This window comes from Agromyces cucurbitae (genome assembly GCF_058349945.1).
Map to the genome: position 1 here is coordinate 1,053,103 of NZ_JBYRES010000001.1, position 115,343 is coordinate 1,168,445.

Below are 115,343 nucleotides of genomic sequence, written 5' to 3' on the forward strand. Positions count from 1 at the left end.
GCGTCGTGGCCGAGGGGGCCGAGCGCTCGCGAGAGCGGCTCGGGGCGGTGTTCGCCGACGCGCTGCTGCTCGACCAGCGCGCCTTCGGGGCGAAGGCGCGTGCTCTCGGTTGGGTGCCCGAGCACACGAGCGTGATCGCGGAGATCGTCGGCGACGAGGCATCCGCCGCCTGACGAACGGGCCGTCCGGGTCGGCGACCCGGGCGGCCCGTGCGCCGCGGTCGCGGCCGGAGCGGGACTCAGGAGTCCGTCGCGAGGGCGGGCGCCCCGGCGTCGAGCATCTCGAGGTAGTGCACGTTCGTCATGACGCCGAGCACGTTGCCGAACGGATCGACGAACGACGCGGTCACGAAGCCCGGGCCGTGTTCGGTGAACGGCAGGAGCGGCGTCGCGCCGAGCTCGGTGAGCCGTGCCACGGCCTGCTCGAGATCGTCGACGTGCCAGTGCATGATCGCGCCGCCGGCACCTGTGGCGAGGGCTGCGGGCGCGAATCGGCGGTCGATGAAGCCGAGCTCCTGCTGGTGATCGCCGATGCGGAACTCGACGTAGGCGGCGCGGCCGTCGGGGCCACGACGCTCGAAGTAGGGCTCGATGCCGAGCACCCGGGTGTACCAGGCCGCGGCCTCGGCGGGGTCGTCGACGTACTGGTTGACGGTGGCGATGCCTCGCAGCATGTGCTTCTCCTCGTGTCTCCGGCGACCCGTCGTCGCCCTGGTGAATCCATGATCGAACGCAGAAGTGCTCACCGTCTGACTACTTTTGCGACGAGAATCGGAACATGCGTGCAGATCGGCTCGTCGCCACCCTCCTCGTCATGCAGGCGCGCGGTCGGGTGACCGCGCGACAGCTCGCCGAGGAGCTCGAGATCTCGGTCGCGACGGCTCGCCGCGACCTCGAGGCGCTCTCGGCTGCCGGCATCCCCGTCTATCCGCAGCCCGGCCGGGGCGGCGGTTGGCAGCTGCTCGGCGAGGGGCGCACCGACCTCAGCGGGTTCACCGCCGCCGAGGCACGCGCGCTGTTCCTGCTGTTCGGGCCGCGGGCGGGCGAGAACGAGGCCGCGCGGTCGGCGCTCCGCAAGGTGCTGCGCGCCCTGCCGGCGACGTTCCGTGCCGAGGCCGAGGCGGCAGCCGAGTCGATCATCGTCGACTCGGGCGGTTGGGACGCGCCCGCGAACCGTCCGCCGGCGGCGGTCGCGGTGCTGCAGTCGGCCGTGCTCGAGCGGCGGGTCGTCGGGTTCGCCTACACGAGGTGGGGCGGCGAACCGGCGGCGCGTCGGGTACGACCGCTCGGGCTCATCGACACCCGCGGCACCTGGTACCTCATCGGCGAACCGGCGGCGGATGCCGCGGGGCCGGCGTCGCGGCGCAGCTACCGCGTCGACCGCATGGCCGATGTCGAAGCCCTCGACGAGACGTTCGACCCGCCCACCGGCTTCGACCTCGACGCGGCGTGGGCCGAGCTTCGGCAGGCCGCGCGGAGCGCGCGCAGCCGAGCCGAGGCCGTCGTGCTCGTCGACGCCGACGTCGCCGAGGAGTTCCGCGGCTGGCTCGGCGCCGAGCCGGCCGAAGCGCAACCCGATGACGGCGACGACCGGATGCGGCTGCGCGTCACGGCGCCGAGCGAGAACGTGCTCGTGCGCCGCCTCGCCGGCTGGGCGAGCGAGTGCGAGGTACTCGAGCCCTCGAGCCTGCGCGAGCGACTCGCCGAGGTGGGCAACGCCCTGGCGACGCGCTATCCCTGAGCTGCGCAGTTCCATCGAGTGGGCAGGTATCGCCCATGTCGTGCGCGATTTGGGGCGATATCTGCCCACTCGACCACGAAGGCGGGGTGGGGCGAGGGCGGGCTGCGCAGATCGGATCGGGGCGTGCGGGGCCGATCGAGGGAATGGGTACCCGTCCCCATTTCGTGGTGTCGGACCCGCCTGCTTGGATGGTGCGGGGGACCGGGAACGACTCGGTACCGAAAATCAGGGGAAATCACAGATGACTGCATCACGTCCGCTCGCCGCTGCCTCGTTCGCGCTGCTCGCTCTGCTCTTCACGGGCTGCGCCGCCGGCGGCTCGGGCGCCGCCGACGACGTCAAGTCCGAGTCGAAGGGCGAGGCCGCCGCTGCGCCGGCCGACCAGAGCAAGGAGGAGGCCTGCGAGATCGTCAAGGGCACGCTCTCCGAGCTCGAGTCGCTCTCGTCGGTCGACACGAGCGACCCGGCCGCAGCCCTCGAGGCGTTCAAGGGCGCCCAGGAGAAGGTCAGCGACGCCGCCGCGCAGGTCGGCAACGCCGACGTCAAGCCCGCCGTCGACGGTGCCGCGACCGCCATGAACGAGTACGTCGAGTACGTCGACGGCATGCTCGCCGACCCGGCGAACGCCGACATCTCGGCCATGAGCGACCACATCGAGGCGCTGACCACGAGCATCACCGAGCTCACGACGGTCTGCGCGTAACGCGACGACGTCGTCCGAAAAGCGGGGGCTCACCGGTGGTGAGTCCCCGCTTCGTCGTCTCCGATCGCGTCGGGCCCGGGTTCTGCACCCGAGCCGACGACTCAGACGCCGGCAGGTCCCGCCGCGGCGTCGAGGCGGCGCGCGCGCTGCTGGATGCGTCCGGTGAGGAGCGCCGATCCGACCGCGACGAGGTAGGCGCCCGCGACCGTGCCGCCGCCGATCTGCGAGAAGAAGAGCAGCGGCACCTGCACGAAGGGCAGGGCGAGCGCGAGCCAGAGGCCGACTCGGCGGGCGCGCACGAGCGAGACGCACAGGGCGATCGAACCCACGAGCCACAGCGCGTTCGCGGCCATCGCCACGATCGGGAAGAACTCGAGGTCGATGCCGTTCACGGCGCTCGTGATCGTGCCGACCGTGAGCAGGACCGTGCCGCAGGCGGCCACGATCGCGCCCCAACTCGATCGGGCGTACCGGGCCAGGCCCAGGAAGAGCACGGCGAGCGCCCAGAGGCTGACCGTGAACATCGCGAGGATGAACCGGGTGCGCGGGTCGATCGCCGGGTCCTCGTCCTGCGGGAACAAGAACTGCAGGACCCCGATCACGATCGAGAGCCCGCCCGCGGTGAGCGCCGCAGCGCCCGCGAGGCGGTGGCCGACGCGGCCCGGTCGCGGGAACACGGCGGTTGCGGACCGGGCGCGGGCAATGGCCTGCGGCGAGTGCCGCAGATGCTGTTCTGGCGCGGATCCGGATTCGGTGAGGGGTGCCATGGTCGGCCCTTCGTTCGAGTTCGAGGCCGGCGCGGTCGGCCGGCTCTTCGACGGTATGGACGGGCGGCCGGGGCGGACATCGTGCACGGGTCGACGGGCGGCGCGACCCTCGGGCCGTTCGGCCGGGACTCCGGTCGCGTCGAATGTCGACCTTCGTCGCTGTCGGCGATGGGCGTCGGCCCCCTAGCATCGGGAGCGTGACCGCCCGGCCCTCCTCGAACGCGACCTCGCGCGGCGGCCGCGCGGTGCCGGGTGCCGCGGCACGCGCCGACGCCCGCGGCTGGCGCGCGTGGACGTCGCCGCTCGACCTCGCGATCGCCGGCGGCATCGCACTCTGGGCGATGCTGGAGGCACTGCTCGTGCCCTCGACGAACGTGATCGCCCAGCTCGGGTTCGCGCTCGCCGTCTCCGTGCCGCTCGTCGTGCGCCGCCGGTTCCCGGCGCTCGTGATGCTCGCCGTCGCCGGTGCGCTCGTGCTGCACGCCGCGACGAGCGGACCCGACGCGACGTTCAATCCCTTTCCGAGCCTGCTCGTGGCCACGTTCACGGTCGCCGAACGCATCGCGGCGTTGTGGCGAGCTGCTCTCCTCGGCGTCGTGCCGATCGCCGCGATGCTCACGGCGCACGTGCTCGGCTACTTCGGCTCACCGGGCATCGAGACCGCCGGCACCGTCTTCCTCGTGTTCTTCGTCGGCGCGACGTGGACCGCGGGTCGCGTGGTGCGCCATCGCGCGCTCACGGTGCAGCGGACCCGCGACAGCTCCGATCGGCTCGCCGCCGACGCGGTCGCCGCTGAACGGGTGCGGATCGCCCGAGAACTCCACGACATCGTCGCGCATGCGCTCTCGATCGTCGCGCTGCAGGCGGGGGCGGCGGAGCAGTTCCTCGACAAGGACCTCGACCGTGCACGGCGCCATCTCGCGCTGACCCGCGGAACCGCGAAGTCGGCACTCGACGAGATGCGGCACCTGCTCGGCGTACTGCGCGAGGACGGTGCGGTCTACTCGCCCCAACCGGGGCTCTCGGGTCTCGCAGACCTCGTCGTCGAGACGCGCGCCGCCGGTCACGAGTGCCGGCTCGAGGTCGACGAGGCGGCGTGTGACATCCCCGACGGCCACGCGCTCGCGGTGCATCGCATCGTCCAGGAGTCGCTGACGAATGTTCGCACGCACGCCGCAGGGGCACCCGTGGACGTCCGCGTGTCGCGCGATGCGCACGCCGTCGTCGTGGAGATCGTGAACGGGGCGCCGACGAGCAGTCGGCCGGGCGACCGGGGGAGCGGTCGGGGGCTCCCGGGCATGGGGGAGCGGGTTCGCGTATACGGCGGCGCCCTCGAGGCGGGGCCCGACGGCTCGGGATGGCGCGTCGCGGCGAGCCTGCCCCTCGGCAACCTCCCGTTGGGCGCGTGAACGTGAGCGCCCCGCGACTCCTCGTCGTCGACGACCACGCGCTCGTGCGCTCGGGCATCGTGGGCCTGCTCGAGGCGGCCGACCTCGAGGTCGTCGGCGAGGCGGGCGACGGCATCGAGGCGGTGGAGCTCGTGCGCCGGCTTCGACCCGATGTCGTGCTCATGGACATCCGGATGCCGGGTCTCGACGGCATCGAGGCCACCCGCCGCATCGCCGAGGCGCCGGGGGCACCCCGGGTGCTCGTGCTCACGACCTTCGATCTCGACGAGTACGTCTATCGCGCGCTGCAGGCGGGCGCCTCGGGATTCCTGCTGAAGGACGCGCCACCCGAGCGGCTCGTCGAGGCCGTGCGAACGATCGCCCGGGGCGAGGCGCTGCTGGCACCGTCGCTCACCCGGCGGCTCATCGAGCGCTACCTCGCCGCACCGCCGCCCGACGCGCGGTCGACGGCGTCGGGCGATCTCACCCCGCGCGAGCGCGAGGTGTGGGCTCTGCTCGCTCGCGGCCTGTCGAACGCCGAGATCGGCGGCGAGCTCTTCCTCAGCGAGGCGACCGTGAAGGCGCACATCACCCGACTGTTCGTGAAGCTCGGCGTGCGCGACCGGGTGCAGGCCGTGGTCGCCGCCTACGAGTCGGGACTCGTGCGGCCCGGCGAGCCATCGGCGGGCGGGTGATCGCAGCGCGTAACGCGACCGAGTCGTACGAGAAGCGGGGCGCACCTCTCGGTGCGCCCCGCTTCTGCGTCTCGGGAAGTGCGGGTGAACGGATGCCGCTGCGCGAGCCCGAGGCATCCGGTTCGCCTGACGGTCAGCCGCCGCTCATGGTGCGCGCGATGTCGGCCGCCGAGTCGCCCGCGCGCTTCAGCACGTAGCCGACGAGCGCGAGCGCCGCGAGCGTGAGCACGAGCATGATCGTCGAGACCGCGGCGATCTCGGGTCGCAGTCCGCTGCGCAGCGCGCTCAGCACGTAGACCGGCCACGGCGTCGAGCCCGACACGCTCACGAACGCCGCGATGACGGTGTTGTCGAGGCTGAGCGTGAACGACAGCAGGAAGCCGGCGAGCACCGCGGGCATCGCGAGCGGCAGGGTCACCCGGCGGAACGTCGTCACGGGCGTCGCGTACAGGTCGGCCGAGGCCTCCTCGAGCTTCGCGTCGAGGCCGACGAGGCGCGCCCGCACGAGATACGCCACGACCGCCACCGAGAACAGCGAATGGCCGATCACGAGCCGCACGATGCCGTCGTTGAAGATCACGATGCCCGCGTCCTGGCCGAGCGTCACCATCCACGGCAGCAGCGAGACCGCGTCGACGATCTCGGGCGTCACCGAGACGAGCAGCAGCAGGCCCAGCAACCACACCTGCCAGCGACCGGGATGCCGCGCCATCGCGAGGCCCGCGAGGGCGCCCAGCAGGGTCGCGACGAGTGCGGCGATGAGCCCCGTCCACACCGACACGAGCACCGCGTCGCGCACGGCGGGCTTCAGGAACAGCGCCAGGAACGAGTCGAAGCCGAAGTGGTCCCAGCTGACGAGGAGCCGCCCGACGTTGAACGACGAGGCGATCACGACCGCGATCGGGAGGAAGAGGAAGATCAGCACGAGGACGCCCCACACGCCGAAGGCGCGATCGGAGAGGCTGCGGGTCGACGGGCGGCTCATGCGCCGGCTCCTTCCACGACGGCGGGGGCGTTCACGGCGCGGGCGCCGACGGGCTCGACCGGGCCGAGCACGAGCCGGTTCCGGTTGCGGGCGGGCAGGGTCACGAGCCAGACGATGCCGGCGCCGAGCGCGACCGACACGAGGATGATGCCGATCAGCACGACCGCCATCGCCGAGCCGAGCGACCAGTTCAGCGCCGTCTGGAACTGGCCGGCGACGAGCTGGCCGACCATGTTGCCCTTGGCGCCGCCGAGCACGGTCGCCGTGATGTAGTCGCCCATGAGCGGGATGTAGACGAGCAGCACGCCGGCGATGATGCCCGGCTGCGCAAGCGGCAGGGTGATGCGGAAGAAGGTCGTCCACTTCGGGGCGCCGAGGTCGGCCGAGGCCTCGCGCAGCGGCCCGCTCACCCGGTCGAACGCGACGAACAGCGGCAGGATCATGAGCGGCAGGTAGTTGTACACGACGCCGAGCAGCACCGCCTGCCGGGTGTTCAGGATCTCGAATGCCGGCAGGCCGATGCCCTGCGCGAGCGTCGAGAGCCAGCCCTCGGGCGCGAGCAGGATCTGCCAGCCGATCGTGCGGACGAGGAAGTTGGTCCAGAACGGCACCATGACGAGCGCCACGAGCAGGCCGCGGCGCTCCGGCCGCACCTTGACCGCCATCCAGTACGCCACGGGCATGCCGATGACGAGGCAGATCGCGGTGCCGGCGAGGCCGATCCACAGCGTGTTGAGGAACGTCGTGAAGAACGCGGGCGTGAACACCTCGGCGTACCGGTCGAACGAGAGGTGCTCGAGCGAGTGCGTCGAGAAGATGTCGGGCTTCTCGCCGAAGCTGAACACGATGACGATCGCGACCGGCACGACGAAGAAGCAGACGAGCCACAGCCACGCGGGCAGCGCGAGCAGGATTCCAGAGTGTTTACGCACCGGCGGCCGCCTTCACCTTCGTCGCGATCTGCACGATGCGCTCCTGCGCGGAGGTGAGTTCGCCCTCGTGCATCGTCGCGAGCTGGTCGGGTTCGAAGAAGATGAGGTCGAGCATCTCGACGCCCGCCTCCTCGGCGGCCGACCTGATGTCGGCCTCGCCCGTGTGGTACCCGATGTAGTCGACCTCGGCGAGCGCGTTCTCGGGCTCGAGCACCCAGTTGATGAATGCGTGCGCCGCCTCGGGTGACGGGGCGCCCGCGGGGATCGCCCAGTTGTCCATCCAGAGCTCGGTCGCGGGGGAGCCGAGCACCCACTTCCACCGCTCCGGGCGGCTCGTGGTCTCGAGGATGCCGAGCCGGGCGTCGCCGTTGAACGCCTGGATGAGCGCCTGGGTGCCCTGCGGGATCGCGCCCGAGCCGGGGTTCGAGTCGAACGCCGAGATGTGCGGGGCGAGCTCGTTCACGAGGAACTGCTCGGCCGCATCGAGGTCGTCGGGGTCCGTCGTGTTCCAGTCGATGCCGTTCGCCCAGAAGTAGAGGCCCGTGAGCTCGGCCGGGTCGTCGAGCATGCTCGTCCTGCCGCTCGCCTCGTTCTTGGCGGCGTCGATGAAGTCGTTCCAGTCGGTCAGCTCGCGCTGGATCACCTCGGTGTCGTACACGAACCCGGTCGTGCCCCACGCCTTGCAGATCGAGTACTCGTTGTCGGGGTCGAACGTGCGGCCGAGGAACTCGGGGTCCATGTGCTTCAGGTTCGGGATGAGGTCGTGGTTGAGCGGCTCGAGCAGCCCGTGGTCGGCCATCGGCTGCACGAACGGACCCGTGGGAACGACGATGTCGTAGCCCGAGGTGCCGCGCGCGCCGACGAGCTTCGCGACCATCTCCTCGTTCGAGCTGAACGACGAGACGGTGATCTTCGGCCCGATCGTCGCCGTGAACTCCTCGAGCACCTCGGGGGCGTCGTAGTCGCCCCACGTGAAGATCGAGAGCTTCTGCTCGAGCGGGCCGCCCGTCGCCTGCGGTGCCTTCGAGGTCGCGGCCGCGGTCGGTGCGCACGCGGCGAGCAGCCCGACCGAGCTCGCGGCCGCCGCGAAGCTCAAGAAGCGGCGACGCGAGATCTCGCGTCCGATCGTGCGGGCGGCCGAGCGGTGCGCGAGGATGCGCAGGCCGCCGTCGGGGCCCGTCACTTCACGGCCTCGGCCGAGAACGCGGCGGTCGGCACCGGGTCGTCGAGCGAGATCACGCCGGCCTCGGCGTCGTCGGGGTAGAGCAGCACGTGCGCCGCCTCCCACTCGCAGGCGACGCGGTCGCCGATCGCGACGGCGGGAGCGTCGGGGGTGGGGCGACGGGCGATGAGCGTGCGGTCGTCGGCGAGCTGCACGAGGTACTGCATCGTCTCGCCGAGGTGCGAGACGCCGAGCAGCGTGCCGTGCACGGCGTTGACCCGACGGTCGCCGTTGGCCGAGGCATCCGCCTTCGCGAGCCGCACGAACTCGGGGCGCACCGCGGCGACGCCGGCGGCGCCGGCCCGCAGTCCGTCGTCGACGGCACCGGCGGCGGCGACGATCGCCTCGGGCGCCTCGACGGCCTGGCCGTGCCCGGCGACCTCGCCGCGGAAGAAGTTCTGCTGGCCGACGAAGCCGGCCACGTACGCCGACGCGGGCTTGGCGTAGATCGAGTCGGGGTCGGCGAGCTGCTCGATGCGGCCCTTGCGCATGATCGCGATGCGGTCGCTCATCGAGAGCGCCTCGCCCTGGTCGTGCGTCACGAAGACGAAGGTGATGCCGAGCTGCGACTGCAGGAGCTTGAGCTCGACCTGCATCTCCTCGCGCAGCTGGCGGTCGAGCGCGCCGAGCGGCTCGTCGAGCAGCAGCACCGAGGGGCGGTTGACGAGGGCGCGCGCGAGGGCGACGCGCTGCTGCTGGCCGCCCGAGAGCTGCGTCGGCTTGCGGTCGGCGAACGAGCGCATCTGGGCGAGGTCGAGGGCGTCGGCGACGCGCTCGCGGATCTCGGCCTTCGGCGTGCGCTTCTGCTGCAGGCCGTAGGCCACGTTCTCGGCGACCGACATGTGCGGGAACAGGGCGTAGGCCTGGAACACCGTGTTGACGTCGCGCTTGTACGGCGGGCGCCCGAGCACCGAGGCGCCCGAGATGCGGATGTCGCCGCCGTCGGGCTGCTCGAAGCCCGCGATCATGCGCAGGGTCGTCGTCTTGCCGCAGCCCGAGGGGCCGAGCAGCGAGATGAACTCGCCCGGCTCGATCGTGAGGCTGAGGGCGTCGACCGCCGTCTGGTCGCCGTATCGCTTCGTGACCCGGTCGATCTCGACCGATCCCGTTGCGCCGCCTGGCGCTGTCGCCGTACTCACCGATGAGACCTCCACGTTCTGCGCGACGTCGCGCTCGGCCCATTCAAGCCATCGCGTCGCAGCCGGGGCAAAACGTACGGGAAGAATCGGACGAACCATCGGGTCGGGCCCGTGGGCACGACAGTTCGTCCGGCCGACCAGTCGGTCGGCCGGACGGCCACCGGAGGCGCTCCCGTGCTCGGGCGCTCGCGCGCTCGGGCGCTCGCGCGCTCAGGCGCTCGCGCGCTCAGGCGCTCGTCCGCCCAGATGCTCAGGCGAACCCGAACAGCGGCGGGAAGACGACGACGAGGATCGCCGCCCACGCGAAGTAGACCGGCAGCATCGCGGTCTGCCAGCGCTCGAGCGCCGCGAAGCCCGTGCGCCGGCGCAGGAACCCGAGCTGCAGCCGCAGCGACCAGGCGAGGTTCACGAGCAGGATGAGGTTGAGGCCGAGCGAGGCCGTCTTGTTGGCGCTGAAGCCGAACTCGCCCGTGCGCGCGAGCATCGCCACGAGCACGATCGCATCGAGCACGAGCGCCGTCGCGAGCATGAGCGCCTGCAGCCGATCGAACCAGCCGGGCGGCAGCAGCGGGTCGCGCGCCGAGATCGAGTAGACGAGCAGCGCGACGACCACGACGAGCACGGCGTCGAACGCGATGAGCAGGTCGCGGCTCACGTCGACGAGGTTCCACTGCAGCAGCGCGGCGACCACGAGGGCGAGCATCATGAGCGTGAACAGCGGCGTGAAGACCTTCGTGAGCACCGGGGCGATGTTCTCGATGACGCGCTGCTTCGCACCGACGAGCCAGGCGGCGACGAGCACGGCGCCCGCCGCGCCGAGCGGCAGCACCCACTCGCCGACGAACTGCATCACGTCGACGCCGATCGAGGCGAACACCGCGACGGTGAGCGCCGAGAGGGCTCCGCCGCCGAGCGCGATGAGCAGGTAGTAGACGAACCACTCGCCGCTGAACCGCACGTAGTCCATGCGCGCGCGCTCGTTGCGCCAGTCGCCGCCGGTGTACGCGACGCCGACCGCGAGCCAGAGCACGACGACCGAGCCGAGCATGGCGATGATCTCGGTCGCCGCGGTGAGACCGGCGACCTCGGCCTCGCCCGTTTCGCCGGGCGCCGTGCCGAACGGGTACAGGTTCAGTGCGAGCCCAGTGCCGACGAACGCGACGGCGACGATCGCGAGCGCGGCGATCGAGGGGCGCCGCCGCCACGCGAACCACAGCGCGAGGAACGGCAGCACGATGACGGCCGCGTTGAGCGCGACGACGGAGGGGTCGCCGGTCGCGAGCTCGACCGCCTTCACGGCGAGTCCGGCGCCGGCGCCGAGCAGCAGCGCGACGGCCAGCCCGTTCGCCCGCCGGAGGAAGGGGAGCGGTCGGCCCGAGGCATCCCGCTCGCCCACGGCGCCCCCGGCGGTGCCGGGACGCTCGGCTGCGTCGTCGGAGAGGACCAGCTGCTTCCACAGCCGTTCGGAGTGCTCGCGGGCGTACTCGCGCGAGAGGTCGTCGGCCCCGCCGAGGCGCTTCACCGCGACGAGGAACGCCTCGTCGGGAGTGAGTCCGGCGGCGACGAAGTGTTCGACGGTGTCGTAGAGGTGGCTCTCGAGCTCGTCGAGGTCGGCCGCGCTCACGGCATCGTGCCGCGCCATCCAGCGGCGCCACGAGGCGACGAGGGCGTCGAGGTCGGCGGGCATGTCGGCGGGGGCGTCGATCGGCATGTCAGACCTCCCCGAGGGCCAGGCGCAGGCGGGGGCCGCCGTCGTCGGGCCAGACCTTGCTGAGCACGTCGCCGACGACCGACCACTGCCGGCGCTGCTCCGCGAGCGCCGCCGCGCCCTGCTCGCTCAGCCGGTAGTGCTTGCGGGGCCGGCCCGAGTCGGCCTGGCGCCACTCGGAGTGCACGTGGCCCTGCCGTTCGAGCCGGTGCAGCAGGGGGTAGAGCATGCCGTCGCTCCATTCGAGCTCGCCGCCCGAGAGCGCGGTGATGCGCTGCAGGATCGCGTAGCCGTACGACTCGCCCTCGGCCAGGATGCCGAGCACGACCGGGGTCGCGGCGGCGGCGACGAGGTCTTTGCCGATGCGCATGGGGGTTCCTCCATACCTTGAGCTGCCGGGTACCTAGAACTGAGAGGTACCTAGAACTGCAAGGTATCACGTCCTGCTGCGCACCCGCGAGCGTTCGCCTCCGATCCGGCTTCTTCCGCCGCGCAGAAATACCGCCGAAGTTCACCCCCCGATTCGTCGGTTCGGCCGGTTGCGTCGGGCGCAGCATGGGTTCACAGACGAGCGGATGCCTCGCCACGAGGCATCCGGAACCGCACAGCAGCACCACCGAAGGAGCACCCCATGAGCACCCCGACCCGCCCCGGCGACCAGACCCAGACCGCGGCCGAGCTGCAGCTCGAGTGGGACGCCGACCCGCGCTGGGAGGGCGTCCGCCGCGACTACACCGCCGAGGACGTCATCGCCCTCCGCGGCCCGGTCCGCGAGGAGCGCACGCTCGCCAAGCGCGGCGCCGAGAAGCTCTGGGAGAACATCCAGAAGAACACGGGCAACGCGTTCGAGCGCATGGAGGACCCCGAGTGGTCGGCCGCGCTCGGAGCCCTCACCGGCAACCAGGCCGTGCAGCAGGTGCGCGCGGGCCTCAAGGCCATCTACCTCTCGGGCTGGCAGGTCGCCGCCGACGCGAACCTCTCGGGCCAGACCTACCCCGACCAGTCGCTCTACCCCGCGAACTCGGTGCCGGCCGTCGTGCGCCGCATCAACAACGCGCTCCTGCGCGCCGGCCAGATCGAGACGGATGCCACTGCCACGGGCATCGCCGACTGGATGGCGCCGATCGTCGCCGACGCCGAGGCCGGCTTCGGCGGACCCCTCAACGCCTACGAGCTCATGCACCAGATGATCGAGGCCGGCGCCGCCGGCGTGCACTGGGAGGACCAGCTCGCGAGCGAGAAGAAGTGCGGCCACATGGGCGGCAAGGTGCTCATCCCGACCTCGCAGCACATCCGCACGATCAACGCGGCCCGCCTCGCGGCCGACGTCGCGGGCGTGCCGTCGATCATCATCGCCCGCACCGACGCGCTCGCCGCGACCCTGCTGACGAGCGACCACGACGAGCGCGACCGCCCGTTCGTCACGGGCGAGCGCACCGCCGAGGGCTTCTACGAGGTGCAGAACGGCATCGAGCCCGTCATCGCCCGCGGCCTCGCCTACGCCGAGTACGCCGACCTGCTCTGGGTCGAGTCGGCCGAGCCCGACCTCGACCTCGCCCGCCGGTTCGCCGAGGCCGTGCACGCGAAGTTCCCGGGCAAGCGCCTCTCGTACAACTGCTCGCCCTCGTTCAACTGGAAGCGCCACCTCGACGACGACCAGATCGCGAAGTTCCAGCGCGAGCTCGCGTCGATGGGCTACGCGTTCCAGTTCATCACCCTCGCGGGCTTCCACGCCCTCAACCACTCCATGTTCACGCTCGCGAAGGACTACAACGAGCGTCACATGTCGGCCTACGTCGAGCTCCAGGAGGCGGAATTCGCCTCGGAGGCCGCCGGCTACACCGCCACGCGCCACCAGCGCGAGGTCGGCACCGGCTACTTCGACCAGATCGCCACCGCGCTGAACCCGCAGAGCGCCACGCTCGCCCTCGTCGGATCGACCGAGGAAGACCAGTTCAACCACTGACGCACTCGTCGGTCGAGTAGGCGCGAAGCGCCGTATCGAGACCACCACCACGGGTCTCGATACGCGCTCCGCGCTACTCGACCGGCACGTCGCAAGGAGACGAAACAATGAGCACCATCACCCTCGAACGCACCGAGACCGAGCCGCGCACCGCGACGGGCAGCTTCGCCGTCGTCGACCCGCGCATCGAGATCACCGCACCGCTCGGCGAGCGCACCGAATTCTCCGAACGGTATGGCGAGATCCTCACCCCCGAGGCGCTCGAGTTCCTCGCCGAGCTGCACGACCGCTTCGCGCACACCCGCCACGAGCTGCTCGCCGCGCGCCTGCAGACCCGCGTCGACGCGGCGAACGGCCGCGACCCGAAGTTCCTGCCCGAGACCGCCCGCATCCGCGAGGACCGCACCTGGCGCGTCGCCGGCGCGGGCCCCGGCCTCGAGGACCGCCGCGTCGAGATCACCGGCCCGACCGACCGCAAGATGGCGATCAACGCGCTCAACAGCGACGCGAAGGTCTGGCTCGCCGACCAGGAGGACGCGACGAGTCCCACGTGGCGCAACGTCGTCGAGGGCCAGCTGAGCCTCTTCGACGCGCTGCGCGACCGGCTCGAGTTCACGAGCCCCGAGGGCAAGCAGTACCGCATCGAGCGCCCGATCGCCGAGACCCCGACGATCGTGTTCCGCCCGCGCGGCTGGCACCTCACCGAGAAGCACCTGAAGTTCCACGACCGGTCGGGCCGCGCGATGCACGCCTCGGGGTCGCTCGTCGACTTCGGCCTCTACTTCTTCCACAACGCGCGCAAGCTCATCGAGCTCGGCAAGGGCCCCTACTTCTACCTGCCGAAGCTCGAGTCGCACCGCGAGGCGAAGCTCTGGAACGACATCTTCGTCTTCGCCCAGGACTACGTCGGCATCCCGCAGGGCACGGTGCGCGCGACCGTCCTCATCGAGACGATCCAGGCCGCGTTCCAGATGGAGGAGATCCTCTTCGAGCTGCGCGACCACTGCGCCGGCCTCAACGCGGGCCGCTGGGACTACATCTTCTCGATCGTGAAGACGTTCCGCAGCCGCGGCCGCCGCTGGGTCTTCCCCGACCGCACGCAGATCACGATGACGGTGCCGTTCATGCGGGCCTACACCGAGCTGCTCGTCTCGACCGCGCACCAGCGCGGGGCGTATGCCATCGGCGGCATGAGCGCGTTCATCCCGAACCGCCGCGACCCCGAGGTGACCGAGCGAGCGCTCGCCGCCGTCTCGGCCGACAAGCGCCGCGAGGCGGGCGACGGGTTCGACGGCACGTGGGTCGCGCACCCCGACCTCATCCCGACGGCTCGCGCCGAGTTCGACGCCGTGCTCGGCGACCGCCCGAACCAGCTCGACCGCCTGCGCGAGGACGTCGAGGTCACCGCGGCCCAGCTGCTCGACATCCCGTCGGTGGGCGGCGCCGTGACCGAGGCCGGCGTGATCGACAACATCCAGATCGCGATCCGGTACATCGAGTCGTGGCTGCGCGGCATCGGCGCGGCCGCGATCGAGAACCTCATGGAGGACGCGGCGACGGCCGAGATCTCGCGCTCGCAGATCTGGCAGTGGCTGCACGACAACACGATCACCGCCGAGGGCACGCGCATCGACCAGACGTACATCGTCCAGGCGATGGGCGAGGCGGTGCGCGGCCTGCCCCGCTTCGAAGGCGACCGCTTCGACGACGCGATCCAGGTGTTCCGCTCGGTCGCGCTCGAGCCCGAGTTCCCCACGTTCCTCACGCTGGGGGCGTACGCCCGCTTCCTGTGACGGGCACCGCCCACGCGGGCGGGAGACCGGGGATGCCCCGGCGGGACACGATCCCGCCGGGGCGTCCCCGCATGCGCTGGTCGAGGAGCGCCGACGTGGAGCGGCGACGCGTCTCGAAACCCGGTGAGACGCTCTCGAGACCGGCTCACCGGGTTTCGATACGCGTGCTCCTTCGTCGCTCGCTTCTCGACCAGCGAGGTGTCGTCAGCGCAGCGGCACGCCCACGTCGCTGCCGCCCTCGGGCGTGAGCCGCGCGTTCATCGAGAGCAGCATCGGCGCCGGCGCGAAGCCGCCGGCGAAGAGCGCCTCGCCCTGCCGGAACCACGGCGACCGGGCGATGAGCGCGGTGGGGGCGTAGCCGAAGTACTCGGCGAGGTTCGCGAGGTCGATCGGCGAGCTCATCTTCATGAGCGCGAGGTTGTCGCACTGCGACACGATGCCGGGGTGCACCTTCGACGGCCGCTGCGTCGAGAGCAGCAGCCAGAGGCCGTACTTGCGCCCCTCGGCGGCGATCTGCTCGATGCGGTCGCGCACCGCGACCGCGAGCGCGGAGGCGGGCGCGGGCGAGCACAGGTTGTGCGCCTCGTCGATGACGAGCAGCGTCGGGCGTCGCTCCTCGCGGCGGTTCCAGAGGTCGTCGAGCACCTGCAGCGCGACGACGAGGTGCTGCTCGGGGGTCGAGAACCCGCCGAGGTCGAGCACCGTGGCGTCGGCGCGCTCCTCGACGATGAGCGAGGCCTCGCGGTGGTGACCGGCCCACACCTCCCAGTCGAGCACACCCATGTTCTCGATGCGCAGGCCGAGCGCGCGCTGCACGGGGTCGCTCGAGCCCAGCAGCTCGGGCAGCACCTCGTCGGGCTCGTCGGCGCTCAGCGTGTCACCGAGATGCACGATCGCGTTGAACTCCTCGCGGTCGACGACGGGGTCGAGGCGCAGCACTGCTGCCTTCGCTTCGAGGCTCAGCGTCCGGAAGCGGGCGCGTAGCGGCTCGGTCCCCGGTGTCGAGGGCCGCAGCACCCGGATGACGCGCTGCCGCAGCAGGTCGGCCGTCGGCCCGCTGGCGTCGGGGTTGAGCTCGCCGAGGCGCACGAAGTCGGAGTTCGGATCGAAGACGACGACCGGCAGCGCCGTGTGCGCGATGAGCTGCTCGAGCACGACGCCGAGCGCGTAGGTCTTGCCCGAGCCGCTCTGGCCGACCCAGAACGTGTGCCGGTTGAAGCGGTGGCCGAGCAGCCGGGCAGGCCGCACCGGCGGGCTGAGGTTGACGCCGATCTCGAGGGTTGCGCCCATCGCCGAGTGCACGTGGTCGATCGTGTCGGCGTCGGCCATCTCGACGGCCGCGGCCTCGAACGGCTGACCGCCCCGCAGGTCGAAGCCGGTGCCCACGATCCGCCCGAGCAGGCGACCGCGCACCGACTGCGGGCCCGCGTCGTCGGTCTCGCGCTCCTCGACGAGGCCGAGGTGGCGGTCGTCGTCGACGACCACGAGCAGCAGTGTGCCCGCGGTGAACGGCGTGCCCGAGGCATCCGGGATCGTGAACGAGCGCCCGTCGTCGGAGTGGGCGAAGAGGGGCGAGCTGCGGTCGGCCATGCGCCGATCATGACACGCACGCTCGGCCGGGCGACAGAGCCGGCCCCCTCCGGCGCGGCGTCGCCGGCGACCCGACCGCCCGGCGCCGTCACCTGCGTCACACGCGACCGCGGCGTCGCCCCCTCTGGCAGAATCGCGACGTGACCGGCGTGACCGAACTCCTCATCCGCCCCGCTGCCGCGGCCGACGTCGACGCGCTCGCCGAGCTCGCCGCCGAGACGTTTCCGCTCGCGTGCCCGCCGCACACCACGGCCGAGGCCGTTGCGGACTTCGTCGCGCGCAACTTCACGGTCGGGCACTTCGCGGGGTATCTCGCCGATCCCGACCGGGTCGTGCTCGTGGCCGAGCGCCTGGCCGAGGCGTCCGCCCGTCTCGTCGGCTACAGCATGCTGATCGGCGGCGAACCGCGCGATACGGATGCCGCGGCCGCCGTCACCGCACGGCCCGCGGTCGAGCTCAGCAAGTTCTACACGCGCGCCGACGAGCACGGCGGCGGCATCGCGTCGCCGCTCATGGCCGCGACGCTCGACGCCGCGCGCGCCACCGGGGCGCTCGTCTGCTGGCTCGGCGTGAATGAGGAGAACGCGCGAGCCATCCGCTTCTACGAGAAGCACGGCTTCACCAAGGCCGGCCGCAAGCACTTCACCGTCGGCGGCCGCATCGAGAACGACTGGGTACTCGCGCAGCCCCTCGCCTGACGCGCGCACCCCCCCCGCTCCGCTTCCGCCGGCCGCGCACGTGCCCTCGGCGCTCCGCCCGGCACTCCGGGGGTGCTTCTGCGACACAGCTCGACCCGACACGCCGCGCGTCGGTCGGGAATGCACCCCGGAGCGGTGAGCCGTCGTGCCGTGCCCGGGCGATGACAGACCGGCGCAGCCCCGCGCGCGGTCAGGCGGCGGCCGCGGATGCCGCGGCGCGAGCCGCCCGGCGGGCGATCCAGGCCGTGCCGAGGCCCGCGGCGAGGAAGATCGCGGCGAGCACCCCCCAACCCCACACGCCGTGCGAGATCGCCGTCGCGTTGACCACGAGCGGGGCCGCGAGCGCGCCGACCGAGTAGCCCATGCCGAACACGCCCTGGTAGGTGCCGGCCCGCACGGGGTCGGCGAGCTCGAAGCTGAGCCCCCAGCCGCCCGCCTGCGACAGCACCTCGGCGAAGGCGTGCGCGAGCGCGGCGACGACGAGCACCGCGATGGCGAAGCCCGTGGGCAGTCCCGCCGCGGCGGCATAGACGAGGCACGCGGCGGCCATGAGCCAGGCGGCGATCGCCGAGACGCGCCCCGCCACCCGCAGGTCGTGCGTGCCGCGCGACATCGGCACCTGGAAGACGACGACGATGACCGTGTTGAGGATGAGCAGCGCGGCGATGAGCACCTCGGGCGCCGCGGTCTCGCGCGTGATCCACAGCGGCACGCCGAGCTCGCCGACTCCGAACTGCATGCCGAAGATCGCGCTGAGCACCGTGAGCGCGAGGTATCGCGGGTCCCGCCACGGCGAGTGCGACCGCCAGTCGCGCCGCTCCGCGGCGATCGCGTCGGCGGTGGCCGCGGCATCCACCGACCCGGTCGCGGTGACCACCTCGGCGACCGCCGGCCGCGCCGGCGCGTCGACGTGCGCGGGCAGCCGCACGAGCTGGAACAGGCCCAGCAGGTAGAGCACGCCCGCGCCGATGATGAGCCCGCGGTACGCCTCGGCGGTGCCGAGCGCGAGGGCGAGCGCGCCGAGCCCCGAGCCGACGGCGATCGACACGTTCGTGACCGTGCGCAGCACCGCGCGGGCGTGCACGCGGCTCTCGCCCTCGAACGCCCGCGCGATGATCGCCGAGCGGGTCGAGTTCGCGCCCTGCTCGAAGAAGCCGCAGACGACCGCGATGACGAGCGCGGTCACGAAGTCGCCCGCGAAGACGTAGGTGATGAGCGCGACGCCCTCGATCGAGGTGAAGAGGATGAGCAGTCGCTTCGCACTGAAGCGGTCGGCGAGCCAGCCGCCGGCGAACGAGGCGACGACACCGGCCGCGCTCGCCGCGGCGAGCACGATCGCGACCTCGCTCGGCGCGAGGCCGACGATGAGGGTGAAGTAGAGCACCGTGACGGCGAGGAAGATGCCGCGGCCGATGCGCGAGATGAGGGTCGCGCCGACGAGGATGCGCAGCACCGGGTCGGCGACGGAGGCGGCCAGGCGGGTGCGCCAGGTCGGGCGGGCGGTTCCGTCGGTCGACGGGGCGGATGCCGCGGGGTCGACGGCCGGCGTCGAGCCGGTGCCGGGGTCGGTCTCGGTGGGGGTGGTAGGGCTCACGGTTCAGTTCTGGCAGAGCCGGGGGGCCGGCGAAATTGATGTAGCGTATGCCTTCATGTTGCGCTACGTGCTGAACGAGACGGATGTCGCGGCCGTGCGCTTCGGCATCTCGCCGCTCAGCGAGCTCGGCCTGTCGTTGCGGGCCGTGCGCGACCCGTCGCGGTTTCCGCTGCAGCTGCCGTGGGTCGCTCGCACCGAGGCGGCGCGGGCGGGTCTCGACCATGCCGTGCTCTCGGCCCTCATCGACGACCGCCTGTGGACGCCCGACTTCCTGAACCCCCGCCCCGAGTCACCGCTCACCCGACTCGACGACGAGTTCGCGGTGCTCGCCGAGACGCCGGCGGAGGTGTTCCGGCGCGACCTCGAGGCCGTCCACGGCGAGGTGCCCGCGGTGTTCGCCGGCTCGCACCGGGCGGCGCTGCGCCGAATCGTCGCCGCGCTCGGCGAGCTCTGGGAGTCGTCGTTCGCCCCGTACTGGCCGCGGATGCGCGCCGTGCTCGAGGCCGACGTCGTGCACCGCGGGCGGATGATCGCGCAGTCGGGGGTCGCATCGATGCTCAACGGGCTGACGAGCACGGTCGAGTTCGCCGACGGCGTGCTCGCGGTCAGGCTGCGGCATCCGCTCGAACGTACCCAGGCGATCGGCGGGTCGGGCCTCACGCTCGTGCCGACGATGTTCACCCGGCGCGCGTCAGCGCCCGTGGGGGACGGCCCGCCGATGCTCATGTACCCCGCCCGCGGCCAGGGCGCCCTCTGGGAGGCCGAGGACGTCGCGAATCCCGCGGCGGTCGCCGCGGTGCTCGGCGAGACCCGCGCCCGGCTGCTCTCGGCCCTCGGCGACCCCGCGTCGTCGACCGAGCTCGGCGTGCGGTTCGGCGTCACCGCCTCGGCGGTGAACCAGCACCTGCGGGTGCTGCGCGACGCCGGCCTCGTGGTCTCGACGCGGTACGGGCACAGCATGCTCTACCTCCGCAGCGAGCTCGGCACGGCCCTGCTGGCGGCGGGGCGGTGACGCCGCCGCTCGCGGCCGACTCCACCTGAACGGGATGCGGCGGCGGGGCCGGTACCGCATGGGCAGCGGTCCCCATCGCGTCTCGGGCCGGGGGCTTCGTATGCTGGTCGGGCGAACTGAGGAGGAAGCATGGGCGACGGCGTCGACATCGATCTCGCGCGGCTCGACGAGGCCGGGCGGCAGCTGACCGCGGTCAAGCACGAGTTCGAGCACGCGTCGAACAACTCGCGTTCGCTCGCCGACGCCGTCGGGCACGACGGGCTCGCCGACGCGCTCATCGACTTCGCCGACAAGTGGGACGACACCCGCGAGGACATGGTCGAGAACATCGGCACCCTCGCCGAGGCCGCCTCCGGCATCTCCGAGGCGTTCTCGCAGCTCGACAGCGAGTACGCGGCGGCGCTCGAGGGCGAGCAGTGAGCCGCCCCGGCGACTGGTCGGCGCTCGGCCTCGGTCGCGACCCGATCCCCGGCGACCCCGGGCACGTGCGCGACGGCGGCCGCGACTACCTCGACGTCGCGATCGCGATCGGCGACGCCGTCGACGCGCTGCGCAGCATGGAGCTCGACGGCGACGAGTCCGACGCAGTGGAGACGCTCATCACGAACGCCGGCGACGTCGCCGACTCGATCTCGCGCGCCGAGGAGCGCTACCGCGAGACCGCGTTCGCCCTCCTCGAGTACGCACCGCGGCTCGCGAGCGCGCAGGAGACGTCGATCGAGGCGCTGCACCTCGCGCAGTCGGCCCGCGACGACGCCGACGAGGCCGAGGCGAAGGAGGCGCGCTACCTGCGCCTCGCCGAGGGCGAGGCCGACGAGCACAAGGCCGTCGAGTACCGCGACCTCGCGCGTCGCGCGGGCGGCGACGCCGACGACGCGGGGGCCGGCCTCGCCCATGCCCGCAACAAGCTCCATGATGCGATCGAGGAGCGCGACCGCGCCGCCCGCGACGCGGAGGACCGCATCCGCGACATCGTCGACAACGACGGCCTCAACGACTCCTGGTGGGACGACTGGGGCGCCGACCTGGTCGCCGTCATCACCGACATCGCCGGCTGGGTCTCGACGATCGCGGGCATCCTCGCGCTCTGCGTCTCGTGGATCCCCGTCATCGGCCAGGCGCTCGCCGGCGTACTGCTGATCGTGGCCGGCGTCGCCGCTGTGATCAACGCGATCGGCAACATCGCGCTCGCCTCGACCGGCGAACGCAGTTGGGTCGACGCCGGCATCAGCATCGTCGGAGCCGTGCTGTCGGTCGTCGGCCTCGGCGCCGTTGCGCGCTCGCTCGGCAAGATGGCCTCGATCGCGCGCATCAACCGGCTCGCGGCGAAGCAGCCGCTCGGGCCGGGCGAGGTGCTCGACCTCGTGCCGCTGCGCGGCGCGAACCGGTTCTCGGTCGCGCAGATCCGCGAGTCCGAGGCGGCGTGGCGCGCTCCCGTGCCCACGTTCGACGAGGGTGCGCCCCTCTACCGCCTGTACGGCGACGGGTCGGGCCAGATCGGCGGCTCGTTCGGCAGCGTCGATCCGACGACACTGCAGTTCCCGCACAACACGCTCGGGCTCCCCGCGAACAACTCGATGGAACGCATGGCGACGTTCGCGGTCGACGCCGGGGCGACCCCGGTCAACGTGCGCCACGCGCTGCCGTACCAGGGCACCCTCGGCGGTGCACCCGAGTACGTGTTCCCGCGCGGCAACGGCGTCACCGTGGTCGACGACGTGCCATTCTCGATCCCGTGACCCGCATCCGCGATCTCGAGTTCCCGCATCGGGCGGCGCTGTACCGCGGCGACGGCAGTGGCGTCGCGGTCGTGCTGCGGTCGAAGCCGCTCGACGCAGGGTCGTGCTGGGCATCGGTCGAGACGCCGGGATCCGGGATCGGTGACGGCTTCCTCTACCTCGAGACGCGCGGCGGCGGCGACGTCGAGGGCGCGCTCGTGCTGCAGGTCTTCGCGTTCTCGGTCTCCGGCGACGCCGACGACGAACGGCCCGACACCTGGTCGACGCACCTCGACCCGAGACTCACCTCGCTCGGCGAGTACGTCGGGGTGGAAGACCCCGACCGGGCGCTCGACGACGACCGTGCGAGCGCCGCGAAGCGTGCCGCCGATGCCGAGCGCGTCCGGGCCGGCACCCTCACGACCCGTGCGGTGATGGACGGCCGCGACTGGACCGTCACCATTCCGCCGACCTTCGGCGACGGCACGACGCATCTGTCCTGCACGGCCGACGACGACGGAGAGGTGCGCCGTCTCGAGACCCGCGAGGATCGGAGCCTCCTCGAGCGGGCGACACGGGTCCCGACGACCATCGAGGCGGTCCGGCAGGTCCGGCGACGGGTGCTCGGGGGCACGCGCGCCGAGACGGTCCGCGTGACCCTGCAGCCCGCCGCGGAATGATCGGAGCGGTACGGCCGCCCGCCGCACGTGCGGCGGAGGCGTCGGCATACGATGGTGGTCACCCTGTTCCCCCTCGCCGACGAAAGGTGACGCGGCATGGCTGAGACCGCGAGGCTCGTCGACCCCGGCGCCGATGTCGGCTCGGTCGCGCTCGCGGCGGCGCTCGCCGCCCGCGACCCGGCGGCGCTCGCGCGGGCGCTCCGCGACGACTGGGTGGTCGTGCCGGTCCGCGAGCGCGACGGCGCCACCGAGATCCGCCTCTTCGCCTTCGACACCGATGCGGATGCCTCGTCGGGGCCGGCGCCGCGCTGGGAGCTCCCGCTCTTCTCGTCGGCGGCGACGCTCGCCGCGTTCCTCGCCGACGAACCGGAACGGCGGTTCGAGTTCGTGCGCGGCCGGTCGCTCACCGAGTTCCTCGCCGACCACCGCGACGTCATCGCGCGCGTCGTGTTCGATCCGGCGGGCACCGATGCCGTTGCGGTCGCGGTCGACGACCTCATCGCGGCGCTCGTGCCGGCTGCCGCATCCGGTGATGCCGCGGCGACCGGCGACGGGGGTGCGCAGCGCTCGGGCATCGCCCCCGACGACCGCGCGGTCGACCTCGTGCTGCCGTTCACCGACGACTGGTTCGTGATCGACCTCACCGATGCCGCGACCGTCGACGATCGCATCGCCGAACTCGTCGATCGCCAGCTCGCGGGGCTCGAGGTCGGTGCGACGTTGCGCACGCAGCTGCGGCAGTGGCTGCGCCGCATGACCTCGGCGGCGATCGGCGGGCGCGGCCGCGAGGTCGCGTTCATGCTGCGCCGCACCGAGCAGGCGGCCGTCGCCCTCTCGCTCACGCGCTACTGGCAGCCGCTCGGCGCTCGCACCGAAGCCCCGGCCCCGCTCGACGAGGTCATCGCGCGGCTGCAGGCCCGCCTCGGCGAGGGCGACGAGCTCGTCGGCGCCGAGCTGCCCGCCGGACGGTTCGTGCGGCACACGCGACTCGGCTCGGGCGACGCCCAGCTCGGCGCGAGCGACATTCCCGTGCTCGCGATCGACTACTGGCTCGAGTTCCCCGACCGGCGCGGCCTCTGCCTCGTCAGCTTCTCGACGCCGCACTCCGATCTCCGCGAGTCGATCCTCGCCCTCACCGATGAGATGGTGACCGAGTCGGCCTGGGTCGTCCACGGCGCGGCGGCGCCCGCCGCCGACGCGGGGCCGGACCGCTCGTGACCCCGCCCGACGGCCCCATCGGCGTCGGAGCCGACCAGCCCATCGGCTCCGAACGGCTCGCCGCGGCGCTCGCCTCGGGCGACGCCGAGGCGATCGGCCGCGCCCTGCGCCTCGATGTCGTCGTCGTGCCGCTCGTGCGCGGCGCCGACGGTGCGACGCAGATCCGGGTGTTCGAGCACGACGGGCCGTCGCTCCAGCTCGTGCTCTTCTCGTCGGTGACGTCGTTCGCCGCGTTCCTCGTCGACGACCCGGCTCGCGAGTTCGACCTGCAGCGGGGCACCGCGCTCGCACCGTTCCTCGAGCAGTACCGCGACCGCATCGGCCGCGTCGTGTTCGACCCGGCCGGCCCGCACCCGGTGATCGCCCCCGTCGACGCCGTGCTCGAGTCGCTCCGTCCGCGCCCCGACGACGACGAGGTCGACTGGCTCGCCGGCGGCGACGGGTCGGGCGCCGCAGCGCCGCCCGCCTCCTCGGACCGACCCGGCACGTCGGACACCCGCTCGGGCGAGGTCATCGACTTCCGGCTCGCGGTGCCGTTGCGCGGCTGGACGCGGATTCCGGCGGGCGACGTGCTCGAGTACCCGAAGCACGCGCTCAGGCAGCTGCGGGGCGAGCTGCGCCGGGTGCCCCGCGCGGAGCGAGCCGGTGCGACCGCCTGGCTCGACGCCGTGATCGCCCGAGTCGCCGGCGCCGAGGGAGCGCGCGAGGTCGGCACGACCGTCGACCTCGACGGCGGCGCGACACCGGTGCTGCTCGCACGGTACTGGCGGCCGGGCGCCGATGCCGCCACCGCGCGCAGCTCGGCGGCCGACGCGACGGGCGGCGAATCGGTCGCGCCCTTCGTGGTCGACGGCGCGGAGTTCGGCGTCGTGCGCACGGTCGAGTCGCTCGATCCCGCGGCGCCCGGCGGACGGACGAGTGCCGTCGAGGTCGTGCTGCCGTGGCCCGACGGCGGCGGCGCCTGCATCGTGCTGCTCACCGCGCCCGCGACGGACCGTCGAGCCGGGCTGCTCGAGATCGCGACCGCGATCATCGGCGGCGGGTCGTGGGCGACCCGCGCTCGCACCTGACCGTCAGGCGGGGTCGGGCGCGACCCGCAGCACGACCTTGCCGCGCACGTGGCCGGCCTCGACGATGCGGTTCGCCTCGGCGCCGTCGGCGAGCGGCAGCTCGCGATCGACGTGCACGCGCACGGCGCCGTCGTCGATCAGCCTCGTGATGACGGCGAGGGTGCGCGCATCGGGCGAGACCGAGTAGCCGGTGGCGCGGATGCCACGGGCCGAGGCCTCCTCGGCCATCGTCGGCCACGAACCGGTCGGCACGTTGACGACGAGACCGCCGGGGCGCAGCGCATCGAGCGAGCGCGTGCCCGTGGCATCCTTCACGTTGCCGACCAGGTCGATCACGACGTCCTGGTCGCGCGCGACCTCTTCGAAGCGCTCGGTCGTGTAGTCGACGACGCGATGGGCGCCGAGGTCGCGGAGGAACTCGGCGTTGCGCGCCGAGGCCGTCGTCGTGACGACGGCCCCGAAATACGCCGCGAACTGTACGGCGAAATGCCCGACCCCGCCGGCTCCCGCATGCACGAGCACCCGCTGGCCGTCGTGCACGCGCGCCGTGTCGACGACCGCGCCCCATGCCGTGAGCGCGGCGAGCGGCACGGCGGCGGCGTGCGCGAAGTCGAGCGAGGCGGGCATCGGGGCGACGCTCATCGAGCTCACCGAGACGAACTCGGCGAAGCTGCCGCCCGTGCGGGGCACGCGCCCCATGCCGTAGACCCGGTCGCCGGGCTGCAGCGGGTGGGCCGCGTACGGCACCTGCTCGACGACGCCCGCGAAGTCATGCCCGAGCACGGCGGGGAACCCGGTGATCGCGGCGGCCGTGCCGCGCCCGGCCCGCGTCTTCACGTCGATCGGGTTGACGCTCGCGGCGACGACGCGCACGAGCACCTCGTCGCTGACGCGCAGAGGCCGCGGCACCTCGGCGAGGTGGAGCTCTTCGGGACCGCCCGTGCGGTCGATCACCAGGGCCCGCATCGCGGGCCGATCGTTCGTGTGCGTCATGCGTCGTCCTCCCGCCTCCATCTTGCCGTGATCGCTAGGCTGCACTCAGCGTCGCGACGAGGGGAGCAGGATGCGTCGGGTCTTCGGAGTACTGCGCGTGCTGGCGGCCGCGCTCATCATCACCGCGATCGTCGGCCAGTTCGCCAAGAGCCTCTCGATGGTCGACGACCCGGCGTCGTTCGTCGTCAACTTCTTCAGCTTCTTCACCATCCTGTCGAACGCGCTCGCGGCGGTCGTGCTGCTCGTCGCCGCCGGGTACGCGTTCCGCGGCCCGGCTGACACGGCGGGCTTCACGGTCGTGCGGGTCTGCGCGACCGCGTACATGACGACGACGTTCGTCGTCTACAACACCCTGCTGCGCGACATCTCGCTCGACCAGGCGACGACCGTGCCGTGGTCGAACGAGATCCTGCACGTGTGGGCGCCGCTCTACGTGCTGCTCGACTGGCTGCTCGCCCCCGGGCGGCAGCCGGTGCCGTGGCGGCGGCTCTGGACCGTCGCGATCTTCCCGCTCGCGTGGGCGGTGTACACGATGATCCGCGGGGCGATCGTCGGGTGGTATCCCTACCCGTTCCTGAACCCCGCCGTGAAGCCCGGCGTCGGCTACGACGGCGTGCTCGTCTACATCGTCGCGATCGCCGCATTCATCCTGCTCGTGGGCGCGGGCGTCATCGCGATCAGCCGCACGGCGTGGCCGTACGCGCGGCGCGCCGTCGAGGCATCCCCGGTCGAGGCGCCGACCGCCGCGGCCGCCGACGCCCCCTGACCCCGGCGATCACGACCGGCGCGCGCGCTCGAGCCAGTTCGCGAGGTGCTCGGCGAGCACGGCGTTCTGCCGCGCCTGCCCCGCGTCGCGCTCGGTGAGCATCGCGAGGGGCGCGCCGAGCGCGCCGGCCCAGTGCTCGGCGACCGGCACGGGATGCACCGGGTCGCGCGGCGCCGCGACCACGAGCGAGCGGATGCCTCGGCCCGTGAGCCGCGCGAGCTCGCCGTCGTCGTCGAACGCCCGGTTGCGCGGGATCTCGACGAGCCGCATCGCGCGCCGGGCCGCGTCGGGCGACGTGAACTGGGTGAGCAGCCCCTTCGCGGCGGCGGGCGACTCGTCGGCGATGCGCTGGTAGAGCTCGCGCTCGCGGAACTCCTGCGCGCCGGCGGGCCCCGCGTCGATGAGCAGCTGCCCGATGACCGGGAACGGGCGCAGGTTGTCGGGCAGCGCCCGGTGGTCGAACGCCGGCCGCACGAACACCGCCCGGTCGATCGGCAGCAGGTCGCCGATGAGCAGGCGCATGGCGATCGCGGCGCCCATCGAGAGCCCGATCACCGTGAGCGGGTCGCCGGTGCCCGCTTCGCGACCGGTCGCCTCCGCGATCTGCGCGCGCGTCGTCTCGGCGACCTCGGCGGCGAGCCGGTCGATCGCGAAGTCGGCGGGCTCGCCGACGGTGAGGTAGCCGCCGTGAGCGCGCACGTCGGGCGCGATCACGAGCTCGTCGTCGCCCGCCACGGCGCGCACGGCAGGGGCGAACAGCTCGAGCGGCTGGCGCCGGTCGGCCCCGAGGCCGTGCAGCAGGAGCGTGGTCACGCGAGGGCGCCCGGCCGGTAGTACGCGCGGGGATCGGTGGCCTGCGGGTTCGGTCTGATCGCCGTGAGCAGCTCGTTCGCGAGCCCCACGAGGATCGCGATCTGGTCGTCGTCGCGGTCGACCCAACGGCACTTCGGCTCGTCGTCGACGGGCACGAAGTCGGCGTGCTCCTCCCACACCACGAGGGTGCGCTCGGCACCGAGCACGTACTGCTGCCACCACACCTGCCGCAGGTACCCGCGCGGGATGCCTCGCCAGGGCTTCGACGTCGTCTTGATCTCGCACAGCTCGAGCGCGCCGTTCGGCGCGACGCGCAGCCCGTCGGGCGTCGCGAGATGCCGGCGCTCGGTCTCGGCGTGGAACAGCAGCGTCGAGCCCTCGAGCCCGTGCGTGCGCTTCGCCCACTCGGCGATGACGGGTTCGCGGGCCCGGCCGTGGTCGGTGTACCGGCTGCCGCCGAAGCTGTGGCGCGAGCCGTGCAGCTTCTCGTGGGCCGCGGTGCGCACCGACTCGCGGGTCGCGAGCTTGGCCGCGTCGGTCGCGGTGATGCCCTGCGACCGGGCGCGCAGCCAGGCGACACGATCACTCGAATCGGCGACGACGCGGGTCTCGTGCGGATGCCTCGGCCGGGGGTCGGGCGGGGGAGCCCACGTGTCGCCCTCGAGATCGAAGAGGGCGAACGGTTCTGGCACGTTCCGAGCGTACTCGCCGCCGCCGTCGTTGCGGAGCGAGTGCAGCGAGCGTCTCGAAACCCGGCACCGTACGATCGACGGCATGCCCCGACCGACGACGACCGCCGCGCGCGCCGCCCGCCCCGCGGCATCCGGCCGCGACCGCTCCCGTCCGCTGCCCGCCGCCCTCAGCTGGGCGGTGCTCGCCGCGTTCGCCGCGCTCGTCGCCGTCGGCGTGCTCACGGCGGCCGTGCCGTGGTGGGTCGCGGCGTGGTACGGCGCCTGCTCGCTCGTCGCGTTCGCCGCCTACGGGTTCGACAAGCTCGCCGCCGGCCGGGGCGGGCAGCGGGTGCCCGAGCGCACGCTGCACCTCGTCGACGTCGCCGGCGGCTGGCCGGGCGCACTCGTCGCCCAGCAGTGGTTCAGGCACAAGACGCGCAAGCGCAGCTTCCGCCGCGTGTTCTGGGCGGGTGTCGTCGTCAACATGCTCGCGCTCGCGGCGCTCGTCGTCTGGCTCGGCGCCGCGCGCTGACCTCGCCGTCGCGGGAGGCAGTCAGCCCTCCGTCGGCGCGAAGCGCGCGCCGACGAGCCGTTCGCGGTCATGGAACCCGTCATCGCGATCGTCGTGCTCGCGTGATGCGCGTCGCTTCCGTTCGGATGTGATCACGTCGGCTTATGCGTACGCAGGTGACGACTTTTGATTGACGCCGCGACAAAAGTAGGCGACAGTGTTCGAGCACGGAACTCTCGACGTTGAGACGGAAGGAAACAGCATGTGTTACGGGCATGACGGAGCGGGCGCACTTCGCGCATCACTGGGCGAGCGCGGACTGAGCCGCCGCGGGCTCCTCCTCGGCGCGCTGGGCGCGACGGCCGCGGCCGCGACCTTCTCGGCGGGGGCGGCGCCCGCCGTGGCCGATGTCGCGGCGAAGCCGTGGAAGCGGGTGCCGCCGGGCAAGATCAGCATCCAGCTGTGGACGGTGCGCGAGGCGCTCGGCGCGCCCTGGGGTCCCGGCGACTACGACACGACGCTCCGTGCGATCGCCGACCTGGGCTACCCGCGCGTCGAGCAGGCGCTCGGCTACTTCGGTCGCACCGCCGCCGAGCTGCGCGCGTTCTACGATGAGATCGGCGTCGTGGCCTCGTCGTCGCACGACGGCCCCTCGGCCGATGCGGCCGCGCTCGAGCAGAAGCTCGAGAACGCGGCGACGCTCGGGCAGCGCTACCTCAACGTGCCGTACTTCGCCTCGAGCTCGCTCGCCGACTGGCAGCAGCTCGCCGACACCATGAACGCCGAGGCGCAGGCCGCCGCCTCGTACGGCATCGCCTACGGCTACCACAACCACGCCCACGAGTTCACGACCGACCTCGGCGGCGGGCTCACCCCGTGGCAGGTGCTCGCCGAACGGCTCGACGCGGCCCTCGTGCACCTCGAGATCGACCTCTACTGGGCGGTCACCGGAGGCATCCAGAGCGGCGACGGCGCCGCCGATCCCGAGCAGTTCGCGATCGACGTCATCGCGGCTGCGCCGCAGCGCGTGCGCCAGTTCCACGTGAAGGACCGGCACGTCGGCGGCGACATGGCCGACCTCGGAACCGGCACGATCGACTTCGCGCGCATCTTCCGGGCGCACGCCATCGAGGAGTACATCGTCGAGAACGACACTCCCGACGTCACGCCGCTGCAGACCGCCGAGGTCGGGTACGACTACCTGCGCGACCTGCGCTTCTGACCCTTCGTCGGCCCCGGGATGCCTCGGGGCCGGCGCCGGTCGGCGCGGATGCCTCGGCTCAGCGCGCGGCGAGCGCGTCGATGCCCTCGGGCGAGAGCACGTGGTGGATGGCGAGCATGCTCGCGCCCAGCACGGCGGCGTTCTCGGCGGCGGCCGACTGCACGATCGAGAGGTGCTCGGTCGCGAGCGGCATCGAGCGCGTGTAGACGACCTCGCGCACGCCCGCGATGAGGTGCTCGCCCGCCCGCGCCATCGAGCCGCCGATCGCGATGACCGACGGGTTCACGAGGCTCACGCATGCGGTCAGCACCTCGCCGATGTCGCGGCCGGCCTGGCGCACGGCCTGGATCGCGTCGATGTCGCCGCGCTTCACGAGCTCGACGACGTCGCTGCCGGTCGCGGCGTCGATGCCGCCCTCCCTGAGGGCGCGGGCGATCGCCGGGCCGGAGGCGAGGGCCTCGAGGCATCCCCGATTGCCGCAGTGGCAGGGCACGTCGCTGCCGCGGGCGACGCGCACGTGGCCGATGTCGCCCGCGATGCCCTGGGCGCCGCGCTGGAGCAGGCCGCCCGAGATGATGCCAGAGCCGATGCCGGTGGCGACCTTCACGAACATGAGGTGCTCGACCTGCGGCCAGGCGAGCGCACGCTCGCCGAGGGCCATGATGTTGACGTCGTTGTCGACGAGTACCGGCACCTCGAGGTGCTGCTGCACCCAGCCCGGCACGTCGAAGCGGTCCCAGCCGGGCATGATCGGCGGGTTCACCGGGCGGCCGGTCGAGTGCTCGACGGGGCCCGGCACGCCGATGCCGATCGCGACGAGGTCGCGGCGGTCGCGGTCGAGGCCCTCGATGAGCGCGAGGCCCTGCTCGACCATCCAGCCGAGCACGGCCTCGGGCCCGAGGGCGATGTCCTTGCGCTCGGAGTGCTCGACGAGCACGGTGCCCGAGAGGTCGGTGACGGCGAGGGTCGCGTGCGAGGCGCCGAGGTCGGCGGCGAGCACGATGCGGGCCGCGGGGTTGAGCGCGAACTGCGACGGCGGCCGGCCGCCCGTCGAGGCGGCGTCGGCGACCGGGGTCACGAGGCCGAGTCGCATGAGCTCGTCGACCCGCGCGGCGATGGTCGAGCGGGCGAGGCCCGTCGACTGCGCGAGCGACGCGCGCGTGCGCGGGGCGCCGTCGCGCAGCAGCTGGAACAGCTCGCTGGCCCCCGACGCGCCGAGTGCGGATCCCCGGCTGATGTCCACCATGCAACCGAGTAAAGCACACGGTCTTCGTTGTGCGGCACAGGTGCTATGTGATTTTCAACGAACAACTTTTGACGAGGGACTAGCAAAAGGTGTCGCGAGTGTGCCACGATGTCCGCATGACAACGGACGTCATCGCCCCGGCCCGCACTCGACGTGCCGGCTTCGTCGGTGGCGGCTTCATGGCCGCTGTGCACTCGCGTGCCGCCCGCGCCGCCCGCGCCGACCTCGTCGGCGCCGCCTCGTCGTCGCCGTCGCGCGCCGCCGCGGCCGCCGAACGCCTCGGCATCGGTGCGGCCTACGACTCCTTCGAAGCCCTGCTCGCCGACCCCGACATCGACGTCGTGCACATCTGCACGCCGAACACGACGCACGCCGCGTTCGCGCGGGCGGCGCTCGAGGCCGGCAAGCACGTCATCTGCGAGAAGCCGCTGGCGACGACCGCGGCGGATGCCTCGGCGCTGGCCGAGCTCGCGACCGAGCGCGGACTCGTGGCCGCCGTGCCCTTCGTCTATCGCTTCCACCCCATGGCGCGCGAGGCGCGAGCCCGGGTCGCCGCGGGCGAGACCGGGCGGCTGCTGAGCGTGCACGGCGCGTACCTGCAGGACTGGCTCGCCACCCCCGGCGACGACGACTGGCGCGTCGACGCGGCGCTCGGCGGACCGTCGCGGGCGTTCGCCGACATCGGGTCGCACCTCGTCGACCTCGTCGAGTTCGTCGCGGGCGAGCGCATCGTGCGGCTCGCGGCCTCGACGCGCACCGTCTACGCCGAGCGGGCCGACCATGCGGCGATCGAGACCGAAGACCTCGTCGCGCTCGTCGTCGAGCTCTCGTCGGGCGCGCTCGGCACGCTCCTCGTCTCGCAGGTCGCACCCGGCCGCAAGAACGCGCTCTCGATCGAGCTCTCGGGCACCGGCGCGAGCGTGCGCTTCGAGCAGGAGCGGCCGGACACCCTCTGGATCGGCCGCACCGAGGCGTCGAGCATCGTCGAGCGCGACCCGGCACGCCTCGCCGCCGACGCGGCCAGGTTCTCGCTCGTGCCGGCCGGGCACCCGATGGGCTACCAGGACGCGTTCAACGCCTTCGTCGCCGACGCGTACGCCGCGATCGACGGGGCGCGTCCCGACGGACTGCCGTCGTTCGCCGACGGCCTGCGCGCCGCGCGGGTCACCGAGGCGGTGCTCGCCTCGGCCGAACGACGCGACTGGGTGGAGGTGGCGGCATGAGCGGCACGATCCCCGCGACCGGCACGGCCGGCACGACCCGACCGGCCGGCGAGCCCGTGCTCGTCGCCGAGGGACTCGAGAAGTCGTTCTTCGGCGTGACCGTGCTGCGCGGCGTGGGTCTCACGCTGCGCGCCGGCGAGGTGCACGGCCTCGTCGGCGAGAACGGCGCCGGCAAGTCGACCTTCATGAAGATCCTCGCGGGCGTCTACGAGCGCGACGCCGGCACCGTGCGCCTCGGCGGCGAGGAGGTCGCGTTCACCCACCCCGTGCAGGCCGCGCGCGCCGGGCTCGCGACGGTGTTCCAGGAGTTCAACCTGCTGCCCGAGCGCACGGTCGCGCAGAACGTCTTCCTCGGCCGCGAGCCGAAGCGGCGCGGCCTCGTCGACCGCAAGGCGATGCTCGCCGAGACCCGGGCGCTGCTCGCCGAGCTCGGCATCGACTCGATCGACGCGGATGCCCCGGTGCGCACCCTCACGGTCGCCGAGCAGCAGATCGTCGAGATCGTCAAGGCGCTCTCGGTCGACGCCCGCGTGATCCAGATGGACGAGCCGACCGCGGCGCTCGCCGACCACGAGGTCGAACTCCTGTACGCGATCGTGCGGCGACTGCAGGCGCGCGGCGTCGCGATCCTCTACGTCTCGCACCGGCTGAAGGAGATCTTCGACCTGTGCGACACGATCACCGTGCTGAAGGACGGCGCGCTCGTCTCCACCGGCCCCGCCGCCGAGCTCGACACCGACGAGCTCGTGCGACGCATGGTCGGCCGGCCGATCTCGGCGTACTTCCCCGATCCCGAACCCGGCACCGTCGTCGGCGATCCGCGCCTCGAGCTCCGGGGCGCGGGCAACGCCTACGTCGACGGCGTCGACCTGACGCTCCGCGCCGGTGAGATCGTCGGTGTCGCGGGCCTGCAGGGCTCGGGCAGAACCGAGCTCGTCGAGGCGGTGTTCGGCATCGTGCCGTTCACCCGCGGCGAGCTGCGCCTCGACGGGCACGCGGTGCAGGTCTCGTCGGCGCGGCAGGCCGTGAAGCGCGGCGTCGCGCTCATCACCGAGGACCGCAAGGCGCAGGGGCTCGCGCTCAACCAGTCGATCGCCGACAACGCGCTGCTCGTCATCCGCTCGGTGTTCTCCCGGCGCACCCGAGAGACCCGGCGCGAACTGCCCGGGGTGCTCTCGTCGCTCGAGCTCACCTCACGGGGTCTCGACCAGGAGGTGCAGTTCCTCTCGGGCGGCAACCAGCAGAAGGTCGTGCTCGCGAAGTGGCTCGCCACGAAGCCCCGTGTGGTGCTCCTCGACGAGCCGACCCGCGGCATCGACGTCGGCGCGAAGGTCGCCGTCTACACGCTCATGCGCCGGCTCGCGAACGAAGGGGTCGCCATCCTCATGATCTCCTCCGAACTGCCCGAGGTGATCGGCATGTCCGATCGCATCATCGTCATGCACGACGGCCGCGCCTCGGCAGAACTCCCCGCGCGCAGCGACGAGGCGACCATCCTCGGCGCGGCGACCGGCACACTGCGCGTCGGCGGGGAGGAGCTGCGATGAGCACGACGACCCCGACCGCGCGCACGGCGAAGCCGCGCCGGCGCCGTCTCGACTCGAGCCTCATCGTGGGCATCGCGCTCATCGCCGTCATCGTCGTGGGTGCGATCCTCGTCGCCCTCGACGGGCGCAACTTCTTCAGCGCCGGCAACATCCGCGACATCCTCACCGGCATGAGCGTGCTCGGCTTCGTCGCCATCGGCCAGACGCTCGTCATCCTGTGCGCCTCGCTCGACCTGTCGGTGCCGTACGTGGTCAGCCTGTCGAGCCTCATCGCGGCCGACCTCATGGCGGGCAACCCCGCGAACATCCCGATGGCGGTCGCCGCGGTCATCGTCGTCGCGGCGGCCATCGGACTCGCGAACGGCCTCATCGTCACGAAGCTCAAGGTCAACGGATTCATCGCGACCCTCGGCACCGGCCTCATCATCAAGGGCTACCTCGACTCGAACTACAAGGGCACGAGCGGGCAGGTGCCGTGGGAGTTCCAGCTCATCGGCGCGACGGGCATCGGTCCGATCCCGGTGTCGACCCTGCTCATGCTGCTCGTCGCGCTCGGCGGGGCGTTCTTCCTCGCCCGCACCCGCACCGGCAACCACATGTTCGCGGTCGGCGGCAACGAGCAGGTCGCGCGCCTCTCGGGCATCCGCACCGCGCGGCCGCTCATCGTCGCCCACGTGCTGTGCTCGATCACGGCCGCACTCGCCGGCCTCCTGCTCGCGAGCCGGCTCGGGGTCGGCAGCCCTGTCGTCGGCACGCAGGGCGGCTACGACCTGCTCTCGATCGCCGCGGTCGTGCTCGGCGGCACCCTGCTCATGGGCGGCCGCGGCTCGATCTGGGGCACGATCGGCGGCGTCGCGATCTTCGCGGTCGTCGACAACGTCATGAGCGTCATGCAGGTGAACCCGTTCCTCAAGGACGTCGTGCGCGGCGTCGTCATCGTCGCGGCCGTCGCCGTCTACACGAGTCGGTCGGTCGACCGGCGCAGGCCCCGGTTCACGAACGCGGCGCCACCGCCGACGGGCGCAGGCGTCACTCCATCGGGCGACGGCAGCGACGCACGAGCGGAGGCCCGCGCATGACCGCCGTCTCGACCGAGCGCCCCGGCGCCGGACAGCGCCTGGCCGACCTCGGCCGCGCCCTCGTCAGCCCCCGCGGCGCCGTGTTCCTGCTGCTCATCGTGCTGCTCGTCGCGATCACGCTGCTCAACCCGTCGTTCGCCGAGCCCGGCCAGTTCATCCGGTTCATCCAGCGGGTGGCACCGGTCGCGATCGTCGCGATCGGCCAGTACTTCGTGATCGTCGGCGGCGAGTTCGACCTCTCGATGGGGTCGGTCGTGACCGCGCAGGTCGTCATCGCCGGCAACCTCATCGGCCAGGACGAGGCGAAGTCGCTGCCGGTGCTCGCGCTCATGCTCGCCTTCGGCGCACTCGTCGGACTCGTGAACGGCCTCATCGTGTCGTTCCTCAAGGTGCCGAGCTTCATCGTGACGCTCGGCATGATGCTCGCCCTGCTCGGCGGCACCCTCTACTGGACGGGCGGCGCCGCGACCGGCAACCCCGCCGACGGCTTCCGCGAGATCGGGCGCGGCGGCATCCGCGACCTCCCCGTCATCGACATCCTGCCGTGGTCGGTGGTCGTGCTCGCGGTCGTGCTGGCCGCCGCGATCTGGTTCTCGAAGCGCCCGTTCGGCCGCACGATCATCGCGCTCGGCGACAACCCGACGACCGCCAGGTTCTCGGGCACGCGCAACTGGTGGGTGAAGACCTCGACGTTCATGATCTCGTCGCTCTCGGCGACGGTCGCGGGCGTGCTGCTCGTCGGCTATGCGGGCGTGCACCCCTCGGTCGGTCGCGGGTACGAGTTCACCGCCATCACCGCGGTCGTGCTCGGCGGCGTCGTGCTCGGCGGCGGGCGCGGCTGGGTCGTCGCAGCCGCGGCGGGCGCGTTCGCCCTCGAGGCGCTCTTCACCCTGCTGAACTTCGCCGGCGTCCCGTCCACGTACCGCGATGCGGTGCAGGGCGCGATCATCATCCTCGCCGTCGCCTACTCGGCGACCACCTTCCGGGCCCGCCGCCGTGGCAGGGGCGTCGAGCCGACGCCGGTCGCGCCGGTCACCACGGGGCCGGATGCCTCGACCGGGGCCGCCCCCGACGCGGCATCCCCGATCTCGCCCGAGACGGCGACCACGACTTCGCCCGAAGCGGCGATCCAGACTTCGCCGGCACCGGCGGAGGAGCGCGATGCCGAGGCATCCGCTCGCCCTGCACCCATTCCCTCGACGCCGAGGGCTGACAACGAAACCAAGGGAGGTTCGTGATGCGACGCAGGTATGCGGTGGCATCCGCCATGGTCGGCGCCCTCGCGCTGATCGCGCTCGCCGGCTGTACCACCGACCCCAACGTGACCGCGCCGACGGAGGACGCCGGCGCCACGGAGGAGGCCGTCGAGTGGTTCGACCAGGAGCTCTTCGACAAGCAGGACGCCGAACGCGACGTCGTGCCCGAGGGCCCCGACGGCCAGCCGTGGCTGCAGTACATCAACGCCGAGATGGTCGACACGTCCGAGTACAAGAGCGACGGCGCGAAGAAGGCGTGCTTCGCCAACGCCTCGATCTCGAACCCGTGGCGCCAGACCGGCTGGATCACGATGAACGAGCAGCTGAAGGTGCTGCAGGAGTCGGGTGTGATCAGCGAGATGGAGACGCGCGACGCGCAGGACTCCGACGACACGCAGATCGCCGACATCGACTACTTCATCAACGAGGGCAACTGCGACGTCTTCATCATCTCGCCGAACTCCACGGCCGCGATGACGCCCGCCGTCGAGCGCGCGTGCGACACGGGCAAGCCCGTGATCGTGTTCGACCGCGGCGTGCAGACCGACTGCCCGGTCACGTTCATCCACCCGATCGGCGGATTCGCGTGGGGCATCGACACGGCCGAGTTCCTCATCGACGAGCTGAACGAGGGCGACAAGGTCGTGGCGCTCCGCATCCTGCCGGGCGTCGACGTGCTCGAGCAGCGCTGGGCCGCTGCCGAGAAGCTGTTCGACGAGGCCGGCATCGAGGCCGTCGACTACTTCACGGGCGCCGACCCCGCCGAGATCAAGAAGATCATCTCCGACGAGCTCGCCAAGGGCGACGTGCAGGGCGTGTGGATGGACGCCGGTGACGGCGCCGTCGCCGCCATCGAGGCGTTCGAGGACGCCGGCGTCGACTACCCCGTGATGACGGGCGAAGACGAGATGAGCTTCCTCCGCAAGTGGAAGGACACCGGGCTCACCGGTCTCGCGCCGGTCTACTCCAACTTCCAGTGGCGCACGCCGCTCCTCGCCGCGGAGAAGATCTTCGCCGGTGAAGAGGTGCCGCAGGAGTGGGTGCTGCCGCAGTCGCCGATCACCGCGGAGGAGGTCGACGAGTACCTCGCGCTCAACGAGAACATGCCCGACGGCCACTACGCGAAGTTCGGCGGCGAGGACCTGCCCGGCTACCCGACGGTCTGGGAGGACCGCATCATCCCGTAAACCGCAACCGGTCGGTCGAGCGGTGGGTTGAGTAGGCGCGCAGCGCCGTATCGAAACCTAGCGCGAAGCGCGTATCGAGACCACACGCACGATCGTGGTCTCGATACGCTCGCTTCGCTCCCTACTCGACCGACCGGGTTCACGACGGAGCTCTGCAAGGAGGCAGCATGCGCCGCACCATCGGCGTGAACACCTGGGTGTGGGCGTCGCCCCTCACCGACGAGAACCTGCCGGCGCTCGCCGCGAAGGCGGCCGAGCTCGGGTTCGGCGCGATCGAGCTGCCGGTCGAGAATCCGGGCGACTGGTCGGCGGATGCCGCGGCCGAGGTGCTGCGCGAGCACCGCCTCGCACCCATCGTGATCGGCGCCATGGGCCCCGGGCGCAACCTCGTCGCGGCGCCCGGCTCCGAGGTCGTCGCGACCCAGAACTACCTCGTGCACTGCCTCGGCGTCGCCGAGCGACTCGGCTCGCCGGTCGTCGCGGGCCCGTTCACGGCCGCGACGGGCCGCGCCTGGCGCATGGACGCCGAGGAGCGCGAGGCGCGCTACCGCGAGCTGCGGGCGAGCCTCGCCCCGGTCGTCCGCAAGGCGGAGGCCCGAGGCATCCGGCTCGCGATCGAACCCCTCAACCGCTACGAGACGAGCCTCGTGAACACCGTCGAGCAGGCGCTCGAGGCGCTCGGGCCGCTGCTCGGACCGGGCCTCGGGCTCGCGCTCGACAGCTACCACCTCAATATCGAGGAGAAGTCGATCGGCGGCGCGATCCGTGCGGCCGGTGAGCACCTCGCCTACGTGCAGGTGTGCGGCAACGACCGCGGCGCCGTCGGCGACGACCACCTCGACTGGCCCGCCTTCCTCGACGCGCTCGACGACGTCGGGTACACCGGGGCGCTGGGCCTCGAGAGCTTCACTGGCGAGAACGCCACGATCGCCGTCGCCGCCTCGGTGTGGCGGCCGCTCGCGCCCTCGCAGGACGAGCTCGCGGCACGGAGCATCCGATATCTGACCGCACTGCAGGACGAAAGGGAACCCGCATGAGCGCCTCCACCCACCCCGTCACCCTCTTCACCGGGCAGTGGGCCGACCTGCCGTTCGCCGAGGTCGCGCGCCTCGCGGCGGAGTGGGGCTACGACGGGCTCGAGATCGCGTGCTCGGGCGACCACCTCGACCTGAAGCTCGCGGAGGAGGAGCCCGGCTACCTCGCCGAGCGTCGCGAGATCCTCGACCGGCATGGCCTGGAGGTCTACGCGATCTCGAACCACCTCACCGGGCAGGCGGTGTGCGACGACCCGATCGACTTCCGGCACCAGGGCATCGTGCGCCCGTACACGTGGGGCGACGGCGATCCCGAGGGCGTGCGGCAGCGGGCCGCCGACGACATGAAGCGCGCGGCGCGCGTCGCCCGCAAGCTCGGCGTCGACACCGTCGTCGGGTTCACGGGGTCGGCGATCTGGCCGTACGTCGCGATGTTCCCGCCGGTGCCCGCGAGCGTCATCGACGCGGGGTACGAGGACTTCGCGAACCGGTGGAACCCGATCCTCGACGTGTTCGACGCCGAGGGCGTGCGCTTCGCGCACGAGGTGCACCCGTCGGAGATCGCGTACGACTACTGGACGAGCGTGCGCACCATCGAGGCGATCGACCGCCGCGAGGCGTTCGGCTTCAACTGGGACCCGTCGCACATGATGTGGCAGGGCATCGACCCCGTCGGCTTCATCGTCGACTTCGCCGACCGCATCTACCACGTCGACTGCAAGGACACCCGGCTGCGCCCCGCGACGGGGCGCGCCGGCATCATGGGGTCGCACCTGCCGTGGGGCGACCCGCGCCGAGGATGGGACTTCGTCTCGACGGGGCACGGCGACGTGCCCTGGGAGGACGCGTTCCGCGCGCTCGACGCGATCGGCTACACCGGCCCGATCTCGGTCGAATGGGAGGACGCAGGCATGGACCGGCTGCACGGCGCTGCCGAGGCGGTCGGGTTCATCCGCTCGAAGCTCTTCCCGCGCCCGGCCGCGTCGTTCGACGCCGCCTTCTCGAACCAGTAGGAGCCCGCATGCCGATCGAGCACACCGTCGTCTTCCGCCTCGTGCACGAGCCCGGCTCCGACGAGGAGCGGGCGTTCCTGCGCGACGGCCGTGACGCGCTGACGGCGATCCCCGGGGTGACCGGGTTCGCGATCAGGCGCCAGGTCAGCCCGAAGAGCGACTTCACGCACCAGTTCCGCATGGAGTTCGCGGATGCGGAGGCGTACGACGCCTACAACCGGCATCCCGCCCATATCGGCTTCGTGGAGGGACGCTGGGTTCCCGAGGTCGCCGACTTCCAGGAGTACGACTTCACGGCCTGACCGGCCGGCCGGGCGGCTACCCGGCTACTCGACCGACCAGTAGTACACCTTCGTCTTCGGATGCTTCGGGTGGTCGTCGACCGAGCGGTCCCACGTGGCATCCGTGTGCCCGCCGTAGTACACGTGCACGTCGCCGTCCTCGTCCTCGATGACGGCGGTCACGATCGCGGTGTGGTCGCGGTCGCCCGAGGCGTCCCAGTCGAACTGCACGATGTCGCCGGGCTTCACCTTCGCGCGCTGCGCGTCGGAGAGCGGCGTGGCCCGCTCGGGGTGGGCGGCGAGGTAGTCGCGGAACAGGGTCGACGACCGCCATGCGTCGCTCGACGCGTACGGGTCGCCGTCCTCCGAGTGCCACCACTCGTCGTCGACCGCCCAGCCGCGCTCGATGAGCGACTGCGACGCGAAGTTCACGCAGTCGTCGTCGCCGAGCACGCCGTACTCGTCGTTCGCGCCGTCCCAGTACTCGCGCACGTACTCGAGCTGGCGCAGCACGGGCGCGGGCAGGTCGGGGTCGAGCTCGAGGGCCGCGGCGTTCGGGCGGCTGCCGTGCCCGCCTTGCGTGCCCGGCCCGGTCGGGCCCGGCGGTGCGGACGCCGCGATCGCCGCGGTGACGATCGCGACGACGAGCCACGCGACGAGTCCGAGCACGACGAGCAGCGCGCCGCCCACGACGAGGCGTCGGCGCAGGTACACGCCGGGGGAGGGGCGGGTCGGCTGGCTCATCCCCTCCACGCTACGTCGCCGATGGCGCCGGATTCGGAGATCCTGCCGACACGCCGCGAAATCGGGCGGAAACCGTGGCGCGTCGCGGGAATCTCCGAATCCGGCGACACGGTCAGCGCTCGGTGACCGCGCCGTTCTTGATGTGCAGGCGTCGCTCGGCGCGCCGGGCGACGGCCGAGTCGTGCGTCACGATCACGAGGGTGAGCCCGCGATCGCGCCACAGCCCCTCGAGGAGGCCCAGGATCTCATCGCGGGTCTCCTCGTCGAGCGCGCCGGTCGGCTCGTCGGCGAGGAGCACGTCGGGCTCCTTCACGAGCGCCCGGGCGATGGCGACGCGCTGCTGCTGCCCGCCCGAGAGCTCGCCCGGCACGTGGGTCGCCCGATCGGCGAGCCCGACCGCCGCGAGCGCCTCGGCGGCGCGCCGGCGTCGCTCGTCGGCCGGCACGCCGAGCGGCTCGAGCCCGGTCTCGACGTTCTCCTGCGCGGTGAGCGTCGGGATGAGGTTGAACCCCTGGAAGACGAAGCCCACCTCCTTCGCACGCACGCGGGCGAGCTTCGCGTCGGGCAGGTGCGAGATGTCGGCGTCGCCGAGACGCACCCGACCGCTCGTCGGCCGGTCGAGCGCGCCGAGCATCTGCAGCAAGGTCGACTTGCCGCCGCCGGTCGGCCCCTGGATCGCGACCATCTGCCCCGAGCCGATCTCGAGCGTGACGTTCTTCAGCGCCGTGACGGTGCGCTTGCCGGGGTACTGCTTCGTGACGTTCTCGAGCACGTACATGGGGGTTCCCTTCGGTCGGCCGGGTGCCGCCGGCCGGGTTTCGATGGCGGATGCCTCGGCGCCGGCGCCCTGGCCGGTCGCGGTGTCGAGCGCGGTCATGCGACGCTCCGCAGCGCCTCGGCGGGGCGCAGTCGCGAGGCCCGCCAGCCGCCGATCGCACCGGCCAGCAGCCCGCCGAGCACGGCGAGCCCGATCGCGACGGCGATGACGCTCACGGTGACCGGGGCGCTGAGTACGACGTCGGTGGTCGTCTGCGTCGCCGCCGCCGCGCCGAACGGTCCGCCGCCGGCGAAGCCGCCCGCGGCGTCACCGCCAGGGGCTCCGCCGGGACCGCCCGGGCCGCCGGCCGTGAAGCCGCCGCCCGTGCTGCCGCCGAGGGTGAGGCCCAGCGCGTTGACGACCCAGATGCCGGCCAGGCCGAGCACGAGGCCCGCGGCGCCGCCGATGAGACCCTGTACGAGCGATTCCCCGGCGACCTGGCCGACGATGCGTCCGCCCGGCCAGCCGATCGCCTTGAGCGTGCCGAACTCGCGCGTCCTGCGCGTGACGCCCTGGATCGTGAAGAGGATCGCGATGAGGAACGCGGCCACGAGCACCGCGAGCGAGATCCACAGGCCGAGGTTCTGGATGAGGCTCGACGCGGTCGAGAGCGAGCCCGACACCTGCGAGGCGAGATCGGACTGGGTCGAGACGGTCGTGTCGGGCAGCGCCTCCTCGATGTCGGCCTGCACGGCGTCGATCCGGTCCGACGAGGTCGCCTGCACGTAGAGGTCGCTGATCATGCCGTCCTGCCCCGAGAGCGATTGGGCGAGGTCGAGCGGGATGTACGCATTCGACGCGGTCGTCGCGTCGGCCGAGGTCGAGGCGACCGTGCCGACCACCTCGAAGTCGGTGCCGCCGAGGTCGATCGTGTCGCCGACCGCGAGCTCGGCGCTCGTGGCGTACGTCGCGTCGAGCACGACGACGGCCTGGCCGGTGTCACCCGACTCGAGGCCGCGGCCGCTTGCGAGCTCGACCGACGAGAGCGGGCCGACGGCCGACCCGGCCGGGTCGACGCCGAGCACCGTGACGCGGTCGACGTCGAAGGCACTGCCGCCCGCGCCGTCGAAACCGCCCTGCGGGGGTTGCTGGGGCTGCTCGCCGGAGCCGGGCGCGGTCTGGTCGCCCCCCTGGGCCGAGAAGTCGGGCAGCTCGCCCGAGAACGTCACGTTCTCGAGCGACAGGGTCGCCGCGGCGCCCGCCACACCGTCGATGCCCTCCACCGTCTCGAGGGCCGACGCGTCGAACGCCTGTGAGCCGGGGCCCGAGGTGAGTCGCGACTGGCTGATCTCGGTCGAGCCGTCGGCCGTCTGGCCGTCGTCGGCGCCGAACTCGAAGCGCTGCCCGCCGCCGCCCGCGCCGGGGGCCGTCGGCGTCGCGCTCACGGTGAGGTCCGTGCCGACGCCGTAGACCGACTGCAGCACCTGTGCCTGCGCGTTCTGCACGCCGGTCGAGACGGCGTTGACGATCATGACGAGCGCGATGGCGAGCGCCATGCCGATCGCGACGATCGCGGTCTGCCTGCGCCTGCCGGCGAGCTCGCGCCGGAGGTAGGTGAAGAACATGGGGGTCCTCTCGTTGGGGTCGACGCGACCGTACGAGCGCGCGCTGTGGCTCGACTTTGGCCCGCCTGTGCGTCGGCAATGCGTGCACGCCGCCAGCGGCATCCGGAATCGCACAGGCGGGGCATAGGAATCGCATAGCTCGGTGCGGATACTGGAGACATGACCACGACGCCCGCCGCCTCGCACCGTGCCCCCGCGATCGCCAAGGGCGACGGCTCGATGGTGCGCGTGCTCGTCGTCGACGACGAGCACTCGCTCACCGAGCTGCTGAAGATGGCGCTCAAGTACGAGGGCTGGGACGTGCGCACCGCGGCCGACGGGGCGACCGCCGTGCGGGTCGCCCGCGAGTTCCGGCCCGACGCGATCGTGCTCGACATCATGCTTCCCGACATCGACGGCCTCGAGGTGCTGCAGCGCGTGCGTGCCGACGGCACCGAGACGCCCGTGCTCTTCCTCACCGCGAAGGACTCGCTCGACGACCGCATCGCCGGGCTCACCGCGGGCGGCGACGACTACGTCACGAAGCCGTTCAGCCTCGAGGAGGTGGTCGCGCGCCTGCGCGGACTCATCCGCCGTTCGACGCTCACGCTCGCCCAGGCGAAGGACCCGGTGCTGACGGTCGGCGACCTCACGCTCGACGAGGACTCCTACGAGGTCGCGCGCGGCGGCGAGCCGATCGAGCTCACCGCGACCGAGTTCGAGCTGCTGCGCTACCTCATGCGCAACCCGCGCCGGGTGCTCTCGAAGGCGCAGATCCTCGACCGGGTGTGGTCGTACGACTTCGGGGGCAAGGAGACGGTGGTCGAGCTCTACATCTCGTACCTGCGCAAGAAGATCGACGCGGGCCGTGCGCCCATGATCCACACGGTGCGCGGCGCCGGCTACATGCTCAAGGCGGCGGGATGACGCACCCCGGCGACCCCGGATACGCCGCAGCGGCCCGCCGGGAGGCGACGGCGCGCGGGCATGACGACGAACGCACCGGCGACACGGCAGGGCACGAGGCGGATGCCTCGGGCCGTCGTCCATGGACCCTGCGACGCCGGCTCCTCGTCATCGTCGCGTCGCTCCTCGTCGCGGTGAGCGCCGTCGTCGGCGTCGTGAGCGTCGCCGTGTTCCACAGCTCGTCGGTCGCCCGCCTCGACGCCAACCTCGACTCGGCGATCTCGCGTGCGAACGTCGCCATCGCCGGACAGCCGCCCGGGTTCCCGGGCGACCCCGACGCGGCGCCCGGGCTCGTGCTCAACGTGCCCGGCCAGGAGGCCGGGACGCTCGCCGCCCTCGTGCCGCGCGAGGGCGAGCCGCGCGCCGGTTACATCACCGAGCAGGGACGCGTGCTCGACCTGTCCGACCAGGTCGCGAGCACGCTCGCGGCCGTGCCGGCCGACGGCCAGCCCCACTCGATCCGCATCGACGACTTCGGCGACTATCGCGCGCTCGCCGTCGAGGAACGGGAGTGGGACGGCGTCTCGATCGTGCTCGCGCTGCCGCTCGCCGAGGTCGACGCCGCGACGTCGCAGCTCGCGATCACGATCACGATCGTCGCGCTCGCCGGGCTCGCCGCGGCGCTCGCGCTCGGCTCGCTCATCGTCACCCGGGCCCTCAGCCCGCTCGCGCGAGTGACCGAGACCGCCCAGCGCGTGTCGGAGCTGCCGCTCGACCGCGGCGACGTCGCACTCGCCGAACGGGTCGACGTCGACGACGACGGCACCGAGGTCGGCCGGCTCGGCTCGGCGTTCAACCGGATGCTCGGGCACGTGGCATCCGCCCTCACCGCACGTGAGCAGAGCGAGCAGAAGGTCCGTCGCTTCGTCGCCGACGCCTCGCACGAGCTGCGCACCCCGCTCGCGTCGATCCGCGGGTACGCCGAGCTCACCCGCCTCCACGGCGGCGAGCTGCCCGAGGACGTCGTGCACGCGCTGTCGCGCATCGAGTCGGAGTCGGTGCGCATGACCGAGCTCGTAGAGGACCTGCTGCTGCTCGCCCGCCTCGACGAGGGCCGCGAGCTCGTGCACTCCGACGTCGACCTGCGCGCGATCGTCGTCGACGCCGTCGGCGACGCGCAGGCCGCGGGCCCCGACCACGAGTGGACGGTCGAGGCGGGCGACGCGCCCGTCGTCGTGTCGGGCGACGACGCGCGCCTGCGCCAGGTGCTCGCCAACCTGCTCGCGAACGCGCGCGTGCACACGCCCGCCGGCACCGCCGTCACGGCGCGCCTCACGAAGGCCGACGGCCGGGCCCGGCTCGACATCGTCGACGACGGCCCCGGCATCGACGAGGCGCTGCGCGACCGCCTGTTCGAGCGCTTCGCACGCGGGGATGCCTCGCGCTCGCGACGCGCCGGGTCGACGGGCCTCGGGCTCGCGATCGTGCGCGCGGTCGTCGAGGCGCAGCACGGCACGGTCTCGGTCTCGTCGCGGCCGGGCCGAACGGTCTTCACGGTCGAGCTGCCCCTCGGCTGACGCACAAACATCCGACCACCTCTGGCGCGTCGGGCGCCCGGACCCCTAGCGTGTGGAGGAGTCACGGGGTCGTGGCACCGCGCAGACGCGGATGGAGGCCGTGGCCCCGGCATGTCCGAAGGAGCATCCGCATGTCCTCAGCGGTACCTACCGCCGCACGACGACGCCTCACCCGCACCGCCGCCCTGCTGACCGCCGTCGTCGCCGGCGCCGGGATCGCCGCGGCCTCGCCCGCGTACGCGAGCCCCGACCCGGCCGAGCCGACCTTCCAGGACGGTCTCTCGCAGGCGGTCTTCACGAAGAACTCGGCCGAGTGGATCAACGAGGAGGCCTGGGTCGAGAGCGAGGTCGACTCCGACCGCGACGGCCGTCCCGACCTCGTGCACATCGACGTCAGCCGCGTGCCCGAGACGAACTCGGCCGGTCTCGACGTGCCCGTCATCATGGAGCTGAGCCCCTACTACGCGGGCGGCTCGCAGGTGACGAACTGGTCGGTCGACCACGAGATCGGCGACCCGCCGACGACGAAGGAGCCGTGGCCCGCCTACCAGCCGGTGAATCGCACGAGTCCGACGATCTCGCGCTCGCTCGAGAGCACCTGGGTGCCCCGCGGCTTCGCGGTCGTGCACGCCGAGGGCTTCGGCAGCGGCTGGTCGGAGGGCTGCCCCACGTCGGGCGGCGTCAACGAGTCGCTCGCCGGCAAGGCCGTCGTCGACTGGCTCAACGGACGTGCGAAGGCCTACACGAAGCCCGACCGCGCGACCGAGGTCACGGCCGACTGGACCACCGGCAGCGTCGGCATGATCGGCACCTCGTACAACGGCACGCTGCCGATCGGCGTGGCCTCGACGGGCGTCGAGGGGCTCGACGCGATCGTGCCGGTGTCGGCGATCTCGGACTGGTACGACTACTACCGCGCGAACGGCGCCGTGCGCGCCCCCGGCGGCTACCAGGGCGAAGACCTCGACGTGCTCGCCGACTACGTCTACACGCGCTTCGACCAGGAGATCTGCCAGCCGGTCATCGACGAGCTGCGGGCGAACCAGGATCGCGCGACGGGCGACCGCAGCGCGTTCTGGGAGGAGCGCAACTACCTCGCGAACGCCGACGAGATCACCGCTGCGACCCTCGTGGCGCACGGCCTCAACGACTGGAACGTCATGACGAAGAACGCCTCGGCCCTCTACGAGGAGCTCAAGGCGAACGGCGTGCCGCACCAGATCTACCTGCACCAGGGCGGCCACGGCGGCAACCCGAACGACACGCTGCTCAACCGCTGGTTCACGCGGTACCTGTACCACGTCGACAACGGCGTCGAGCAGTTGCCGAAGGCGTACATCGTGCGAGAGGACCGCACTCTCACCGAGTACCCCGAGTGGCCCGATCCGGCGACCGAGAGCGTGAAGCTGAAGCTCGCCCGTGCCGCGCAGTCCGACGGGGTGGGCACGCTCGCCGTGTCGCGCGACGGCTCGAAGGCGACCGAGGACCTCGTCGACGACGCCTCGATCACCGCGTCCCAGCTCGCCGCGGCGGCCACGTCGCCGAACCGCCTCGCCTACCGCACGGCCGCCCTCGGTGCGCCGATGCGGCTCTCGGGCACGCCGACGGTGTCGCTGCGGATCGCGGTCGACCGACCGAAGGCGAACCTCACCGCGCTCCTCGTCGAGTACCCCCTGACGGGCTCGCCGAAGATCATCACGCGCGGCTGGATGGACGTCGAGAACCGCGACTCCGATGCCGTCACGACCCCGATCGCGCCGGGCACGGCGTACGACTTCTCGTTCGACCTGCAGCCGAAGGACTACGTGTTCCAGACCGGCTCGCAGATCGGCGTGGTCGTGCTCTCGAGCGACAACGAGTACACGGTGCGGCCCGCGGCGGGCACGACGCTGACGCTCGACCCGTCGAAGTCGACCGTGCAGCTGCCGCTCGTCGGCGGCATGGAGGCGCTGCAGGAGTCGCTGCACCTGGGCTGAGCCCGCGGCAGCCGCCGGAACGCCGAAGGAGCGCATCGGGACCGATGGTCCCGATGCGCTCCTTCGTTGCGGCGCGAACGGCGGGGGAGTCCGTTCGGCGCCACCCGGGCGGCGGGGGAGGTCCGCCCGGAGATCAGGCCTCCGCGAGCACCTTGAGCATCTCGGCGAAGGTCTCGAGCTCGGCCACCGAGCGCTCGCTGAGCGCCTCGTGCAGCCGCGCCTGGTTCTTCGACCGAAGCGCCGCGACCCGTTCGATCGCGAACGGCGTGGGCTCGAGCACCCGCACCCGCCCGTCGCGCTCGTCGGGGCGGCTCACGACCAGTCCGTCCTCCTCGAGGATGCGCATCTGCCGGCTCACGACGCTCTTGTCCATGTCGAAGAGCTCGGCGAGCTGGTGCGCGTTCGACGAGCCGAGGCGCACGATCGTCGAGAGCAGCTTGTACCCGGCGGGGTTCAGCTCGGGGTGGATCTCGCGGGCCGCCTCCTTCCACACCGTGCGGGCGCGGTTGAAGACGACGGCGAGCTGGTCTTCGACACGGGCGATGGCCTCGTCGAGTGACGGGTCGGTCATGGCGATCATGCTACTTGCGCGCCTCCTGCGCAGCGGTCGTCGCGGCCTTCGGCGAGCGGGATGCCCCGGGGTCGGCGCCGGTCGCGGCATCCAGCCCCTCGACGACCTGCAGCGACGACGTGACCGGCGCGGCGATCTCGGCGTCGGCGAGGTCGATCGCGACCTGCTCCGCCTCCTCGGCCAGGCTCTGCGCGGCGTTCTTCGTCGACAGCGGCTTGTTCGGGAGGAATGCGATCGCGATGAGGCTCAGCACGGCGAGGGGGATCGCGATGATGAACACGTCGGCGATGCCGTGGCCGTACGCGCCCTCGACGATCACGCGGATCGTCTCGGGCAGCTCCGAGACCTTCGGCAGGCTGCCGCTCGCGAGCGACTTGAGGGCGTCGATCTCGTCGGGCGAGGTCGGGGTGAACTTCGAGAGGCCGTCGGTGATGTGCGTCGTCACCTGGGTGGCGAGCACCGAGCCCATGATCGTGACGCCGATCGTGCCGGCGATCGAGCGGAAGAAGTTCACGCCCGAGCTCGCGGCGCCGAGCTGCGACGGCGGGGTGTCGTTCTGCACGACGAGCGTGAGGTTCTGCATGACCATGCCGAGGCCCGCGCCGAGCACGAACATGTAGACGGCCACGAGGGTGAACTCGGTGTCGTAGCGGAGCGTCGACATCGCGGTGACGCCGGCGATCACGAAGACGGTGCCGAGCAGCATCCAGCCCTTCCACTTGCCGAAGCGGCTCACGAGCTGGCCGATGCCGATCGAGGCGCCCATCTGGCCGACGATCATCGGGATCGTCATGAGGCCCGACTCGGTCGGGGTCGCTCCGCGCGCGAGCTGGAAGTACTGCGCGAGGAAGACGCTCGTCGCGAACATCGCGACGCCGATCGCGATCGAGGCGATCACCGAGAGGGTGAACGTGCGGTTGGTGAAGAGCGTCATCGGCACGATGGGCTCCTCGACGAAGAACTCGGTGACGACGAAGCCGATCATCGCGGCGGCGGCGACGCCGATGATGACGTAGCTCTCGATCGAGTCCCAGTCGAACTGGTTGCCGCCCATGGACACCCAGATGAGCAGGAGCGAGACGCCCACGGTCAGCAGGATGGCGCCGAGGTAGTCGATCTTCACGCGCTCGCGGTTCGGCTTCGGCAGGTGCAGCGTGCGCTGGATCATGATGATCGCGGCGATCGCGAAGGGCACGCCGATGAAGAAGTTGGCTCGCCAGCCGAACGCGTCGGTGATGACACCGCCGAGCAGCGGCCCGCCGATCGTGGCGAGCGCCATGATGCCGCCGACGACGCCCATGTACTTGCCGCGCTCGCGCGGCGAGATGATGAGCGCGACCGCGATCATGACCAGCGACATGAGGCCGCCGGCGCCGAGGCCCTGCACGACGCGCACGGCGATGAGCATGCCGGTCGACTGCGAGAAGCCGGCGATGACGGTGCCCACCACGAAGAGCCCGAGCGCGATCTGCAGCAGCATCTTGCGGTCGAGGAGGTCGGCGAGCTTGCCCCAGATCGGGGTCGAGACGGCGGTGGCGAGCAGGCTCGCGGTGATGACCCAGGTGTAGGCGGCCTGGTCGCCACCGAGGTCGGCGATGATGACGGGCATCGAGGTCGAGACGACCGTGCCCGAGAGCACGGCGACGAACATGCCCATGATGAGGCCCGAGAGGGCGGTGAACACCTCGCGCGGCGTGCGCTGCGCCTCGGTGTCGTTGGGGAGCGTTGCGGTCAAGGAGATTCCTCACAGAAAGTTGATTACGGTCAACTATAAATCATTTGTTGATAATCATCAACTATCGACCGAGGTCAACTATTCCGAGTTGGCCGATCGGTATCGTGAGAACCGGTGCGACGCGTGCCGCCCGGCGCGGTTCCCTCCCGCGCGGCGCACGTCGGAGGCACCGGTGACCGTCAGTCAGCTCGTCAATCTCATCGCCCGCGAGCTCGGCCGCCCGGCACTCCTCGAGGACGGCCGCTACCGCGTCGTGGCATTCAGCCCGCAGTCCGAGGTCATCGACGAGGTGCGTCGGCGCTCCATCCTCGAGCACCACGCCGGACCGAGCGTGCACGCCTGGCTCGCCGGCCTGGGGGTGTACAGCTCCGACGAGGTCATGCACGTGCCGCGCAACCCCGGGCTCGGCATGATGCAGCGGCTCCACGTCCCCATCCGCACGCAGGACGGCGCCCGCGCGCATCTCTGGCTCATCGAGGAGCCCGAGGTGATGCCGCCCGAGGACGTCGAGCGGGCGCGCGAGTTCGCCGCGCGCCTCGCCGAGGAGTGGGCCAGGCTGCTCTCACTGCGCGACGACGAGACCGCCCGCAGGGCCGAGCGCACCCGGGCGCTCTTCCTCGGCGAGCCGCGGGACCGGCTGCTCGCCGCCGACGAGCTCGCCGCCTCGGGCGACGTCGACACCTCGAGCGGGTTCCGCACCCTCCTCCTGACCGCCCGCGCGCACGGCCCGCTCGGCCGGGAGGAGCTCGAGGGGGCGGAGCGACGCATCCGCCGCTCGCTCGCGAGCGCAGCCCCGCTCACCCTCGTGACCGCCGACGGCGTGCTCGTCGTGACCCCCGACGACGGCGGGCGCCTCCACCCGGCGACGGGCGTCGTCGCCGAGCGGATCAGGTCGGCGGCCGTCCGCCCCGAAGGCCCGCTCAGCGACCCGCTCGTGGCCATCGGCGGCACCGTCGCGCACCTCGTCGACTCGGTGCGGAGCCATCGAGAGGCCCTGCGTGCGCTCGCGATCGCCACGGCGTTCGGCCTCCCGGGGCCCGCGGTCGCCTGGGACGAGCTCGGCGTGTACCGCGGGCTGCAGTCGGCGTCGGCGCTGGGCCTGCGATCGGCCGACTTCTCGGCGGGGCTCGCCGGACTCCTCGACGAGCGCGACGGCGACGTGCTCCTCGAGACCATCGAGGCGTACTTCCGGCACGGCGGCCGGCTGCGCGAGGTCGCCGGGCGGCTCAACGTGCACCGGGCGACGGTCTACCACCGGCTCGCCCGCGTCGAACGCATCCTCGGCATCGACCTGCGCGACGGCCTCGAGCACCTCGGCCTGCACCTGGCCGTGCTCCTGCATCGGATCGAGGCCGCCGCGGTCGCCGAGACGCCCGCCTCGTCCTGACGCCCGCCTCGCGCTGACGCCCGCCTCGCGCTGACGCCCGCTTTGCGGTGCGACAACTGTCGCAGCGGGGCGCGACGTTGCTCGACACCTGGCGGATGACCCGGCGGTGCGCCAGTTCCTAGGCTGTGAGCCACCTGACACGGGCAAGAACGAAGAGAGCAGGCACCCGCCGTCACCGCGGCGGAGCAGCATTCGTCGCGCCACCCATGCGCCGATCCTCGCCCCCGCGATGCGGCCCCCGCCGTGCCGCGGGACCTCCAGACGAAGGGAACCATCGCATGAACGCCCAACCGCTCGCTCCGCCAGTCGCCCCGCGTGCCGCCGCGCGCGGCACGGCGCGCCGCCGCGCCGGAGCACTCGCGCTCGCCGCGGCGCTGACCACCGGCCTGACCGTCACGACGGCACAGTCGGCGACCGCCGACGAGCCCGCCGTCGGCAGCTCCACGCTCGTCCCTATCCAGGTGACCGGGGACCCCTCCGAGCGGTTCTCGCTCGTCATCCTCGGCGACGGCTACACGGCCGAGGAGCAGCCGCTCTTCCGCCAGCAGGTCGAGGAGCACCTCGAGACGATGTGGAGCATCGAGCCGTACAAGAGCTACCGCAACTACTTCAACGTCTACGCGGTCGAGATCATCTCGGGCGAGTCCGGCATCAGCTGCGACTCGTCGCTCGACTCGCCCCGACGCAACACCCCGCTCAAGATGTCGTTCTGGGGCGGCTGCAACCCGAACAGCGTGCAGCGACTGATCACGATGGACGGCGCCAAGGCCCGCGAGTACGCGAAGATCGCGCCGAAGGTCGACCAGGTGCTCGCCCTCGCCAACAGCGACACGTACGGTGGCGCGGGCGGCAGCTACGCGACCGCGAGCGGCGGCAACTCGCTCTCGGCGCTGATCTCGCCGCACGAGATCGGGCACTCGCTCGGCGGACTCGCCGACGAGTACGACTACTACACGCGCGGCGTCACCACGGGCGACTACACGGGCGGCGAGCCCCGCTCGAAGCACCACACGATCATGACCGCCGAGGAGATGGCCGCGCAGCAGGCCAAGTGGTGGCGCTGGCTCGGCGAGCCGAGCGAGGCCGGCGGGACGATCGGCGTCTACGAGGGCGGGCAGTACTACTCGACCGGCATCTTCCGCCCGAGCCGTCACTCGATGATGAAGACGCTCGGCTACCAGATGGACCAGGTCTCCCGCGAGATCATGACCGAGCGCATCTCGTCGAAGATCCCGCTCATCGCCGCCGCGCCCGACGAGGCGACCCCCGTCGCGGCCGACGAGGTGATCTCGATCGACGTCGCGCATCCCGTGTACCACGAGCTCGACGTCACCTGGGCGATCAACGGCGCGACGGTGCCGAACCCGCACAACACGACCCAGCTCGAACTCGCGAAGACGAAGGCGAAGCCGGGCGACACCGTCACGGTGAAGGTCGTCGACAACACGCCCTTCGTCCGCGACCCCGCGCTCCGCGACTCCGCGTCGATGACGCAGACCCGCACGTGGACGGTCGGCACCGGCCGCGCAGCGGCCGCCGACGTCGAGCCGGCCTTCACCGAGTCGACGCAGACCGAGCGCCCCGTCGGCGCCGACGACGTGCTCTACGTCGAGACCACGCACCGCCCCGACCGCGTGTTCGACGTGATCTGGACGGTCGACGGCGAGCGCCAGCCCAATCCGCACAACGCGCGCACCCTCGAGCTCGCGGACCTCGGCCTCTCGGCCGGCACGCACACGGTCACCGCGTCGGTCGGCGACTCGAAGCGGGCCGCCGCCGCGGCCGAGACCCGCACCTGGACGGTCGACTCGACCGGCCCGACGGTCGAGGCGGTCGTCGGCACGCCGGTCGAGACCTCGGTCGGCGCGAACGGCGAGCCGCACTACGTCGTCGACGGCTCGTTCTCGATGAAGCTCAGCGCGGCCGACGACCAGGCGGGTGCGCTCGTCGCCGAGTTCCGCCTCGACGGCGACGGCTGGCACAACTACTACGGCTGGCCGACCGACGCCGACGCGCCGTTCCTGTTCACGCCGACCGGCACGAACGTCGACGACCTCGTCTACGGCAACCTCGGCACGGGCGGCATGTCGCTCTCGCCGTTCCAGCCGCGTGAGCCGGGTTACGGCGAGCACCGCGTCGAGTACCGCGCGACCGATGCCGCGGGCAACATCGGCGAGGTCAAGGCGTTCACGGTCGACGTGCGACCCTGACCGCCGTCACCGTCGCAGCGCACCACGAGGCACCCGGGCCGCACGGCCCGGGTGCCTCACCCGTGCGAGCGCCGTCGCCCGCCGATTTGGCGGAGGCCGGGGCATCCGCTAATCTTGACGGAGCCGAAGACCGCTGGTTGTCGTGCGCGCTCGTGAGAACGGGCGAACGCGACCGAAGTCTTGCGAAAGCAAGGGCCCGCGCAGGTGTGACGAAGACCTCCCGAGTGATCGGGCCGAGCTCCGCGCAACTGCGCCGGAGCTTTTTTCTTTCTCCCCATTGCTTCCAGCGCTCCAGGCCGTGCATCGCCTCCGCGATGCGCGTTGAGTACACAAGGAGTGGCCATGGCGAACAAGGAAGCCTCGGTTGCCGAACTCACGAACCTGTTCGAGAGCTCGGCCGCCGTTCTGCTGACCGAATACCGCGGCCTGACGGTTGCGCAGCTCAAGGCGCTGCGCAACAGCATCCGTCAGGACGCGAACTACGCCGTGGTGAAGAACACGCTGACCAAGATCGCCGCGAACAACGCGGGGATCACGACGCTGGACGACACCCTCACCGGTCCGTCCGCCGTCGCCTTCGTGCATGGTGACTTCGTCGCCACCGCCAAGGCCGTGCGTGACTTCGCCAAGGCGAACCCGAACCTTGTGATCAAGGGCGGTGTCTTCGAGGGCAAGACCCTCGACGCCGACGAGGTCAACAAGTACGCCTCGCTCGAGAGCCGCGAGGTTCTGCTTGCGAAGGCTGCGGGCATGATGAAGGCGACGATGGGCAAGGCTGCCGCCACCATCGACGCGCTTCGCGAAAAGCTGGAGACCGCCGAGGCCGCGTAAGCGCCCGACGATCTCGTTCTGAAAACCCCATCTATTAGGAGATACATCATGGCGAAGCTCACCACCGAAGAGCTGCTCGAGCAGTTCGCTGGTCTCACGCTTGTCGAGCTCAGCGAGTTCGTGAAGGCGTTCGAGGAGAAGTTCGACGTCACCGCGGCCGCCCCGGTCGCCGTTGCCGGCGCTGCCGGTGGCGCGGGTGCCGCTGAGGCCGAGGAGGAGAAGGACTCGTTCGACGTCATCCTCGAGGCTGCCGGCGACAAGAAGATCCAGGTCATCAAGGTCGTCCGCGAGCTCACCTCGCTCGGCCTCGGCGAGGCCAAGGGCGTCGTCGACGGTGCTCCGAAGGCCGTGCTCGAGGGCGCGAACAAGGAGACCGCCGAGAAGGCCAAGGCCGCCCTCGAGGAGGCCGGCGCGACCGTCACCCTCAAGTGATCGCACGCGCTCACGCGAGCGCTGCCGCTTGAGGTGACCCGCGTCACCAAGCACACGGATGCCCCGTGCCGATTCGTTCGGCACGGGGCATCCGTCGTCTCCGGTCTCGGCTGCCCGCGCCGAGTCGCCAGAAGATGTCGTTCGAACCTGAACGAGCAGCACTTCTTGGCGAGTCGCGCGCCGACCCGGCAGGCCAGCTGGCCGAGTCGACAAATAGATAGCACGGCTATATAGTAAGGCTATGCAATCTTCCACCGACACGTCGAGCCTGACCGCGCTCATCGGCGATCTCGTCTCGGTGAACCATCGCCTCACCCGCCTCGCCGCCTCCGCCACGCACAACGCCGAGTCGCCCGCGGTCTGGCGCACCATCGCCGTGCTGCGCGACCTCGGCCCGATGCGCCTCGGCGAGCTCGCCCGCGTCAGCCGGGTCAGCCAGCCCACGATGACGAAACTCGTGCACTCGCTCGACGAGCGCGGCTGGGTCCGTCGCATCGTCGACGCGAACGACGCGCGCGCCTGGCTCATCTCGGCCGACCCGACGGGCCTCGCCGCGCTCGACGCCTGGCGCGAGCAGCTCGCCGGCGAGATGACCCCGTACTTCGACGACCTCACGAGCGACGAGCGCGACACGCTCGCCCGCGCGGTCGCCGTCATCCGTACCCGCATCGAGCGCGCGGACGACGCCGCGCGGAATGGAGCCACTGCGTGACCGCCCACGTCAGCCACGAGACATCCGCTTCGATCCTGAAGCAGCCGAAGGCCGTCTGGGCCGTCGCGTTCGCGTGCGTCATCGCGTTCATGGGCATCGGCCTCGTCGACCCGATCCTCCCGGCGATCGCCGAGAGCCTCAAGGCGACGCCGACCGAGACCGAGATGCTCTTCACGAGCTACCTGCTCATCACGGGGCTCGCGATGCTCGGCACGAGCTGGCTCTCGAGCCGGATCGGCGCGAAGAAGACGCTGCTCATCGGCCTCGGGCTCATCATCGTGTTCGCGGCGGCCGCGGGCCTCTCGCAGAACGTCGAGTCGGTGATCGGCTTCCGCGCCGGCTGGGGCCTCGGCAACGCGCTGTTCATCTCGACCGCGCTCGCGACGATCGTCGGCGCCGCGGCGGGCGGCACGGGGTCGGCGATCATCCTCTACGAGGCGGCGCTCGGGCTCGGCATCGCGATCGGGCCGCTGCTCGGGGGCCTGCTCGGCCACGTGAGCTGGCGCGGCCCGTTCTTCGGCACCGCCGCCCTCATGGCGGTCGGCTTCATCGCGATCGTCGCCTTCCTGAAGGACGACGCGGATGCCGCGTCGAGACCCGAGCCGACGAAGCTGTCGGCGCCCATCCGGGCGCTGCGCCAGCCCGCTCTCGCCGTGCTCGCGGCGGCGGCCCTGTTCTACAACATCGGCTTCTTCGTGCTGCTCGCGTACTCGCCGTTCCCGCTCGGGTTCGACGCGCTCGGCCTCGGCTTCACGTTCTTCGGCTGGGGCCTCGCGCTCGCGATCACGTCGGTCTTCGTCGCGCCGCTGCTCACGGCGAGGATGCCGCGCACCCGCGTGCTCTGGATCGCCCTGCCGCTGCTCTCGCTCGACCTCGTCGCAGCCGGGCTCCTCATCGAGGACTCGGCGGCGCTCGTCGTCTGCATCGTCGTCGGCGGACTCGTGCTCGGCGTGCTCAACACGGTGCTCACCGAGTGCGTCATGGAGGCGACCGACCTGCAGCGCTCGGTCGCATCGAGCGCGTACTCGGCGGTGCGCTTCCTCGGCGGCGCCGTCGCGCCGCCCGCTGCCGCCGAGCTCGCGCATCTCATCGCGCCCGACGCGCCGTACTACGCGGCCGCGATCTCGGTCGGCGTCGCCCTCGTGATCGTCGTCGCCGGGCATCGGGCCCTGCGCCGGGTCGACCGCGTCGAGGAGGAGCCCGCCGAGGTCGAGGCCGAGGCCATCACGGTCGGCGACGCCGCCTAGCGCACGCGCCCACCGCACGCCGAGCCTGCGCTCGGCGCCCCCGCCGCGGGGCGCCGAGCGCAGGCTCGGCGTGCGCGTCGCGACGGCGGTGCCGACGGCTCGCAGGCCGTCGACGGATGCCGCGGCGCCGGCCACGGGGCATCCGCGATCGCCGCCCAGGGGAGCGCTCTCTCCCAGCGATCGCAAGCGACTCGATCGGTGCCGTATCGTGACCGCCCACCCCCTTGTGGGGGCCGACCGCGCTGCCATAGCGTGGGGAGCGGGGCCGGTTCCCGGCTCCGCCCTGCACCACACTCGACGAGGAGGAGACATGGGATTCACACGGCATCGCCGTTGGATGGCGCCCGTTGTGGCAGCCGCGGCGGTCGGCCTCACGCTCACGGCCTGCACCGGCGACATGGCGAACAACGACGCCGCGACCGCCGACTGCGGACCGTACGAGTCGTACGGCAGCTTCGACGGCGCCGAGGTCAACATCTACGGCACGATCCTCGACGCCGAGGCCGACCTGCTGAACCAGTCGTGGGTCGACTTCGAGAACTGCACCGGCATCGACATCGTCTACGAGGGCTCCGACCAGTACGAGGAGCAGCTCAACGTGCGCATCGAGGGCGGCAACCCGCCCGACCTCGGCATCACACCGCAGCCCGGCCTCATCGCGCGGCTCGCCCAGCAGGGCGACCTGCTGCCCGCGCCGAAGGAGGTGGCCGACAACGTCGCCGAGTACTGGTCCGAAGACTGGGCGGCGTACGGCACGGTCGACGACACCCTCTACGGGGCGCCCCTCATGGCGAACATCAAGGGCTGGGTCTGGTACTCGCCGGCGATGTTCGAGGAGAACGGCTGGGAGGTGCCGACGACGCTCGACGAGCTCGCGACGCTGACCGACCAGATCCGCGAGTCGGGCGCGGTCGACAAGCCCTGGTGCGTCGGCTTCGCGTCGGGCGTCGCGACGGGCTGGCCCGGCACCGACTGGGTGGAGGACTTCGTGCTCCGCCAGCAGGGCGCCGACGTGTACGACCAGTGGGTCGCGCACGACATCCCGTTCAACGACCCGAAGATCGCCGACGCGTTCGACTCGGTCGGCGACTACATCCGCAACGACGACAACGTCAACGGCGGACTCGGCGACGTGCGCTCGATCGCGACGACCGACTTCGGCGACGCGGGCCTGCCGATCCTCGACGGCGCGTGCGCCCTGCACCACCAGGCCTCGTTCTACGAGGGCTTCTGGCCCGAGGGCACGACGGTCGCCGAAGACGGCGACGTGTGGGCCTTCATGCTGCCGGGCACCGAGGCCGGGGCCAACGCGGTCACGGGCGGCGGCGAGATCGTCGCGGCGTTCTCCGACAGCGACGAGGTCGTCGCCACGCAGACGTACCTGTCGAGCCCCGAGTGGGCGAACTCGCGCGTCAGCCTGGGCGGCGTCATCAGCGCCAACACCGGTCTCGACCCCGAGAACGCCGGCAGCGAGCTGCTGAAGGAGTCGGTGGCCCTCCTGCAGGACCCGAACACGACGTTCCGCTTCGACGGCTCCGACGTGATGCCCGCCGCGGTGGGCTCGGGTTCGTTCTGGACCGGCATGGTCGACTGGATCGGCGGCAAGAGCACGACCGACACGCTCGACTTCATCGAGGCGAGCTGGCCCCAGGAGTGACGGATGCCCGGGGTCGCGCTCCCCGCGCGACCCCGGGGTTCCTCCCACCACCGCCGGCGCGACGCGCCGGCCCGTCTGATTCCGCCCGCGATCGGAGGCCCTCGACGTGACCACCGCCGACCTGATCGGCAAGATCTTCCAGATCCTGCTCGGGCTCGCGATCTTCGCGGCCGTGATCGGGCTGATCCTGTTCCTCATCGACCGCGCCCCCAAGCGCGGTCGTGAGTGGTACCAGCTCGTGCTGTTCCTCGCCCCCGCATGCCTCCTGCTCGGGGTCGGCCTGCTCTACCCGGCGGTGCGCACCGCCTTCACGTCGTTCACCAACCGCGCGGGCGAGTTCATCGGCATCGACAACTACGTGTGGATGTTCACGCAGCCCGAGGCGCTGCTGACGCTCGGCAACACGATCCTCTGGGTGGTGCTCGTGCCGACGATCTCGACCGGCATCGGCCTCGCCTACGCGGTCTTCATCGACCGGTCGCGCGGCGAGCGCATCTACAAGTCGCTCGTCTTCATGCCGGTCGCGATCTCGTTCGTCGGCGCCGGCATCATCTGGAAGTTCATCTACGAGTACCGTCCGGCGTCGCGTCCGCAGATCGGCCTCCTCAACCAGATCGTCGTGTGGTTCGGCGGCGAACCCGTGCTGTGGCTGCAGGAGCCGTTCGTGAACACGCTGCTGCTCATCGTCGTCATGATCTGGGTGCAGGTCGGATTCGCCGTCGTCGTGCTGTCCGCGTCGATCAAGGGCATCCCGTCCGAGCAGCTCGAGGCGGCCGAGCTCGACGGGGCGAGCGATTGGCAGCGGTTCCGCAGCGTGACCCTCCCGGGCATCCGGGGCGGCCTCGTCGTGGTCGTCACGACCATCACGATCGCGACGCTCAAGGTGTTCGACATCGTGCGCGTCATGACCGGCGGCAATTTCAACACGAGTGTCATCGCCAACGAGATGTACACGCAGGCGTTCCGCGCGGCCGAGTCGGGGCGCGGCGCGGCGCTCGCGCTCGTGCTGTTCCTGCTCGTCGTGCCGATCGTCGTCTACAACATCCGCGTGCTCCGCAAGCAGAGGGAGATCCGATGACCCAGGCGACCGGATCGACCGACAAGCAGATCGCGAAGGAGCTCGACGCCGCCGCGCGGCGCGGCTACAACCTCGACGGCACCAAGGCGACGCGCGTCAAGCGTCGGCTGACGTCGCGCACCGCCACCGTCTTCGCGCTGCTCATCGCCGTGCTCTGGACGCTGCCGACGTTCGGGCTGCTGGTCTCGTCGTTCCGCCCGGCCGAGCTCATCAACACGACGGGCTGGTGGACGGTCTTCGAGAACTGGGGCTGGACGCTCGACAACTACAGCGAGGTGCTGCTGTCGTCGTCGTCGACGGCACCGCAGCTCGGGTCGTACTTCGTGAACTCGCTCGCGATCACGATCCCGGTGGTGGTCTTCGCGACCGTGCTCGCCGCGATGGCCGCGTACGCGCTCGCGTGGATCCGGTTCCCGTTCGTCGACTGGGTGTTCATCGGCATCTTCGCGCTGCAGATCGTGCCGCTCCAGATGGCGCTCATCCCGCTCCTGCAGATCTTCACCACCACCCTGAAGCCGGCGCAGGAATGGCTGCACGACCTCGTGCCCGTCATCCCTGACGAGACCTACGTGCAGGTGTGGATCGCCCACGTGATCTTCGGCCTGCCGCTCGCGATCTTCCTGCTGCACAACTTCATCTCCGAGATCCCGCGCGAGCTCATGGAGGCGGCGCGCGTCGACGGAGCGACGCACGGACAGATCTTCATGCGCATCGTCGTGCCGCTCTCCGTGCCGATCCTCGCGTCGTTCGCGATCTTCGAGTTCCTCTGGGTCTGGAACGACCTGCTCGTGGCCCTCGTGTTCTCGGGCGGCACCGCCGACGTCGCGCCGCTCACGCAGCGACTGGCAGAGCTCGCCGGATCGCGTGGTCAGACCTGGCAGCGGCTCACCGCTGCCGCGTTCGTGTCGCTCGTGATCCCGCTCATCGTGTTCTTCAGCCTGCAGCGCTACTTCGTGCGCGGCCTGCTCGCCGGCTCCTCGAAGGGCTGACCCGGCGCGGATGCCTCGGGCGGGGCATCCGCATCGGCGCCGGCTCCCGGGGCTGCAGCTCGTCAGGCGCGGCGGCGGCGCAGCGCGACCAGCGTCGTGAGCGCGCCCAGGCCGAGGAGCATCGCGGCCGCGAGCAGCCGGCTGCCCGCATCCGCACCGGTCTCCGCGAGCTGCGGGCCCGCCGTGTCGTCGACGGCGGGCGGCGTCGGTGTGGGTGTGGGTGTGGGTGTCGGTGTCACGATCACGGCCGGGCACGCCGAGAGGTTCATACCAGTGCTCGCCGAGAGGGCGACCGACCCGAGCGGCACGAAGTTCCCGCCACCGATCCACGGGGGCTCCTCCCAGGGCGGGGCCTCCCAGACGCCGTCGACGCGGACGACGACGTCGAGTCCGGCCGGCAGGGCGCCGAGGTCGACGGTCGCCGCCCCCGATGCGTCGCCGGTGACCGGCACGGGGGTCGCCAGCGCGTCGCCGTCGGGCGCCGAGGCGGCGTACGCCCCGACGGTGTACTCGACCCCGTCCACGAGGCCCGACAGCGTGGCCGTCGCACCGGCCGTGCCGCCCGCGACGGTGCACTGCTGCACCGCGACCTCGATCGCCGGCTGACATGGCTCGACGGCGAAGGCGACCCAGTCGTACATCGGCACCTGCGTGATGTCCTCGGGGCTCCATTGCACGTACACGGTGGAGTTGCCGGGCGGCATGCCCGTGATCTCGCGTGCTTCCGTCTCCGACTCCGCCTCGAACGGTCCTCCGAATGAGAACGCGGGGCCGGCGACGTCGAAGAGGTACGACTCACCGGGCACGAGCCCGGTGAACGTGACGAGCGTCGAGCCGTCGCTCCCGAGGCTGCAGCCGAGCGGCGCCGTCGTGACCCCGATGTCGGGGCACGTCTCGACCGTCGCTGGGATCGTCGCGCCGAATGGGCCGTCGCCGCGGTTGTCCGGCCGGCTGACGTCGACGACGTAGTCGCCCGGCGGCAACGTGAACGACACCGAGATCGTGTCGTTGTCCCCGATGCGCGTCACCTCGTCCACCTGGACGCCGCCGCTCGAGACGACGATGATGTACGCCGCTTCCGGATACGTCGCGGAGATCTCCACCGTCAGCGGGGTCGGGGCGTGGCCGGCGCACTGGCCGCCGGTGACCTGCGCTTCCTCGAACGCTCGCTTCATCGGCACGAACGCCTCCGCCGACGCGGCGGAGAGCGCGAGGCCGCCGGCCACCAGGGCGGCGACGGCGGAGAGCGAGACGATCGCGCGCAGGCGCGAGGCCCACCGACCGGGTTTCGGGTCCATCTCGGGCACTTCCTCGGACTCGGGATCGTCCGGCACCGCCACGTTCCCAGGCGGGGAACGGCGGGCGTCGGGTCGGGATGCGCGGGTTCGACCGGAGTTGCGGCTCACGGTATACCTGCTCGTCAGCCGGCGGCTCGCCCCAATTCGGGTGGCGGCTTCCGGCGCTGCGCCCGGCCTCCGACCGCCTGCGTCGAGCACTGCGCCCGCGGCGAACGTCCGCGGTCGCATCGCCGGCCCGCCGTAGGGTGAACCCATGAGCATGCATGGCGGGGGAGGGCCGGCGCCGCAGGTCGGTCGCTACGGCAAGGCGCGCACGCGCATCGCCTCGGCCGACGAAGCGGCCCAGCGGGCCGAGAACGCCGACGCTCCGAAGATCCCGCACCTCCTGCGCCGCATCTCCGAGCTCTTCGCCCCGCACAAGGCCGCCCTCGCGACCACGGTCGTGCTCGTGCTGGTCGGCGCAGCACTCAGCGTCATCCCGCCGCTGCTCACGCAGCGTGCGTTCGACGACGGCCTGTTCCCGACCGGCGCCGGCGGCGAGGCATCCCCGCCGAACCTGCCCGTGCTGACGACGCTCGTGCTCGCCATGATCGCGGTCTTCGTCGTGTCGGCACTGCTCGGCGTCTGGCAGACCTGGCTCACGGCGACGATCGGCAACAAGGTCATGGGGGCGCTGCGGGTGCGGCTGTTCAGCCACCTGCAGGCGATGGAGCTGAGCTTCTTCACGCGCACGAAGACCGGCATCATCCAGTCGCGGCTCCAGAACGACGTCGGCGGCGTCGCCGGCGTGCTCACGAACACGGTGTCGAGCGTGCTCGGCAACACGGTCACCGTCATCTCGGCCTTCGTCGCGATGCTGCTGCTCAACTGGCAGCTCACGGTCGTCGCGCTCGTGCTCATGCCGTTCATGGTCGTCGCGCAGCGCCGGGTCGGGCAGGTTCGGGCCCGCCTCGCCGGCAGGACGCAGGAGTCGCTGTCGGAGATGACGGCGATCACGCAGGAGACGCTGAGCGTCTCGGGCATCCTGCTGTCGAAGAGCTTCAGCCGGCAGCAGAGCGAGATCGAGCGGTACTCCGACGAGAACCGCAACCAGATCGGCCTGCAGGTCAAGCAGCAGATGACCGGCCAGTGGTTCTTCGCGATGGTCAACATCTTCATGTCGTCGATCCCGGCGATCGTCTACCTCGTCTCGGGGTGGCTCATCGCGGGCGGCAACGCCGACGTCACCGCGGGCACGATCGTCGCGTTCACGACGGTGCAGGCTCGGCTGCTGTTCCCGCTCATGGGGCTCATGCGGGTCGCGCTCGACCTGCAGACCTCGAGCGCCCTGTTCGCCCGCATCTTCGAATACCTCGACCTGCGCCCGGCGATCACCGACGTGCCCGACGCCCGCGAGGTGCCGACCGACGGCGCGCTCGGACGGGTCGAGTTCGACGACGTCTCGTTCCATTACCCCGACGCGGTGCGCACCGAGGGCGACGAGCCGCGACCGACCCTCGACGGGGTGAGCTTCGCGATCGAGCCGGGCCAGTTCGCCGCGTTCGTCGGGCCGAGCGGGGCGGGCAAGACGACGGTGTCGTACCTCGTGCCGCGCCTCTACGAGGCGACGTCGGGCGCGGTGCGCTTCGCGGGCGTCGACGTGCGCGACCTGCAGCGCGACTCGCTCATGTCGCACATCGGCATCGTCAGCCAGGAGACCTACCTCTTCCACGCCTCCATCGCCGACAACCTGCGGTACGCGAAGCCCGATGCCTCCGACGCCGAGCTCGAGGCCGCGGCCAGGGCCGCGAACATCCACGAGACGATCGCCTCGTTCCCCGACGGCTACGACACCGTCGTCGGCGAGCGGGGCTACCGCCTCTCCGGCGGCGAGAAGCAGCGCATCGCGATCGCGCGGGTGCTGCTGAAGGACCCGGCGGTGCTCGTGCTCGACGAGGCCACGAGCGCGCTCGACACCATCTCCGAGCGCGTCGTGCAGCAGGCGCTCGACGACGCCGCCCGCGGCCGCACGACGATCGCGATCGCGCACCGCCTCTCGACGGTCGTCGCGGCCGACGTCATCTTCGTCGTCGTCGCGGGCCGGGTGGTCGAACGCGGCACGCACGCCGAGCTCGTCGCGACCGGCGGCGTCTACGCCTCGCTCTACCGCCAGCAGGAGGAGCGGCCGGTGCACGCCGCCGAGGTCGTCGAGTAACGCCGCACGCCTCTCGACCGCCGGTCGCCGTGCGCAGTAGCGTGGTCGCACGACGCCGAGGGGGAGATCATGGACGATCGGGCGGAGCAGGATTCGGGGACGAGTGCGCGTCGGCCGGCCGAAGCCGGGGGCACGGGCGCGGATGCCGCGGCGGCGGCGTCGACGGGGGCCTCGACCCCGACCGCCGCGAACGCGAAGGCGCTCAATCGCCGGGTGATCGCGCTCGCCGCATCGGGCGCGGTCGGCGGGTTCCTGTTCGGGTTCGACTCGTCGGTCGTCAACGGCGCCGTCGACGCGATCGAGCAGCAGTTCGGGCTCTCGGCGGCCGCGACCGGCTTCGCGATCGCGAGCGCCCTGCTCGGCTGCGCGCTCGGCTCGGAGCTCGCCGGGCGCCTGGCCGACCGGTTTGGCCGCATCCCCGTGATGCTGCTCGGCGCGGCGCTCTTCTTCGTCTCGTCGATCGGGTCGGGCTTCGCGTTCTCGGGCTGGGACCTCACGATCTGGCGCATCATCGGCGGCGTCGGCATCGGCATCGCGTCGGTCGTGGCGCCTGCATACATCGCCGAGATCTCGCCCCGCAAGGTGCGCGGCCGGCTGGCGTCGCTGCAGCAGCTCGCGATCGTGTTCGGCATCTTCGCCGCGCTGCTCTCGGACGCGCTCTTCGCGACTGCGGCCGGCGGAGCGAGCGAGCCGTTCTGGTTCGGGCTCGAGGCGTGGCGGTGGATGTTCCTCGCCTGCATCGTGCCGTCGGTCGTCTACGGGCTGCTCGCGCTGCGCCTGCCCGAGTCGCCCCGGTTCCTCGTGAAGCAGGGCAAGGAGGACGTCGCCCGCGGAGTGCTCGCGCAGATCCAGCCGGCCGACGAGATCGACCGCTCGGTGCGGGAGATCCACGACTCGATCGCGAACGACAAGCTCTCGAGCCGCAAGGGCGCACTGCGCGGCCCCGTGCTCGGGCTGCGGCCGATCGTCTGGATCGGCATCCTGCTGTCGGTGTTCCAGCAGTTCGTGGGCATCAACGTGATCTTCTACTACTCGACGACGCTGTGGAGCGCCGTCGGCTTCGACGAGTCGAACTCGCTGCTGATCAGCGTGCTCACGTCGGTCACGAACATCGCCGTGACCTTCGTGGCCATCGCGCTCGTCGACCGCGTCGGGCGCCGGCCGCTGCTGCTCGTCGGCTCGGTCGGCATGACGGTCGCGCTCGCGGTCATGGCGGTGTCGTTCGGCAACGCCGTCACGGTCGACGGCGAGCTGTCGCTGCCGGGCGGGTGGGGGCCGACCGCGCTCGTCGCGGCGAATGTGTTCGTCGTCGCGTTCGGGTTCTCGTGGGGGCCGCTCGTCTGGGTGCTGCTCGGCGAGATCTTCCCGAACAGCATCCGGGCGCGCGCCCTCGGGCTTGCAGCGGCGGCGCAGTGGATCGCGAACTTCCTCGTGACGGTCACGTTCCCCGTGCTGAGCGACTACTCGCTCGTGTTCACGTACGGCATGTACGCGACGTTCGCGGCGCTCTCGTTCTTCTTCGTGCTCGCGAAGGTGCCCGAGACCAACGGCATGTCGCTCGAGCAGTCCGAGACGCTGTTCCCGCCGAAGGGCTCGGCGAAGCGGCGCGCGTCGGCGGGCTGAGCCGGGTCAGCTGCGCTCGGCGAGCAGCTGCTCCATGAGCTCGATCTCGCTCCACTGGCTCGCGACGATCGAGCGGGCGAGCGCGGTGACGACCTCGTTCGACGACCGCTCGAGCAGCGCCTCCGACATCTCGACCGCCCCCCGGTGGTGCGCGATCATGAGCTCGAGGAACCGCCGCTCGGCGTCGACCCCGTGCAACGTACGGAGTTCGGCGACCTGCTCGGCGGTCGCGAGGCCCGGCATCGGCGCGCCCGGCTCGTGGGCGCCGCCGGCGTGCTCGTCGTGCCCGCCGCCCGGCGCGGGGCGCGTCATCCACGTCATCGACGGCTCGCCGCCCGCCTGCGGCAGGCCCCACGCGCTGAGCCAGCCGTACATCTGGCCCGCCTGCTGCGACTGGGTCGTCGCCATGTCGTACGCGAGCAGGCGGATCTCGTCGTCGTCGGTCGCGTCGCGCACGATGAGCGCGAGCTCGACGCCCTGCTGGTGGTGCACCTGCATGTCGCGCGCGAACCCCGCCTCGGCGCTCGTGTTCGAGGGGGTGGGGTCGGCGAGCGTCGAGAGCCGCCCGATCGAGAACGCCGCGATCGCCACGACGACGAGGGCGACGGATGCCGCGACCACCGCCGCGACCCGGCCGCCGCGCCGCGCGTCGCCGGCGTCGTCGCGAGCGTCGAGTGAGATCTGGTCGTCAACGGCCCCGACGCCCGCGCCGGCCGCCGTGCGCGCGTCGACGGCGGGGTCGGCCGGCCCGGTCACGACAGCTTGCCGGGCGCGTCGTACGCGCCCGAGCAGGGGGCCCCGGGCTCGGGGGCGTTCGGGCTCTGCCAGTACTGCTCGATGAACTTCGCGATGCGCGGGTCGGAGGCGTCGTCGACCTGCAGCTGCGCGTTCCACGCGCTCAGCACGATGGGGGAGGGCAGGCCCTCGTACGGCGACAGCACGACGTAGGTCGTCGGCAGCTCGGCGGTGAGCGCCCCGAGCTCGTCGGCCGGCAACTCCGGGTCGACGGTCACCCAGACGGCGCCGTGCTCGAGCGAGTGCACGGCGTTCTCGTTCGGCACGGGCTGGCCGTACACACCGCAGTTGAGCCAGACCTGGTTGTGCTCGCCGCCCACCGGCGGGGTCTCGGCGTAGTCGACGGCTCCCTCGACGTGCGCGCCGCCCTGGTACGAGAAGGTCTCGACCCCTTCGATCGCGCTCGTCGCGCCACCCGATCCGTCGGTCGCGGCATCCGAGCTCGCGGCCTTCGGGGCGAGCACGATCGCGGTGACGAGGAGGCCCACGGCGGCCACGCCGCCGACGACCCCGGCCCACGTGAGGATGCGGCGGTTGCGCTTCGAGCGCGCCTCGCGCCGCTTGAACTCCTCGAGCTGCCGCTGGCGCTCGGCGGCGCGCTGCTGCTTCGTGGTCTGCTGCTTGGCCTGCTGCTTCGCCTTCGGGGGAACGGGCGGGGTCGCGCTCACGCGGGGGCCTCTCTCGGTGGGTCGTCGGGGTCGATCCGGCGCCGCCACGGGCACCATCACCTATACGAATGCATGCGGCTGTGAGAACGCCGCATCGACGCGCGCACCGGCGCCACTTCCTGAACCTCGAGCGGCCCGGCTAGAGTTGACGACGTGCTCCTCTCGCTGTGTTGTCGCTGACGTCTTCCACCGACCCCGCACGCACGCCCGATCGTTCGCCGCACCCCGGCTGAGCCGTGGCCGACTCGCAAGGACACCGCAATGAAGTACGCAGAATCGATCGTCGACCTCGTCGGCGACACCCCGCTCGTGAAGCTCAACCGGGTCACCGAGGGGGTGACCGAGGCCACCGTGCTCGTGAAGCTCGAGTACTTCAATCCGGGCGGCTCGTCGAAGGACCGCATCGCCGGCCGTATCATCGACGCGGCCGAGCGCGACGGCCTGCTGAAGCCCGGCGGCACGATCGTCGAGCCGACGAGCGGCAACACGGGCGTGGGGCTCGCGCTCGTCGCGCAGCAGCGCGGGTACCGCTGCGTCTTCGTCTGCCCCGACAAGGTCGGGGAGGACAAGCGCAACGTGCTCACCGCGTACGGCGCCGAGGTCGTCGTCACCCCGACGGCGGTCGCGCCCGACAGCCCCGAGTCGTACTACGGCGTCTCCGACCGGCTCGCCCGCGAGATCCCGGGTGCGTTCAAGCCCAACCAGTACGCGAACCCGAACGGTCCGCGGTCGCACTACGAGACGACCGGTCCCGAGATCTGGCGCGACACCGACGGCCGCGTGACGCACTTCGTCGCGGGCGTCGGCACGGGCGGCACGATCACGGGCACCGGTCGCTACCTGCGGGAGGTCTCCGACGACCGCGTGCGCATCATCGGCGCCGATCCCGAGGGTTCGGTCTACTCGGGCGGCACCGGCCGACCGTACTTCGTCGAGGGCGTGGGCGAGGACTTCTGGCCCGACGCCTACGACCCCGAGGTGCCGCACGAGATCATCGCCGTGAGCGACGCCGACTCGTTCGCGATGACCAGGCGCCTCGCCCGCGAAGAGGGCATCCTCGTCGGCGGGTCGAGCGGCATGGCGGTCGTCGCGGCACTGCGCGCGGCATCCGCGCCCGGGGTGACCGCCGACGACGTGTTCGTCGTGCTGCTGCCCGACGGCGGCCGCGGCTACCTCGGCAAGATCTTCAACGACAAGTGGATGCGCGCGTACGGCTTCGGCAACGCCCCCACGGGGCACACCGTCGCCGACCTGCTCGCCGCGAAGGCCGACCGCACGGCCCCGCTCGTCTACGTGCACCCGAACGACACGGTGCGCGAGGCGATCGACCGCATGACCGAGACGGGCGTCTCGCAGGTCGTCGTCGTCGGGCACGAGCCCCCCGTCGTGCTCGGCGAGGTGCTCGGCGCCCTGCATGAGGAGGAACTGCTCGAGCAGGTCTTCACGGGCGTGGTGAAGCTCACCGACGAGGTGGGCGGGGCCGTCGGCGAGCCGCTGCCGCTCATCGGCGTGCAGGAGCCCGTCGCGGCCGCCCGCAGCGCGTTCACCGACGCACCCGCGATGCTCGTCACCGACGGTGGCAAGGCGCTCGGCGTCATCACGCGCACCGACCTGCTCACCTACCTCTCCCACTGATCTCCTCACGTTAGGCACCACCCCATGAACACCGACCACGCCCGCTTCGACACCCGCGCCATCCACGCCGGCCAGGCGTTCGACCCGACGACCGGGGCCGTGATCCCGCCGATCTACCAGACCTCGACCTACGTGCAAGACGGAATCGGCGGGCTGCGCGGCGGCTACGAGTACTCGCGCGGCGGCAACCCGACGCGCGACGCGCTCGAGGCGCAGCTCGCGGCACTCGAGGGCGGCGCGCACGGCCTGTCGTTCGCGTCGGGCCTCGCCGCGGAGGACGCGCTGCTGCGCACCGTGCTCGCGCCCGGCGACCACGTCATCATCGGCAACGACGTCTACGGCGGCACGCACCGGCTCATCCGCCGGGTCTTCGGCGCATGGGACGTGCGCGACTCGACGGTCGACACGAGCGACGTCGACGCCGTGCGCGCAGCGATCGAGCCCGCGACGAAGGTGCTCTGGATCGAGACGCCCTCGAACCCGCTCATGAAGATCTCGGATGTCGCGGCCCTCGCCGAGCTCGGCCACGAGGCGGGGCTGCTCGTCGTCGTCGACAACACCTTCGCGAGCCCCGCGCTGCAGCAGCCGCTCGCGCTCGGCGCCGACGTCGTCGTGCACTCGACCACCAAGTACCTCGGCGGGCACTCCGACGTCGTGGGCGGTGCGCTCGTGTTCGCGGGCGGAGACGACGCGCGCGAGGAGCGCTTCGAGCGGGTGAAGTTCACCCAGTTCGCGGCGGGCGGCGTCTCGGGGCCGTTCGACGCGTTCCTCACCTCGCGGGGCATCAAGACCTTGGGGGTCCGGATGCAGCGGCACAGCCAGAACGCGCTCGCGATCGCCCGCCGCCTCGAGGAGCACGACGCGATCGAGCACGTCTACTATCCGGGTCTCGAGTCGCACCCGGGCCACGAGCTGGCTGCGCGCCAGATGTCGGGGTTCGGCGGCATGCTCTCGATCTCGCTCGCCGGCGGCGGTGCGGCGGCCCGACGCTTCGCGGAGTCGACGACGCTGTTCCAGCTCGCGGAGTCGCTCGGCGGCGTCGAGTCGCTCGTGAACTACCCCTCGGAGATGACCCACGCGTCGGTGCGCGGCACCGAGGCCGAGGTGCCCGAGTCGGTCGTGCGGCTCTCGGTCGGCATCGAGGACGTCGACGACCTGCTCGCCGACATCGACCAGACGCTCGCCCGGTTGTAGCCCGGTTCCGCTGGTCGAGGAGCGCCTGCTCCTTCGTCGCGCGCCCCTCGACCAGCGGGTGAGTGGGACAATTGAGTTGACGTCCGGCACGTCACCGGCGCCCGGGAGATGAGTCTCATGGTCTGGCTCTGGATCACGGTGATCGTCGTCGCCATCCTGGCGATCATCCTGTTCTTCATGTCCGTGAAGATCGTGAAGCAGTACGAGCGCGGCGTCGTGCTGCGGTTCGGTCGGCTGCAGAGCGTGCGCGATCCGGGCATCCGGTTCATCATCCCGATCGTCGACGTCATGACGAAGGTCTCGCTGCGGGTGGTCACGCTGCCGATCCAGTCGCAGGGCATCATCACGCGCGACAACGTGAGCGTCGGCGTCTCGGCGGTCGCGTACTACCGGGTGACCGACGCCGTGAAGTCGGTCATCGTGATCGAGAACGCGAAGGCGGCGATCGACCAGATCGCGCAGACCACGCTGCGCAAGGTGATCGGCCAGCACCATCTCGACGAGGCGCTCTCCGACACCGCCGTGCTGAACGTCAACATCCGCGAGATCCTCGACGTGACGACTGCCGAGTGGGGCATCCAGGTGACGCTCGTCGAGCTCAAGGACATCCTGCTGCCCGACGCGATGAAGCGGGCGATGGCCCGTCAGGCGGAGGCCGAGCGCGAGAAGCGCGCGAAGATCATCGCGGCGGAGGGCGAGGCGCTCGCCGCGACCCAGCTCGGCGTCGCGAGCGACACCATGATGTCGCACCCGCTCGCGCTGCAGCTGCGCACGCTGCAGACGCTCGTCGAGGTCGGCGTCGACAAGAACACGCTCGTCGTCGTGCCGGCCCCGCTGCTCGGTTCGATCGGCGAGCTGACCTCGTTCATCGACCGCGAGGCGCGAATGGCAGGAATTCGATGAACTGTGTCAACGCTGCCATGGGCGGGTGTCGGCGGCCTCCAGCAGAATGAGCGGGTGACTTCGAACGACGGCGCCCGCGACGCGGCGCAGGGCGGCGGCCCGCACCACGGCACGCTCGGGCTCGGGCAGGGCACGGCGCTCTACATCGCGAGCGTGCTCGGCACCGGCATCCTCGTGCTGCCCGGCCTCGCCGCCGAGGTCGCCGGCCCGGCCTCGATCGTCGCGGTCGCCGCGGTGCTCGTGCTCTCGATCCCGCTCGCCGGCACCTTCGCCGCCCTCGCGGCCCGCTACCCCGATGCGGGCGGGGTCGCGAGCTTCGTGCGCCGCGCGCTCGGCGACACCGCCGCCCGCATGGCCGGCTACTGGTTCTACTTCGGCGTCTGCATCGGGGCGCCGGTGCTCGCCGTGCTCGGCGGCGAGTACGTCGTCGCGGTGCTCGGCGTCGACCGCTCGGCCGTGCCGATCATCGGCCTCGCCGTGTTCGTGCCGCCGTTCATCGCCAACTGGTTCGGCGTGCGCGTCGCCGGCTGGGTGCAGTTCGTGCTCACCGGGCTGCTCATCACGGTCGTGGTCGGCGTCGTCGCGGTCACGTTCCCGGCGGCCGAGGCGTCCAACTTCGAGCCGTTCCTGCCGCACGGCTGGGCGGGCGTCGGCGTCGCGATCAGCCTCTTCGTGTGGGCCTTCGCCGGGTGGGAGGTCGGCACCCACATCGCCGGCGAGTTCAAGAACCCCCGGCGCACCATCCCCATCGCCACGGCGATCGCGGTCGTGGTCGTCGGCGTCGGGTACCTCGCGCTGCAGTTCGTCACCGTCGCGGTGCTCGGCGATCGCGCAGGCGACGGCCAGGTGCCGCTGCTCGACCTCGTCGAGACGACCGCGCCCGGCATCGGTCCGGTGCTCGTCGCGATCATCGCGGCCATCGTCACGGTCGGCGTCATGAACGCCTACCTGCCGGCGTTCGGCAAGCTCGGCGCCGCGCTCGGCCGCGACGGCGACCTGCCGCGCTTCCTCGCGAAGGGCGCCGCCGACGGCGAGATCCCGCGCCGTGCGCTCGCGCTCACGGGCGTGCTCATCCTCGGCTACTACGCGCTCATGCTGCTCAACGACCTCGACCTGACGGGGTTCATCCTCATCCACACGAGCAACATGGTCGCGATCTACGCGGCCGGCATGCTCGCCGCGACGCTGCTGCTGCGCACCTGGTCGTTCGGCTGGTGGCTCGCCGTGGTCGCCACGATCATGACCGTCGCCCTGCTCGTGCTCGCGTGGTCGAACCTGCTCGTGCCGGCCCTGCTCGCGCTCGCCGCGGTCGCCGTCACGATCGTCCGTCGCGTGCGCGGCCGGCGCTCGGCGGCGGCGACCGACGCGCACGTCCCCGAGCGCGTCCCCGACCCCGACCACGAGAAGACCCCCGAGGAGCAACCCGCGTGACCGAGTACCGTGCCCACTTCGACGCCGAGATCGCCTTCGCCAACGGGGGCGATCTCCGAACGACGGGCTTCCGGCTCGACCTGCCGTCGAACGCCGTGACCGAGGCCGACATCGCCGAGCTCCTCGTGCGTCACCTCGGCCTCGCGCTCGTCGCGAGCGTCGAGCTCTCGAACCTCGCGATCGTCGAAGAGCCGCACCGCGGGTCGCGCGGCGTCGAGGCCGCGGGCGGCGTGCACCACGAGGCATCCGACCACGGCGAGGCGGCGGGCCGCGGCCGCCTCGTCGACCTCAGCCACACGATCTCGGCGGGGCTCGTCACCTATCCCGGCCTCCCGGCCCCGACCATCACGCCCTTCCTCACGCGCGAGGCGTCGCGCGAGCGCTACGCACCCGGCACCGAGTTCGCGATGGACCTCATCACGATGCTCGGCAACACGGGCACCTACCTCGACAGCCCGTTCCACCGGTACGCCGACGGCGGTGACCTCGCGAGCCTGTCGCTCGAGACCCTCGTCGGCGTCCCCGCCGAGGTGTTCAGGCTCACGGATGCCTCGGAGCGCGGCATCCCGGCCGCCGTGTTCTTCGACCGCGACCTCGAAGGGACCGCGGTGCTGCTGCACACGGGGTGGAGCCGGCACTTCGGCCGGCCCGAGTACGCGCACGGGTCGCCGTTCCTCACCCAAGAGGGCGCCCGGCACCTCGCCGATGCGGGCGTCGCGATCGTCGGCATCGACGCGCTCAATATCGACGACGCCGAGTCGGGCGGCGAACGGCCGGCGCACTCGATCCTGCTCGACGCGGGCGTGCACGTCGTCGAGCACCTCACGGGCCTCGAGCAGGTACCGCCGCGCGGCGCGCGGTTCACCGCCGTCGCGCCGAAGGTCGAGGGCTTCGGCACCTTCCCGGTGCGCGCGTTCGCGGAGCTGCCGCGCTCCGCCGGCTGAGCAGCGGGCGACGAAGCGGCGACGTCGCCCGACCGGCGGAGGGTCGGCGCTACTCAACCGGCGGACGGTGCGCCAGTATTGGGGGATGAGCACTCCCGCCTACTCCCTTCGCGACGGCAACACCATTCCCGCGATCGGATTGGGCACGTACGGCCTCAACGACCAGGTCGGCATCTCCTCGATGGTCTCCGCGATCGCCGACGGCTATCGGCTCATCGACACCGCGTACAACTACGGCAACGAGGAGGCGGTCGGCGAGGCGATCCGGCGCACCGCCGTCGACCGCTCCGACCTCGTCATCACGACGAAGCTGCCCGGCCGGCACCACGGGTTCGACGAGACGATCGCGAGCTTCGAGGAGTCGCGCAAGCGACTCGGGCTCGAGTGGGTCGACCTGTACCTCATCCACTGGCCGCTGCCGCGCATCGACAAGTTCGTCGACAGCTGGCGGGCGATGATCTCGCTGCGCGAGAAGGGCCTCGTGCGTTCGATCGGCGTCTCGAACTTCACGCCCAAGATGCTGACGCGGCTCATGGCCGAGACCGGCGTGACCCCGGTCGTGAACCAGGTCGAGCTGCACCCGTACTTCCCGCAGGCCGAGCTGCGCGCCTTCCACGACGAGCACGGCATCCGCACCGAGAGCTGGAGCCCGCTCGCCCGCCGCACCGACCTGCTCCGCGAGCCGGTCGTCACCGAGCTCGCCGCCGCGCACGGCGTCGAGCCCGCGCAGGTCGTGCTGCGCTGGCACGTCGAACTCGAGAGCGTGCCGATCCCGAAGTCGTCCGATCCCGAACGGCGTCGCGAGAATCTCGACGTGTTCGGCTTCTCGCTGAGCGCCGACGAGGTCGAGGCGATCTCCGCGCTCGAGCGGGGTCGCATCTGGGGCGCCGACCCCGAGACCCACGAGGAGTTCTGAGCCCGGCTCGCGGCTGGGGGCCGCGAGTCGGCTCGACGCGGGCAGCGGAACGGGATGCCGCGACCGCGCTCGGCCGCGGCATCCCGCGCGTCGTCGACGGTGCTCGGCCCGGTGATCCCTGGGGGACCACCGGGCCGACGCGTCACCAGAGGATGAGCGGCACCGGCACCGTCGCCGAGTCGCCGAACCCGCCGGCACCCGTGAACTCGCCGCGCACCAGATGGATCCCGGCGCCCAGCTTCGGCAGCTTCACGCTCACGCCGCCGTCGGTGGCCGCGGTCACCGGCACCTCCGCGATCACGCGGTCGCCGTCGTACACCGTGAACGTGCCGAGCGGCGAGCTGCCGTCGAGCGCGGCGACCTTGGCCACGAACCGGATGGTCGACCCCGCCTTCGCGAGCAGCTTGTTCGGTGCGCCGACCGCGACGGTCGCGACCTCGACGGTCGAGCGCGTGACCGTCAGCGTCGCCTGGGCGCTGAGGCCCGAGGTGGCGCCCTCGGCGATGACGGTGTGGTCGCCGAGCTCCGCGGATGCGGGGACCACGACCTCGATCTCGAACGCGCCGTCCTCGTCGGCGGTGACCTCGGCGAGGCGGATCGGCTCGGAGTGCAGCTTCACCGTCACGACCTCGCCCGAGCCGAAGTGGCGTCCGGCGATCGCGAGGGTGCCGCCCTGGACCACGGTGTCGTCGCCCAGCACGAGCTCGGCCTCCGTCACCGGGGCGTCGCCGACCTCGATCGAGAACGGCTCCGAGGCCGACGGCAGGTAGGCGGTCGGGTCGTCCGGCGTGAAGTGCGCCGTGTAGGTGTGGGTGCCGGAGGTCTCCACCCGGACGTCCACCGTCGCCGTGCCGGCCGTGGCCGTCGCGGTGCCCACGACGGTCTCGCCCTCGCGGATCTCGACCTGGCCGGCGGCCGCGGACGGTGCCACGGTCGCGGTCAGCCCGATGAGGTCGCCGGCCACGGGCGCCTCGGCGTCGGAGCCGAGCACCACCGTGGTGGCCGTCGCCGGCGTCAGCACGGTGAGCGTCGAGGATGCCTCGACCGCCGACACCGCTCCGATCGCCGTCACCGCGTACTGCCCGTCGATCGCGTCGCCCGGAACGGTGAGCTCCGCATCGATCGCGCCCTCGCCGCTCGCCGTCGTGCCGACCGGCTCCCCGTCGCCGAACCGGAGCTCGACGGCCTCACCGGGCGCGAACCCGTCGCCGGTGACGCGCACCGTGTCACCGGGCGCGGCCTGGGCGGGCTCGACGGCGATCTCGGGCGTGTACACCGGGGCCGGCTCGTCGACCACGATCTCGAGGGTGGTGGATGCCGACTTGACGCCGTCGTCCACCGTCACGGAGACGGTGTACGTGCCCGCGGCGGCGTACGTGTGTCCGCCGGAGACGGCGCCGTCGGCCACCGGCAGTGCGGACACCGGGGTGCCGTCGCCCCAGTTGACGACGGCGGCCTGCTCGGGCGCACCGCCGGTCACCGTCGCGAGCAGCGCCTCGAACGCCTCGCCGGCGACCTGGGCGTCGACCGCCTGCGGCTGCACCTCGAGCGCGGTCGCGGCGGCGCGGTCGCCGTCGGAGGCGACGGCGAACACGTGCACGCGACCGTCGCGGAGCGTGCCGTCCTCGGTCGGCATCGTCAGCGACTCGACCACCTTCGGGGCGCCGGCCTCGTCGGTGTCGAGCGTGATCGGCGCCGTCGCGTAGATCGCCGTGTTCTTGATCGACGACTCCGCGCCGGTGCCCGAGAGGCGGCCCTCGGAGATCGCGAGCACGGAGTTGCCGAACGCCGGGCTGCCCGACGCGCCGACCCAGTCGCCGAACGAGATCTTCACCGTCTGCGACGTGCCGTCGGTGAAGTGCAGCACCGCCTCGGGCTGACGGGCGCTCTCGGTCGCCGTGCCGACGAAGGCGAGCTGCGTCGCGCCCGCGCCGAGATCGATGCGCACGGTCTGGCCCTCACCCGTGAGGTTGTCGGCCTTGCCGGCCGCCACCGCGGGGAGGTCGTAGGTCAGCTCGGTGCCGGGGATCGCGAGGGTCGAGCCCTGGACGAATCCGTCGGCCGCGAGCTTGTCGCGGAAGTAGCCGAAGCCCTGGCCGTCGCAGTTCGCCGCGGTCGTGCCGAGGTCGCCGATGCAGATCGAGCCGAACGAGCCGACGAGCGTCTCGTCGCGGGTGACTGCGACGTTCGAGGCCGCCGAGGCGAGGGCCCCGGTCGAGTCCTGCACGATGACCGTCGCCGTGTAGACGCCCGGAGCCGTGAACGTGTGCGGTGCCGTCACCCGCCAGCCGCCGAGGTCGTCGCGCTTCAGCGTCGCGTCGACCGCGCCGGTGCCGTCGCCGTAGTCGACGGAGACCTGGTAGCCGTCGGCCGAGGTCTCGGTGCCGACGATCGTGGCGATCCCGCCCGTGAACTCGGTGTCGACCGCGACCGACTGCGCCGCCGCGGGATTGACCGAGAGCCCTTCGGCGCTGGCCGCCGAGGCGAACAGCTCGACCTCGGACAGCGCGAGCGGTCCGCCGGCCGATTCGACCGCGAGCCGGAGGCTCGTGAACACGCCCTCGCCGTCGGTCGAGAACGGGCGCGTCTGCGTCGGCCAGTCGAAGGACTCGCCCTCGCGGTGGTCGAGCTCGGTCCAGTTCTCGCCGTCGGTCGAGCCCGAGAGGGTCCACGCCGCGGGAGCAGTGGCGAGCGCAGCGCCGGTCAGCGTGTACTGGCCGACCGTCACCGGCCCCGACTGCGAGGTCCAGGTGAGCTCGGCGGTACCCGAGTCGAACGTCGCCGACGAGTTCATGCTGTCGTCGACGAGCGCGGCGGTCGACGAGCCGTCGCCGGCCGTGACGGTGCCGCGGCCGGCCTTGGTGGCATCGACGAGGGTGCGCGGCACGTCGAGCTCCTGGCCGAGATCCTTCGCGCCCCACGTGCTCGGCTCGTCGCTCATCGCGAAGGTGAGCTCGCCGCCGTCGCGGAGCAGGTCGCCGTCGAGGGTCGTCTCGTCGACGGGTTCGCCGTTCAGCTCGACCCCGGCGACGTACGTCTTGCCGTCGGAGGCGCCGGGCGCCGAGATCACGAGGTCGCGGTCGCCGATGCTGAGCGTCGCGCGGTCGAAGAGCGGCGTGCCGATCGTGTAGTCGCCCGAGCCGACCTCGAGCGGGTACAGGCCGAGGGACGAGAAGACGTACCAGGCGGAGAACTCGCCGTTGTCCTCGTCGCCCGGGTACCCCTGGCCGATGTCGGAACCCACGAACAGCCGCTGCTGGATGTCGCGGATCAGCGCCTGCGCCTCGGCGGGGTCGCCCGCCTCGGCGAGCACGTAGGGGATGTGGTGCGCGACCTGGTTCGACATGCCGAGCATGCCGAGCCGCACGTCGCGCGCCTCACGTGCCTCGTGGATGCCGGAGTAGTCGGCCTTCTCGCGGACGGTGAGGAACTCGTCGAGCTCGTCGAGCAGCCCCTGCCGGCCGCCGTAGAGCGCGGCGAGGCCGGCGACGTCGTGCGGCGCGTGGAAGCCGAACGTCTTGGCGCTCGCCTCGGTGAACGCGCCGCCCCAGGCCTTCTGGTCGAAGTCGGCGCCGACCGGCCAGCTGCCGTCCGCGTTGCGGGCCGTGAAGGTGTTCGCCTCGGGGTTGAACATCTCGACGTAGTGGGCGGCACGCGCCTGGAAGTAGTCGGCCTCCTCGAGGAGGCGCTCGACGCGGTCGGCCGGCGTGTTCGGGTCGTCGGCGAGCGCCGCCGCCATCTCGCCGATGCCGAAGTCGTTGATGAAGCCCTCGAGTCCCCACGAGGCGCTCTCGTGCGTGCTCTCCTCGGTGTAGCCGAGGAAGATCGACTGCGCGAGGCCCTTGCGGCCGACCGCGTTCGACGCGGGCAGCACGGTGGCGTTCTTCACCGCCGCGTCGTAGGCCTCGAGCGCGGTCTCGGTGTCGAGGGCGCCGGCGAGGTACGCCTCGGCGAAGGCGACGTCGGAGCTCGTGCCGGTCATCAGGTCGGCGTAGCCGGGCGACGACCACCGCGCGATCCAGCCGCCGTCGCGGTACTGCTGCACGAACCCGTCGACGAGCTCCTCGGTGACGTCGGGGTAGAGCAGCGAGTAGAGCGGCCACGCGGTGCGGTACGTGTCCCAGAACCCGTTGTTGACGTAGATCTTCCCGTCGACGAGCTTCGCGTTGGTCGCGATGTCGGTCGCCGAGCCGGACGTGGCCGACACGGGGCTCGCGTACCGGTACTCGGGGTCGCCCGCCGTGCCGACGTTCTCGAACTGCGAGTTCGGGTAGAGGTTCAGCCGGTACAGGCTCGAGTACAGGGTCACGAGCTGGGTCTCGGTCGCGCCCTCCACGTCGTGGATGACGCCGAGCCGGTCGTTCCAGGCCTGCTGCACGGCGGCGTGGGCGTCGTCGAACGAGACGCCCGCGAGCTCGAGACCGTGGTTGCGCTGCGCCTGCTCCTGCGAGATGAACGACGAGGCGATGCGGAGCTCGACGGTGCGGTCGCCCGAGGTGTCGAACGCGGCGAAGCGCGCGCTGCCGTTGCGGTTGCCCTGCGTCGTCGGGCCCGCCGTCGTCGGCGTGGCGTCGAAGGTGCCGTACACGAACATGCGGGTGCGGCCCGGCCAGCCGGAGCCGCCGTCGACCCAGCCCGTGACGGTGTCGCCCGTGATCGTGAGCTTGGAGGAGTTCACGAGCTGGTCGACGATCACCGAGCTCTGGTCACCGGTGAAGCCGAACCGGTAGATCGCGCCGTGATCGGTCGCGGTGACCTCGGTCGTGATGCCGTTGTCGAACTCGACGCCGTACACGTCGGGCCGAGCCACCTCGTTCTCGTGATGGAACGTGAGGCGCCGGTCGTCGAGCGTCGAGGTGGGGTTCGCGCCGACCGCCGGCAGGACGGCGAGCTGGTTGCGGTCGCCCATCCAGATGCTCGGCTGGTGCGAGAAGCCGATGCCCTCGAGCGCGGGGAGGTTCTGCGCGGTGTTCGCGCCCTGGTACTGGTAGATCGTGCCGGTGTTGTCGGCGTTCGTCATCGGGGTGATGAAGTTGAAGCCGTTCGGCCAGCCGACCGCGGGGATGTTGTTGCCTCGCGAGAACCCGCCGGTGGAGTTGGTGCCGCGACGCGTGTCGACGTAGGAGACGAGCCCGTCGGTCGCATCGAGCGGCTCGGCCTGCTCGATGCTGAGGTCGTCGAGCCAGCCGAGCACGGTCGTGCCCGCGGCCGGGGTCTCGACGCCGGTGACGCCGTCGCCGGGGTGGTCGTAGTCGAGGAGGACCCCGGTGACGGTGCGTCCGGCGAGTGCACCGAGGTCGACGCTCACCTTGTTCCACTGGTCGGGCCAGAGCACGTTCGCGAGTCCCTGCGAGCGGGCGTCGGCGCCGTACCCGTACGAGTCGGTGAGGTCTGCGGCGGCGAGGGTCGTGCCGTCGTCGAGCACGAGGTCGACCGCGACGAAGGTCGACGCGTACGTCTGCCCCGAGTCGAGCACGGGGAAGACGGCGTACGAGAGCCGGCTGTCGTCCTCGATGGCGATGTCGAGGTCGTCGTAGAGCACCGACGTCGACGCTGCGGGCCCGCTGCCGAGGTGACTGCCGGCGTAGCGGAGGGCGTGCGTGCCCGAGAAGCCGACATTGGTCTTCGCGGTGTACGAGCTGGTCGGGCCCGAGTCGACCTCGAGCGCGAGGTCGGACGCCACGGGCTCGGCGTCGGCGTCGGCGATCGGCTCCCAGCCGGCGAGCTGGATGAGGCCGCCCGAGTGGTTCGCGGTGATGTCGAGGCGGTAGTACCGATACGCGGCGCTCGGCGCCGCGAGTGCGAAGCTGCGCGTCTGGCCGCGGGCCGAGAACGACTCGCCCGCGCGCGTGTCGACGACCGTCCAGTCGGTGCCGTCGTTCGAGCCGAGGATGCGGAAGTCTCGTGGGTCGCGTTCGGGCGCATCGTTGCCCGACGTGAGCGTGTACGCCTCCATCGGCTGCGGCTCGGCGAGCTCGTACTGCGCCCACCCGGTCGCGGAGAAGGTCAGCCACTTCGAGCCGGGGTTGCCGTCGGCGAGGTTGCCCGCCACCTCGTTGGGCGGGTTCTCGGCGGAAGCGGTGACCTTCGTCACCTGCGGCAGCAGGCTGCCCGGCACGTTGCGGTCGCCGCTGACGTTCACCGACTCGCCGGTTCCGGCGAGGGCCGGGACGGCGTCGCCCGCCTCGAACGAGGACGCGAACGTCACCTCCCCGGGCGCCGCCGCGGCCGAGATCGGCGTCAGCGCCGCCGCGGCCATCGCCAACGTGATCACTGCTGTCGCGGTCGCCCGCGTTCGGCGGGCTCCGCCCGGCCGCGTGAAGTGCTCCACCATCGCTCCCTGTCGCTTCGCTGCGAGATATGACACCGCTGTCATACGATGTTGGACGGTAGCAGGTCGCCGGCGGATCCGGAAGACCGCGATGCTGCCGAGTGCCGTGCCGCGGCGAACGACGCGGCCCGGGAGAATGGGACCATCAGCCGGTCATGAGGAGCGCCATGGAATCACCAGTCGGGCCACCCGTGGCGCGCGCGACGCTCGCCCAGGTCGCCGAACGGGCCGGCGTCAGCCTGAAGACGGCGTCGCGGGCGCTCGGCGGCGAGTCGTACGTCAGCGAGGCCACGCTCGCGCGCGTGCTCGCGGCCGCGGCCGAGCTCGACTACCAGCGCAACACCGCGGCGAGCCTGCTCGCGAGCGGCCGGCTGGCCGACTCGATCGGCCTCGTCACGGGCGATTTCACGAACCCGTTCTACTCCGCGCTCGCACGGGCCGTCGAAGACGAGATCCGGCCGCACGGCATGCACCTCGCGGTGGCCAACTCGCGCGAGTCGGCCGAGCAGGAGTGGCGCATGGCCCAGGACCTCGCCGACCGCAAGACGAAGGCGCTCATCGTGGTGTCGGCCATGCCCGACCACGCCGAGTACGCGCGGCTGCAGGCCCGCGGCATCCCGATCGTGTTCGTCGACCGGCCGGCCGAGCGCATCGATGCCGACTCGGTCGTCTTCGACGACCGCGCGGGCGGCCGCATCGCCGCCGAGCACCTGCGCGACGCGGGGCACCGGCGCATCGCGTACATCGGCGACTACAGCTGGCTGCCGACCTCCCGCCAGCGCGCGGCCGGCATGGGCGACGTGCTCGACGCCGGCGGAGCCCCCGAGTGGCGGGCGCTCGTGCGCACCGACGCCCACGACGTCGCGTCGGCGCGGGCGCAGACCGCGGCCCTCCTCGCGATGGCCGAGCCGCCGACCGCGATCGTCGCGGGCAACAACCGGGTGCTGCTCGGCGTCATCGAGGAGGTCGCGGCGCTCGACCGGGCCGAGCGGCCCGTCGTGATCGGATTCGACGACGTCGAGTGGGCCGGCGTGCTCGGCATCACCGTCGTCGCGGGCGACGTCGACGCGCTCGGGCGCAGGGCGGCCCGCCTCGCGATGGCGCGTCTCGTGGACCGCACCCGTGCCGTCGAGCGCACGTCGCTGCCGATGCGGCTGATCGTGCCGGAGTCGCCCGCCTGGTGACGCCCGCCCGAGCCACGTGCGACCGAGCCTCGTGCGCGTGAGGCCTCGTGCGGCCGAGGCCCACGCGCTTGAGTTCAAGTGCGCTTGAAGTCGTAGGCTCGGTCGGGTGAGCGAACCGACCGCCGAGACCCAGATCCAGACCCCGGCGACCCCGGCGAACGAGGCGGTCGCCGAAGCCCCTGCCGAGGCGCGCAGCCCGCTCTCGAAGCCCTACCGGTGGCTGTCGATCGGCATGTTCGCGCTCATCTTCCTCGCGGCGTTCGAGGCGATGGCGGTCACGACGATCATGCCGCTCGTCGCGCACGACCTGCACGGCGAGGGCCTCTACGCGCTCGCCTTCGCCGTGCCGCTCGCCGCGGGCATCATCGGCATGGTCATCGCGGGCAACTGGACCGACCGCTCGGGCCCGCTGCCGTCGCTCGTCACCGCGGCGGGCCTGTTCGTCGTCGGCCTCGTCATCGCGGGGACGGCGAGCGACATGAACGTGCTCATCGTCGGCCGGTTCGTGCACGGCCTCTCGGGTGCGGCCGTGATCGTGCCGCTCTACGTCATCGTCGCCCGCGTCTATCCCGAGCCGCTGCGTCCGCGCGTGTTCGCGGGGTTCGCGGCCGCATGGGTGATCCCGTCGATGGTCGGGCCCGCGGTCGCCGGCCTCGTCGCCGAGGCCTGGAGCTGGCACTGGGTGTTCCTCGGGGTCATCGTGCTGCTCGTCCCCGCCGCCGCGATGATCCTCCCGCCCGTCCTGCGCGTGCGCGACCAGATCACCGGCGATCCCACGGTCGCCTGGAGCCTCGGCCGCGTGGGCTGGTCGGTGCTCGTCGCCGTGGCCGCGCTCGGCGTCTCGCTCGCGAAGGAGCTCGGCGACCCCTGGCGCTGGATCGTCGCCGCCGTCGCGATCGCGCTCGTCGTCGTGGCCGTTCGCCCGCTGCTGCCGGTGGGCACGCTCCGCGCGGCGCGCGGGCTGCCCGCGACCGTGCTCTCGCGCTTCGTCGTCGCCGGGGCGTTCTTCGGCAGCGAGATCTACCTGCCCTACCTCCTGCAGGAGGACTACGAGTTCACCGCCAGCCAGGCCGGCGCGATCCTCACCGGCGCCGGGGTCAGCTGGGCCGCCGCCTCGTGGCTGCAGGGCCGCCTCGGCGACCGGGTGTCGAACGCGCGCGCCGTCGTCATCGGGTCGGGCCTGCTCGTCATCGCGCTCGCGGTCGTGCTCGCCGTCGCGGTCTTCACGCTGCCGCCGGCGATCGCGTTCGTCGCCTGGACCCTCGCCGGCGGCGCGATGGGCTTCATGTACCCGCGCCACTCGGTCTCGGTGCTCGGCCAGTCGGAGGTCTCGCAGCAGGGGTTCAACAGCGCCGCCCTCTCGATCGCCGAGTCGCTCGGCGCGGCCACCGCGCTCGCCGTCACGGCGCTCGTGTCGAGCGCCGTGGTCGCCGGGGGATTCTCGGCCGACTTCACCGTGACCCTCGTCATCGCCGTCGTCGCGCTGCTGCTCGCGCCGCGCGTCCGGCCGGAGGCGTCCCCGGTCTCGTAGGCCCGGCTCCGGCGGGCGCGTGAGAGCGCGATCCCGGCGAGCGGATGCCGCGGCGATCCGCCGCGCCGGAGTCGATTCGATTCGACCCCGCCATGTGACTGTCACATGATTCACCTGTCCGCGACGCGGTCCGGTGTGCATAATGGAACCAGCTTCGATGTGACCGTGCACATCGGTTCCAGAACGGTCTGGCAGTGAATCCTGAGACACCCAAGGGGCGGGCGCCCAGCATCCGCGATGTCGCGCGCCTGGCCGAGGTCTCGCACCAGACCGTGTCGCGGGTGCTCAACGACCACCCGAGCATCCGGCCCGAGACGCGCGAGCGCGTGCTGGCCGCGATGGAGACGCTGCAGTACCGGCCGAACCGCGCCGCCCGAGCGCTCGTCACGAGCCGGTCGCACACGATCGGCGTGCTCGCCTCGACGAGCACCGAGTACGGGCCGGCCACGAGCATCGCGGCGATCGAGGACGCGGCGCGCGAGCACGGGTACTACGTCAACACGGCGAACATCGCCGACCCGTCGGCCGAGGGCATCGCCGACGCGCTCGAGCACCTCATGCTGCAGGCGATCGAGGGCCTCGTCGTGATCGCACCGCAGGTGCGCGTGTTCGAGGTGCTCGCCGCGTCGCCCGTCGGCGTGCCGTTCGTGAGCCTGCAGTCCACGGGCCGCAGCGACCACCTGGCGCTCTCGGTCGACCAGGTCACGGGCGCCCGGCGCGCCACGCAGCACCTGATCAACCTCGGCCACCGCGAGATCGTGCACCTCGCGGGCCCGCAGGACTGGATCGAGGCCGAGGCGCGGATGCGCGGGTTCCTCGATGCGATCGGCGATGCCGAGCTCGACCTGCGCCCGCCGGTGCTCGGCGACTGGAGCGCGGACTTCGGCTACTTCGCCGGGCGCGAGCTGCTGCGCCACCGCGACTTCACCGCCGTCTTCTCGGCCAACGACCAGATGGCGATCGGGTTCATGCACGCCGTGCGCGACATGGGCCTCGACGTGCCCGGCGACATCAGCGTCGTGGGGTTCGACGACATCCCCGTCGCCCAGCACGTGTGGCCGCCGCTGACCACGGTGTACCAGGACTACCGCGAGACCGGCCGGCGCGCCGTCGCGCTGCTCCTCAACCAGGTGCACGGCGAGCGGGTGCTCGAGGTCGAGCAGGTCGTGCCGCGGCTCGTCGTGCGCGGTTCGACCGGCGAAGCGCCCGTCGCACGCCTCGGTGGGCGCGCCCCCGGCGGCACGGCGGGTCGCGGGTCGGTCTGACCTCGCGTTGCCCCCAGTCCGGGGCCCCGCTTGACACCGGCCGATCTCGGATGCACCATTGGTCTCGATGTGAACGGTCACACGCGTCACATCGAGTCCTGGAACCCTGACACAGAGGTCGTGATGTACCCGTCGACGATGACCGCAGCACCGGCAGGCCGCCGATGAACGCGCAACCGATCCTCGAGATGCGCTCCATCACGAAGGAGTTCCCGGGCGTCAAGGCGCTCTCCGACGTGACCCTCACCGTGATGCCCGCCGAGGTGCACGCGATCTGCGGCGAGAACGGCGCCGGCAAGTCGACGCTCATGAAGGTGCTCTCGGGCGTCTACCCGCACGGCACCTACACGGGCGAGATCTTCTTCCGCGGCGAGGAGGTGCAGTTCAAGGACATCCGGGCCAGCGAGGCCGCCGGCATCGCGATCATCCACCAGGAGCTCGCCCTGATCCCCGAGCTCTCGATCACCGAGAACATCTTCCTCGGCAACGAGATCGCCAAGCGCGGCCGCATCGACTGGGCCGAGGCCAAGATCCGCGCCCTCGACCTGCTCGCCCGCGTCGGCCTCGAGGAGGACCCCGACACCCAGATCAAGCACCTCGGCGTCGGCAAGCAGCAGCTCGTCGAGATCGCCAAGGCGCTCGCGAAGGACGTCAAGCTCCTCATCCTCGACGAGCCGACGGCGGCGCTCAACGAAGACGACTCCGAGCACCTGCTCGACCTGATCCGCGGCCTCAAGGGCAAGGGCATCACGTCGATCATGATCTCCCACAAGCTCAACGAGATCGAGGAGATCGCCGACGAGATCACGATCATCCGCGACGGCCACACGATCGAGACGCTCGACGTGAAGGCCGGCGGCGTCGACGAGGACCGCATCATCCGCGGCATGGTGGGCCGCTCGCTCGAGAGCCGCTTCCCCGACCGCACTCCGCACATCGGCGACGTGTTCTTCGAGGTGAAGGACTGGACGATCCAGCACCCGCAGGTGCCCGAGCGCCTCGTCGCCAAGGGCTCGAGCTTCAACGTGCGCCGCGGCGAGATCGTCGGTCTCGCGGGCCTCATGGGCGCCGGGCGCACCGAGCTCGCGATGAGCGTGTTCGGCCGCTCGTACGGCAACTACCTGTCGGGCACGATCGTGAAGGACGGCAAGGAGATCGTCCTGAAGGACGTCGAGTCGGCCATCGACCACGGCCTCGCGTACGTGAGCGAGGACCGCAAGCAGCTCGGCCTCAACCTGCTCGACTCCATCAAGCGGTCGATCGTCGCGGCGAAGCTCTCGAAGATCTCGAAGCGCGGCGTCGTCGACGACTCGCAGGAGTTCGGCATCGCCGAGGACTACCGCAAGCAGCTGCGCATCAAGACCCCGAGCGTCGACGTCGGCGTCTCGAAGCTCTCGGGCGGCAACCAGCAGAAGGTCGTGCTGGCGAAGTGGATGTTCACCGACCCCGACCTGCTCATCCTCGACGAGCCCACCCGCGGCATCGACGTGGGCGCGAAGTACGAGATCTACACGATCATCCAGGCGCTCGCGGCGCAGGGCAAGGGCGTCATCCTCATCTCGAGCGAGCTGCCCGAGCTGCTCGGCATCGCCGACCGCATCTACACGGTCTTCGAGGGCCAGATCACCGACAACATCCCCGCATCAGAGGCGAACCCCGAGGCGCTCATGCGCAGCATGACCTCGGCCAAGAAGAAGGCGAACGCATGAGCACCGCGAGCACCCCGGCGAGCCCCACGGACAAGAAGAAGGGCGGCCTCTCCGACATCCGCAAGGTGTTCGGGGGCGGCCAGTCGAGCCTGCGCCAGTTCGGCATCCTCGGCAGCCTCATCGTCATCATCGTGATCTTCCAGATCTGGACGAACGGCCTCACGCTGTCGCCGACGAACCTCATCAACGTCGTCAACCAGTACTCGTACATCCTGATCCTGTCGATCGGCATGGTGATGGTCATCATCATGGGCCACATCGACCTGTCGGTCGGCTCGGTCGCGGCCTTCACGGGCATCGTCGTGGCGAAGTCGATGGCGGACTGGAACTTCCCCTGGTGGCTCGCGATCCTGCTCGGCATCGCGGTCGGCGTCGCGATCGGCGCGTGGCAGGGCTTCTGGGTCGCATTCGTCGGGGTGCCGGCGTTCATCGTGACATTGGCGGGCATGCTCGTCTTCAGAGGCGGCAACCAGTTCATCGGCCAGTCGACGACGACGCCGGTTCCGCAGGAGTTCAGCTTCATCGGCGCGGGGTACCTGCCCGAGCTCGCGGTTCCGCTCAACTTCAACGTGCTCACGATGCTGCTCGGCCTCGCCGGCGCCGCCTGGATCGTCTGGCACGAGTTCCGGCTGCGCAGCACGCAGAAGAAGCTCGGCTCCGAGATGGCACCCGTCTGGGTCAGCGTCGTCAAGGTCGTGGTCCTCGCCGGCGTCATCCTCTGGGCGGCGTGGCTGTTCGCGACCGGCCGCCCCGGCACGAGCTTCCCGATCTCGGGCATCATCCTCGTCGTCCTCGTGATCGTCTACTCGTTCGTCACGAACAACACGATCTTCGGCCGTCACATCTACGCGGTCGGCGGCAACCGCCTCGCGGCGACCCTGTCGGGCGTGAAGGACCGCCGGGTCGACTTCTTCGTCATGATGAACATGTCGGTGCTCGCCGCACTCGCGGGCATGATCTTCGTCGCCCGCTCGACGGCCTCGGGCCCGCAGGACGGCAACGGCTGGGAGCTCGACGCGATCGCGGCCGTGTTCATCGGCGGCGCGGCCGTGTCGGGCGGCATCGGCACCGTGATCGGGTCGATCGTCGGTGGTCTCGTCATGGCGTTCCTCAACAACGGCCTGCAGCTCATCGGCGCCGGCGCCGACGTCGTGCAGATCATCAAGGGCCTCGTGCTGCTGCTCGCGGTCGCGGTCGACGTCTGGTCGAAGCGCCAGGGCGGTGCGTCGATCTTCGGCATCTGGTCGAACCGCCGCAAGGCGAAGCTCGAGTCCCAGGGCCCCACCGAGCCGCCGGCCGTGGCACCGACGAACGTGTCGAACGAATCGTCGCAGCCGGCCGACCTGCCGCGATGACGGCGCGGATGCCGCGGCGCGGGCCGCGGCATCCACCAACCCTCACCACCACCCCCAGAGACCTTCCCCTCCAAGAGAAGTCCGAAAATCCCAACCAGAAAGTGATTGATCAATGAAGAAGCTCACTCTCGCTGCCACTGCCGTGGCCGCGATCGCGGCGCTCGCGCTGACGGGTTGCTCCTCCGACCGCGGTGGCGGTTCGTCGGGCGGCGACGAGACCGGCGCGGCCGGCTTCGCGGCCGACTCGACGATCGGCGTGGCCCTGCCCGACAAGACCAGTGAGAACTGGGTGCTCGCGGGCGGTCTCTTCGAGGACGGCCTGTCGCAGGCCGGCTTCAAGGGCGACGTGCAGTACGCCCCGGCCTCGAACACCGTCGCCGAGCAGCAGAACCAGATCTCGTCGATGGTCACCAACGGCGCGAAGGTCATCGTCATCGGTGCGAAGGACGGCAAGCAGCTCGGCACGCAGCTGCAGCAGGCCGCCGACGCGGGCGTGAAGATCATCGCCTACGACCGGCTCATCGAGAACACGCCGAACGTCGACTACTACGTCGCGTTCGACAACTTCAAGGTCGGCCAGCTGCAGGGCCAGGCCCTGCTCGACGGTCTCGCCGCGCGCTCGGGCCACGACGCGCCGTACAACATCGAGCTCTTCAGCGGCTCGCCCGACGACGCGAACTCGGCCGTGTTCTTCAACGGTGCGATGGACGTGCTGCAGCCGAAGATCGACGACGGCACCCTCGTGGTGACCTCGGGCCAGACCGACATCGCGCAGACCGCGACGCAGGGCTGGGAGGCCGAGAACGCGCAGAGCCGCATGGACTCGCTGCTCGCCGCGAACTACGCCGACAAGAACGTCGACGGCGTGCTCTCGCCGAACGACAACCTCGCCCGTGCGATCATCACCTCGATCAAGCAGGCCGGCAAGGACATCTCGAAGGTGACCGTCACCGGTCAGGACTCCGAGGTCGAGTCGGTGAAGTCGATCATGGCCGGTGAGCAGTACTCGACCATCAACAAGGACACGACCCTCCTCGTGGAGCAGACGATCAAGATGATCCAGCAGCTCCAGAAGGGCGAAGAGGTCGACGTCAACGACACCGAGCAGTACGACAACGGCGTGAAGGTCGTTCCGGCGTACCTCCTCGACCCGGTGATCGTCACCAAGGAGAACGCCGCCGAGGCGTACAAGAACAACCCCAACCTCCTCGACATCGTCAACCAGGCGGGCTGATCGCTCGTCTCGACGACGCACTGACGGCGGCCCTCGCTCCCTCGGGAGCGGGGGCCGTCGTCATGCCCGAGCGGAGGTCAGTCGGCCGCACCCTCGGGCGACCGGTCGGCCTGCGCCTGCTGCGACCACTCGGGCAGCTGCTGCAGGGTCCACTTGTTGCCGTCGGGATCGGCGAACGTCACGAAGCGGCCCCACGGCTGCTCGTCGACGCCCTGCGCGTCGACCCCGGCCGCGCGCAACTGGGCGAGCGCGGCGTCGGCGTCGGGGACGACGGCCTGGATCACGTCGAGCCGGCCGGGCTCGATCGTCGCGCCCATGCCCTCGCCGATGGCGATGGAGCACGCCGATCCGGGCGGCGTGATCTGCACGAAGCGCAGCGTGTCGCTGACCCGCTGGTCGTAGTCGACATTGAACCCGCACTGGTCGGCGTAGAACGCCTTCGCGCGGTCGACGTCGCTGACGGGGACGTGGATGAGTTCGATCTTGACGTTCATCTCGATGGCCATGGCTCTTCTCCGTTGATCGTCGGTGATGCTGCATCGTTGAGGAATCTCGGGTCTCACGGTGGTGCGGGGCCGCGGGCTCGCCCCCATTCCAGCACCGGGCGCCGACATCCGCACCCCCGCGAGGTCGCCCGTGGCCGCCCGCACGCGTCGGTGGGAGGATGAACGGCATGGCTCTGCACATCACCGACGACCCGATCGCCGACGAACTGCTCTCGACCGACGCGTTCGCGCTCCTCACCGGAATGCTGCTCGACCAGCAGGTCGCGATGGAGACGGCGTTCTCGGGCCCCGCGAAGATCCGCGAGCGGCTCGGCACGATCGAGCCCGGCGAGATCGCCGCGACCGACCCCGACCGACTCGTCGACGTGTTCAGGGAGACTCCCGCCGTGCACCGGTATCCGGGCTCGATGGCCGGCCGGGTGCAGGCGCTCGCCGCGGCCGTGCGCGACGACTGGGGCGGCGACGCCTCGGCGATCTGGACGCAGGGCGACCCGTCGGGCGCCGAGGTGCTGAAGCGCCTGAAGGCGCTGCCGGGGTTCGGCGAGCAGAAGGCGAAGATCTTCCTCGCACTCCTCGGCAAGCAGTGCGGCCTCACCGCTCCCGGCTGGCGCGAGGCTGCCGGCGCCTACGGCGACGAGGGCTCGTTCTCGTCGGTCGCCGACATCGTGAGCCCCGAGTCCCTCGCGAAGGTGCGCGAGCACAAGCAGGCGATGAAGGCGGCGGCCAAGGCCGCCAAGGGCTGAACGATCGATCCGCGGATGCCTCGGGGCCGGCCCCGAGGCATCCGCCCAGCCCGATCAGCCGACGAGGAACCCGGCGATCGCGAGGGCCATCGTCGAGGGCTCCCAGGCATGGTTCGCCGCGGGGATGCTGCGCGACTCGGCATGGGGCATCGATGCGACGATCGAGTCGGCCGCAGCGGTCATCGACGGCATCGTCTCCTCACCGACGAGGGCGAGCGTCGGCGCGGTGATGCCGTGCCACAGCTCGGCGCGCGGTGCCGACTGGGTCCAGGCGAGCGATTCGGCGTCGGGTTCGAGGCTCGGGCCGAGCTCGAGCATGAGCGGCCATGCGGGGCTCTGCTTGGCACCCGCGAGCCACTCGGGCGGCATGTCGGCCAGGTAGAACTCGATGACGGCGGCGGAGTCGCCGGCCGCGAGCCGTTCGCGCAGCCCCGCGAGGTACTCGGCGCCCTCGGTGCCGAGCTCCTCGTCGAGCGGCACCTCGAACAGCACGAGCTTCGACACGGGCAGGCCGGCCGCGGCCGCGGCCAGTGCGATCGATCCGCCCGACGAATTGCCGAACAGGGCGATGTCGTCGGCGATCGCATCACGGCGCAGGTCGCCCATGATCGCCCGCAGGTCGTCGATGGTCTGGGCGAGGGTGATCGGGGCGGCGGCGGGGCTCTCGCCGCGGCCGCGCCGGTCGTAGTTCACGACGTCGAAGCCGTGCGCGGCGAGGGCTGCGGCCATGGCGACCGTCGTCGGGTCGAACGCGCGGTACTGCATCGCGCCGCCGACGAGGATCACGGGCGGCCCGAAGCCCGCCCGGTCGTAGGCGATGCGCGTTCCGTCGGCCGATGTCGCGAACTCGGTCATGCCGCCCCCTTGCTCGGGCACAGGCTACGCCGCGCGGCCGGTCGCCTCCACCGGTGGCGGAGATGCGGCTCAGGCGGAGGGGCGAAGGCGGGACGGTACCCGGCTCGTCGCTTGGGGGGACGCCGGGTACCGTCCCTACCTGAGAGACGGGGCACCGGCCGGATCATGACGCGACTCGGCGGAATTCGTGAGATCGGCTCGAGACGCGCGCGCGTCGCCGATCGAATGTCGGCGGTCGGTGGCATGGTGGAGGCACAACACCATATGTAGGGGTACCGGTGTCGAAGAGCCCCAAAGTGTCGTGCAGTGCGACACGCCGGGGAATCATCCACAGCTGAGAAATCTCGATTCGAAACGGCTGTGGAGAACCGCTCGCCGAACCCCGCAAACAGGCCGATCACCGCGACTTCGCGTTGTTCACAACCCGTGGATAACTCCGTGGATAACTACACGAATGTAACTACAGCATGTTGTGGCGGTTCAGTTCGGCAGGCACTAGATGTAGTATTGAAGTACCAGTTAGCAACACGGGGGACGGGCTCCTCCAGGGCCCGAGAACGAGGGGAAAACAATGACGGTCACGGTCTACACCAAGCCTTCTTGCGTCCAGTGCAACGCGACGTATCGCGCCCTCGACAGCAAGGGCATCGAGTACGAAGTGCTCGACCTCTCTGTCGACGAGAGCGCGCTCGCGCAGGTGAAGGAGCTCGGCTACCTGCAGGCCCCGGTCGTCATCACCGACGAAGACCACTGGTCGGGCTTCCGTCCCGACAAGATCGACGAGCTCGCCGCCCGTCTCGCTTGAGCGCACCCGGTGAGCTCGGGGGAGTGAACCGGTAACGCGAAGGAGACGATCATGACGAACCTGGTCTACTTCTCGAGCGTCTCGGGCAACACGAAGCGCTTCATCGAGAAGCTCGGCCGGCCGGCCGATCGCATTCCGCTGCACGCCCGTGATGAGGCGCTGCACGCCGACGAGCCGTTCGTGCTCGTCGTTCCGACCTACGGCGGAGGCGACGGCAAGGGCGCCGTGCCGAAGCAGGTCATCAAGTTCCTCAACGACGAGCGCAATCGCGCGCTCATCCGCGGCGTGATCAGCGCCGGCAACACCAATTTCGGGTCGGCCTACTGCCTCGCCGGCGACATCATCGCCGCGAAGTGCAAGGTGCCGCACCTCTACCGCTTCGAAGTATTCGGAACCCCAGACGACGTTCGCGCCGTCGACGATGGATTGGACGCATTTTGGTCAAGTCAACTGCAGCAGACGGCGTAGCGCTCATGGAGGCGCCGCGCACGGCGATGGACTACCACTCGCTCAACGCGATGCTGAACCTCTACGGCGCCGACGGCAAGATCCAGTTCGAGAAAGACCGCGAGGCGGCTCGCGAGTACTTCCTGCAGCACGTCAACCAGAACACCGTCTTCTTCCACTCCCTGAAAGAGCGGCTCGACTACCTCGTCGAGAAGGAGTACTACGAGCCCCAGGTGCTCGAGCAGTACTCGTTCGAGTTCATCCAGAAGCTCAACGACCTCGCCTACTCGAAGAAGTTCCGCTTCGAGACCTTCCTCGGCGCGTTCAAGTACTACACGAGCTACACGCTCAAGACCTTCGACGGCAAGCGCTACCTCGAGCGCTTCGAAGACCGCGTCGTCATGACGGCCCTCGGCCTCGCGCAGGGCGACGAGCAGCTCGCGATCGACCTGGTCGAAGAGATCATCGGCGGTCGCTTCCAGCCGGCCACCCCGACCTTCCTCAACACGGGCAAGGCGCAGCGCGGCGAGCTCGTCAGCTGCTTCCTCCTCCGCATCGAAGACAACATGGAGTCGATCGCCCGCGGCATCAACTCGGCCCTGCAGCTCTCGAAGCGCGGCGGCGGCGTCGCCCTGCTGCTCTCGAACGTGCGCGAGTCGGGCGCCCCGATCAAGCAGATCGAGAACCAGTCGTCGGGCATCATCCCCGTCATGAAGCTGCTCGAGGACTCGTTCAGCTACGCGAACCAGCTCGGTGCCCGCCAGGGCGCCGGCGCGGTGTACCTCTCGGCGCACCACCCCGACATCATGCGGTTCCTCGACACGAAGCGCGAGAACGCCGACGAGAAGATCCGCATCAAGACGCTGTCGCTCGGCGTCGTCGTGCCCGACATCACGTTCGAGCTCGCGAAGAACAACGAGGACATGTACCTCTTCTCGCCGTACGACGTCGAGAAGGTCTACGGCAAGCCGTTCGGCGACGTGCCCATCACCGAGCACTACCGCGAGATGGTCGACAACCCGCGCATCAAGAAGACGAAGATCAACGCGCGCGAGTTCTTCCAGACGATCGCCGAGATCCAGTTCGAGTCGGGCTACCCGTACATCGTCTTCGAAGACACGGTGAACAAGGCGAACCCGATCAAGGGCCGCATCAACATGTCGAACCTCTGCAGCGAGATCCTGCAGGTGAACACGCCGACGACGTACAACGAAGACCTCTCGTACAACGAGATCGGCAAGGACATCAGCTGCAACCTCGGTTCGCTGAACATCGCCCTCACGATGGACTCGCCCGACTTCGGCAAGACGGTCGAGACGGCGATCCGCGGCCTCACGTCGGTGTCGAACCAGAGCCACATCGCCTCGGTGCGCTCCATCGAAGACGGCAACGACAAGTCGCACGCCATCGGCCTCGGCCAGATGAACCTGCACGGCTACCTCGCCCGCGAGCGCATCTTCTACGGCAGCGAAGAGGGCATCGACTTCACGAACATCTACTTCTACACGGTGCTGTTCCACGCGCTGCGCGCGTCGAACAAGATCGCGATCGAGCGCGGCGAGACCTTCGACGGCTTCGCCGACTCGAAGTACGCGTCGGGCGAGTTCTTCGACAAGTACACGGATGCCGCGTGGGTGCCCGAGACGGCGAAGGTCACGCAGCTCTTCGCCGACGCCGGCGTGCACATCCCGACGCAGCAGGACTGGCTCGAGCTCAAGGCCTCGATCCAGGAGCACGGCATCTACAACCAGAACCTGCAGGCGGTGCCGCCGACCGGCTCGATCTCGTACATCAACAATTCGACGGCGTCGATCCACCCGATCGCCTCGAAGATCGAGATCCGTAAAGAGGGCAAGCTCGGCCGCGTCTACTACCCGGCGGCGTTCATGACGAACGACAACCTGGAGTACTACCAGGACGCGTACGAGATCGGCTACGAGAAGGTCATCGACACGTACGCCGCGGCGACGCAGCACGTCGACCAGGGCCTCTCGCTCACGCTCTTCTTCAAGGACACGGCGACGACCCGCGACATCAACAAGGCGCAGATCTACGCATGGAAGAAGGGGATCAAGACGATCTACTACATCCGGCTGCGTCAGCTCGCGCTCGAGGGCACGGACATGACGGAGTGCGTCAGCTGCATGCTCTGACGCCGGTCGAGTAGGCGCGCAGCGCCGTATCGAGACCCGCCAGCCCCGAGACATCCACCCCGTTCTTCGAAGGAAAACCGACATGACCCTCACCGATCCGGTCAACGCGGCCGGCAACGACCCGGCGCACACCGGCGGCAAGCTCAAGCTCGTCGACCACGTCAACGCCATCAACTGGAACCGCATCCAGGACGACAAGGACCTCGAGGTCTGGAACCGCCTGGTGAACAACTTCTGGCTGCCCGAGAAGGTGCCGCTGTCGAACGACATCCAGTCGTGGAACACGCTGACGCCCGAGGAGCAGACGCTCACCATGCGCGTGTTCACCGGCCTCACCCTGCTCGACACGATCCAGGGCACGGTCGGTGCGGTTTCGCTCATCCCCGACGCGATCACCCCGCACGAAGAGGCGGTGTACACGAACATCGCGTTCATGGAGTCGGTGCACGCGAAGAGCTACTCGTCGATCTTCTCGACGCTGTGCTCGACGAAGGAGATCGACGACGCCTTCCGCTGGTCGGTCGACAACGAGAACCTGCAGAAGAAGGCCGCGATCGTCATGGAGTACTACCGTGGCGACGAGCCGCTCAAGCGCAAGGTCGCTTCGACCCTGCTCGAGAGCTTCCTGTTCTACTCGGGCTTCTACCTGCCGATGTACTGGTCTTCGCGGGCCAAGCTCACCAACACGGCCGACCTCATCCGCCTCATCATCCGCGACGAGGCCGTGCACGGGTACTACATCGGCTACAAGTTCCAGAAGGGCCTCGAGCAGGTCGACCAGGCCACGCGCGACGACCTCAAGGACTACACGTTCTCGCTGCTCTACGAGCTCTACGACAACGAGGTGCAGTACACGCAAGATCTGTACGACGGCGTCGGCCTGACCGAGGACGTCAAGAAGTTCCTGCACTACAACGCCAACAAGGCCCTCATGAACCTCGGCTACGAGCCGATGTTCCCGAAGACCGTCACCGACGTGAACCCGGCGATCCTGTCGGCGCTCTCGCCGAACGCCGACGAGAACCACGACTTCTTCTCGGGGTCGGGTTCGTCGTACGTGATCGGCAAGGCCGTCGTCACCGAAGACGAGGACTGGGACTTCTAGGAGTCCACACCGGTTCATCGCCCGCAAGGGTTGAGTTCAGGCCCGGATCCGCGGAATCCCGCGGATCCGGGCCTTTCTCGTGCCTTCTCTCGACAGACAGAGGAGGACTCAGATGGACATCAACTGCTTTTCGATGTGGCACGTGGGTGGCACGCGCGCACCTTTCTTGGTGAAGCAGGCCCGGTCGCCGGTCGGAATTGCGAGTCGGTGTGCCGCGGACGGCATGCCACTCCGTGCCATAGAGGCCGTCATATCCGGGTCAAATGCCCAGGTGAAGCTCGTGTCTTACGCGGTGGACAAGCCCAATGGCACGGAATGGCACGACCGTCCACGACGGTCCGCTCACGGTCGCAGGAGGGCACGATGAACACCATCAAGACGAACGGATCCACACCGGCACGAAGAGAGGCATGGGGGAGCCTGAGGAAGCTTCCTTCGGGTCGGTGGCAGGTCCGCTATCCCGCACCCGATGGTGCTATCCACACGGCGCGCACCGACGACGACAAGCCGCTCACATTCATCACGAAGGCCGATGCGCGGGCCTGGCTCGCGAGCGCGCACTCGGCGATCGCTCGAGGAGAGTGGGAAGCGCCGAGAGTGCGCGCGTCACGTCGCCAGGCGGACGCGGCAGCGGAGCAGGCTCGGTCCGTCGACTTCGCAACCTACGCCGATCGCTGGATCACACTGATGCGCACGGAGCCGAAGAAGAACGGTAAGCGCCGTGCCGTCGGTACGATCCGCTCATACAAGAGCAAGATCGACGGCTATCTCGTTCCCGAGTTCGGCAACCTGCCGGTCCGCGGGGTGGACATCGAGCGCATCCGCACGTTGACCGCACGCCTCGATAGCATCCCGTCATCGTCGAATCCGACATCGAGTTCCAACGGAGTCACGCGTCCGGTGCTGACCGTACTCATGATGATTCTTCGCCAGGCTGCTCGCGATGGAGTCATACCGTCGGCGCCCGCGATATCGCTGCCCCGGCAGGAGCCGGTGAACAAGAACGTCGACGCTGCTCTCGATGATGACGTTGCGACCCCCGACCAGGTCGAGGCTCTCTATGACGCGACGCCGAGGCCGCTGGCGATCATGGTGCTGCTCGCTGCGTGGTGCCAGTTGCGTCGCGCAGAGTGCCTCGGCTTGCAGCGACGCGATATCGAGTGGCTCGACGACGGTGGTGCGATCCTGCACGTGCGACGACAGCTGAGTGCGAACACGGGCGACTATTCCACTGAGCTCAAGAGCGAAGCAGGCAAGCGGTCGCTCGCCGTCCCGAGAGTCATGATCGACCGCCTCAAGTCGCATCTGGAGGACCATGTGGCTTCGGAAGCGAAGGCTCCGCTGGTTCCGACCAACCCTCGCGGCAGCGTGCCGCTGTCGAACACGCGTTGGGGATACATCTGGATGGACAGCCGGGATGCGGTTGCCGGCCTCCCTACGAGATTCCGATTCCACGACCTTCGGCACGCAGGACTTACGATCTTCGCCCAGGAGGGCGCGACGCTCGCCGAACTGATGCGACGAGGCGGGCACTCCGACATCCGCGTCGTGCTCAGGTATCAGCACGCCACCATGGCACGCGATCGCGAGCTCGCCGATCGCATGAGCGACCGAATCGAACGGCGGCTCACGCACGTCGGTGTCGACGCAGTGCCTCATGTGGACAGCAATGGACACCTCTGAGTGAGGAACCACGTAGCTTGGAAGGAGGCGCCGCTATGGCTATGCGAGCGCAACCAGAAAGGTCAGGACCGACACTCGTCTCGCTCGCCGTTGCTGCGGGTGAGTTCGGAATCTCGATCAAGACGGTCCGCCGCCGAATTTCAGACGGAACTGTCCACGGGTATCTCGTCGGCCGGCTCATCCGCGTCGATCTCGAGGAGCTTCGCCAACGGATGCTTGTCGAGATCCCGACGAGGGAGCGAGTGGAGCGATGAGTTGAGGTGCGCGTTGCGCGAGGTCCTGTAGGACTCCGCCCCGAGGCTAGGGAAATCTCATCGCGCGCGTTCGGCCGGACCGACGCGACCCCCCTCGCGAACGAGATCAGGATCGAGACGGCCCTGGACCTGCTCGGTCACAGTTCGCCTGCGGTGACGAAGGAGCGCGACGCGGGGCCAGACTCCTCCGTGAATCCGTTGTCGGCACAGGCTACTGTAGCGGCTCGCGGCAGGGGCGTGCCCCCGTCGCGGTGGAAGCGGCTGCCGACCTTAGCGGCGCCCGATGCCTCGACTGCTTTTGCGGTGCCGCACCCGGTGCGGCGCCGTCCACGGTGCCGCGTCTGACGCGGCACCGTGTCGTCGTCGCGAGCCTTCCGGAGCAGAAGTTCTCGGTTCGAGTTCCGGTACACGGCTGATTCGGCCCAGACTCGGGTGAACGTTACCGGGATACACGGTGGTGCCACCGTGGCACCGCGTACTCCGCGGTTCGGGCCTGAACGTGCGGCGCCACCGGACCCCGGCCGGCAACGCCGCCCCCACGGTCGGTCGGCCGGACTCCCGGCGACCTCGCAAGCACTGAGTGCCAACGTCGAAAGAAGATCGTAGGTCTCCATGGGAGCTAGGTGCACACGTGCTCCCTGGTGCAGGACCCTGCGCATCTGCAGTCCGAAGCCCCGCGAACCCGAGCGTAAGCCCGTCTCAGGGTGCGATCGCGAGAATCGTGCTTGCCGTGGTCGGGGAGTTCATGTTGTCACTCTCTCTGCTGGAAAGCTATCCGAACACCGTCCATCGCTCCTCCGTACCGGCAGCGATGATCTCGTTAAACGTTGGGACGGGGAACTTGCTCGCGTTCGCCAGATAGTCCGCGTCGTAGCCCGCTCGAGCAAGGAGCTCCATCGACCGTCCCAGGGTCATCGGTTGTTCGCGTGGGCCGAGGTCGCCCCGCTCGGGGTAGCCCTCGGCTGAGAGCGTCTTGTTTGCGCGCACGTAGGTGGAGTCGGACCAGAGCTCGAGTCGATGCGCCCGAAACGCTAGCGCGCGTAGGCTCATCTTCCACTTCGCCTTCGCGACGAGGAGTTGCTGCCAGTCGAGACGTTTCGGAAGGTCTGCGAGAAGTTCACGGTCGGGGGCGAGGAACTGCGATGCAAACGTCTGCGCTTGCTCCTCGACGATCTTCGAACCCGGTTCGACATCAGGGTGCATTACGAGGTGCCCGAGCTCGTGCGCTGCGTCGAACCGTGAGCGTGCTCGGTCGTTCTTCGCCGGCGAGAGGAGCACGAGCGGGCGCCGCCCGGTATCCGTGGAAAAGGCGTCGACCTCGTGAGAGCTGATGCGTTCAGGCATGAGTAGGACGATCACACCGGCCGCTTCCATGGTGCGAACAACGTGTGCGATTGGGCCCGACGGTATGCCGAGTGCCTGCCGTGCGTCGTCGGCAATCTCACCGATTTCCACGGCGGAGATCTCACCATCGACGGGGTGGGTAGGGATGCTGAGCTCCGGGAAGTCCACGTAGTCTTCGAGGACTTGCACGACAGCGGCGCCGAGCTCAGCGAACGCGAGCGCCCGGTCGCGGCTGAGCGCAGGGGTCGAGCGGAGTGACCGGAAGTGCGCAGCGCCGGCCGGAATCCTCGAGACTTCCGCGCCGCGTTGGAGGAACTCGAGCGGTACCCCGAGGGCGAGGGCGAGCCTGCCCGCGACGATCTTCGTCGGACGATACTGCTCGCGTTCGAGTTGCGTGATCGCCGCCGCGGTGACGCCGGCTTCGGCAGCGAGCAAGGTTCGTTGTTTGCGCGCGAGCCGACGCGCCAGCGACAACCGATTGCCGTCGAAATCCTCCATTGCTCCTGACGCCCGGCGCGCGCGAGCGCGCATGAGGGCGTCGGACTCACTGGCCATCGGCTGCCTCGGCGACGTGCTGCTTCAGTCGGATGGGGACCTCAGGCTCAACGGTCTGTTCCGAGGCGGTTTCGCTGCCGACCACCGGGGCGGCCTCATTCTGCCGTTCGTCGGTCCAGAGCCCTTCCACGGCGATGACAGGGTTGCTGGCCATCGAGGGCACGATCATCCAACCCCTCGTGAGTGGCTGCTCGTTCAACAGCCCCGCCCAAACCAGGAAGAACTCGTTCAAATCATCCGGGTTGCCGACGCCCTCGAGGCCCATAGCGAACGGTTCCATGTTTGGTTCGATCTTGGGCGCGAGGTACGCCCGGTCGTTCGCGGCAGCGGACTCCTCACGGACCCGGCTCATTGCCTCCCACGCGAAATCATGGCCCCAGTCGGGGCGAAGCCGAGCGTCCAGGGGTGCCTTCACGATGTGGAACCGCAACTCGTCGAGCTCGATCAGCAGCGAGTTGTTCGGCGTGGTGACTTTCAAGCCGGTCGCCCGCCATGCGGGGTCGTCGCGCACACGGCGCTTGATCAGAACGGCGATGTTCTCTGCGCTCTGAATCGCGATGACGCGCGGCGTGTCTCCGGCCGCATCGTCGAAGCGAGTGACATTCGTGCTCCAAACACCCCGGATCAGCTCTGAGAGGAGATCGACCGCACCGGTAGCGCGGAGCTGTGCGACGGCATCGGCCAGGCGGGCCGCAGCTTTCGGATCATTGGTCATGACCATCAAGCTACCTGCAGCAACTGACACAGGAAAGGGGGCGCGCCGGAAGTAGATGCATGGAGGATCTGCGCAAATATTAAGCAGTTGTCCACTTGCGCCACTTCAGCTCTGGTGGCGCCGACTCGCGGACATCGTCCGGCAGCGTCGGCCCGCAGTCAAGAACTGAATCGCTCCTTACGAACATCAGTACGACGCCACTCTGCACCTCAGTGCTGTGATCTGCAGAGCCCCCGAAGAGGTCCAAGTAGACCGTCCGACGCGCAGTAGTCACGTCAGACCCAGCCCAGGAGTCCTGGCGAGCCGACTCGCCACGCCTCTTGCAGTTCGAGGGCGCGCACCTTGTCGGCGTGATCGGGGGTGGTGCGGGTGACGGTGTCGATGCGGGTGATGAGCGCGGGCGACGGGTACCGGTATCTGCTTCGCACGGTCGTTGCCAATGACGGTGACCGGTCGCTTGCGATGCCGTTGACGCGGTACTACGAGGCGAAGGGCACCCCGCCGGGGAGATGGATGGGTGCCGGCGTTCGAAGCCTCGCCGGTGGCCTGCTCCTGGTAGGCGATGAGGTCACCGAGGAGCAGCTTCAGCTCCTGATCGGGCTCGGCCGGGACCCGGTCACCGGTGATCCGCTTGGGCGCTCGTTCCCGCATTACGACGGGAGCGGCAAGCGTGCGGTGGCGGGGTTCGATTTCACGTTCTCGGTGCCGAAGTCGGCGAGCGTGCTCTGGGGAGTAGCGGATGCGGCCACGCAGGAGATCATCGTGCGGGCGCATCACGAGGCGGTCGAGCAGGTGGTGGCGTTCATGGAGCGCGAGGTCGCCGCAACCCGCACCGGCGTCGCGGCCGGTGACGGCGCGGTCGCGCAGGTCGACGTCACGGGGTTGATTGCGACGGCGTTCGATCATTTCGACAGCCGTGCAGGCGACCCGCACTTGCACACGCACATGGTGGTGAGCAACAAAGTGCAGACGGTGCTTGATGGCAGGTGGCGTTCGCTCGATGGGCGTCCGTTGCACGCCGCTGTTGTTGCGTTGTCGGAGCTGCACGAGACGCTGTTCCAGGATGCACTCACGCGTGCGCTCAGGGTCGAGTGGGAGCAGCGCGGCCGCGGCCGGGACCGCAACCCAGCGTGGTCGATCTCATCAGTGCCCGAACAGCTGGTCGCTGAGTTCTCGACGCGTTCGCACCACATCGACGCAGCGACCGATCGCCTCATCGCCGAGTACGTCGAAGCGCACGGCCATCGCCCGGGCCGGGCGACGATCATGAAGCTTCGCGCGCAGGCGACGTTGTCGACGCGGCCGGAGAAGCAGGTGCGTTCCCTGGCTGAGCTCACGCACGGTTGGCGTGAGCGTGCAACCGCGGTGCTCGGGCAGGATGCAACGGCATGGGCGCGCATCGCATCCGCCGACGTTGCACCGCGGCTGCTGCACGCCGACGATGTGCCGCTCGATGTCATTGCATCGCTCGGCGCATGGGTGTTGCATGCGGTGAGTGAGAAGCGTGCAACCTGGCGGCACTGGAACCTCGCGGCCGAGGCTGCACGCCAGACGATGCAGTACCGCTTTGCCACCGCAGACGACCGCGAAGCCGTCATCGGGCTGATCGTCGACGCGGCCGAGCGGGCGTCGTTGCGGATCACGCCGCCGGAGCTCGCAACGAGCCCGGCCGTGTTCCAACGTGATGACGGTACCAGCGTGTTTCGTCCGAAGCACTCGACGGTCTACACGTCTCAGGCGCTGCTCGACGCCGAAGCACGCCTCCGCGAACGGGCGGCGACCACGACCGGCCCGACGATCGCGGCGGCGACCCTGCGCGAGGCTGCCCGTCGACGACTGCCAGGTGGCGCCAGGCTCGGAGCAGACCAGACCGACGCGCTGCATGCGATCGTTGAATCGGGTCGCCTCGTCGATGTGCTCGTCGGCCCGGCCGGTGCCGGCAAGTCCACGGTGATGGGCTCCCTCCGCCGCGCCTGGGAGACCGAGTACGGTCGCGGGTCCGTGATTGGGCTCGCCCCGTCGGCGGCGGCCGCGCACGTGCTTGCCATAGATCTCGGCATCGCGACGGAGAACCTCGCGAAGTGGTGGCAGAACCACCTCGTCCACGGCGACGCATTCCGGGCGGGCCAGCTCGTGATCGTGGATGAGGCATCACTTGCGGGCACGCTCGCGCTCGACCGTGTCAGCAGCCTCGCCGCGCAGGCGGGCGCGAAGGTCCTGCTCGTTGGCGACTACGCGCAGCTGCAATCCGTGGACGCGGGTGCCGCGTTCGCCATGCTCGTGCACGACCGCCCCGACGCACCTGAACTCGTCGACGTGCACCGCTTCGTCAACGACTGGGAGAAGTCCGCATCATTGGGGCTGCGGCGTGGCGACGTGGCAGCCATCGACAGGTACCTCGCACACGACCGCGTACACGAGGGCGAGAGCGAGGTGATGGCGGATGCCGCCTACGAGGGCTGGCGCGCGGACGCCCGGGCCGGCCGGGTGAGTGTGCTGATCAGCGACTCGAACGAGACGGTCGCGGCGTTGAACGAACGGGCACGCACCGACGCGATCCTCGACGGCCGCGTCGACGCCCTGCACGAGGTCGCCCTGCACGACGGCACCCGTGCCGGGGTGGGGGACACGATCATCACCCGCTGCAACGACCGGCGGTTGCGTGCCGGCCGTGGATGGGTGCGCAACGGCGACCGATGGACTGTACTGGCCGTGCACCGACACGGTGCGCTCGAGGTCCGCAGGCACGGGCACCGGTGGGGGAGCAGCACCCTGCTGCCCGCCGAGTATGTGACCGAGCACGTCGAGCTCGGGTACGCCGTGACCGCCCACCGCGCCCAGGGCCTGACAACCGATACCGCGCACGTGGTCGTCGCCCGTGGCATGACCCGGGAGAACTTCTACGTCGCGATGACCCGCGGCCGCGAAGCGAACACCGCCTATGTTGCCCTCGCCCGGCCGGATGTCGCACACACCGGCATCCGACCCAGAGACGACGCCGACGCCACCGCCGAGTCGGTGCTCGCCGGCGTGCTCCAGCACGTCGGGGCCGAACGCTCCGCGCACGAGATGATCACGGCCGAGCAGGAGACGTGGGGTTCGATCGCGCAGCTCGCCGCGGAATACGAGACCATCGCCGCCGCCGCCCAACACGACCGATGGGTCGCACTCGTACGCAGCAGTGAGCTCACTGTCGAGCAGGCGGACACCGTCGTCGCTTCGGATGCGTTCGGCCCGCTCGGGGCGGAACTTCGGCGGGCGGAGGCACATGGCGCGGACGTCGCCCTGTTGCTGAGAAGGGTGGCTGGCGAGCGCGGGTTTGACGAGGCGGCCAATATCGCGGCAGTCCTGCGTGCACGGGTCGCGCGTGCCCTGATGCAGGATGCCGCGGCCGGACGTGCAGCGCACACGCCACGCTTGGTCGCTGGACTGTTGTCGGTCGCGGCTGGTCCAATGGATGCCTCGTCGCAACTTGCTCTAAGGGAGCGCGCCGATCTCATCGAGGCACGAGCAACGGCACTGGCCAAGCACGCGGTCACATCGGGGGAGGGATGGGTGCGTGCGTTCGGCACTCCGCCAACCAGCATCGCCGGGTCGCGGTGGTGGCGTTGCATGGCGACCGTCGCCGCGTACCGCGATCGCTACCAGATAGTCGGTGACCGTCCATTCGGCACTGGAGAACCAGTTTCAGCTACCCAGAAAGCGGACCGAGTGTGCGCTCGCGCCGCGTTCGAAGCCGCACTCCGGATCGCGGATGGCACCGACCTGCCGCAGACTCGCGGGCGGACTGTCACATCGCGCCTTCCGGCTATCGGTCTCTGGGTCTGAGCCCTGTCGTACCCCCCTGTTGGGATGTCTCCGCGAATCGGGATCCAGAGGCGGCGCAATGTCGACCCACTCACGACGGAATCGTCGTACACGACGCTCGTTGCCGCGGGACGTCGTAGACGTCCGACGCGCATTCGATTGTTCCGGAGGAACTTATCTCATTTCCATCTCGGTATCGACGTTTTGGTCAGCCGGTTGTTGAAGGGATGCTTACGATAGCGCTCGCGCTCGTGCTCGAACAACGGGGTTTCTGAGTTGCATGTCCGGCTGCGCGTCCTTTCGCGTTGCCGTCGTTGATGTCTCTCGGAGGTTCATCGTGGGTGTTGTGCGCCGTCTTTCGGCTGGCCGCGGCAAGTTCGTCGTCGCGGGCGGCGTTGCCCTCGCTGTGATTGCAACGACCTCGGTTGCGGTCGTACTCGGTGCGCATGATGCTGGCGAGCGGGCCGCTGGGTTTGATTGTTCGGAGCCGGTTGCTGAGAAGGCCGAGGTTGCTGGTTCAGCGGCGGTGGAGTGCGGTGTCGAGGTCGAGGTGCTGTCGGCGCGGTCGCCGTGGGAGTCGACGTATGCGATGCCGAATGGAAACTTGCGGTCGGTGATTTCGGCGGTGCCGTCGCGGGTACTGGTCGATGGTGAGTGGACCGGGTTGGACACGAGCATTGTTGCGGAGGATGCGGCGCCTGGGGTTGATGTCGAGTCCGGTCTCGATGCTGCTGCCGGGTTGGCGCCGATGCTGGCGCCGGTGTCGATGGTCACGGCCGCGGTTTCGCAGGAGTCGTCACCTCGGCCTGACGCGTCGGAGTCTGCTCCCGATGCCGGGGTGCTTGAGGTTGCGGCGCCGGTGTTCCCGATGGAGTTGAATGCTGGTGGTGCGGCGGGTGCGGGGGATCCGTTGGGGTCGATCACGCGCGAGGGTGACCGTTTGGATGTGTGGTTCCCGTCGGCGTTGCCGGAGGCGACGGTGGACGGTTCGCAGGCGGTGTATGAGTTGGCGGACGGGGTCCGTCTGGTGGTCTCGATCGCGGTGGACGGGACAGGGTTCGCGCCTGTGGTCGAGCTTGCGGATCCTGCCGCGGCGGCGAGGTTTATGGGGCTGGTTGATGCGCAGCGTGGCGCGGATGGCCCGGGTTCGGTCGGGGATCTTGTGTTTCGGACCGGTTTGTCGGACGGGCTCGAGTTGCGGGCGGAGCCGGACGGTGCGGTGTCGGTGGTGGATGCGGCGGGTGATCCGCAGTTCGTGTCGGCGCCGCCGATCATGTGGGATTCCGCGGGTGGTGACCTGGACCTTGCGGACACGGTGACGGAGGTCAGCGCCGGGGATCGGTCGGTGTCGCCGCAGATGGGGGATGTGATTACGGCGATGCCGACTCGGGTCGAGGGCACGAGCCTGGTGGTGACGCCGGACGCGGGCATGTTGTCGAGCCCGGGCACGGTGTGGCCGGTTTACGTGGATCCGGCGTTCAGCGGGCATGGGCCGGCGGAGTGGGTCGCGGTCCGCACAGGCGGGTACACGGGCACGTTGTACAAGTGGAATACGTCGGGGGGTGAGGGGACCGGGTATTGCACGGATGTGGACACGTGCAACACGGTGTTCCGGCAGCGGTTGTCGTGGGAGTTCACGGGGTGGTCCACGATCCGGAACCTGGATCGTGCGAACGTCGTCGAGGCGGGCTTCACGGTGAACGGGATTCATTCGGCAAGCTGCACGGCGACGACGACGGATCTCGTGTTGACGAACTCGGTGTCGACGTCGACGACGTGGTCCACGATCGGGGACTGGTCGGCGTACATCTCGTCGCGGACTGAGGCGCATAATGCGACGTGTTTGAACCGTGGGTATCGGACGTGGGATGCGACGGAGGCGTTGCGCCGGTACGCGGAGAACGATTGGTCGACGGTCACGATGGGGTTGAAGCCACGGGACGACTCGACGATGACGTCGTGGAAGCGGTTCGGGTTCGACGCGGAGATCTCGGTCGAGTACAACCGGCCCCCGGACAAGCCGACGGGCATGAAGATCGCCTCGCCGGCCGAAGTGTGCGCGACGGGGGCGGCGGATCGTCCGTTCATCAATGACACGACGCCGAAGTTGTCAGCCGTGATGAGTGACCCGGACCCGGGCGACACGATTCAGCCGGTGTTCGCAGTGGTTGAGACGGGCACGTCGAATGTGGCGTGGCAAAGCGCGACCTTGGCCGGGGTGACGGACAACCAGCCGAAGGAGGCCACGGTCGGCACGGCGCTTGCAGACGACACGTATTCGTGGCACGTCACCGCGACGGACGGAAAGCTATGGTCCGGATGGGGTGGATGGTGCGAGTTCACGATCGACTCGGTCCGTCCTGCGAAGCCGCCGAAGATCACCGCGGAGGAGAACCCGAGCACCGGGATCAAGGCGGTGTACACGTCCGGTGTTGAGCGGGGCGGCAGCGGGATGATGGGCAAGTTCAATTTCAGCCCGAACACGATCACGGACGTGGTGAAGTTCGAGTGGACGATCACCGGCCCGCCCGCCTCTGGGGGTTCGGATACCGGGTTCGTCGAGGTGGGGATGGGCGAGTCGGGAACGATCGATTTCACCCCGGTCGCAACAGGCGCGGCGACGCTGACGGTGAAGTCCGTTGACCGTGCGCAAAGCAAGTCCGACCCGGCGACGTACACGTTCGATGTGGCGGCGCCGCAGGAGGACGCGGTGTGGGCGTTGGACGGGTCGACGGTGAACACGGGGCCGGATGATGTTGGGTCGTTGACCGTCACCGGTGCGACTGCTCCGAGCTGGGTGTCGGGTCCGCATCAGTTGTTCGGGTCGCGTGACGGGGACAAGGCGTTGAAGTTCGACGGTGTCGACGACGCGGCGGTCAGTGGTGGCCCGGTCGTGGACATGCAGAACTCGTTCGTGGTGTCCGCGTTCGTACAGCTGGACCCGGCGATGGTCACGAACAACAAGTACGGTGCGATCCTCGCTCAGGATGGGGTGAACCTGTCCGCGTTCCGGTTGCGATACCAACCGACCGACAGTGTCTGTCTGGATGCGGATGGCGCGCCGATGACGGGGTGTTGGGAGTTCCTCGTGACCGGATCATCGAGTTCGTACGTCCGGTCGAAGGTGCCGGTGAAGCCGGGTGAGTGGGTGCACCTCGTGGGTGAGTACGACGCGGGCACCACGCCGGCGGTGCGGTTGCGGGTGTGCAGTATCGGCACGCCGGATGTGCCGGGTGATGGTGAACCAGTCGTGGCCGAGGGTGCCCGGGTTGCGGTGCCGTATGACACGGGCGGTGTGTTCACGGTCGGCCGGGCGCAGCATAACCGGGTGTCGGCGGATTGGTTCCAGGGTGTGATCGACAACGTCCGGGTGTTCTCGGGCGAGGTCCTGGATGACGCGAAGGTGCGCCGGTTGTGTCAGGGCGCTGAGGCTGGGGACTTCGGGACCGGGCTGATCGGTTTGAACGCGGTCGACCCGACGGTGAAGGACCAGTGAGCAAGAGCATGAGTAATGGATCGAACCTGAACATCCGCGGCGGGCTGCTGCGGGGCTTGCTGCGGCGTTCCCGGCTGACGCTGGTGGTTGCTGCCGGTCTTGCGGTGGTACTTGCGGGTGAGACGGTGGTGTTGAACTTCGCACCGACGGTTGCTGCGTTCGCAGCGACCGGGATCAACAACGAGTCCCGGTCGGGGAACCTGGCCGGGGTTGACGGGATCGCCCCTCCGGCCGCGGAGACGGCGGGCACGGTCACGCCGACCGCGGAGGAACCGGCGAAGCCGTTGGACCCGTTGGTGATGCCCAATGACCTGCCCGACGCCGTGTCGAAGCCCGTCGACCTCGCCGCGGCCGGTGGCGACCCGGTCGCGGTCGATCTGGACGGCATGCAGATCGAGGTCGCCCCGTCCGGGGGTACCGAGGCCCCGGACCTCGTCGAGGTCGCGGTGGCCGACCCCGTCGCGACGATCGATGCTGGCGTCACGGCTGGGGTCGTGTTGACGGTGACGGATGCGTCACCGGTGCAGATGCCGGGGCAGTCGGTCGAGCTGACGGTGTCGTACCGGGACTTCGCGGGCGTTGCGGGTGGCGATTGGGAGTCCCGGTTGCAGGCGGTGTGGATTCCGGAATGTGTCGACCAGACCGCTGCGGGGTGCACGCCGGTCCCGGTCGAGAGCACGGTCGACGCGGAGGCGGGCACCATCAGTGCCGAGGTCCCCGTCACCCTGACTGCAGACTCGAGCACCGAACCTGCACCGACGGCACCCGAGCCTGCTCCGACCGAGCCGCCGACGGCAACCGAGGCCCCCGATTCCACGGAACCGCCGGCCACGGAGACACCGGCGCCCGAAGCGGCGGCACCTGATGACACGCTGGTCGCACCGCTCGCTGCGGTGACAGGAGATGCCGGGTTGGGTGCCGGCCGCGGGTCGGTGCTCGCCGCGGAGGGGGCTTCTGGTTCGGCGGGCGGGTCGATGTCGTTCAGCGCCGGGTACGCGGGCGCGTTGGGCGACTGGTCCGCGACGGGGCTGGCCCAGTCCTCGACATGGGGTGTGGCCGGGGCGACGGGCGCGTTCACCTGGTCATACCCGATGCGGGTGCCGAAGACCGCCGCGGGCCCTGCCCCGGAACTGGCGTTGTCGTACTCGTCCGCCGTCGTTGACGGGCGGGTGCCGTCGACGAACAACCAAGCGGGCCCGGTCGGTGAGGGGTTCGACCTCGGGGCGAGCTTCATCGAACGCACCTACACCCGCTGTTCCGACGACGAGACTACGGGGGCCAACAACATCGACCTGTCTGCGCCCGACTTGTGCTGGGGCAAGGACAACGCGACCCTCTCGCTTGCCGGGTCCGGGTCCGAGCTCGTGAAGGCCCCGGATGGGGTGTGGCATCCCCGCCGGGACGACGGCACCCGTATCCGGCACGTCGGACCCGTCGGCGAGCCGGGCGAGTCGTGGGAAGTCACCACGGTCGATGGCACCCGGTACCTGTTCGGCTCCAGCGCGGCGTCGAAGTCGGCGTGGAAGGTGCCGGTGTTCGGCAACCACCCGAATGAGGCGGGGCACAATACCGAGTTCGCGGACTCGCATTCGCCGCAGGTCTGGCGGTGGAACCTCGACAAGGTGATCGACCCGCAGGGCAACACGATGTCGTACTTCTACGAGGAAGAGACGAACACGTACCGCCCCTTCTACGGGACGGCGAATCTGTCGTACACGGCCGGCGGCCGGTTGGAGCGCATCGAGTACGGCACCCGCGATGGCGGCACGGCGAAACCGGCGAAGGTCGAGTTCGATCAGCGGCCGCGGTGCATCACCGACCTCGCGAAACCGGACTCGTGGTGCCTGTCAACACAGACGTCAACGGGCGCGAACTTCTGGCCGGACACCCCGAAAGACCTGATCTGCACGGCGACCGCGCCGTGCACGACGTACGCGCCGACATTCTTCAACCGCACCCGGCTGGCAGGCATCTCGACGTTCGCGGATGCTGGGCAGGGGTTCGAGCCGGTGGACTCCTGGACGCTGAAGCAACGGTTCGTGCCGCAGGGCACCGGAATCGGGCTGGAGAACGCGAAGGGCATCATGCTCCAGCTCGGCTCGATCGAACACGACGCACTGGCCGGTGCCACGGATGTCACCACGATTCCCGCGGTCGAGTTCTCCTACACCGACACCGCGAACCGGGCGAAGAAGACGGGCGAGGCGTACGACCCGTTCATCCGCCCCCGCGTCTACTCCGTCCGCACCGAGGCAGGCGGCCGAATCACGGTCGCGTACGAAACCGGATGCAAGGACGGGGCGCTCCCTGCCGACCCGGCGACGAATGACCAGCTGTGTTTCCCGGTGAACTGGCGGCAGGGCCCGGAACAGACCGCCCGATCCGGGTACTTCCACAAATGGGTCGTGAAGACACTTACCGAAGGCCACACCCAGATCCAGCCCGGCACCCCCGAGCTTGCGACCGAGTCGTCCGCGAAGATCACGAACTACACGTACGGGCCCGCGGTCTGGGCAAAGCCCGACAGCCCGCTCATCCCCGCCGCGCAGAAGACGTACTCCGAGTTCCGCGGCGCACGGACCGTGACCACCACCCTCGGCGAGCCGAAGACCGCGGACGGCACGGTCAGCGTGGACTCGAAGACCACGACCACCTACTACACCGGCGTCGTCAAGGAACGTGACGCGGATGGGAAACCGATTCCGCTCAAGGGTGGGCCCGACGGGGCAGTCAAGGTCGTCGACGACGACACCCGATTCATCGGGCAACCGTTCAAGACCGTGACCTACAACGGCGACGTGCCCGTCAGCGAGAGCGTGACCGTGTACACGTCCGCAACGGCCGCGACCGATTCGGTTGGATTCGTGTCCACCCGGGTGGCCAGCGAGGAGACCCACGCCTACACCTACGACAAGGACGGCAAGGCGGCGGTCGAAGCGGAGACGGTGACCCGATTCAACGGGTACAGCCAACCCGCCGAGGTCGATGATTTCGGTACCGTCGGCGACGGTGCCGACAACATCTGCACCCGCACCACGTACGCGCACGAGTCGAACACCTCACTGAAGGACGCGCACCTGGTCGCGCTGCCCGCCGAGGAGAAGACGTACGCCCACCGGTGCAGCGAGATCCCCGAAACCCCGACCTCTGCTGATGTCGTCACCGGGTCAAAGACCACGTACGGGGCGACTGGCCTGCCCGCCACGACGCAGCCGGTCGACCCGGTCGATGGACTCGACTGGGTGACCGAGCCCACCACGTACGGGTACGACCCGCTCGGCCGGGTCATTTCGGTGACCGACCCGACTGGGAAAGCCACCACGACCGAGTACACCCCGACCGGTGCCGGGCTGCTGACCCAGACGAAGGTGACGAACCCGCTCGGGCACGCCACGACGACCGTCTACGACCCGCTGCTCGCGGTGCCGACGTCAACGACCGACGCGAACGGGCGTACCACGACCGCAACATATGACGCTTTGGGACGGCTGCTCACGGTCCGGTACCCGCAGCACCCGACCACACTGACCTCGCTTCCTTCGGTCGCGTACTCGTACACCGTGAAGTCGAACGGGCTGAACGCCGTGGTCACGAAGACCCTGTCCGTGGACGGGAAGAAGCAGCATACCTCCTCCGTCCTGTACGACGCGTTGCTGCGCCCGTTCCAAACCCAGACCGATGCCCGCGGCGGCAGCGGCGGCCGCGCCGTCACGCACACCATCTACGATGCGACCGGCCGTATCGTGGAGCAGACCGAACCCTGGCAGACCACTGGTGGTGCGTCCGCGACCCCGGTCGCGAAGGATCCCGACCCGTCGGGGACGACCACGTTCACCTACGACCAGGCCGGCCGCGAGACGGCGAAGACCTTCTGGATCGGGACGACCTCGAACACCGGCAACAAGAAGTGGAGCACCCAAACCGGCTACGACGGGGCGACAACCCTGATCGTGCCACCCCTGGGCGGGGTGCCGACCGCGACCACCGTCGACGGGCGGGGCCGCACGACTGCGCTGACCCAGTACCACCGCGACCCCGATACCCAAGCCGACAAAGACACCATCGGTGAGGTCCTCGGGCTCACGGGCACGACGACCACGTACACGTACAACCAGGCGGGCCTGCTCGCCGGGATGACCGACACCGGCGCCACCAGCGGGGCGGAGAAGAACTCGTGGTCGTACACGTACGACAAGCAAGGACGGCAGACCACGGCGGTCGACCCTGACGCGGGCACCACGACTACGACCTATGACGTCCTCGGCCGGGTCACGAAGCGTAAGGACGGCAACGGCCGGTTCCTCGGGTACACGTACGACGCGCTCGGCCGCACCACCAGCATCCGTGACCTGCCCGACGAGGCCACCGCGGTCACGGACGGCCAGGTGCGTGCGTCGTGGACGTACGACACCAGCCTGAAGGGGGTCCTCGGGTCCTCGACCCGGGTCATCGACGGGCAGAACTACATCAACCGAGTCGATAGTTGGGATGCCGCGTACCGGCCCACCCAGACCAGTGTTGTGCTGCCCGCAACGACCCAGTTCGCGAACCTTGGGTCGAAGACGTTCTCGACGAAGTACACATACACGGTCGACGGGCAGACGGCGAAGGTCACCTATCCTGCAGTCACGAAGACCGGGGTCACGACCGCGGTCCTGCCCGCGGAGACCGTGAACACCGTGTACGACAAGAACACGTCGCAACCGTCCTGGATGGGCGGCGGATTCGGGTGGGGTGTCTACGTCGCCTCCTCCGGGTACACGTACGACGGCAGGCCGGTGTTCATGGACCTCGGGAACACCTACGGCGGAGTCGTGTCGTACCTGTACGAGAACGGCACGAAACGCCTGCAGAACGTGCGCCTGGACCGGGAACGCATCGACGGCACCGAACTCGACGTCACCTACGCGTACGACGCGGCCGGCAACGTGACCAGCATCAAGGACGTCCCCACCAACGCGGGCCTCGCGGCGGACCCCTTCCGGGACAACCAGTGCTTCAGCTACGACGAGCTCGCGCGCCTGCAGACCGCATGGACTGCGAGAGACGCGAACTGCGGCCAAGCGCCCTCGACCGGGGCGATGGGTGGTGCAGCACCCTACTGGAACGACTACAAATACGACCTCCTCGGCAACCGCACGAGCCTCACCACGCACACCACAGCTGGCTCGACCACGGTCACGACGAACGCGTACGGCACCGGCGACGCCGGCCCCCATCAGCTCGTCACCTCGACCACCGGATCAACGAGTAACACGTATGCGTACGACGACGCCGGTAACCGTGTCACGAAGACCCCGACCAGTGGCGCCGCGACCACCTACGGGTGGGACGTTGAGGGCGAACTCTCCACCACCGGCGCCACGACGAACGCGTACGACGCCGACGGGAACCGGCTCCTCCGTACCGACACCACCGGGACCACGGTGTACCTAGGCGGGCAGGAAGTGCTGATCACCCCCGCCGGCGACGTGAAAGCCACCCGGTACTACCAGTTCGGTGGCAAGACGATCGCGGTCCGCACCGGGCGCGGCCTGAACGCGGTCACCTCACTCGTGACCGACCACCACGGCACCCCACTCGCAGCGGTCCCGAACGGCGGCAACCCAACCGGAACCCCGGTGAAGCGGCTGTACACCGACCCGTTCGGCGGCACTCGCGGCACCTCCAGCGCAAGCACCGTCCCGGGCGACATCCAATTCCTCGGCAAGAACCGCGACGCAGGAAGTGGGCTAACCCTCCTCGGAGCCAGGTACTTCGACGAAGAAGTTGGCGGATTCATCAGCGTTGACCCAATCCTCGACCTAAATGACGTGCAGCAATGGAATGGCTATGCCTACGCGAGCAACAGCCCGCTGACGTTTTCTGACCCGACCGGGTTGAGGCCAGAGGGAATGACCGGAAGCAAATGGGTCGCCGAAAAGCGTAAACAGTCAGCCGGCGGTGGGAGCAAGTCGACACAGACCGTTACGCCTCCGGTCTCGGCGAGCACGATCGCCATTCCCCTGACCACGCTCGCTACCACCATCGCGAAGCAGCGACTGGGACAGGCCGCGCTGGCCGTCGAAGCGGCCAACAGTTGGCGCTTGTTCGGGCGGCTGGGGCTGGGCGGGATCGGGCTGGGAATGGTCCTCTCGCTCGGCGGAAGCTCCACCGGCTCCGGACTCCCGCACGAGGAAACCAAAGATGCTGCAGAAGCAGCCGAGCAGAGCACCCCTGCCACCCCTCCGAAGCCCGACTGCGAACCAAACGACGTTCTCTGCATGCTCGGTGACATCCGCGCCAAGTCCGACACATCAACGAATGGCGGGCAGACACCTCCCAGTCGGCCAAACGGTGTGGACGAGACATGGGTTTCGCGGGTCGCTGATAACGGGAAGGGCACCGTGTGGCAAAAGCCAGGTTCCACTGGAAATGGCGATATGGTGCGTGTCATGCAGGCCACAGACCGTTACCCGAATGGGTATGTTCGTTTCTACAACTCAAACGGTCAGCCTATTAATCTCTCCGGGAAGCCAGGCCCAAATTCTGAGACGCATATCCCAATAGCCCCGAACGGTTCGTTCCCGCTACCCGCCGGGTGGTAATCATGAGACTTGAAATCGGCGGGCGGATTGAGAAACTCGATGTTGCAAACATCATCACCATCGTCCTTCAGTCCGGTGCTGAACTACAGATCGAAGGCGCAATTGAGTACCGCTCTCCCAGCGAACCAATCACCCGGATCGACCCGGAGCACTTCCCGACTGCTCGCACGCTGAAGGCCCTACGCGGCCAGTCGCTCGTGGGAGCAGCAGTTGCCGCTGACGGTCGGCTCGAACTGACCTTCGCGAGTGGCGCAGCTGTGGTCGTCGCACCTGACCCGGACTATGAAGCTTGGAGCGTTGTCTGGCCGACCGGAAGGCGGATCGTTTGCCTTCCGGGCGGCGATCTGGCGCCCTGGTCGAAGTAGCCGACTGTGTGGGACGGTCTCGAGTCGAGAATTGAGGTCACGCCAGACCCTGACGATCGTCACGTGCTCGCCGCAGCGATCGTGTCCAGCGCGGATGCCATCATGACGGCGAACCTCCGCGATTTCCCGAGCGACCTCAGTGATCGCTTCGGGGTTGAGGCCATCAGCTCCGACGACTTCCGATAGTTGTGCCGCTCGACATCGTCAGATGGTATCCGGGCAGTCCGTGGCCGCCAAACGTAGAATTGGGGCCGTGCGATTCGTCCGCCGAGCGGACTTCGGCGGCGCAAGCTGCGAATGGCACGCAGGTGGCACGAGCAAACAACGCTGCCGTAGGTTCCGCGGAATTTCGGGCAACACGGCCCCGCAGGTAAGAACTGGGACTTCTAGGGTTCGGTTGCTTTCGAACAACCCGAGGGGTGGATGCCGCGAGGCATCCACCCCTCGTCGTCGCACTGCGACGGGCTCGGGGAGATATGACGTCGGTGCGCCTCCGCGGAGGCTCGCCACGATAGGTTCGACTCGCACCGAGTCCGACGGCCGCACGCCGATCGAGGAGAGGGAGCCGTGGGGAGATCGAATGCTCGTCGTCGCAAGAAGCGCACGAAGCGAGTCGCAGCCGCGGTCAACCGCGCGCCCGTGAGGCGCCCCCGCTTCCAACTCATCTACAAGGGCGACCCCGCGCGGTCGATCTATCTCGTGTCGGGCGCGGTGTTCCTCGTGGGACTCGCGCTCATCCTGCTCGAGATCATCGTCTTCGGCGTCATCTTCGGCGCACCCGACTGGGTGTACCCGCCGATGTGGGTGACGGTCGTCGTATGGATCCTCGGCACCCTGACGATGTGCACCATGATGATCGTCGAAGTGATCCTCCGATTGCGAGGCAAGCCCGCCACCTTCGGAATCGCCACGATCGGCGGACGCTACATCGGTGACGTGCGGCCAGACGCCGACGAGCTCGAACACGGCTCGGGGACGCCGTGAGGCCGCTCGTGCGCGGGGCGGTCGTCGATGCCGAAACCCGCTGCGTTCACTACCGAACCGATCTCGACGTCATCGCCGTCAAGTTCGCGTGCTGCGGCGACTTCTATCCCTGTCATCTCTGTCACAGCGAGGCCGTTGATCATCCGGCTGCCCAGTGGCCGACCGAGGAATTTCAGGAACGGGCGGTGCTCTGCGGAGTGTGCGGAACGCTGCTGACCATCGCCGAGTATGCCGACGCGCACGCGTGTCCGTCTTGCGCGGCGCCGTTCAACCCCGGTTGCAAACTGCACTGGGATCTCTACTTCCGCGTCCCGCTCGGCTGATCGATCCCGCACGGAGTTCACCCAAGACGACGACTGGAGCTCTCGGAGGAGTCAGCTCCCCGCGGGGCTCGACTACGCGTCTTCGCCGAAGAACTCGCGCCGCAGGTACTTCGGAGCCTGCACGCGCCACGCCTCGGTCACGAGCTCGGCGAGGTGGTCGGCGTCGATGCGCGCCATGCGGAACGCGATCTTCGGCTCGCCCCAGCGCGTCGTCGCACCGAGGAAGACGTCGGGCTCCATCTCGCGGAGGGCCAGCGCATCGACCGGATCGGCGACCTTCACCCCGACCACGAGCTCGGCCGCGATGATCTCGCGCAGGTCGTCGGGAATGCTCGGCCACGGGTGGCACTCCCACGCGTAGAGCTTGCCGCGCACGAACCAGGCCGCGCCGCCGGTCGTCGCCCGCTCTTCGCTGCCCGGCAGCCGGGCGGCGGCGCGGCGCACATCGTCGAGGTCGGGCACGATGCGAGCCTAGGCCGGACATCCGACACGGGCCGCGCACCGGCCCGCTCCGCCGGGCGCGGACCGGTCGA

The 115,343-nt window shown here is 70.3% G+C and carries 92 protein-coding genes (1 of these 92 running past the window's edge); 64 read left to right on the plus strand and 28 right to left on the minus strand.

All coding sequences use genetic code 11. The features are described from left to right. A protein-coding gene (locus AC3RJ6_RS04910) for an NAD-dependent epimerase/dehydratase family protein (RefSeq protein WP_491425757.1) crosses the window boundary here: on the plus strand, positions 1–173 show its end. 700 nt of this gene lie to the left of the window's left edge; the window shows 173 of its 873 coding nt (coding positions 701–873); its start codon lies off the left edge, out of view; the stop codon is at positions 171–173. Between the two features lie 65 nt (positions 174–238). Here AC3RJ6_RS04910 and AC3RJ6_RS04915 read toward each other — a convergent pair whose 3' ends face one another. Beyond that, positions 239–673: a VOC family protein gene (locus AC3RJ6_RS04915; RefSeq protein ID WP_491425758.1), complete on the minus strand. Its 435-nt coding sequence runs from the start codon at positions 671–673 to the stop codon at positions 239–241. 104 nt (positions 674–777) lie between these two features. Between AC3RJ6_RS04915 and AC3RJ6_RS04920 the strand changes: the two genes are divergently transcribed. Continuing rightward, positions 778–1,740: a helix-turn-helix transcriptional regulator gene (locus tag AC3RJ6_RS04920; RefSeq protein WP_491425760.1), complete on the plus strand. Its 963-nt coding sequence runs from the start codon at positions 778–780 to the stop codon at positions 1,738–1,740. A gap of 241 nt (positions 1,741–1,981) precedes the next feature. After that, positions 1,982–2,443, plus strand: coding sequence for a hypothetical protein (locus AC3RJ6_RS04925; RefSeq protein ID WP_491425761.1), 462 nt, complete (start codon positions 1,982–1,984; stop codon positions 2,441–2,443). Between the two features lie 101 nt (positions 2,444–2,544). On the opposite strand, the gene AC3RJ6_RS04930 is transcribed toward AC3RJ6_RS04925, so the two are convergent. Continuing rightward, complete coding sequence (locus AC3RJ6_RS04930; RefSeq protein ID WP_491425762.1) at positions 2,545–3,120, minus strand: hypothetical protein; 576 nt, start codon at positions 3,118–3,120, stop codon at positions 2,545–2,547. A 287-nt stretch (positions 3,121–3,407) separates the two neighbouring features. Here AC3RJ6_RS04930 and AC3RJ6_RS04935 point away from each other — a divergent pair, with 287 nt between their 5' ends. Continuing rightward, positions 3,408–4,619 (plus strand): sensor histidine kinase, encoded by a 1,212-nt coding sequence (locus AC3RJ6_RS04935; protein ID WP_491425763.1) that lies wholly within the window; start codon positions 3,408–3,410, stop codon positions 4,617–4,619. A 2-nt stretch (positions 4,620–4,621) separates the two neighbouring features. Further along, on the plus strand, positions 4,622–5,293 hold the full coding sequence (locus tag AC3RJ6_RS04940; protein WP_491425764.1) for a response regulator: 672 nt from the start codon (positions 4,622–4,624) through the stop codon (positions 5,291–5,293). A 133-nt stretch (positions 5,294–5,426) separates the two neighbouring features. On the opposite strand, the gene AC3RJ6_RS04945 is transcribed toward AC3RJ6_RS04940, so the two are convergent. The 6 genes from AC3RJ6_RS04945 to AC3RJ6_RS04970 all read right to left on the minus strand — a co-directional run bounded on the left by AC3RJ6_RS04945 (position 5,427) and on the right by AC3RJ6_RS04970 (position 11,649). Continuing rightward, entirely contained in the window at positions 5,427–6,278 is an 852-nt protein-coding gene (locus AC3RJ6_RS04945; protein ID WP_491425766.1) for an ABC transporter permease, read from the minus strand. After that, a complete protein-coding gene (locus AC3RJ6_RS04950; protein ID WP_491425767.1) occupies positions 6,275–7,210 on the minus strand; it encodes an ABC transporter permease in 936 nt (311 codons plus the stop codon). The genes AC3RJ6_RS04945 and AC3RJ6_RS04950 overlap by 4 nt, the downstream gene beginning before the upstream one ends. Next, complete coding sequence (locus AC3RJ6_RS04955) at positions 7,203–8,393, minus strand: polyamine ABC transporter substrate-binding protein (protein WP_491425768.1); 1,191 nt, start codon at positions 8,391–8,393, stop codon at positions 7,203–7,205. The genes AC3RJ6_RS04950 and AC3RJ6_RS04955 overlap by 8 nt, the downstream gene beginning before the upstream one ends. After that, the gene (locus AC3RJ6_RS04960; protein WP_491425769.1) at positions 8,390–9,571 is read right to left on the minus strand and encodes an ABC transporter ATP-binding protein; all 1,182 of its coding nucleotides are present in this window, start codon (positions 9,569–9,571) and stop codon (positions 8,390–8,392) included. Before AC3RJ6_RS04960 ends, AC3RJ6_RS04955 begins: the two co-directional genes overlap by 4 nt. 250 nt (positions 9,572–9,821) lie before the next feature. After that, positions 9,822–11,282: a permease prefix domain 1-containing protein gene (locus AC3RJ6_RS04965; RefSeq protein WP_491425771.1), complete on the minus strand. Its 1,461-nt coding sequence runs from the start codon at positions 11,280–11,282 to the stop codon at positions 9,822–9,824. A 1-nt stretch (position 11,283) separates the two neighbouring features. Continuing rightward, entirely contained in the window at positions 11,284–11,649 is a 366-nt protein-coding gene (locus tag AC3RJ6_RS04970; RefSeq protein WP_491425772.1) for a PadR family transcriptional regulator, read from the minus strand. A gap of 261 nt (positions 11,650–11,910) precedes the next feature. Here AC3RJ6_RS04970 and aceA point away from each other — a divergent pair, with 261 nt between their 5' ends. Both aceA and aceB read left to right on the plus strand, forming a co-directional pair. Next, positions 11,911–13,245: an isocitrate lyase gene (aceA, locus tag AC3RJ6_RS04975; protein ID WP_491425774.1), complete on the plus strand. Its 1,335-nt coding sequence runs from the start codon at positions 11,911–11,913 to the stop codon at positions 13,243–13,245. A gap of 107 nt (positions 13,246–13,352) precedes the next feature. After that, positions 13,353–15,038, plus strand: a complete 1,686-nt coding sequence (aceB, locus tag AC3RJ6_RS04980) for a malate synthase A (protein ID WP_491425775.1) — start codon at positions 13,353–13,355, stop codon at positions 15,036–15,038. A gap of 204 nt (positions 15,039–15,242) precedes the next feature. On the opposite strand, the gene AC3RJ6_RS04985 is transcribed toward aceB, so the two are convergent. Then, positions 15,243–16,628: an ATP-binding protein gene (locus tag AC3RJ6_RS04985; RefSeq protein WP_491425777.1), complete on the minus strand. Its 1,386-nt coding sequence runs from the start codon at positions 16,626–16,628 to the stop codon at positions 15,243–15,245. A gap of 140 nt (positions 16,629–16,768) precedes the next feature. Between AC3RJ6_RS04985 and AC3RJ6_RS04990 the strand changes: the two genes are divergently transcribed. Continuing rightward, entirely contained in the window at positions 16,769–17,326 is a 558-nt protein-coding gene (locus tag AC3RJ6_RS04990; RefSeq protein ID WP_491425779.1) for a GNAT family N-acetyltransferase, read from the plus strand. A 190-nt stretch (positions 17,327–17,516) separates the two neighbouring features. Here AC3RJ6_RS04990 and AC3RJ6_RS04995 read toward each other — a convergent pair whose 3' ends face one another. After that, positions 17,517–18,920, minus strand: coding sequence for an MFS transporter (locus AC3RJ6_RS04995; protein WP_491425780.1), 1,404 nt, complete (start codon positions 18,918–18,920; stop codon positions 17,517–17,519). A gap of 55 nt (positions 18,921–18,975) precedes the next feature. On the opposite strand from AC3RJ6_RS04995, the gene AC3RJ6_RS05000 reads away from it, so the two are divergent. The 6 genes from AC3RJ6_RS05000 (at position 18,976) to AC3RJ6_RS05025 (ending at position 24,618) form a co-directional block, all read left to right on the plus strand. After that, complete coding sequence (locus AC3RJ6_RS05000) at positions 18,976–19,932, plus strand: ArsR/SmtB family transcription factor (RefSeq protein ID WP_491425781.1); 957 nt, start codon at positions 18,976–18,978, stop codon at positions 19,930–19,932. 129 nt (positions 19,933–20,061) lie between these two features. Further along, complete coding sequence (locus AC3RJ6_RS05005; RefSeq protein WP_491425782.1) at positions 20,062–20,352, plus strand: hypothetical protein; 291 nt, start codon at positions 20,062–20,064, stop codon at positions 20,350–20,352. Beyond that, positions 20,349–21,671 (plus strand): putative T7SS-secreted protein, encoded by a 1,323-nt coding sequence (locus AC3RJ6_RS05010; RefSeq protein WP_491425783.1) that lies wholly within the window; start codon positions 20,349–20,351, stop codon positions 21,669–21,671. The genes AC3RJ6_RS05005 and AC3RJ6_RS05010 overlap by 4 nt, the downstream gene beginning before the upstream one ends. After that, complete coding sequence (locus AC3RJ6_RS05015; protein ID WP_491425784.1) at positions 21,668–22,330, plus strand: hypothetical protein; 663 nt, start codon at positions 21,668–21,670, stop codon at positions 22,328–22,330. The genes AC3RJ6_RS05010 and AC3RJ6_RS05015 overlap by 4 nt, the downstream gene beginning before the upstream one ends. 96 nt (positions 22,331–22,426) lie before the next feature. After that, entirely contained in the window at positions 22,427–23,548 is a 1,122-nt protein-coding gene (locus tag AC3RJ6_RS05020) for a hypothetical protein (protein ID WP_491425785.1), read from the plus strand. Continuing rightward, on the plus strand, positions 23,545–24,618 hold the full coding sequence (locus AC3RJ6_RS05025) for a hypothetical protein (protein ID WP_491425786.1): 1,074 nt from the start codon (positions 23,545–23,547) through the stop codon (positions 24,616–24,618). The genes AC3RJ6_RS05020 and AC3RJ6_RS05025 overlap by 4 nt, the downstream gene beginning before the upstream one ends. 3 nt (positions 24,619–24,621) lie before the next feature. Here the strand turns inward: AC3RJ6_RS05025 and AC3RJ6_RS05030 are convergent, their stop codons facing one another. Beyond that, entirely contained in the window at positions 24,622–25,611 is a 990-nt protein-coding gene (locus AC3RJ6_RS05030) for an NADP-dependent oxidoreductase (RefSeq protein WP_491425787.1), read from the minus strand. Between the two features lie 70 nt (positions 25,612–25,681). On the opposite strand from AC3RJ6_RS05030, the gene AC3RJ6_RS05035 reads away from it, so the two are divergent. After that, entirely contained in the window at positions 25,682–26,377 is a 696-nt protein-coding gene (locus AC3RJ6_RS05035; protein WP_491425788.1) for a Pr6Pr family membrane protein, read from the plus strand. A gap of 9 nt (positions 26,378–26,386) precedes the next feature. Here the strand turns inward: AC3RJ6_RS05035 and AC3RJ6_RS05040 are convergent, their stop codons facing one another. After that, positions 26,387–27,190 (minus strand): alpha/beta fold hydrolase, encoded by an 804-nt coding sequence (locus tag AC3RJ6_RS05040; protein WP_491425789.1) that lies wholly within the window; start codon positions 27,188–27,190, stop codon positions 26,387–26,389. Continuing rightward, positions 27,187–27,882 (minus strand): YqaJ viral recombinase family protein, encoded by a 696-nt coding sequence (locus AC3RJ6_RS05045; protein ID WP_491425791.1) that lies wholly within the window; start codon positions 27,880–27,882, stop codon positions 27,187–27,189. The genes AC3RJ6_RS05040 and AC3RJ6_RS05045 overlap by 4 nt, the downstream gene beginning before the upstream one ends. An 82-nt stretch (positions 27,883–27,964) precedes the next feature. Here AC3RJ6_RS05045 and AC3RJ6_RS05050 point away from each other — a divergent pair, with 82 nt between their 5' ends. Both AC3RJ6_RS05050 and AC3RJ6_RS05055 read left to right on the plus strand, forming a co-directional pair. Continuing rightward, positions 27,965–28,393 (plus strand): DUF1294 domain-containing protein, encoded by a 429-nt coding sequence (locus AC3RJ6_RS05050; protein WP_491425792.1) that lies wholly within the window; start codon positions 27,965–27,967, stop codon positions 28,391–28,393. A 241-nt stretch (positions 28,394–28,634) separates the two neighbouring features. Then, positions 28,635–29,594, plus strand: a complete 960-nt coding sequence (locus AC3RJ6_RS05055; RefSeq protein WP_491425793.1) for a sugar phosphate isomerase/epimerase family protein — start codon at positions 28,635–28,637, stop codon at positions 29,592–29,594. A 58-nt stretch (positions 29,595–29,652) separates the two neighbouring features. Here the strand turns inward: AC3RJ6_RS05055 and AC3RJ6_RS05060 are convergent, their stop codons facing one another. After that, positions 29,653–30,840 (minus strand): ROK family transcriptional regulator, encoded by a 1,188-nt coding sequence (locus AC3RJ6_RS05060; protein WP_491425794.1) that lies wholly within the window; start codon positions 30,838–30,840, stop codon positions 29,653–29,655. A gap of 116 nt (positions 30,841–30,956) precedes the next feature. On the opposite strand from AC3RJ6_RS05060, the gene AC3RJ6_RS05065 reads away from it, so the two are divergent. The 8 genes from AC3RJ6_RS05065 (at position 30,957) to AC3RJ6_RS05100 (ending at position 39,481) form a co-directional block, all read left to right on the plus strand. After that, on the plus strand, positions 30,957–32,063 hold the full coding sequence (locus tag AC3RJ6_RS05065; protein WP_491425795.1) for a Gfo/Idh/MocA family protein: 1,107 nt from the start codon (positions 30,957–30,959) through the stop codon (positions 32,061–32,063). Then, on the plus strand, positions 32,060–33,610 hold the full coding sequence (locus AC3RJ6_RS05070; protein ID WP_491425796.1) for a sugar ABC transporter ATP-binding protein: 1,551 nt from the start codon (positions 32,060–32,062) through the stop codon (positions 33,608–33,610). Before AC3RJ6_RS05065 ends, AC3RJ6_RS05070 begins: the two co-directional genes overlap by 4 nt. Next, positions 33,607–34,689, plus strand: a complete 1,083-nt coding sequence (locus AC3RJ6_RS05075; RefSeq protein ID WP_491425798.1) for an ABC transporter permease — start codon at positions 33,607–33,609, stop codon at positions 34,687–34,689. Before AC3RJ6_RS05070 ends, AC3RJ6_RS05075 begins: the two co-directional genes overlap by 4 nt. Next, positions 34,686–35,927, plus strand: a complete 1,242-nt coding sequence (locus tag AC3RJ6_RS05080) for an ABC transporter permease (protein WP_491425799.1) — start codon at positions 34,686–34,688, stop codon at positions 35,925–35,927. The genes AC3RJ6_RS05075 and AC3RJ6_RS05080 overlap by 4 nt, the downstream gene beginning before the upstream one ends. Next, complete coding sequence (locus tag AC3RJ6_RS05085) at positions 35,927–37,132, plus strand: substrate-binding domain-containing protein (protein WP_491425800.1); 1,206 nt, start codon at positions 35,927–35,929, stop codon at positions 37,130–37,132. The genes AC3RJ6_RS05080 and AC3RJ6_RS05085 overlap by 1 nt, the downstream gene beginning before the upstream one ends. A gap of 167 nt (positions 37,133–37,299) precedes the next feature. Beyond that, positions 37,300–38,169 carry a sugar phosphate isomerase/epimerase family protein gene (locus AC3RJ6_RS05090; RefSeq protein ID WP_491425801.1) on the plus strand — a complete coding sequence of 290 codons (870 nt, stop codon included), beginning with the start codon at positions 37,300–37,302 and terminating at the stop codon, positions 38,167–38,169. Continuing rightward, positions 38,166–39,179 (plus strand): sugar phosphate isomerase/epimerase family protein, encoded by a 1,014-nt coding sequence (locus AC3RJ6_RS05095; RefSeq protein WP_491425802.1) that lies wholly within the window; start codon positions 38,166–38,168, stop codon positions 39,177–39,179. The genes AC3RJ6_RS05090 and AC3RJ6_RS05095 overlap by 4 nt, the downstream gene beginning before the upstream one ends. Positions 39,180–39,187: 8 nt before the next feature. Next, a complete protein-coding gene (locus AC3RJ6_RS05100; protein WP_491425803.1) occupies positions 39,188–39,481 on the plus strand; it encodes a Dabb family protein in 294 nt (97 codons plus the stop codon). A 24-nt stretch (positions 39,482–39,505) separates the two neighbouring features. On the opposite strand, the gene AC3RJ6_RS05105 is transcribed toward AC3RJ6_RS05100, so the two are convergent. The 3 genes from AC3RJ6_RS05105 to AC3RJ6_RS05115 form a co-directional block, all read right to left on the minus strand. Then, positions 39,506–40,204, minus strand: coding sequence for an amidase domain-containing protein (locus tag AC3RJ6_RS05105; RefSeq protein WP_491425804.1), 699 nt, complete (start codon positions 40,202–40,204; stop codon positions 39,506–39,508). A gap of 112 nt (positions 40,205–40,316) precedes the next feature. Next, positions 40,317–40,982 carry an ABC transporter ATP-binding protein gene (locus tag AC3RJ6_RS05110; protein WP_491426231.1) on the minus strand — a complete coding sequence of 222 codons (666 nt, stop codon included), beginning with the start codon at positions 40,980–40,982 and terminating at the stop codon, positions 40,317–40,319. 95 nt (positions 40,983–41,077) lie between these two features. After that, a complete protein-coding gene (locus tag AC3RJ6_RS05115; RefSeq protein WP_491425805.1) occupies positions 41,078–42,586 on the minus strand; it encodes an ABC transporter permease in 1,509 nt (502 codons plus the stop codon). A gap of 159 nt (positions 42,587–42,745) precedes the next feature. Here AC3RJ6_RS05115 and AC3RJ6_RS05120 point away from each other — a divergent pair, with 159 nt between their 5' ends. From AC3RJ6_RS05120 to AC3RJ6_RS05130, 3 genes are all read left to right on the plus strand, one after another. Further along, positions 42,746–43,492 (plus strand): response regulator transcription factor, encoded by a 747-nt coding sequence (locus AC3RJ6_RS05120; protein ID WP_491425806.1) that lies wholly within the window; start codon positions 42,746–42,748, stop codon positions 43,490–43,492. Next, a complete protein-coding gene (locus AC3RJ6_RS05125; RefSeq protein WP_491425807.1) occupies positions 43,489–45,048 on the plus strand; it encodes a sensor histidine kinase in 1,560 nt (519 codons plus the stop codon). Before AC3RJ6_RS05120 ends, AC3RJ6_RS05125 begins: the two co-directional genes overlap by 4 nt. 131 nt (positions 45,049–45,179) lie before the next feature. Continuing rightward, a complete protein-coding gene (locus AC3RJ6_RS05130) occupies positions 45,180–47,024 on the plus strand; it encodes a Xaa-Pro dipeptidyl-peptidase (RefSeq protein ID WP_491425809.1) in 1,845 nt (614 codons plus the stop codon). Positions 47,025–47,157: 133 nt separating this feature from the next. On the opposite strand, the gene AC3RJ6_RS05135 is transcribed toward AC3RJ6_RS05130, so the two are convergent. Both AC3RJ6_RS05135 and AC3RJ6_RS05140 read right to left on the minus strand, forming a co-directional pair. Beyond that, positions 47,158–47,595 (minus strand): MarR family winged helix-turn-helix transcriptional regulator, encoded by a 438-nt coding sequence (locus tag AC3RJ6_RS05135; RefSeq protein WP_491425810.1) that lies wholly within the window; start codon positions 47,593–47,595, stop codon positions 47,158–47,160. Between the two features lie 10 nt (positions 47,596–47,605). Then, entirely contained in the window at positions 47,606–49,252 is a 1,647-nt protein-coding gene (locus tag AC3RJ6_RS05140; protein WP_491426232.1) for an MDR family MFS transporter, read from the minus strand. 250 nt (positions 49,253–49,502) lie between these two features. On the opposite strand from AC3RJ6_RS05140, the gene AC3RJ6_RS05145 reads away from it, so the two are divergent. From AC3RJ6_RS05145 to AC3RJ6_RS05185, 9 genes are all read left to right on the plus strand, one after another. Continuing rightward, positions 49,503–50,717, plus strand: a complete 1,215-nt coding sequence (locus AC3RJ6_RS05145) for a PucR family transcriptional regulator (RefSeq protein ID WP_491425811.1) — start codon at positions 49,503–49,505, stop codon at positions 50,715–50,717. A gap of 278 nt (positions 50,718–50,995) precedes the next feature. After that, positions 50,996–52,927, plus strand: a complete 1,932-nt coding sequence (locus tag AC3RJ6_RS05150) for a M64 family metallopeptidase (RefSeq protein WP_491425812.1) — start codon at positions 50,996–50,998, stop codon at positions 52,925–52,927. A gap of 342 nt (positions 52,928–53,269) precedes the next feature. Beyond that, positions 53,270–53,758 carry a 50S ribosomal protein L10 gene (gene rplJ, locus AC3RJ6_RS05155; RefSeq protein ID WP_491425813.1) on the plus strand — a complete coding sequence of 163 codons (489 nt, stop codon included), beginning with the start codon at positions 53,270–53,272 and terminating at the stop codon, positions 53,756–53,758. A gap of 48 nt (positions 53,759–53,806) precedes the next feature. Next, positions 53,807–54,190 carry a 50S ribosomal protein L7/L12 gene (rplL, locus tag AC3RJ6_RS05160; protein ID WP_491425814.1) on the plus strand — a complete coding sequence of 128 codons (384 nt, stop codon included), beginning with the start codon at positions 53,807–53,809 and terminating at the stop codon, positions 54,188–54,190. Between the two features lie 241 nt (positions 54,191–54,431). Beyond that, entirely contained in the window at positions 54,432–54,902 is a 471-nt protein-coding gene (locus AC3RJ6_RS05165) for a MarR family winged helix-turn-helix transcriptional regulator (RefSeq protein WP_491425816.1), read from the plus strand. Further along, on the plus strand, positions 54,899–56,149 hold the full coding sequence (locus AC3RJ6_RS05170; protein ID WP_491425817.1) for an MFS transporter: 1,251 nt from the start codon (positions 54,899–54,901) through the stop codon (positions 56,147–56,149). The genes AC3RJ6_RS05165 and AC3RJ6_RS05170 overlap by 4 nt, the downstream gene beginning before the upstream one ends. Positions 56,150–56,459: 310 nt before the next feature. Beyond that, a complete protein-coding gene (locus AC3RJ6_RS05175; protein WP_491425818.1) occupies positions 56,460–57,806 on the plus strand; it encodes an ABC transporter substrate-binding protein in 1,347 nt (448 codons plus the stop codon). A 106-nt stretch (positions 57,807–57,912) separates the two neighbouring features. Next, positions 57,913–58,884 (plus strand): carbohydrate ABC transporter permease, encoded by a 972-nt coding sequence (locus AC3RJ6_RS05180; RefSeq protein ID WP_491425819.1) that lies wholly within the window; start codon positions 57,913–57,915, stop codon positions 58,882–58,884. After that, a complete protein-coding gene (locus tag AC3RJ6_RS05185) occupies positions 58,881–59,873 on the plus strand; it encodes a carbohydrate ABC transporter permease (RefSeq protein WP_491425820.1) in 993 nt (330 codons plus the stop codon). Before AC3RJ6_RS05180 ends, AC3RJ6_RS05185 begins: the two co-directional genes overlap by 4 nt. Before the next feature lie 62 nt (positions 59,874–59,935). Here the strand turns inward: AC3RJ6_RS05185 and AC3RJ6_RS05190 are convergent, their stop codons facing one another. After that, positions 59,936–61,171, minus strand: coding sequence for an LPXTG cell wall anchor domain-containing protein (locus tag AC3RJ6_RS05190; RefSeq protein ID WP_491425821.1), 1,236 nt, complete (start codon positions 61,169–61,171; stop codon positions 59,936–59,938). A 253-nt stretch (positions 61,172–61,424) separates the two neighbouring features. On the opposite strand from AC3RJ6_RS05190, the gene AC3RJ6_RS05195 reads away from it, so the two are divergent. Then, complete coding sequence (locus AC3RJ6_RS05195; RefSeq protein ID WP_491425822.1) at positions 61,425–63,365, plus strand: ABC transporter ATP-binding protein; 1,941 nt, start codon at positions 61,425–61,427, stop codon at positions 63,363–63,365. 69 nt (positions 63,366–63,434) lie between these two features. Further along, entirely contained in the window at positions 63,435–64,988 is a 1,554-nt protein-coding gene (locus tag AC3RJ6_RS05200; RefSeq protein WP_491425823.1) for a sugar porter family MFS transporter, read from the plus strand. A gap of 6 nt (positions 64,989–64,994) precedes the next feature. Here the strand turns inward: AC3RJ6_RS05200 and AC3RJ6_RS05205 are convergent, their stop codons facing one another. Together AC3RJ6_RS05205 and AC3RJ6_RS05210 are read right to left on the minus strand one after the other, a co-directional pair. Continuing rightward, on the minus strand, positions 64,995–65,744 hold the full coding sequence (locus AC3RJ6_RS05205; protein WP_491425824.1) for a DUF305 domain-containing protein: 750 nt from the start codon (positions 65,742–65,744) through the stop codon (positions 64,995–64,997). Further along, complete coding sequence (locus AC3RJ6_RS05210) at positions 65,741–66,451, minus strand: thioredoxin-like domain-containing protein (RefSeq protein WP_491425825.1); 711 nt, start codon at positions 66,449–66,451, stop codon at positions 65,741–65,743. The genes AC3RJ6_RS05205 and AC3RJ6_RS05210 overlap by 4 nt, the downstream gene beginning before the upstream one ends. A gap of 261 nt (positions 66,452–66,712) precedes the next feature. Here AC3RJ6_RS05210 and AC3RJ6_RS05215 point away from each other — a divergent pair, with 261 nt between their 5' ends. The 6 genes from AC3RJ6_RS05215 (at position 66,713) to AC3RJ6_RS05240 (ending at position 73,474) form a co-directional block, all read left to right on the plus strand. Further along, entirely contained in the window at positions 66,713–68,086 is a 1,374-nt protein-coding gene (locus AC3RJ6_RS05215) for a cystathionine beta-synthase (RefSeq protein ID WP_491425826.1), read from the plus strand. Between the two features lie 24 nt (positions 68,087–68,110). Then, complete coding sequence (locus AC3RJ6_RS05220) at positions 68,111–69,280, plus strand: cystathionine gamma-synthase (RefSeq protein ID WP_491425827.1); 1,170 nt, start codon at positions 68,111–68,113, stop codon at positions 69,278–69,280. 117 nt (positions 69,281–69,397) lie between these two features. Next, positions 69,398–70,183, plus strand: coding sequence for a slipin family protein (locus tag AC3RJ6_RS05225; protein WP_491425828.1), 786 nt, complete (start codon positions 69,398–69,400; stop codon positions 70,181–70,183). A gap of 54 nt (positions 70,184–70,237) precedes the next feature. Beyond that, positions 70,238–71,614, plus strand: a complete 1,377-nt coding sequence (locus AC3RJ6_RS05230; protein ID WP_491425829.1) for an APC family permease — start codon at positions 70,238–70,240, stop codon at positions 71,612–71,614. After that, positions 71,611–72,558, plus strand: a complete 948-nt coding sequence (locus AC3RJ6_RS05235) for a cyclase family protein (protein ID WP_491425830.1) — start codon at positions 71,611–71,613, stop codon at positions 72,556–72,558. The genes AC3RJ6_RS05230 and AC3RJ6_RS05235 overlap by 4 nt, the downstream gene beginning before the upstream one ends. 85 nt (positions 72,559–72,643) lie before the next feature. Continuing rightward, a complete protein-coding gene (locus AC3RJ6_RS05240; protein WP_491425831.1) occupies positions 72,644–73,474 on the plus strand; it encodes an aldo/keto reductase in 831 nt (276 codons plus the stop codon). A 142-nt stretch (positions 73,475–73,616) separates the two neighbouring features. On the opposite strand, the gene AC3RJ6_RS05245 is transcribed toward AC3RJ6_RS05240, so the two are convergent. Continuing rightward, positions 73,617–79,748, minus strand: a complete 6,132-nt coding sequence (locus AC3RJ6_RS05245) for a GH92 family glycosyl hydrolase (RefSeq protein WP_491425832.1) — start codon at positions 79,746–79,748, stop codon at positions 73,617–73,619. A 224-nt stretch (positions 79,749–79,972) separates the two neighbouring features. Between AC3RJ6_RS05245 and AC3RJ6_RS05250 the strand changes: the two genes are divergently transcribed. The 6 genes from AC3RJ6_RS05250 to AC3RJ6_RS05275 all read left to right on the plus strand — a co-directional run bounded on the left by AC3RJ6_RS05250 (position 79,973) and on the right by AC3RJ6_RS05275 (position 88,083). After that, positions 79,973–80,989, plus strand: coding sequence for a LacI family DNA-binding transcriptional regulator (locus tag AC3RJ6_RS05250; RefSeq protein WP_491425833.1), 1,017 nt, complete (start codon positions 79,973–79,975; stop codon positions 80,987–80,989). 106 nt (positions 80,990–81,095) lie between these two features. Next, positions 81,096–82,520, plus strand: a complete 1,425-nt coding sequence (locus AC3RJ6_RS05255; protein WP_491425834.1) for an MFS transporter — start codon at positions 81,096–81,098, stop codon at positions 82,518–82,520. 194 nt (positions 82,521–82,714) lie between these two features. Next, the gene (locus tag AC3RJ6_RS05260; RefSeq protein WP_491425835.1) at positions 82,715–83,785 is read left to right on the plus strand and encodes a LacI family DNA-binding transcriptional regulator; all 1,071 of its coding nucleotides are present in this window, start codon (positions 82,715–82,717) and stop codon (positions 83,783–83,785) included. 164 nt (positions 83,786–83,949) lie between these two features. Continuing rightward, a complete protein-coding gene (mmsA, locus tag AC3RJ6_RS05265) occupies positions 83,950–85,494 on the plus strand; it encodes a multiple monosaccharide ABC transporter ATP-binding protein (RefSeq protein WP_491425837.1) in 1,545 nt (514 codons plus the stop codon). Further along, entirely contained in the window at positions 85,491–86,849 is a 1,359-nt protein-coding gene (mmsB, locus tag AC3RJ6_RS05270) for a multiple monosaccharide ABC transporter permease (RefSeq protein WP_491425838.1), read from the plus strand. Before mmsA ends, mmsB begins: the two co-directional genes overlap by 4 nt. A 112-nt stretch (positions 86,850–86,961) precedes the next feature. Beyond that, positions 86,962–88,083, plus strand: a complete 1,122-nt coding sequence (locus AC3RJ6_RS05275; RefSeq protein WP_491425839.1) for a substrate-binding domain-containing protein — start codon at positions 86,962–86,964, stop codon at positions 88,081–88,083. Positions 88,084–88,160: 77 nt separating this feature from the next. Here AC3RJ6_RS05275 and AC3RJ6_RS05280 read toward each other — a convergent pair whose 3' ends face one another. Next, the gene (locus AC3RJ6_RS05280) at positions 88,161–88,577 is read right to left on the minus strand and encodes a glyoxalase superfamily protein (protein ID WP_491426233.1); all 417 of its coding nucleotides are present in this window, start codon (positions 88,575–88,577) and stop codon (positions 88,161–88,163) included. Positions 88,578–88,756: 179 nt separating this feature from the next. Between AC3RJ6_RS05280 and AC3RJ6_RS05285 the strand changes: the two genes are divergently transcribed. Beyond that, on the plus strand, positions 88,757–89,332 hold the full coding sequence (locus tag AC3RJ6_RS05285) for an HhH-GPD-type base excision DNA repair protein (RefSeq protein WP_491425840.1): 576 nt from the start codon (positions 88,757–88,759) through the stop codon (positions 89,330–89,332). A 54-nt stretch (positions 89,333–89,386) separates the two neighbouring features. Here the strand turns inward: AC3RJ6_RS05285 and AC3RJ6_RS05290 are convergent, their stop codons facing one another. Further along, positions 89,387–90,187, minus strand: a complete 801-nt coding sequence (locus AC3RJ6_RS05290; protein WP_491425841.1) for an alpha/beta fold hydrolase — start codon at positions 90,185–90,187, stop codon at positions 89,387–89,389. Between the two features lie 571 nt (positions 90,188–90,758). Between AC3RJ6_RS05290 and nrdH the strand changes: the two genes are divergently transcribed. The 5 genes from nrdH to AC3RJ6_RS05315 all read left to right on the plus strand — a co-directional run bounded on the left by nrdH (position 90,759) and on the right by AC3RJ6_RS05315 (position 96,380). Next, a complete protein-coding gene (gene nrdH, locus AC3RJ6_RS05295) occupies positions 90,759–90,992 on the plus strand; it encodes a glutaredoxin-like protein NrdH (RefSeq protein WP_231432031.1) in 234 nt (77 codons plus the stop codon). A 51-nt stretch (positions 90,993–91,043) separates the two neighbouring features. Next, the gene (gene nrdI / locus AC3RJ6_RS05300) at positions 91,044–91,460 is read left to right on the plus strand and encodes a class Ib ribonucleoside-diphosphate reductase assembly flavoprotein NrdI (protein WP_491425842.1); all 417 of its coding nucleotides are present in this window, start codon (positions 91,044–91,046) and stop codon (positions 91,458–91,460) included. A gap of 5 nt (positions 91,461–91,465) precedes the next feature. Beyond that, the gene (gene nrdE, locus AC3RJ6_RS05305; RefSeq protein ID WP_491425844.1) at positions 91,466–93,592 is read left to right on the plus strand and encodes a class 1b ribonucleoside-diphosphate reductase subunit alpha; all 2,127 of its coding nucleotides are present in this window, start codon (positions 91,466–91,468) and stop codon (positions 93,590–93,592) included. A gap of 82 nt (positions 93,593–93,674) precedes the next feature. Continuing rightward, complete coding sequence (gene nrdF / locus AC3RJ6_RS05310) at positions 93,675–94,697, plus strand: class 1b ribonucleoside-diphosphate reductase subunit beta (RefSeq protein ID WP_244855364.1); 1,023 nt, start codon at positions 93,675–93,677, stop codon at positions 94,695–94,697. A 363-nt stretch (positions 94,698–95,060) separates the two neighbouring features. Beyond that, complete coding sequence (locus AC3RJ6_RS05315) at positions 95,061–96,380, plus strand: tyrosine-type recombinase/integrase (protein WP_491425845.1); 1,320 nt, start codon at positions 95,061–95,063, stop codon at positions 96,378–96,380. A 1,025-nt stretch (positions 96,381–97,405) separates the two neighbouring features. Here the strand turns inward: AC3RJ6_RS05315 and AC3RJ6_RS05320 are convergent. Together AC3RJ6_RS05320 and AC3RJ6_RS05325 are read right to left on the minus strand one after the other, a co-directional pair. Then, complete coding sequence (locus AC3RJ6_RS05320; protein ID WP_491425846.1) at positions 97,406–98,476, minus strand: ImmA/IrrE family metallo-endopeptidase; 1,071 nt, start codon at positions 98,474–98,476, stop codon at positions 97,406–97,408. Between the two features lie 46 nt (positions 98,477–98,522). Beyond that, positions 98,523–99,248: a hypothetical protein gene (locus AC3RJ6_RS05325; protein ID WP_491425847.1), complete on the minus strand. Its 726-nt coding sequence runs from the start codon at positions 99,246–99,248 to the stop codon at positions 98,523–98,525. Positions 99,249–99,629: 381 nt separating this feature from the next. Here AC3RJ6_RS05325 and mobF point away from each other — a divergent pair, with 381 nt between their 5' ends. The 7 genes from mobF (at position 99,630) to AC3RJ6_RS05360 (ending at position 114,810) form a co-directional block, all read left to right on the plus strand. Next, complete coding sequence (gene mobF / locus AC3RJ6_RS05330; protein ID WP_491426234.1) at positions 99,630–103,076, plus strand: MobF family relaxase; 3,447 nt, start codon at positions 99,630–99,632, stop codon at positions 103,074–103,076. A gap of 316 nt (positions 103,077–103,392) precedes the next feature. Beyond that, positions 103,393–106,551, plus strand: a complete 3,159-nt coding sequence (locus AC3RJ6_RS05335; RefSeq protein ID WP_491425848.1) for a LamG-like jellyroll fold domain-containing protein — start codon at positions 103,393–103,395, stop codon at positions 106,549–106,551. Then, a complete protein-coding gene (locus AC3RJ6_RS05340; protein ID WP_491425849.1) occupies positions 106,548–113,138 on the plus strand; it encodes an RHS repeat-associated core domain-containing protein in 6,591 nt (2,196 codons plus the stop codon). Before AC3RJ6_RS05335 ends, AC3RJ6_RS05340 begins: the two co-directional genes overlap by 4 nt. Positions 113,139–113,140: 2 nt before the next feature. Beyond that, on the plus strand, positions 113,141–113,503 hold the full coding sequence (locus AC3RJ6_RS05345) for a DUF6188 family protein (protein ID WP_491425850.1): 363 nt from the start codon (positions 113,141–113,143) through the stop codon (positions 113,501–113,503). Positions 113,504–113,566: 63 nt separating this feature from the next. Further along, positions 113,567–113,689 carry a hypothetical protein gene (locus AC3RJ6_RS05350; RefSeq protein ID WP_491425851.1) on the plus strand — a complete coding sequence of 41 codons (123 nt, stop codon included), beginning with the start codon at positions 113,567–113,569 and terminating at the stop codon, positions 113,687–113,689. 381 nt (positions 113,690–114,070) lie between these two features. Then, positions 114,071–114,487: a hypothetical protein gene (locus tag AC3RJ6_RS05355; protein WP_491425852.1), complete on the plus strand. Its 417-nt coding sequence runs from the start codon at positions 114,071–114,073 to the stop codon at positions 114,485–114,487. After that, the gene (locus AC3RJ6_RS05360) at positions 114,484–114,810 is read left to right on the plus strand and encodes a CHY zinc finger protein (RefSeq protein WP_491425853.1); all 327 of its coding nucleotides are present in this window, start codon (positions 114,484–114,486) and stop codon (positions 114,808–114,810) included. The genes AC3RJ6_RS05355 and AC3RJ6_RS05360 overlap by 4 nt, the downstream gene beginning before the upstream one ends. Before the next feature lie 72 nt (positions 114,811–114,882). Here AC3RJ6_RS05360 and AC3RJ6_RS05365 read toward each other — a convergent pair whose 3' ends face one another. Then, positions 114,883–115,272, minus strand: a complete 390-nt coding sequence (locus tag AC3RJ6_RS05365) for an MmcQ/YjbR family DNA-binding protein (protein ID WP_491425854.1) — start codon at positions 115,270–115,272, stop codon at positions 114,883–114,885. Between the last annotated feature and the right edge of the window lie 71 nt (positions 115,273–115,343).

Excerpts from the sequence above, each read along its gene's own strand:
- AC3RJ6_RS04915 (WP_491425758.1), bottom strand. The coding sequence starts at position 673 with ATGCTGCGAGGCATCGCCACCGTCAACCAGTACGTCGACGACCCCGCC.
- AC3RJ6_RS04920 (WP_491425760.1), top strand. The coding sequence starts at position 778 with ATGCGTGCAGATCGGCTCGTCGCCACCCTCCTCGTCATGCAGGCGCGC.
- AC3RJ6_RS04925 (WP_491425761.1), top strand. The coding sequence starts at position 1,982 with ATGACTGCATCACGTCCGCTCGCCGCTGCCTCGTTCGCGCTGCTCGCT.
- AC3RJ6_RS04945 (WP_491425766.1), bottom strand. The coding sequence starts at position 6,278 with ATGAGCCGCCCGTCGACCCGCAGCCTCTCCGATCGCGCCTTCGGCGTG.
- AC3RJ6_RS04965 (WP_491425771.1), bottom strand. The coding sequence starts at position 11,282 with ATGCCGATCGACGCCCCCGCCGACATGCCCGCCGACCTCGACGCCCTC.
- AC3RJ6_RS04970 (WP_491425772.1), bottom strand. The coding sequence starts at position 11,649 with ATGCGCATCGGCAAAGACCTCGTCGCCGCCGCCGCGACCCCGGTCGTG.
- aceA (WP_491425774.1), top strand. The coding sequence starts at position 11,911 with ATGAGCACCCCGACCCGCCCCGGCGACCAGACCCAGACCGCGGCCGAG.
- aceB (WP_491425775.1), top strand. The coding sequence starts at position 13,353 with ATGAGCACCATCACCCTCGAACGCACCGAGACCGAGCCGCGCACCGCG.
- AC3RJ6_RS04985 (WP_491425777.1), bottom strand. The coding sequence starts at position 16,628 with ATGGCCGACCGCAGCTCGCCCCTCTTCGCCCACTCCGACGACGGGCGC.
- AC3RJ6_RS05000 (WP_491425781.1), top strand. The coding sequence starts at position 18,976 with ATGTTGCGCTACGTGCTGAACGAGACGGATGTCGCGGCCGTGCGCTTC.
- AC3RJ6_RS05005 (WP_491425782.1), top strand. The coding sequence starts at position 20,062 with ATGGGCGACGGCGTCGACATCGATCTCGCGCGGCTCGACGAGGCCGGG.
- AC3RJ6_RS05020 (WP_491425785.1), top strand. The coding sequence starts at position 22,427 with ATGGCTGAGACCGCGAGGCTCGTCGACCCCGGCGCCGATGTCGGCTCG.
- AC3RJ6_RS05030 (WP_491425787.1), bottom strand. The coding sequence starts at position 25,611 with ATGACGCACACGAACGATCGGCCCGCGATGCGGGCCCTGGTGATCGAC.
- AC3RJ6_RS05035 (WP_491425788.1), top strand. The coding sequence starts at position 25,682 with ATGCGTCGGGTCTTCGGAGTACTGCGCGTGCTGGCGGCCGCGCTCATC.
- AC3RJ6_RS05050 (WP_491425792.1), top strand. The coding sequence starts at position 27,965 with ATGCCCCGACCGACGACGACCGCCGCGCGCGCCGCCCGCCCCGCGGCA.
- AC3RJ6_RS05055 (WP_491425793.1), top strand. The coding sequence starts at position 28,635 with ATGTGTTACGGGCATGACGGAGCGGGCGCACTTCGCGCATCACTGGGC.
- AC3RJ6_RS05060 (WP_491425794.1), bottom strand. The coding sequence starts at position 30,840 with ATGGTGGACATCAGCCGGGGATCCGCACTCGGCGCGTCGGGGGCCAGC.
- AC3RJ6_RS05065 (WP_491425795.1), top strand. The coding sequence starts at position 30,957 with ATGACAACGGACGTCATCGCCCCGGCCCGCACTCGACGTGCCGGCTTC.
- AC3RJ6_RS05070 (WP_491425796.1), top strand. The coding sequence starts at position 32,060 with ATGAGCGGCACGATCCCCGCGACCGGCACGGCCGGCACGACCCGACCG.
- AC3RJ6_RS05075 (WP_491425798.1), top strand. The coding sequence starts at position 33,607 with ATGAGCACGACGACCCCGACCGCGCGCACGGCGAAGCCGCGCCGGCGC.
- AC3RJ6_RS05080 (WP_491425799.1), top strand. The coding sequence starts at position 34,686 with ATGACCGCCGTCTCGACCGAGCGCCCCGGCGCCGGACAGCGCCTGGCC.
- AC3RJ6_RS05085 (WP_491425800.1), top strand. The coding sequence starts at position 35,927 with ATGCGACGCAGGTATGCGGTGGCATCCGCCATGGTCGGCGCCCTCGCG.
- AC3RJ6_RS05090 (WP_491425801.1), top strand. The coding sequence starts at position 37,300 with ATGCGCCGCACCATCGGCGTGAACACCTGGGTGTGGGCGTCGCCCCTC.
- AC3RJ6_RS05095 (WP_491425802.1), top strand. The coding sequence starts at position 38,166 with ATGAGCGCCTCCACCCACCCCGTCACCCTCTTCACCGGGCAGTGGGCC.
- AC3RJ6_RS05100 (WP_491425803.1), top strand. The coding sequence starts at position 39,188 with ATGCCGATCGAGCACACCGTCGTCTTCCGCCTCGTGCACGAGCCCGGC.
- AC3RJ6_RS05105 (WP_491425804.1), bottom strand. The coding sequence starts at position 40,204 with ATGAGCCAGCCGACCCGCCCCTCCCCCGGCGTGTACCTGCGCCGACGC.
- AC3RJ6_RS05110 (WP_491426231.1), bottom strand. The coding sequence starts at position 40,982 with ATGTACGTGCTCGAGAACGTCACGAAGCAGTACCCCGGCAAGCGCACC.
- AC3RJ6_RS05115 (WP_491425805.1), bottom strand. The coding sequence starts at position 42,586 with ATGTTCTTCACCTACCTCCGGCGCGAGCTCGCCGGCAGGCGCAGGCAG.
- AC3RJ6_RS05120 (WP_491425806.1), top strand. The coding sequence starts at position 42,746 with ATGACCACGACGCCCGCCGCCTCGCACCGTGCCCCCGCGATCGCCAAG.
- AC3RJ6_RS05125 (WP_491425807.1), top strand. The coding sequence starts at position 43,489 with ATGACGCACCCCGGCGACCCCGGATACGCCGCAGCGGCCCGCCGGGAG.
- AC3RJ6_RS05130 (WP_491425809.1), top strand. The coding sequence starts at position 45,180 with ATGTCCTCAGCGGTACCTACCGCCGCACGACGACGCCTCACCCGCACC.
- AC3RJ6_RS05135 (WP_491425810.1), bottom strand. The coding sequence starts at position 47,595 with ATGACCGACCCGTCACTCGACGAGGCCATCGCCCGTGTCGAAGACCAG.
- AC3RJ6_RS05140 (WP_491426232.1), bottom strand. The coding sequence starts at position 49,252 with ATGGGCATGTTCGTCGCCGTGCTCTCGGGCACGGTCGTCTCGACCTCG.
- AC3RJ6_RS05150 (WP_491425812.1), top strand. The coding sequence starts at position 50,996 with ATGAACGCCCAACCGCTCGCTCCGCCAGTCGCCCCGCGTGCCGCCGCG.
- rplJ (WP_491425813.1), top strand. The coding sequence starts at position 53,270 with ATGGCGAACAAGGAAGCCTCGGTTGCCGAACTCACGAACCTGTTCGAG.
- rplL (WP_491425814.1), top strand. The coding sequence starts at position 53,807 with ATGGCGAAGCTCACCACCGAAGAGCTGCTCGAGCAGTTCGCTGGTCTC.
- AC3RJ6_RS05165 (WP_491425816.1), top strand. The coding sequence starts at position 54,432 with ATGCAATCTTCCACCGACACGTCGAGCCTGACCGCGCTCATCGGCGAT.
- AC3RJ6_RS05175 (WP_491425818.1), top strand. The coding sequence starts at position 56,460 with ATGGGATTCACACGGCATCGCCGTTGGATGGCGCCCGTTGTGGCAGCC.
- AC3RJ6_RS05185 (WP_491425820.1), top strand. The coding sequence starts at position 58,881 with ATGACCCAGGCGACCGGATCGACCGACAAGCAGATCGCGAAGGAGCTC.
- AC3RJ6_RS05190 (WP_491425821.1), bottom strand. The coding sequence starts at position 61,171 with ATGGACCCGAAACCCGGTCGGTGGGCCTCGCGCCTGCGCGCGATCGTC.
- AC3RJ6_RS05195 (WP_491425822.1), top strand. The coding sequence starts at position 61,425 with ATGAGCATGCATGGCGGGGGAGGGCCGGCGCCGCAGGTCGGTCGCTAC.
- AC3RJ6_RS05200 (WP_491425823.1), top strand. The coding sequence starts at position 63,435 with ATGGACGATCGGGCGGAGCAGGATTCGGGGACGAGTGCGCGTCGGCCG.
- AC3RJ6_RS05215 (WP_491425826.1), top strand. The coding sequence starts at position 66,713 with ATGAAGTACGCAGAATCGATCGTCGACCTCGTCGGCGACACCCCGCTC.
- AC3RJ6_RS05220 (WP_491425827.1), top strand. The coding sequence starts at position 68,111 with ATGAACACCGACCACGCCCGCTTCGACACCCGCGCCATCCACGCCGGC.
- AC3RJ6_RS05225 (WP_491425828.1), top strand. The coding sequence starts at position 69,398 with ATGGTCTGGCTCTGGATCACGGTGATCGTCGTCGCCATCCTGGCGATC.
- AC3RJ6_RS05240 (WP_491425831.1), top strand. The coding sequence starts at position 72,644 with ATGAGCACTCCCGCCTACTCCCTTCGCGACGGCAACACCATTCCCGCG.
- AC3RJ6_RS05250 (WP_491425833.1), top strand. The coding sequence starts at position 79,973 with ATGGAATCACCAGTCGGGCCACCCGTGGCGCGCGCGACGCTCGCCCAG.
- mmsA (WP_491425837.1), top strand. The coding sequence starts at position 83,950 with ATGAACGCGCAACCGATCCTCGAGATGCGCTCCATCACGAAGGAGTTC.
- mmsB (WP_491425838.1), top strand. The coding sequence starts at position 85,491 with ATGAGCACCGCGAGCACCCCGGCGAGCCCCACGGACAAGAAGAAGGGC.
- AC3RJ6_RS05275 (WP_491425839.1), top strand. The coding sequence starts at position 86,962 with ATGAAGAAGCTCACTCTCGCTGCCACTGCCGTGGCCGCGATCGCGGCG.
- AC3RJ6_RS05280 (WP_491426233.1), bottom strand. The coding sequence starts at position 88,577 with ATGAACGTCAAGATCGAACTCATCCACGTCCCCGTCAGCGACGTCGAC.
- AC3RJ6_RS05285 (WP_491425840.1), top strand. The coding sequence starts at position 88,757 with ATGGCTCTGCACATCACCGACGACCCGATCGCCGACGAACTGCTCTCG.
- AC3RJ6_RS05290 (WP_491425841.1), bottom strand. The coding sequence starts at position 90,187 with ATGACCGAGTTCGCGACATCGGCCGACGGAACGCGCATCGCCTACGAC.
- nrdH (WP_231432031.1), top strand. The coding sequence starts at position 90,759 with ATGACGGTCACGGTCTACACCAAGCCTTCTTGCGTCCAGTGCAACGCG.
- nrdI (WP_491425842.1), top strand. The coding sequence starts at position 91,044 with ATGACGAACCTGGTCTACTTCTCGAGCGTCTCGGGCAACACGAAGCGC.
- nrdE (WP_491425844.1), top strand. The coding sequence starts at position 91,466 with ATGGAGGCGCCGCGCACGGCGATGGACTACCACTCGCTCAACGCGATG.
- nrdF (WP_244855364.1), top strand. The coding sequence starts at position 93,675 with ATGACCCTCACCGATCCGGTCAACGCGGCCGGCAACGACCCGGCGCAC.
- AC3RJ6_RS05315 (WP_491425845.1), top strand. The coding sequence starts at position 95,061 with ATGAACACCATCAAGACGAACGGATCCACACCGGCACGAAGAGAGGCA.
- AC3RJ6_RS05320 (WP_491425846.1), bottom strand. The coding sequence starts at position 98,476 with ATGGAGGATTTCGACGGCAATCGGTTGTCGCTGGCGCGTCGGCTCGCG.
- AC3RJ6_RS05325 (WP_491425847.1), bottom strand. The coding sequence starts at position 99,248 with ATGACCAATGATCCGAAAGCTGCGGCCCGCCTGGCCGATGCCGTCGCA.
- mobF (WP_491426234.1), top strand. The coding sequence starts at position 99,630 with ATGCGGGTGATGAGCGCGGGCGACGGGTACCGGTATCTGCTTCGCACG.
- AC3RJ6_RS05345 (WP_491425850.1), top strand. The coding sequence starts at position 113,141 with ATGAGACTTGAAATCGGCGGGCGGATTGAGAAACTCGATGTTGCAAAC.